Origin of the sequence: Streptomyces sp. NPDC001513 (assembly GCF_042894695.1) — a bacterium.
GTDB lineage: Bacteria > Actinomycetota > Actinomycetes > Streptomycetales > Streptomycetaceae > Streptomyces.
The window spans coordinates 55644-167615 of sequence record NZ_JBIAVU010000018.1; the positions used below are offsets into that span (position 1 = coordinate 55644).

The window sequence follows — 111972 nt, forward strand, 5'->3', positions numbered from 1 at the left end:
ACCTGGCCGGCCGTGGCCGGGTTCCTCGGCGGTGCGGAGCTGACCAATCTCGGTCTGGGCGGCAGCGCACTGCTCGACCCGTTCACCGCCCGGGCGGTGCGTGACACCCCCGCCGACCTGATCAGCATCAAGATCGGCATCAACCTCGTCAACACCGACGTGATGCGGCTGCGCGCGTTCGGCCCGGCGGTGCACGGCTTCCTCGACACCGTGCGCGAAGGCCACCCCAGCGTTCCGCTCCTGGTGGTCTCGCCCATCCTCTGTCCCATCCACGAGGACACGCCCGGCCCCAGCGCCCCGGACTTCGAGGAGCTGAAGGCCGGCCGGATCCGCTTCCGGGCCACGGGCGACCCCGCGGAACGGGCGGCCGGAAAGCTGACCCTGGGCGTCATCCGGGACGAACTCGCCCGGATCGTGCGGCAGCGGGCGGCCGAGGACCCCCACCTCCACTACCTGGACGGCCGCGCCCTCTACGGCGAGGCGGACTTCGCCGAGCTGCCGCTGCCCGACGCGCTCCACCCGGACGCCGCGACGCACCGTCGCATGGGCGAGCGCTTCGCCGCGCTCGCCTTCGCCTCCGACGGCCCCTTCGCCACCAGCGGGTGACCGGGCTGCGCTGCGGCGACGGCGAGAGCGGGGGCGAGGGCGAGGGCGAGGGCGAGGGCGGCGACGCAGTCGGACCACATCTGGCGTGGCGTCCCCGTCCACCGAGGTGAATGCCGGTATACCCCAGGGGAAGTCCCACCAGGTCCCTCTCCCCCGGCCCGCGGGAGGCCCCGTGTTCCACCGCCTCGGCCTCGCCGCACTCGGCCTGGCCCTCGCCCTCGCCGCCGGCCCGTCCATGGCGGCTCCACAGCCGACTGCCACTGCGGGATCCGGGGCCGTACCGGGGGTGGGACGGCCGGGCACGGCGGTCACCGCGGTCACCGCCGTCGCGTCCGCCCCCGGCAGTACAACGGCCCTGGCCGGGTACGCCATCCGGTCGACGGCGGAGGTCACCGACTCGGCGGCCGCCGTCTCCAGCCCCGGGTACCCGGCGACCGGCTGGTATCCGGCCGGCCCACGCTCCACCGTCCTCGCGGCGCTGCTCGCCGCGGGCGTGTACCCCGACCCCTTCTACTCGACCCAGCAGCAGCGGATTCCGGCCGCGGACTTCGACGTGCCCTGGTGGTACCGGTCCGAATTCACCGTCACCGACACGACGGCCCGCACCCATCTGGACTTCAGCGGGGTCATCTCCGCCGCCGAGGTGTACGTCAACGGCCGGCGGATCGCCACCGCGGCGGACGTGGCCGGCGCGTACACCCGGCACGAGTTCGACGTGACCGACCTGATCAAGGAGGGCACCAATACGGTCGCCTTCCGGATCCAGCCCAACGATCCGCGGAAGCGGCTCACCATGAGCTGGCTCGACTGGCTCCAGCCGCCGCCCGACGAGAACATGGGCATCGTCCGCGACGTCACGCTGCGCCGCGGCGGGCCGGTCGCCCTGCGCGACGCACACGTGGTGACGGCCCTGGCCATGCCGTCGATGGCCGCCGCCGACCTGACCGTGAAGGCCCGGGTGCGCAACGACTCGGCCGCCACCGTCACCACCACGGTGTCCGGCACCGCTGGTCCGGCCGCCGTCAGCCGGACCGTCACCCTGGCCCCGCACGAGACGCGGACCCTGGTCTTCTCCCCCACCGACCACCCCGCGCTCCGCCTCGGCGCGCCCCGCGTGTGGTGGCCCGCCGCGATGGGCGAGCAGCCCCTGTACGACCTCGACCTGACCGCGACCGTGAACGGCGCAGCCTCCGACACCGCGCGGCAGTCCTTCGGCATCCGCGACGTGCAGGCCCCGCTGAACGCCGACGGGGACCGGCAGTACCGCGTCAACGGCCGCCCGCTGCTGATCAAGGGGGCCGGCTGGTCGCCCGACGAGTTCCTGCGGTGGGACCGCACCTACGTCGAGGACCGGCTGAAGTACGCCCTTGACCTTGGCCTGAACACCCTGCGACTGGAAGGGCACATCGAGCCCGACGAGTTCTTCGACCTCGCCGACCGGTACGGGATCCTGACGCTGCCCGGCTGGGAGTGCTGCAGCAAGTGGGAGGGCGAGGTCAACGGCACCGAGGCCGGGGAGGAATGGGACGATGCCGACTATCCCGTCGCCCGGGCCTCCATGGCCGCCGAGGCGGCCCGGCTCCGCCATCACCCCAGCGTGATCTCCTTCCTGATCGGCAGTGACTTCGCACCGAACGAGGAGATCGAGCGGGGCTACGTCGACGCCCTGCGGGCCGCCGACTGGACGGCCCCCGTGGTCCCGGCGGCCTCCAACGCCTCCGCTCCGATCACCGGGCGCTCCGGCATGAAGATGACGGGACCGTACGACTGGGTGCCGCCCGGCTACTGGTACGGGAAGCGGGAGGGCGGTGCCACCGGCTTCAACTCCGAGACCAGCGCCGGCCCGGACGTACCGACCCTCGACACACTGCGCCGCATGATGTCGCCGACCGAGCTGGAGACCCTCTGGAAGAACCCGTCGGCCGCCCAGTACCACCGCTCCCCCTCACGCACCTTCGCCACCCTGGGGCTGTACAACGCCGCGCTGGCCGGCCGCTACGGCGCCCCGACCGGCCTCGCCGACTACGTGCGCAAGGCGCAGCTCGCCCAGTACGAGAACGTGCGCGCACAGTTCGAGGCCTACGGGCGCAACGCCAAGGACGTCTCCGAACCGTCGACCGGGGTCATCTACTGGATGTTCAACAGCGGCTGGACCTCCCTGCACTGGCAGCTGGTGGACCGCTTCCTCGACCAGGGCGGCGCCTATTTCGGTGCGAAGAAGGCGAACGAGCCGCTGCACGTCCAGTACGGGTACGACAACCGCTCGGTGTCGGTCGTCAACAACCGGACGTCCACGGCCTCCGGCCTGACGGCGCGGGTGACGCTCTTCAACCCGGACGGCGCGCAGCGGTACGACCGGACGGTGACCGGCCTGAGCGTCGCGGGCGACGGTGCGAGCCGCACCGCGCTCACGCTCCCGGAGCCGGAGTCGGTCCCGGGTCTGTCCACCACGTACCTGGCGCGGCTGCTGCTGACCGACGGCGCCGGCCGCGAGGTGAGCCGGAACGTCTACTGGCTCTCCACCCGGGCGGACGTCCTCGACTACGACAACAGCGACTGGTACTCCACGCCGACCACTTCCTACGCCGACCTGCGCGGGCTGAGCTCGATGCCGCAGGCTGCGGTCACCGCGGCCGCCTCGACGACGGTGGACGGTACGGGAACGGGTACGGCCACGACGACGGTGACCGTACGCCACACGGGCGCGGGCACCACCCCGGCCCTGCTCACCGACGTCCACCTCGTCGGCGCGGACGGCAATCCGGTGCTGCCGGTCCGGTGGAGCGACAACCAGGTCAGCCTCTGGCCGGGCGAGTCGGCGACACTGACCGCGACCTACCGGACGGCGGACCTGCGCGGCTCCGCACCCCGGCTGCGCGTCTCCGGCTGGAACACACCGACGACCACGATCCCGGCTCCTCAACACCGCCCGGAGCAGGGGCGGCCGGGTGTAGCGTCGTGATCAGGGAAGCGAGGTCGCCGACCGGCTGACCGCCCTTGCGGACGGGCCGCACGAAATCGCCCGGGTCATCGACCAGTTGCTCCACCGAGGCCGGCTCCGCATCGACGCCGGACAGCGCCGCACTCAAGGTGTTGCGCACGATGGTCGCCAACGTCGAGGGCCACGTGAGCCTCTGACCCGTCTGGAGGAACCGTGTCCTTGCCGAGCCTGCTGGGTGTCTTCGAGCACCCCGACGACGAGTCCCTGCTCGCGGGCGGCGTTCTCGCGCGGCACGCCGCCTCGGGCGCGCGTACGGCCGTCGTGACCGCGACCTGGACGGCGGACAGCCACCGCGCTGCCGAGCTAGGCCGTCTCTTTCGGATCTTGCCTGACCCGCGCCGCCTGGCACCGCACCTCGCCGCGTTGTCGGGGCACCCAAGTACGTCCAGTACTCAAGCGCCCCTCCGCCTTGCGATGCACGGCACCAGACGACGCGGGCTTAACCGGCAAGATCCGAAAGAGACGACCTAGGCGACGCGCTCCGCGTGCTGGGCGCCGGTGAGCCGAGGCTGTTGGGGTACGCCGATGCGCGCGTGCCCGAATCGGCGCCGGGGCGGCCGCGGTTCATCGACGCACCGCTCGACGAGGCAGTGGCGCAGCTCGTACGCCACGTACGCGAACTCCGGCCCGACATCGTCGTCACGTAGGAAAGACCGTGCGCAGTGTTCCCGACGAGCGGGTCACCGCGACGGTCGACGTACGTCCGTGGCTGGACCGCAAATGGGCCGCCGTCTCCGCGCACCGGAGCGAGACGGAACGCTGCCGCTCACTGCCCGGCATCCTCACCCGCCTCCCTGCCGAGGCCCGCGAGCGCATCCTCGCGACGGAGTGGTTCACCCGCCTGGCCGTCCGGCCGACGCCGGCCGACTCGGGGAACCCTGGTGAGGTGACCGGCTGAGCCGACGCCGTCGGCTCGCCGCCCTCACCCGTGCGGGTGGATCGGGGCATCCAGTGGGCGCAGCGCGGCCAGCCGTACGCGCGCGGCCGTGACGCTGCCAACAGGCTGTGGCCTGTCACAGGAGGCAGCGGGCCCGCTGCGCGGCGGCGAGCGGGCAGGAGGGACTCAGATCGACATGTCCGCATTCCCTTCCGGTCTGAGAAGAACGCTGGGCCGCGCCGGGGTCGCGGCCGCCACCGGCCTGGCCTTCGTCCTGACCCTTCCGGGGGCCGCTCTGGCCGCGCCCGGCGACCTCGATGCCACCTTCGACGGCGACGGGCGGGTCGTCACCGACTTCGCCGGTTACGACGAGAGCCGGGACATGGTCGTGCAGGCCGACGGCAAGATCGTCACCGTCGGCCTCAACTCGCCCCCGCAAGGCGGCGCGGCCGACTTCGCGGTGGCCCGCTACACCACGGACGGCAGCCTCGACACCTCCTTCAGCGGCGACGGCCTGGTCCTGAGCGACCTGCGCGGCGACGGTGAGGACGTGGCCAACGGGGTGGCGGTGCAGCCGGACGGCAAGATCGTCGTGGTGGGCAGCAGCGCGTCACCCGACAGCGCCGGGCTGTTCACCGTGGTCCGCTACCGGAGCGACGGCAGCCTCGACACCGGCTTCGACGGCGACGGCATCGTCCTCACCGACTTCGGGACCGGGGGCCCGCAGGAGGCCTTCGCGGTGACGGTGCAGGCGGACGGCGGCATTCTCGCCGTCGGCATGAGCGGCACCGAGGTCGCGCTCGCCCGCTACCGCACGGACGGCAGCCTCGACACCTCCTTCGACGGCGACGGAAAGGCGACCACCGCCTTCGCAGGGGGCGCCGCGACCGCCTTCGACGTGACGACGCAAGCCGACGGCAGGATCGTCATCGCCGGCCGCGCCGGGTACAACTACCCGGCGAACGCCTCCGACTTCGCGCTGGCCCGCTACCACGCCGACGGCAGCCTCGACCCCTCCTTCGACGGCGACGGCAGGGTGACCACCGCCTTCGCCGAGGCCGACGTGGCCGGTGGGGTGAAGGTGCAGTCCGACGGGAAGATCGTCGCGGCGGGATCCAGCGCGTTCGACTTCGCACTGGCCCGCTACCACCCCGACGGCACGCTCGACAGCGGTTTCGACGGCGACGGCAAGGTCACGACCGATTTCGGAACCGGCACCCTGGACGGAAGCTCCGACCTCGTCCTGCAGCCCGACGGGAAGATCGTCGCCGCGGGCATCAGCCGGAGCGATTTCGCGGTGGCCCGCTACCAGGTCAACGGCAGCCTGGACAGCGGCTTCGGGACCGGCGGCAAGGTGACCACCGACGTCTACTTCGGCTTCTTCGACACCGCCAGCGCGGTGGCCCTCCAGCCGGACGGCAAGATCGTCGCCGCCGGCAACACCGGCGACGACCGCGGCCTGGTCCGCTACCAGGTCGCCGCCACCCCGCCGCCCCCGGCCGGCGTGAACCTGTCCGTCACCAAGACCGGACCCGCCGTCGTCAGCCTCGGCGACCAGGCCGCCTACACCGTGACGGTGACCAATACGAGCACCACGACGACGGCCACCGGGGTCACGCTGACCGACACCCTCACCGGCAGCGGCTCCCTCCTGTCCGCCACGCCCGGCCAGGGCACCTGCACCACGACCGCCACCACCGCCAACTGCGCTCTGGGCTCGCTCGCCCCCGGGGCCAGGGCCACGGTGCAGGTGGTCGCCGAACCCCGGGCCACGGGCACCCTGTCCGACACGGCCACGGCCGGCGCCGCGCAGACCGACCCGGTGCCCGCCGACAACACCGCGAGGGCGACCAGTACGGTCAACAACGCGCGCGGCTGCACGATCGTCGGCACCAGCGGCGCCGACAACCTGGTCGGCGGCTTCGGCAACGACGTGATCTGCGCCCTCAGCGGCAACGACGTCATCAGGGCCGGCTACGGCAACGACACCGTGCTCGGCGGCCCCGGAAACGACAACGCCGACGGCGGCTTCGGCAACGACACCCTGAACGGCGGTCCCGGAAACGACACACTGACCGGCTCCTACGGCGACGACCGGCTCAACACCGTCGACTCCGTCTCCGGGAACGACACCGCCAACGGCGGCCCCGGCACCGACACGTGCACGACCGACCCGGGCGACAGCCGCCAGAGCTGCCCCTAGGCGGGCTCGTCCTTTAGGGTGACCCAGCGGGTGGTCCGTGCGGGACGGGTCGGCAGTGGTCATGGGAACAGGTGGAGTTGGTGGAGTCTTTGCTGCCCGGTGACCCGCCGGAGATCGGGGGGTACCGCCTGCTGGCGCGGCTGGGCGCGGGCGGGATGGGCGAGGTGTTCCTGGCGCGCACCGCCTCCGGGCGGCCGCTGGCCCTGAAGACCGTGCACCGGGACCTGAGCCTGCAGCCGGACTTCGCCGAACGGTTCGACCGGGAGATACGCACCAACGACCGTGTGCGCAGCGCGTGGACGGTCTCGGTGGTGGACTTCAGCCGGCCGGGCGCGTCCCCGCAGTGGCTGGCGACGGAGTACGTCGCCGCGCCTTCGCTGGGCGACTGGGTGCACCGGTACGGCCCGCTGCCGGCACCGGCCGTGCGGTCCCTGGCCCGGGAGCTGTCGGCCGCGCTCGGCTCCGTACGGGCGGCGGGGGTGGTCCACCGTGACATCAAGCCCGCGAACGTGCTGCTGGGCCGGGAGCGGCCCTTCCTCATCGACTTCGGCATAGCCCGCGCGGTCCGCGACCCCCGTTACACGCAGACGGGTGCCGTCATCGGCACGCCCGGCTTCCTCGCACCGGAACAGGCGACCGGATCCGTGGCCTCGGCGCCGGCCGACGTGTTCTCCCTCGCCGCCGTCCTCGTGTACGCGGCCACCGGGCGCGGCCCGTTCGTGGCCGGCGGCGAGGAGCTGGAGCTGCCGGCCCTCCTGTACCGGATCGTGCACGACGAGCCGCTGCTCGACGGCGTACCGGACGTACTGCTGCCGCTCGTACGGGAATGCCTGGCCAAGGACCCGGACCTGCGACCGACCGCCGAGGAGCTGCGGGAGCGGCTCGGCGGCGCCGAGGAGGAGCAGGACGGCTGGAGCGGGACGGTACCCGCGCTCCTGGTCGCGGAGGTCGGCCGCCGGGAGGACGAACTCCACCGGCTCCTCAGCGCGCCGCAGCCGCCCGCCTACGCCCCCGGCGGTACGGGCCCTTCGCCGCTCGCCCCGCCGCAGCCGCCCGCGACGGCTCCGGGCACTCCCCAGCCGTCGCCCTTCCCCTCCCCCGCTCCCGTCGGGCGCGTCGGCGGGTGGGCGTCCCGTAAGCCCCGCGTGATCACCGCAACTGCCGGTGTCGCCGTCCTTGCCGCGGTCGTCGCGCTGGCGCTCCAGTTCCCGCGGGGCGGGGACGGCGACAAGGCCGCGCATCCGGCCACCTCGCCCACACCGTCCGCCTCTGCCGCCTCGTCGTCCTCCGGTCCGTCGCTGCCCGCGTCCTGGGTCGGTACGTGGGCCGGCGTCGGCCCCGGAACCCCGGAGGCGGACGGCATCACCCGGGCGCGGGCCGGCGAGTTCTCCGTCACGGTCACGCTGCGCGCCGGAGCCGTGGGCGAACTCGTGGGCCGACAGGTCAGCGATCTCAAGGAGCTCGCGACGGGACGCAACCTCGGGTGCACGGAAGCCCTCCAACTGCGCCAGATCCGGCAGGACAGCGCGGTCTTCGAGGCGGTGACCAGCCACCCGACCGACCAGACGGCCACCTTCGACTGCCCCAAGGGCAACCTCTACGTGCTGACCATGGCGGAGCCGGACCGGCTGACGCTGGAGTCGGAGGGAGCACAGTCGGCCGGCGCACCCGGTGCCCTGACCCGCCGTCAGTAGACCGGAGTTGACCTCAAGCGAACTTGAGGTCGTACACCTGTGGTCATGACTACTCCACTGCGTATCGCACTCGTTGTCGGCAGCACCCGGGAAGGCCGGTTCGGCCCGACCGTCGCCCGCTGGTTCGAAGCCGTCGCCACCGCTCGCGCCGACATCGAGCTCACCGTCATCGACCTGGTCGACGCCGACCTCCCGGCGCACTGGACCTCTGACCTCGCGCCGCGCGGCCGGGCCTTCGTCCAGCGCCTCGCCGAGGCCGACGCCTACGTGCTGCTCACCCCCGAGTACAACCACTCCTTCCCGGCCTCGCTGAAGCAGGCGATCGACATCGCCGGGCGCGTCTGGGCGCGCAAGCCGGTCGGTTTCGTGTCCTACGGCGGGCTGTCGGGCGGCCTGCGCGCCGTCGAGCAACTGCGCCTGGTCTTCGCCGAGCTGGCCGCGGCCACGATCCGCGAGACGGTCAGCTTCCACCAGTTCCCGTTCGACGAGGCCGGACGGCCCCACGACACCGGGGCGGCCGAGAAGGCTGCCGTGACGATGCTCGACGACCTGGTGTGGTGGGCCGGCGCCCTGCGTACGGCGCGTGAGCGCGACACGGTGTGGAGCGAGGCCTCGTGAGGGCAGCCCGCCACCACGCCTGAGGTGCGGACGCGTCCGAGCGCCCCGCATCCCTCGAATCCCCCACGCCCCGGCCGCACCGAGCGGTCCACCGTTCGGCCGGCCGGGGCAGGCGGCGTACTACGCTGCCGATCATGAACGGATTGGGGGCCGATACGCCCTGGCACGTCCTGGAGAAGGTGCGCGAGGGGCAGGAGGAGATACCCGGCCTGCTGCGCGGGCTGATGCTGCCCGGCAGCGCACGGGTGCCGTGGTCGGAGTTCGACTACCGGCTGCGCTGGTCGGACCCTCCGGAGCTCGTCGTCGCCGTACTCCGGCGGTTGCTGGAGATGTTTCCGCGGCTGGACGAGACGTGCCGGATCGGTGTGCTCCGTCTGGTCGCGGACCGCGCCATGATGATCCGTGGGGGGTATCCCCGGGCGGAGGCGCCCGGTATGACGGAGGTGCTGGTCGAGGGCCAGCGGGCCGCGGCGGAGCTCCTCGTCGACAGCAGTGCCGAGGTGCGCTCGTACGCCGCCCGGGCGATCGAGCAGGTCCGCGCCGCCGACCCCGCGACCTTGGAGGCGCTGCGGCGGCGGGCCGCGGTGGAGGACGACCTCGCGACGCTGGGCCGCCTCCTGATCGCGGCCGGCGAAGTGCTCGCGGCCCTCGGCGCGTCCCGGCCTCCGGGGTGGCTGGACCCCTGGCTGAACCACTCGGATCCGCACGTCCGACTGGCCGCCCGGAGCGCGCGGCTGACCTCGGGTGAGGCCACGGCATCGACCGCGGCCACCGGCGTGCCCCTCACCGGGAGCTCCGACGCTCGTCGAGCGGCCGTCGAGGCGGCCGGCGCCCGGCTGCGCACCTGGCGGATTCCGCCGGACGGCACGTGGGAGACGGTCCTCGCCGGACTGGCCGACGACGACCTCCTGACCTCCTGCGAGGCGCACCGCATCGTCGCCCGGGGCGGATCGGCGGTCGCGCCGTACGCCGATCGCCTCGTCCCGCTCCGCTGGCGGGCAGACGAGCGCGCCGACAACCTCGTACATGCGCTGATGGGCATCGGCGACCCGCGCGCCCTGCCGTGGTACCTCAGGCGGGCCGACAGTCCGTGGATGGAGGTCGAGTCCCTGCCGGCGGAGTGGGCCCCGAGCGTCATGCCCGCGCTGCGGGTGCAGCTCGCGGGCCGGCGCACGGAACGCTTCCTGCGCGTCCTCACCGGCTGGGGGCCCGCCGCCGCGCCGGCGGTGCCGGATCTCGTGGAACTGCTCGACACCCCGCACGCACGCGCCGCCGTGAACGCCCTGGGCCGGATCGGACCGGCGGCGATCGACGCCGCGTGCCCGCTGGCCGGCCTCGCGAAGGGCGACCAGCGCCCGCGGCGCTTCGAAGGCAGCGAGTACCGGGAGCCGCGCCGCTGGCACGGCGTACAGACCGCCGCGTGGGCGTACTGGCGCGTCACGGGTGACCCCGGGCTCGCGCTCGACGCACTCGACGCGTCGATCCGAGGCGGGCTGGCCCGGCCGGTCCTGTCCCACCTGGCCGAGCTGGGCCCGCTCGCGGCCGGGTACGCCGGCGCCCTCAGGCCGCTGCTCGGCAGCCTCGGCGAGTGGACCCGGGTCGGCGCGGCCGAGGCCTGGTGGCGGCTGACCGGGGACGCCGAGACGGCCGTGGCGACCCTGCTCCCCGAACTGCACCCGCTGGCGGAGCACCGGGCGAGGCCGCTCGTCCTCCGGGTCGTCACCGCCCTCGGCGCGATCGGCCGGCCCGCCGCGGCGGCCGCGCCCCTGCTGACGGAGGTCACCGTCTCGGAACGCCGCTACGGCGGGGGCATCGTGCGGGACGAGGAACTCTGCCGCGTGGTGCGGACCGCCCTGGCGGCGATGGGCTGACTCCGGCGGGACACGCCCCCGGGCGCGCCAATCCGCCGGTACGGGAAGGGGCTCGTCCTAGGCTCGCCGCATGGGTACCGACAGGGTGACAGTGGCCGACCTGATCTTCGATCGGCTGGACACGAACGGTGACGGGGTCCTCGCCGCGGACGACTACCGGGCGAGTGCGGATCAGGTGCTCCAGTCGTACGGCATGGGGCCGAGTTCGCCCAAGGGACGCGCCCTGATCGAGGCGAACCTCGCGCTGTGGCAGCAGCAGGCCGAGCTCGTCGACCGCGATCACGACGGGCGGATCACGCGGGAGGAGTACCGGGAGTGGGTCGGCTCCCTCCCGGCCTCGGACGCCGGCCGGCCCGCGGGTTCGCCGGAGGTGATGGCCGCGCTGCACTGTCAGTTCATTGTCGCCGACCGCGACGGGGACGGGCTGATGACCCGTCAGGAGTTCGTGGTGTGGCGGGGACTGAAGGGAGTCCCGGCCGAGACGGCGGAGGCCTCGTTCGCGCTGATCGACTCGGACGGGGACGGCGTGATCAGCTGGAACGAATTCGGTGGCGCGGCCCACCGGCACGGCCTGGGCGCGCTGCTGTACCGGCCGAGCTGAACCTTCACCGGTCAGGCACCGCAGCTCGGCGGCGCGCGGTCAGCGCAGGTCGAGCCGCATCAGGACGCGGGGATGGCCGGCCAGCACCGAGGTCGTGTCGGTGGCGTGAGTGAACCCGGCGCGTTCGAAGTTCTTCCGGATCCCGGCGTACGCCATCGTCATGTCGACCTTGGCGTCGCCGTTGTCCAGGGGGTACGCCTCGACGGCCGGTGCGCCGTGGGTACGGGCGAACGCGACCGCGCCGGCGATGAGGGCGTGCGAGATGCCCTGCTTGCGGTGGCCGGGGCGGACCCGGATGCACCACAGCGACCAGACCGGCAGGTCGTCGACGTGCGGGATCGTACGGCTGCGCGCGAAGGAGGTTTCCGCGCGCGGCGCCACCGCGGCCCAGCCGACGGGCTCGTCGCCGTCGTAGGCGATCACCCCCGGAGGGGGTTGCGTGCCGCACAGCCGGGCGACGTACTCACCGCGGGCCGGTCCGCGCAGCTCGTTGTTGAGCTTGGACGGGATCCGGTGGCTGAGGCACCAGCAGACGTTGGCACCGGCGGACTTCGGGCCGAGCAGGGCGCGGACGTCCGCGAAGTCCGAAGCCGGGCGAACTTCAATGGTCATGACACCACGATGGCACGGTGTACGGAGCTCCCGTGCAGGGCCTCGCGCGGCCCGGCTTGCGAGGCGGCCGTGCCTGTCCCATAGTCCGAGGTATGGACGCGCGCGAGGCGGCGCTGCGACGAGCACACGACCATGCCGTCCGCTGGCTGGCCAGTCTGTCCGACCGCCGGGTTCCCGCAAGCGCTTCGGTCGACGAGATCGTGCGCGCGCTGGGAGCCGAGCTCCCCGAGGGTCCCAGCGCCCCCGCCGACGTCGTCGATCTGCTGGCCACGGCTTGTGAGCCGGGGCTGACCGCGTTCCCCAGCGGGCGTTTCTACGGGTTCGTGATCGGGGGCACCGAACCGGCCGCGCTCGCCACGGACTGGCTGGTCAGCGCCTGGGACCAGAACTGTGTGATGCGCGCCGTCTCGCCCGCGTACACCGCGGCGGAGGAGATCGCCGACGCCTGGCTGCTGAGGCTGCTCGGGCTGCCCGGTGACAGCGCGGTCGGCTTCACCACGGGTGCCACGATGGCGAACTTCACCTGCCTCGCCGCCGGGCGCGACGCGCTGCTGCGGAGCGCGGGCTGGGACGTCGGCCGCGACGGCCTCGCGGGCGGGCCGCCCGTACGCGTCATCACCGGCGAGGACCGGCACATGGCCGTCGACCTGGCGCTGCGCTACCTGGGTCTCGGCGGGCCCGAGCTGGTACGGGCGGACGAGCAGGGGCGCATGGAGCCGCAGGCCCTGCGGGACCTCCTGGCGGACGGCGGGCGGGGCCCCACGATGGTGGTCCTCCAGGCCGGAGACATCCATTCCGGGGCCTTCGATCCCTTCGCCGAGACGATCCGGGCCGCTCGCGAGGCAGACGCGTGGGTGCACGTGGACGGCGCCTTCGGGCTGTGGGCGGCCGCCTCCCCGCGCCTCACGCACCTGACGGAGGGCTGCGCGGACGCCGACTCCTGGGCGACGGACGCCCACAAGACCCTGAACGTCCCCTACGACTGCGGGCTCGCCATCGTGCGCGACCCGCTCGCGCTGCGGGCCGCGATGGGTGTTCACGGCGACTACCTCATCCAGCACGAACACGGGGACCCCGCCGACAAGGTCCCCGAACTCTCCCGGCGCGGACGGGCCTTCACCGTGTGGGCCGCGCTCAGGTCCCTCGGCCGCTCGGGGGTGGCCGACCTCGTCGATCGACTGTGCCGTCACGCCTCCGCGTTCGCCGAGGGCATCGCCGCGATCGACGGCGCGACCGTCCTCAACGACGTGGTGTTCACGCAGGTCTGCGCGGAGTTCGGCGGCGACGAACGTACGGAGCGGGTCCTCACCCGGCTGCTCGACGACGGCACGGCATGGATCAGCGGCTCCACCTGGCACGGCCGGCGCGTCATGCGGATCTCGGTGAGCAACTGGTCGACGACCGACGGGGATGTGACGCGCACGCTCGACGCAATCCGGCGCGCGTCCGCCGGCGCCTGATCCGGCGGCCGCCCAGCCGCCGTGCCGCAGCCCCGGCCGCGTGCCACCCCCCTCCCGCACGGAAGTGTGGGCGCGCGTCTAGCATCTCCTCGCTCGTACGAAGACCTGGAAGATCCTCCGGGACCGCGGTTCCGGCGGTCGGACAGAGAAGAGACGCGACACCGTGATTCCGGTACGTTCCCCGCGCCGTGGCCTGATCCTGGGCGTGACCATCACCCTCGGCTGCGTGTCCGGCCTCGGCCTGCTGGCCGGGTCGCTCTACATGCTCTTCTACGGCTCGGAAGGCGCGTGCGAGGAACCGGGCGCACGGGAGCGCCTGGCGCGGGTCTCCGCCGTGGTTCCTGCCGCCGCGGCCGGGACGGCACCCGTGGCGGAGCGGAGCGGTGCGGAGTGCATGGACGACAGTGGGGAACCCTGGATGAGCGCGAACAGCGTGTACACCCACGGCGGAGACGTCCAGCCGCTGATCACCCACTACTGGGACACCGCGACGGCGGACGGATGGAAACCGGTCGGCACGCGGGCGAAGGCCCAGGAGCGGTTCCGGGGCGTCTCGGGCATGTGTTTCCGCAAGGACGTGGCGGGCGAGCCGGCCCTGCTCCGGGTGGGGTCCGTACGGCCCGGGGAGTTCCTCGTGGCCGTGGAGTCCGCGCTGGACGGATCCTCGATGGGCTGCTGAACCGGGGCCCGGGCGCCTCCCTCTGACGGCAGGTCAGGCGGGTGCGGGTCACCCTGTCGGCGAACTCCGGGGGGCGAACCAGCCCGCCCCGGCCGCCCCGGCGCGTTCGGCGGCGAGGCGGGCGGCGGCGTGGGGGCGGCCGGGGCACCGGGACGCCGTCGGTCAGCCCCGGAAGGCCTCGGGACGGACCGGGGAGGCCTCCGCGAGGGCCTTGGTGATCCCGTCGACACCCTCGCGCAGTCCGTAGACGGGGGTCTCGGGCTGCTGGCGCCAGGAGTCGTCGATGCCTCCCGCGTCCACGGTGTCGAAGCCGAGCTCCTCGATGAGGGCGCGGACGGCCTTCTTCCCCGCCTCGTCGTCGCCCGCGACGGGCAGGGCGAGCCGGTCGGGCGCGCCGGCCGGGCGGTGCCGGTCGAGGATGTCCTGCGCGTAGGTGCCGTTGAAGGCCTTGATGACGGGGTGTCCGAGCTGCCGCTCTGTCCAGCGGCTCTCGGTCAGGCCCTCGTCCTCGACGCCGGCGATCCGGCCGTCGCGTTGCTGCGGGTAGTAGTTGCCGGTGTCGATGACGGTGAAGCCCTGGGCCGCCCCGTCGAAGAGGCCGGCGGGCAGGTCCGGCACGTTCTTGAAGGGGATGGTGACCACGACGATCTCGGCTCCGCGCGCGGCTTCCGCCACGGTCACGGGGGTGGCGCCGGTCTCCTCCGCGAGGGCCGACAGGGTCGCGGGGCCGCGCGAGTTCGCCACGGAGACGTCGTGCCCGAGGGCCGTGAGCCGGCGGGTGAGGTTGCCGCCGATGTTGCCCGCGCCGATGATGCCGATCTTCATGAGCTCTCCTGTGCCTGCTGGGTCAGTGTCGCGCTCGTGCCAACTTCCGGCGTCGGCACGGCATTCCGGGCCCGGACGGCTGTCACCCGCAAGAGCGACGGGATCGCGCCGCGGCAGGAGCGGCGATCGGCGCGCGGGGCCGCCTGGGACATGCCCGATGCGTCCACTGGCATGACTTTTCGGCCATTTCTCGCATTCCGAGAACCGGACCGGCTCTGGGGCGCGTCGGTCCGTTCAGCCACTCAGCACGGGGAAAGGCTCAGCCGATGTCCAAGTCCTCAGCCAAGCGAACCGCCACCCTCACCCTCGCGGCCGCCGCCGTACTCACCCTCTCGTTCGTCACCACCACCTCCACCTCCGCGTCCGCCTCCCCCGACGGATCCGCGCCGAAGCAGGCCCCGGCGGCCGCGGCGCTGCCGTCCGTCTCGGGCAGCCCCGAGGCGGCCTTCACCCGCATCGCCGACTTCTACGGCTCCTACATCGACGCGGTCTACGACGGGGACGGGCAGACCGCGGACCGGCTGCGCACCTTCTACCTCTCGGAACCGCTCCGGGCGCAGCTGACGCAGTGGGAGGAGACGAACCACGCGGACGGCGTGCTCCGCGCGCAGAACGTGCCGCTGCAGTGGAAGGTCGCCTCCACCGGCAGCGGCACGGGCAAGACCAACGCCACGGTCACCCTGACGTGGGGTGGCGGCACCACGACCAGGGTCTACGTCCAGGCCGACCTGGCCACCCGGAAGATCGTGTCCATCCGGGACTGACCGGCGTACGCGGGGGCCGCGGCGATGCGGCCCCCGCCTCAGTGGATAACGCTGAAGCTGCGCCAGGGCAGGCTTTCGGGGGCCGTCACGTTCGAGAGGGTGGTGGCCACGTAGATGCCGTCGGCCCGGTCGGTCTTCTGACAGTTCGGCGTCCGGTACAGCACGATGTCGACGAGGGTGTTGTTCTCGACATGGGTGGCGCCCTTGGGGATGGCGATCTTGTGGCAGCCCGTGACCGGGGTGTTGGTGTAGCTCAGCTCGACCGGCGAGTCGTGGCCGCGGAAGGTGAGCATGCCGACGGTTCCCCGACCCAGGCCCGAGCAGGCGGTGGCCGTCAGCAGCAGCGCTGCGGCCCCCGCGAGGATGCTGATACGTCGCCTGTGGGACATGGTGCGGTCCTCGTCTGTGCGGTGGTGGCGGTCCTTGCACACAGCGTGGCCCGGCGGGGCGCGCGTGGCTTCCGCTGCTCGGCCGACCGGATGAACGCGGCGGCGGATGGCGGGTGGGACACACCCTCGCGAGGGATTCGTCCGGGCCGAGGCGTAACCCCGGCGACGGTGAATCGTTTCTCTGTATGTCGCAGATACACAACCGCGTCCCCCGCGGCGTCAGCGGCCCGAGGGTCCGGGGAAGTCCATCACTCCCCGGGCCCTCGGCTCCTCCCCCGGCCGGCGGGACCGGACGCCTGGTTGGGCCCGTCCGGTCACCGCCCCCGCGTTCCGCGGACGCCGGAGCGGTCAGCGGCCGCGGCGGCTGTCGTAGACGGTGAGGGACAGCGCCTTCATCGCGGTCTCGGCCCGCTTCGCGTCCAGGCCCTCGTCGATGGCTTCGAGGGCGGCGGCCGCCGAGGTCTGCACCGGGTGCGGCAGGCCCTCGTAGGCGGCGATCCGGTAGGCCATCGTGCGGCGGGCCGTGCGCTCGGCTTCGGTCACCCCGTCGGGGGTGAGGGGGAAGACGGCGGCCTGGTACGTCGCGATGCAGACGAGCGTCGCGTCGGAGAGGCCCTCCGCGTAGCCGTCCGACGCAACGGGATCCTCGCGCTCGGGCTTGAGGAACGCGAAGACCTGGCGGCGGGAGAGATACGCCCCCGTGCCCGCGCCCAGGCCGGCCGCGCTCGCGCAGACCAGGGCCATCAGCCGGCCGGACAGGAGCAGACCGAGACAGGCTCCCCCGACCGCACCGCACGTCACCAGGACGAAGGTGATCATCAGGTGGATGCGCTGGGCGGGCGGGGACTTCATGTCAGCAGTATGCACAGCGCCGTGGGGGCGGCCGGCCCCACCCCGTCCGGGCCGGCGCCACCCGCGGTGCCGTGCGTCGGGCACGGCGCTCAGGCCCGGCGGTCGGCCGCGTCGAAGCGGGCCAGGGACAGGGCTCCGGCGTGCAGGGAGTCCTCCAGTGCGCCCCGCGTCGCCCCGTCCAGTCCGCCCAGGGCCTCCGCCACCTCCTCGGCGACGTCCCTGGCCATCTCGGCGGCCAGGTCCCCCGGCGGCGTACGGGGTCCCAGCTTGCTCACCGCCGACGCGGCCCGGGCCGGGGTGAGCAGGCCGGTGCCGTGCGCGAGGAGCCAGCCGGGAACACCGGCCGCGCCGTCCGCGGGCGCCTGGTAGGGGCGCGAGCCGTCGAACCGTTCGTCCTCGGCGAAGGCGGGCTGCTTGAACTTGGCCATGGGCCGCCCGGACTCCCGGGTTTCCCCGGCGGGCTTGACGACCAGGCCTTCCGCGAGGTTGTCCGGCAGCGCGGGCAGGCCCAGCAGGCCGGGCAGCCGGGTGGGGAAGACCACGGGCAGTTCCTGGAGCCGGGCGATCGGGCCTTCGGCCAGCAGCGGGACGCAGACCAGGCCGGCCGCGTCCGCAGCCGCACGCAGCGTCCGGTCGGCGACCCAGCGCAGGCCGCCCCCGTCCCCGGCTCCGTCCCCCTCCCCTTCCCCGTCGGCGACGGTCGCGTCGAAGGGCAGCCACAGCAGGTCGGGGGCGTACCAGACGCCGGTCTGTACGGGCTCCGCACCCTGCGTCGGCGGTACGTCGGGGTGGGGGTAGCGGCCGCCCGCGAGTTCGCCGTAGAGGGTCACGACCGCCGTGGCCGGGGCCCCGCAGTCCGCGCGCAGGGCCTGGGCGCAGCGGATCGCCGCGACCGCCAGGGCGGGCCAGATCCGGCCGACGCCGAAGAACTCGTCCAGCCCGGCATCGGCGAGGAGTTCGCGCCGCTTGGCCGGATGCGCGCCCGTCTCGTCGCACACGACGGCGAAGTTGGCGCCGTGGATCTTCTCGTGGGCGACCCAGTTCCGTCCGCGGACCTCGCCCAGGCGGCGGTTCGCGGGGATCTTCGGATACGGGGACCAGGGGCGGGGTTCGGGGTGCACCGCGCGATGGTAGCGAGCACGGCGGGGGCGGAGCACGGGAATTCCGCGGCGGCCCATCCCGGACGGGGACCGGGACCGGGAGAGGATCCCCGGCTGCCACGTGCCTGATCGGCGCCTTCTAGGGTGGCCACGACGGCAACCGACCTGCTCGGAAGGGGAATCCAGACGTGTTCGCTGTGATCTACCGGTGGCGGCTCCACCCGGGCCGGGAACAGCAGTTCGCCGACGGCTGGCACCGGGTGACGGACGCCATCCACGCGCGGTGCGGCTCGTACGGGTCGCGGCTGCACCGGGCGGACGACGGCACTTGGGTGGCGTACGCCCGCTGGCCCGACGAGGAGACGCGTGAACGGTGTGCGGCGCCCGACCCGGAGGGGGTGGCCATGATGCTGGAGGCGATAGCGGAGCGCCTCCCGGAGACCCGGCTGCAGATCGTCGACGACCTGCTCGCCGAGCCGGAGCCGGAGCCGAAACCGAAGCCGAAACCGGAGCCGGAACCCGCGCACGAGCACGACTCGCTTGGCTAGTGCCCGTCGGCGGGGACCGGCGCGAGCCGGTAGGCGCCCTCGTGGGAGACGACACGGCCGGCGGTGGGCGGCGCGAAGTGCGTGCCCAGGAGGAGGGCGTCCGTGTGGGCGAGCGAGCCCAGCAGCGTGCGGCGCGAAGTCTCGGACCGTGCCGGGTCGATGTCGACGCAGGCTCCGATGGCGGGGTGGGCCAGCTGGACGGGGTGGTGGATGCAGTCACCGGTGATCACAGCCGTCCGGCCGGCGCTGGTCAGCTCGACGGCGATGTGGCCGGGGGTGTGGCCGGGCGTGGGGAGCAGGCGTAGGTGCGGGGCGATGACTGCGCCCTCGGCGGGAACGTCGACGAGGTCGAGCAGCCCCGCCTCCTCCACCGGAATCACGGAGTCGACGAACATCTGCCTGCGCGCCTCCTCCATGTCGTACCCGGCCCAGAACTCCCTCTCGGTGCGGGAGGTGACGTAGCGGGCGTGGGGGAAGGTCGGCACCCACTCGCCGTTCACCGCGCGCGTGTTCCAGCCGACGTGGTCGGCGTGCAGGTGGGTGAGGACCACCAGGTCGACCGTTTCCGGGGGGAATCCGGCGGCGGTGAGGCGCTGGAGGTAGTCGGTGTTCAGGTCGTGCCAGGCGGGGTTGGCGCGCTCCTTGCCGTTGCCTATGCCGGTGTCCACGAGGACGCGCAGCCCGTCGACGGTGAACGCGAAGCTGTGGCTGTCGATGTGCAGGATGCCGTCGTCGTCGGCGAAGTGGGGGCGCAGCCAGTCCTGTTCCGCGACGACGGCGGGGGTGGCGTCCGGCAGCAGCCACGGTCCGGTGGCGGGCGGCAGGAGGGTCTCGTCGATCCGGTGGACGGTGACGTCTCCCACGGTCCAGGTGGGGGTGGCAGTCGGGTGGGTGGCCGGCGGAGTGCTCATGACGGTTCGTTTCCTCGGTTCTGGGCTGGTCTGGGCTGATCTGGCCTGGCGTGGTCTGGGGTCGTCGGTCTGGTTACGGGAGGTCGTCCGGTGCGCCGCGGGTTTCCCTGCGCCGTGCCGCGGCGAGTGCGCCCAGGGCCGCGACGGCGAGCAGCGCGGTGGCGACGGCGTAGGCGTGGGTGGCGGTGGCCAGTCCGTAGTGCTGGGTGGCGGCGCCCGCGGCGATGGCGGGCAGGCTCATGGAGAGGTAGCTGAGGACGTAGTACGCGGCCAGCGTTGCCGCCCGGTCCTGTTCGGGGAGTCCGGTGAGCGTCATGCGCAGCGCCCCCTGGGAGACGGCCCCGAAGGCGATCCCGGCCAGGGCCGCTCCGCCGTAGACGGCGGGCAGTCCGGCGCCGTGCAGACCGCCGAGTGCCAGCGCTCCGGCGGGCAGGACCGCCAGGCTTCCGCCGGTGACCGCGGTGCGCGGGGCCGTGCGCCGCAGCGTCCACACGGTGAGCGTGGCCGCGGCGGTGAGCGTGAAGAAGACCATGCCGCCGGCTGACGGCGGGGCTGCGGGGGCCACGAGGTGCACGAGCGAGGGGCCGAGGGACGAGTAGAAGCCGCCCAGGGCCCAGATGGCGACGACGGCGGTGCCGGCCACCAGGAGTGCGCGGCGCGCCGACGGCGGGGCGGCGAGCCGCGGGCGCAGCGAGCGCAGGGCGCCGGTGTGCGGGCGGGCCGTCTCCGTGGTGAAGGTGACCGCGACCGCCTGGGCGGCGAACAGGGCTGCCGGCACCAGGTACACGCCGGCCGTGCCGACGGGGGCGAGGAGGGTGGAGACCAGCACGCCGGCGGCCATGCCCGCCACCGGGGCGATGCTGTTGGTCAGGGCGGACCGTCCCGGATGCCGGGGGTCCGCCAGGTCGAGGAGGGCCGCTCCCGCGGCGCTGGTGGCCGCGCCGGTGGCCACTCCCTGCAGGATCCGGGCGGTGATCAGGTCACCGGCTCCGTCGGCCGTGGCCAGCAGCACCATGGACACGGCTCCCAGGGCCAGGGCGGCTGCCAGGACGGGGCGTCGTCCGAGGTGGTCGGAGAGGGATCCGGTGGTGAGCAGGGCCAGCAGCAGCGCGAGGGCGTAGGCGCTGAAGACCACGGTGATGGTGAGGGCGGACAGGCCCCAGGCGTCCTGGTAGTGGGGGTAGAGAGGGGTGGGTGCGCTGGAGGCCGCGAGGAGGGCGGCCAGGATGGAGGCGTTCAGGGCGAAGGAGGCCGTGCGGTTTCCGGTGTTCCCGCGGAGGGCTCGGTGGGGGTACGGCGCGGGTGCTCGTGGCGTTACGGCGGGCATGGGCAGGCTCCTTGGCGCTAAACGCAATCGGTTCGCTTTAACCCACCGTAGATCCACTCGCCCTACTAACGCAAATCTTTCGCTTTAGAGGCTCCACCCGCACTAGAAGCAATGATTTTGCGTTAAGGTGCATGGTGTGAGCAGGCAGATGATGCGCCCCGGCGGACGCAGCGCCCGGGTCCAGGCATCGGTGCACACCGCGGTACGTGAACTCGCCGCGGAGGTGGGCCGGGACGCCCTGACGGTTCCGCTGATCGCCCAGCGTGCGGGCGTGACCCCGTCGACGGTCTACCGCCGCTGGGGCGACCTGCAGGAGCTGCTGTCGGACGTGGCGGTCGAGCGCCTGCGCCCCGATACCGCGCCCGAAGACCACGGCGCCCTCTCGGCCGACCTGACGAACTGGGCCGAGCAGTTCCTCGACGAGATGTCCTCCCCTGCCGGCCGCGCCTACATCCGCGACGCCCTGCTCGGCGACCCGGACGGCAGCAACGCCGGCCGGTGTTCCGCCTACGCGGCCGAACAGATCGACGTCATCCTCACCCGCGCCACCGCACGCGGGCAGAGCACACCCGACGTCGAAACGGTCATCGACCAGGTCGTCGCCCCTCTCATGTACCGCATCCTCTTCCGCCCCCAGGGACTGGACACCGCATTCGCGCACCACCTCGTGACGGCGACCCTCGACCCGCGATGACGCATGTGCGGGAGATGGCCGCGGCCGACATCGAGGCCGTCTCGACGATCCGCGTCCGGGGGTGGCAGGCGGCGTACGCCGGCATCGTTCCCCGGACGTACCTGGACGCGATGACGGTCGAGGCCGATGCGAGCCTGCGGCGGCAGCGGTTCACCCAACCCCGCGGGAAGTCGAGGGACCTCGTGGCGCTCGGCGAGCACGGCCCGGTGGGGTGGGTCTGCTTCGGGCCGTGTCGGAGTCCGATACCGGGCCCCCGGCGGGTGGCCGAGGTCTACGCCCTGTACGTCTCACCCGACCTGATCGGCCAGGGCATCGGCCGGGGGCTCCTCGATGAGGCCCACTCCCGGATGAAGGGCCAGGGGTTCGAGACATCGGCCCTGTGGGTTCTGGAGGACAACCACCGGGCCCGGCGCTTCTACGAGCGGGCCGGCTATCGGGCCGATGGCGCGACCGAGGACGACATCTACGACGAGGCCACCCTCACCGAGCTGCGCTATCGGCGCACGCTCTGATCTCACCGGGGCACACAGGGGCTTACAGGGGGTCCACGTCCAGGAAGGCGGCGAGGGCCGGTGGGTCGCCGCCCGGGGTGCCGGGGAGGAGCAGTTCCGCCCAGATGACCTTGCCCTCGGGGGTGTAGCGCGTGCCCCAGTGTTCGCTGAGCTGGGCGACCAGGAACAGGCCGCGGCCGCCCTCGTCCGTGGTGGCGGCGTACCGCAGGTGGGGGGCCGTGCTGCTGCCGTCCCACACCTCGCAGGTCAGCGTGTGGTCGTGGAGGAGCCGGACGCGGACCGGCTCGCTGCCGTGCCGCAGGGCGTTGGTGATCAGTTCGCTGAGGATCAGTTCCGTGGCGAAGCCGAGTTCGGACAGGCCCCACTCGTCGAGCTTCTTCGCCGCGACGCTGCGCATGGCGCCGACCGCACTCGGTTCGAACGGTACGTTCCACTGCGCGACCCGGTCCGGGCCGAGGGTCCGCGTCCGCGCGATGAGCAGCGCCACGTCGTCGGTCGGCCGGGGCGGCAGCAGCATGTCGAGCACGGCCCGGCAGCTGTCCTGCGGGTCCCGGTCGGGGTGGCTCAGGGCCGCGCGCAGCAGTTCCAGTCCCTCGCCGATGTCCCGGGTCCGCTCCTCGATCAGACCGTCCGTGTAGAGGACGAGCTGGCTGCCTTCCTCCAGCTCCAGTTCCGCGGTCTCGAAGGGCATCCCGCCGAGCCCCAGCGGGGGCCCGGCCGGGAGTTCCACGATCTCCGTCGTGCCGTCGGGGGCGACGACCAGGGGCGGCAGGTGCCCCGCCCGTGCCACCGTGCAGCGCTGGGACACCGGGTCGTAGATCGCGTACAGGCAGGTCGCGCCCATGATCCCGCCCCCGCCGTTCGTGTCGGTGCCGTCCCCGTCGCGGTCGTGGTCGATGCGCTGGACGAGGTCGTCGAGCCGGGCGAGGAGCTCGTCGGGAGGCAGGTCGAGGGAGGAGAAGTTGTGCACCGCCGTGCGCAGCCGCCCCATGGTGGCGGCGGCGTGCAGGCCGTGTCCGACGACGTCGCCGACGACCAGGGCGACCCGGCCGCCCGGGAGCGGGATCACGTCGAACCAGTCGCCGCCGACGCCGGACTGCGCGGGCAGGTAGAAGTGCGCCACGTCCATGGCGCTCTGTTCGGGCAGGGCGCGCGGCAGCAGGCTGCGCTGGAGCGTCACGGCGAGGGCGTGCTCGCGCGTGTAGCGGCGGGCGTTGTCCATGCTGACGGCGGCCCGGGCGACGAGTTCCTCGGCCAGCGACAGCTCGTCCTCGTCGAAGGGCTCCTTCTTCTCCGACCGCCAGAAGTTGACCACGCCGAGTACGACGCCGCGGGCCATGAGCGGGGCCGCGATGAGCGAGTGGATCCCGAACTCGACGATGGCCTGCGCGCGGGGCGGGTCCTGGGCCTGCCAGCCCGGCGCGTCGGCCAGGTCGGTCACCAGTTCCGCCCGGCCGGTGCCGTAGCCGCGCGCCTGGGGGGTGGACGGCAGGAAGTCGATCAGCCGGCCGACCGGGTAGAGCGGGTGGTCGGATCGGATGCCGCTGACCGCCGTGCGCCGCATGTCGGCGCCCGGGGCGGGTTCGTCGCCGTCGATCACCTGGTCCGCCAGGTCGACCGTCACGTAGTCCGCGAACCGGGGGACGGCGACGGCGGCGAGCTCCTCGGCCGTCCGCACCACGTCGAGGCTGGTGCCGACGTCGCCGCCCGCGTCGTAGAGCAGCTTGAGGCGCCTGCGGGCCGTCTCGGCCCGGGCGGTCAGGACCCGCATCTCGGTGGAGTCGCGGATGGTGACCGCGCTGCCCTCCGGCCGGCCCCTGGGGTGGGTGGGCCGCTGGTTGACCACGAGCAGCCGGTCCCCGCTCTCCAGCACCTCGTCGGTGGCCGTCCGGCCGGAGAGCAGCAGGTCCGACATCCGGCGGTCCAGGCCCGGTACGTCCGCGATGTGGCGTCCGTCGGCATCCTCCGGCAGCCCGAGCAGCCGTTTGGCCTCGTCGTTCGCCAGCAGCAACCGTCCTTCACCGTCGGTGATCAGCACCCCCTCGCGGACGGCGTGGAGCACCGCGTCGTGGTGCTCGTACATGCGGGTCATCTCCTGCGTGCCGAGCCCGTGGGTCTGGCGGCGCAGACGTCTGCTGATCAGGGCCGTGCCGACGGTCGCCAGGGCCAGGCCGGTGGCGATGGCCAGGAGGATGACGGGGAGCTGGCGGTCGACGACCCCGGTCACGTTCTTCACGGTCAGGCCGGCCGAGACCAGGGCGACGACCTTGCCGTCCTGGTCCTTGACCGGAACGACGGCCTGGATCTCCTTGCCGAGGGGGCCCTGCACGCTTTCGGTGTGGACCTTGCCCTTGAGGGAGGGCTCGATCGTGCCGACGAACCGTTTCCCGATGCGGTCGGGCTGGGGATGGCTGTAGCGGATGCCGTTGGTGTCCATCACGACGATGAAGTCCACGCCGGCGGCCTTGCGCGTCTCTTCGGCACGGGGTTGCAGGACCTCGGACGGATTGGACGTCTTCAGCGCGTCTTCCAGCCCCAGGGAGTGGGCGAAGGTCTCGGCCACGGACACCGAGCGGTTGCGCGCCTCCCGGTCGATGTCGTGGCGCGACTGGAGTACGAGGGCCAGCAGTGACCCGGCCGCGAGCAACACCACGATCGCCACCTGGAGGACGAATACCTGTCCGGCGACGCTCCTGGTTCTGTTGCCTAGCGGTGACCGCACCGACGTGCCCGGCACGGGTGGCGAGGAATGGTCACGAACCCAGTTGTAGCACTTCCGGGCCGCCATGGCTCCCATCGCGCACGGCGCGCGCCGGATCTGTCACACCTCGTCCTGGACGACCGGTCAGTGCGACGGGGTTCCGCCGAGGGCGAGCGGGCCGCCCACGGCCGTGGCGGACGGGGCCGTCGGGGTACGCGGCGCCTGCGCGGCCTGGGCGCCCCGGGCGGCCTGACGGGTCTCCGGGGCCTGCTCGGCCGGCTGGGTGCCCGGTGCCGGCGAGGCCCCCGGTGCCTGCGAGGTTCCCGGCGCCGGCGAAGCGCCCGGGGTCGGCGAGGCCTCCGGCGTGCAGGTCACCTCGTCGCGCGGCGTGTAGTGGGTCTTGAACTCCTCGTGCTTGACCTCCTTGCCGCCCTGGACGAAGACACGGCCGACGGCCACGTCGAAGCCCTCGAGCGGGGTCTGGACCTCGCAGGTCGGCGCGCTTCCCGTCCGCTTGGCGGGCGGGGTGACGTTCGTGCGCGGCCCCTTGGTCGCCCGTATCTCGTCGTACTTCTTCGTGCCGAGGAGGGAGATGGTCAGCGAGGTGTCGGTGGACCGGGCCTGGATGTAGAGGGGGTGGCCGGAGTCGTTGATCCAGCGCAGGTCGAGGGTGCCCCAGGCGACGGTGGCCTCCCGGCCCTCGGGGTAGCGCTCGATGTAGAAGGAGTGGGCGCCGTGCTCGACGGGCTTGACGCCCGCGAAGAACACCGCGTTGTACATGGTGGTGGCGACCGCCGAGACGCCTCCGCCGGGCGATTTCACGTACTGGCCGTCGTTGATCATGATCCCGTCGACGAAGCCGTTCTCGGGGGTGCGCTCGCCGACCGTACGGTTGAAGCTCCACTCCTCCCCCGGCATGACGACGGAGCCGTTGATCAGCTCCACGGCGCGGCCGATGTTGGTGGTGCGGTACGGGGCCGCCGGGAACTCGACGGTGAAGGAGGAGACCTTCTCCTTGATGCCGAGCCGCCGCGCCTCCTCGGCGGAGAGCTCCGGCCGGACGGCCACGGTGGCGAGCTCGCCGCTGCGGGCCTCGCCCGAGCGGGTCAGCAGGGGCAGCACGGCCTTGCCGAGGGCCGCCTCCGTGACCTGTCGGCCCTCACGGCCCGGATCGCCGATGACCACCTTGCCGTCCGCGTCGAGCCGGGGCACGGCGTCGCGCGGGGCCGTGGTGACCTCCCCGATCGGGCGGGCCACGGCGGGGTCGGCGAGCAGGCCCTTGGAGTCGAGGGCCGGCACGAGACGGCCCTGGGCGTCGGGCCGCATCTTCAGGTGCTCGCCGAGGACGCCGGGGCCTATGGACAGGCGCTGCCCGGCGACATTGAGGGTGACGGGCCCGGACATCGCGGGCTGCGCGAACTGGCGCATGGCCCGTCCGGTCTCCTCGGTGCCGATGCGGGGCCGGGTGCGCTCGACGGGCAGCACGACGGGGCCCGCGGCCGGTCGCAGGTAGGCCGTACGGAGGGTGTCGACGGCCTGGTCCTCGACGAGGGTGACGCCCTGCTGCGGGGCGACGGCCTTCGCCGCGCCCTTGTCGAACGTGATCGACCCGTCGCGGGCCTGCTGCCCGGTGGCCGCGCCGATGCGGTCGACCGCGGCCCGGGCGGTCTGCTCGTTCATCCGGGTCACCGGCTGGACCTCGCGGTCGTCGGAGGCGAAGAGCCGGCCGATGACGGTGGCCGGGCCGTATCCCGTCCGGACGGCCTGGTCGACGGTCGCGGTGGTGTCGAGCGAGAGCCCGAGCGTGGCGGGGTCGGCCTTCTCCACGCGGTCGCCGATCTTCATCGCGACCGGGGCCGCGGCGGAGGGCCCGAGCTCGTGGGTCAGCTTCCGCTCCGCCTGCGCCCGGCTCATGCCGCCGATGTCCACTCCCAGGACGCTCGTGCCCTGGTCGATGTCAGCGCCGGCCACGAGCCCGGTGACGTAGAGGCCGCCGCCGAGTCCGAGCACGACGGCGCCGCCTGCCAGCGGCAGGGCGATACGTCGGTTGGAGGTCCAGTTGCCCACTCGTCCCATGTCTCTCCCACGGCGCCTACCGGTCAAGCGGGTGGCGCGGGCCCCACAAGCGACCCATATACGACAGTTCCGGGAGGTAATGATCCACGCCAAATGGGTGATTCTGGGGTGAATGTAATAGTTCTCACGATGGGCTCGATGGGGGTCATGCCGTGCTCAGCGTGGCCGCGTGATCGGGGACGGCGGTCTGCAGGTCCTTGGGCGGCCGCTCGTATCCCGTCGACGCGGGCCGGGCCGGCAGGACGAGCGAGGGCAGGGCCACGGACGCGTACGGGACCGTGGACAGCAGGTGGGCGATCATGTTGAGCCGCGCGCTGCGCTTGTCGTCGCTCTCGACCACGTACCAGGGGGCGTCCACGGTGTCGGTGTGGACCAGCATCGCGTCCTTGGCCCGCGAGTACGCCTCCCAGCGCGTGAGGGACTCCAGGTCCATGGGAGAGAGCTTCCAGCGCCGCAGGGGGTCCTCCGTACGGCGGCGGAAGCGTTCCTCCTGAACGGCGTCGCTCACCGAGAACCAGTACTTGCGCAGCAGGATCCCGTCCTCGACGAGCATCCGCTCGAAGACGGGACACTGGCGCAGGAACCGCTGGTGCTCCGCGGGGGTGCAGAAGCCCATGACGTGCTCCACCCCGGCGCGGTTGTACCAGCTGCGGTCGAACAGCACGATCTCGCCCTCGGCCGGCAGGTGCTCCACGTAGCGCTGGAAGTACCACTGGCCGCGTTCGCGCTCCGTCGGTTTCGGAAGGGCCGCGATCCGTGCGACGCGGGGGTTGAGGTGCTCGGCGACCCGCTTGATCGTTCCGCCCTTGCCCGCCGCGTCGCGGCCCTCGAAGACGACGACGAGCCGGGCGCCCTCCGCCCGCACCCACTCCTGGAGCTGGACCAGCTCGGTCTGGAGCCGCAGCAGCTCCTTCTCGTAGACCGCCTTCTTGAGGCCCATGACCGTCTCCTCGTCGTCGTCCATCGCGTGGATCAAGGCCGCCACCGCGTACGGCGCCGATATCGCGGTGCGTGAGCGACAAGATACGCAAGCGGCGGCTGCGCATGGGGTTGCCGCCGCCCGCCAAGGCGCGCGTCCGCCCGTCGCGCCTCGGCCGGGGAGGCGAGCGCGACCAGGATGCCGCCGGGGCGCAGGGAGCGCACCTGGCCCAGACCATCGGCGTCTGCCACATGACCTACCGGCAGGCGTTCCGCGTCGGCTGACGGGAGGGTGCGCCGTCTTCGCGCCAAGTCGGCGCTCGGGCAGGCGCGTTGCCGATGGCGGATCATCGGGTTAGATTTCTGGAAACTGATTCTAATTCGAGCGGGGCAGACGTGTTAGAGCTGACGGGGAGCGGAGCCGAGCCGCTGGAGGCGGGGGATCCGCGCCGGATCGGGGCCATTCCGCTGGCGGGCCGGCTCGGGGCCGGCGGCATGGGGCGGGTCTACCTCGGGGTCCAGGAGGGCCGGTACGTCGCCGTCAAGCAGCTGCTGGCCTCCGTCGTCGGCGAGGACGAGGACTTCCTGCGGCGTTTCGGGCACGAGCTGGACAACCTCGCCCGGCTGCCCGCGGAGGCCACCGCGCCGCTGCTCGCCAGCGACCGCACCGCGAGCCCGCCGTGGTTCGCCACCGCGTACATCCCCGGGCTCACCCTGCGGGAGGCCATCGCGCTGCACGGCGGCCCGCTGCCCGCGGACGCGCTGTGGCTGCTGCTGCGGGAGGCGGCGGCGGGCCTGGCGTCGGTGCACGCGCTGGACATGGTGCACCGGGACCTCAAACCGTCCAACGTCATGCTGACGCTCGACGGTCTCACGCTCATCGACTTCGGCGTCGCCCGCGCCGCGGAGCAGAGCCAGCTGACCAGGACCGGCATGGTGGTGGGCACACCCGCCTACATGGCTCCCGAACAGGCCTCGGGCAGGCGGCGGTTGAGCGGCGCCACCGACGTCTTCGCACTGGGGTCGGTCCTCGCGTACGCGGCGTGCGGACAGCCGCCCTTCGGCGACGAGTCGGGGCACGGGGTGCTGTACCGCATCGTCCACGAGGAACCCGACCTGGATCCGTTGCGGGAGGTGGAGCCGGAACTCGCCGACCTCGTCGCGGCCTGCCTGGACAAGGACCCCGACGCCCGCCCCACCGCGGCCGAGCTCCTCGAACGCGCCGCGCAGCACGGGCCGTTCACGGAACCGCTGTGGCCGGCGGCCATCGCCGAGCGGCTGACCGAGCGGGCCGCCTTCGCCGCGAACGTGCAGGAGGTCGACGTACCGACGCTCCCGCTCGCGGGTGAGAAGCCGGACCCGGATACCGAAACAGACCCGGCACCGGCACCGGGCAAGGGATCCGGGAAGGCGTCGGAGGATCCGGAGCCGGCGCCCGCACCCGCCGCGTCCCGCCCGGAACAGCGCCGCCGCACCCGCGTCCTGCTGGCCGTCTTCCCCGTCGTCGTGGTCGCGGGCGGCACGACGCTCGCCGTCCAGTACCTGCCGCACACGGGCTCGCCGCAGGCCGATGCGCGGAACACCCCGCAGACCTCGGTCACGGCGCCGGCCGATCCGTCGCCGCCGACGACGACGGGCGGCAGCCCGGCGGCGACGACGGCGTCACCCGCACAGTCGCCGGCCCAAGACCAGGCGCAGGGCGGGGCGGGCGGCGTCCCCCCGAACGCGGCCGCCGCGGGCTCCGGCCAGGGCCCCGGCTCCGGCCCGGGCGGCGGCGCCCAGACCGGTCCGGGCGGCTCGGGCGGCTCGGCCGGAGCCGGCAACTCCGCGAACGCGGGCGGCGCCGGCAGTACGCGCCCCTCCGGCGGCGGGACGTCCACGGCCCCCACGGCCCCGGCCCCTCCGGCACCCCCCGCGTCCGGCACCTACCGCTACCGCAACGGCAACAACAACCGGTGCATCACCCACGTTTTCGGGGCCGCGGACTCCGGCGAGTGCTCCGACGGGTCCGCCCGCTGGACCGTGCAGGGCAGGTCGGACGGCGGCTTCAGGCTCGTCAACCAGCAGAGCGGCCAGTGCCTGTACTCCAACGGCCTCAACCAGGCCGTCTTCGTGGGCGACTGCGCCCAGGACATCGGCCGGATCTGGCGCACGGGCGCGAACGGCAGCCTCCGCAGCGACCTCGGCGGCGGCTGCCTCGACCTGGGCATGGCCAGCGGCCTGGTGACGACGTCCTGCGGCGGTGAGGCCTCCCAGCGCTGGACGAGGCAGAGCTAGGCCGAGGTTCGGCCGCGGCGGCCCTTGCCGGGGCCGCCGTTCGTCGGGGGGTAGCCGGGCTTCGCCGGTATCGCCGGGGAGGGCAGCGGCGGGAGTGCGGGCTCGTAGAGCCAGGCCGAGAACAGGTCGTCCAGGGGCTCGGCGGTGTAGCGAGCCGCGTGGGTGGTGAAGCCGGCGGTGGTCACCACCCCGTTGCGGTGGACGGTGAGCCAGTCGCGCAGCATGCGGAAGAACGGGCCGTCGCCCAGGGCGCAGCGGACCGCGTGCACGACGAGGCCCCCGCGCTGGTACAGGCGGTCGTCGAACATCAGCTTGCGGCCCGGGTCGGCCAGCCGCAGGTCCTGCGTGCGCGTGGCCAGCAGCCGGTGCGCGGTGACCGCCAGCTCGTGCGCGGTGCGTCCGCCGGAGCGCTCCGACCAGAGCCATTCGGCGTACTTCGCGAAGCCCTCGTTCAGCCAGATGTGCCGCCAGTCGGCGATGGTCACGCTGTTGCCGAACCACTGGTGCGCGAGCTCGTGGGCGATGAGGCGTTCCGAGCCGCGCGCGCCGTCGACGTGGTTGGTGCCGAACAGCGAGAGGCCCTGGGCCTCGACCGGTACGTCCAGTTCCTCGTCGGCGACGACGACCGTGTACTCGCCGAAGGGGTAGGGCCCGAACAGTTCCTCGAACAGCTGCATCATCGCGGGCTGCCGGGCGAAGTCGCGGGAGAACTGCGGCAGCAGGTGCGCGGGCACGTGGGCGCTCTGCGGGACACCGCCGAGCCCCGGGTCGCCGAGCAGCACCGTCTGGTGCATGCCGATGGACAGGCCGACGAGGTAGCTGGAGGTCGGCGCGGACTGCTCGTACACCCAGGTGGTGGTGCTGGCCCTGGTGGTCCGGGTGAGCAGCCGGCCGCCGGCGACCACGGTGTAGGCGGAGGGCGTGTTGACGGAGATCTGGTACGAGGCCTTGTCGGCGGGGCGGTCGTTGCAGGGGTACCAGGAGGGGGCGCCGACCGGCTGGCTGGCCACGAGCGCGCCGTCGGTCAGTTCCTCCCAGCCGAGTCCGCCCCAGGGGCTGCGGACCGGCTTGGGGTTGCCCGCCCAGTGCACCTCCACGGTGAAGGCGGCGCCGGCGGGCAGCGGCTTGGCCGGCCGGATGCGGAGCTTGCCGCCGCGGTGGGCGTAGTGCGGCGCCCGGCCGTTGACGAGGACGCGTCCTATTCTGAACTCGGCCAGGTTGAGGTGGAACTCGGTGAGCGGGGCCCGCCCGGCGATGGCGCTGAGCCGGGCCGTCCCGGCCAGCCGGTTGGGGCCGGGACGGTATTCCAGAGCGAGTTCGTACCGGTGCACTCGGTAACGGGAGTCGCCGTTGGCCGGAAAGTACGGGTCCGACACCTCTGTCTTCTGGCCGCTCACTGCCGCTTCCGCTCCCTGCGCTGTGCTCGTACGACGTGCTGGTGTCCCGCTGCCGCCACTGCCGCTTCCGACCACCGCAGGGACGGTCCTTTCAGGACCGCCACGCCTCGATCGGATTGCCCAGCCAACGGGTGTCGGCGGGGACGGATTCCCCGGCCATCACGAGCGAGGCGGGACCCAGCGTGCTGCGGGCCCCGACCGTGCTGCCGGGCAGGACGATTCCGCCCGGGCCCAGGGTGGCGCCCTCGCGGAGGACCACAGTATCCGTCCTCAAGATCCGGTCGTGGAAGAGGTGTGTCTGCAACACACAGCCGCGGTTCACGCTGACCGCGTCGCCCAGGACGACCAGGTCCGTCTCGGGCAGCCAGTAGCTCTCGCACCACACGCCGCGGCCGATCCGGGCGCCGAGTGCGCGCAGCCACAGGGCCAGCAGCGGGGTGCCGGGCACGGATCCGGCCAGCCACGGCACGGCCAGTACCTCGACGAAGGTGTCGGCCAGTTCGTTGCGCCATACGAAGGCGCTCCACAGCGGGTGCTCGCCCGTCCGGTGGCGGCCCACGAGCAGCCACTTCGCGGCCACCGAGACCGCGCAGGCGGCCACCCCTGCGGCCAGCAGGACCGCTCCGGACAGCAGGGCGGTGCCCCAGATCCCCAGCCCGGTCGCCGTGCTCAGCGCGCAGAGCGCCGCGACGGTCAGGACGGCCAGCGCGGCCGAGCAGAACACCGGGAGGAGCCGGCACAGCTCCACCAGCCCGCGCGCCCACAGCAGGTGCGCGGGCGGGTCGTAGGTCCGGCTCTGGTCGGCGTCTGCGGCGGAGCGCGGCAGCCTGACCGGCGGCAGGCCGAGGTACGAGCTGCCCTTCTTGGCCTTCTTCGGGGTGGCGGACAGCACGCCGACCAGCCCGTCGTCCGGCACGCTGCGGCCGGGGGCGGTCATTCCGGAGTTGCCGAGGAAGGCCCGGCGGCCGATCTCGGAGTGTCCGATGCGTACCCAGCCGCCGCCCAGTTCGCAGGGGGCGGTCAGGGTGTCGTCGGCGAGGAACGCGCCTTCGCCCACGGTGGTGAGGCTGGGCAGCGCGAGGACGGTGGACACCTCCGCGCCCCGGCCGATCTTCATGCCGAGCAGGCGCAGCCACACGGGCGTGATCAGCCCGGCGTACAGCGGGAAGAGCGTCTCCCGGGACAGGTCCATCAGCTGGGTGACGGTCCAGGCCTGCCAGCCGACCCTGCTGTGCGTCGGATGGTTGCCCGTGCGCAGTCCGAGGCTGAGCAGCCGTACGGAGACCAGCAGGAACAGGGCGTACGCGCAGCCGAAGGCGAGGGCCCCGGGGACGACGGCGATCAGTGCTCCGCGCAGGGCCTGGGCGAGCCCGGCGTCGGCGGGCACGAACAGGCTCACCACGAGCAGGGCGGGCACGGTGGCGAGCACGGGCAGGGCCGTGAGGCAGAAGCCGGTGGCTCCGTACATGGCCCGCCAGTGGATCGAACGCGGCGGGCGTTCCTTGGGCCAGTTGCGCTTGGCCTTGCCGAGCTTGCCGGCGGGCGCTCCGGCCCAGCGCTGGCCGGTGGGGATCTGGCCGACCACGGCGGAACCGGGGGCCACCTCGGCCCGCTTGCCGACCCGGGCGCCGGGGAAGAGGATGCTGCGGGTGCCGACCACCGCGCCGGCGCCGACCTTGACCTGGCCGATCTCCAGCCGGTCCCCGTCGAGCCAGTGCCCGGAGAGGTCCACCTCGGACTCCACGGCGCAGCCGCGGCCGAGTTTGAGCATGCCCGTGACCGGGGGCAGGGAGTGCAGGTCCACCTCGGGGCCGATCTTGGCGCCGAGGGCCCGCCCGTAGCGTTCCAGCCAGGAGCCGGTGAGCGAGGTCGCGCCGACGTACTCGGCCAGCCGCTCGGCGGTCCACAGCCTCAGGTGCACGCTTCCGCCGCGCGGATGGCGGCCCGCCTTCACGCCGCGCAGCAGCAGGCGGGCGCCGCCGGCGGCGATCGCGAGGCGGCCGGGCGGGCTGAAGAGCAGTGCGGCTCCGGCGGCGACGAGCCACCAGGAGGCGGTCGGCACCCACGGGTAGGGACCGAACCAGTGCAGTACGTTGCCCAGGGCCAGCAGCGCCACGGTCCAGCGCAGGCCGACCAGGGTGTACAGCGGGAGCAGCAGCAGCGACTGGATCACCTTGGCGCGGAGCGGTACGGGGGCGATGGTCCGGACCGCGCCGTCGTCCTGGACGGACTTCTCCAGCCGCCGGGCCAGCTTGCGCAGGGTGGGCTGCTGGTAGATGTCGAGTACGGCCGCGCTCGGGTAGCGGGTGCGCAGCCGGGTGGTGAGCTGGGCGGCGGCGAGGCTGCTGCCGCCGATCGCGAAGAAGTCGTCGGCGGCGCTGCTGACGGCCACGCCGAGGGTCTCGCTCCACTGCTCGGCGAGCCAGGCCTCGGTGCCGTAGAGCTGCTCGGCGGGGCCGGTGGTCTCCAGTTCGGGCAGCGGCCAGGGCAGCGCGTCGCGGTCCACCTTGCCGGAGGTGCGGGTGGGCAGCTCGTCGACGGGAGCGAGCAGCGGTACGAGGGCCGCGGGCAGCTCGGAGCGGAGCCGTTCGACGGCGGCCGCGTGGTCCCAGCCGTCCTGGGTGACGAGGTAGCCGACGAGGAGCTGGTTGCCGCTGCGGGCGGTGCGTACGGCGGCGGCCGCGCCGGCGACGCCGGGCAGGGCCTGCAGGGCGGCGTCCACCTCGCCGAGCTCGATCCGGCGGCCGCCGAGCTTGATCTGCTCGTCGGCGCGGCCGAGGAAGACCAGGCCTTCCGGTTCGGCGCGGACGAGGTCGCCGCTGCGGTAGGCGCGCTGCCAGCCGAGGGAGTCGAGCGGGGCGTACTTCTCGGCGTCCTTCTCGGGGTCGAGGTAGCGGGCGAGGCCGACGCCGCCGATGACGAGCTGGCCGCTGCCGCCCATCGGCACCGGTTCGCCGGACTCGTCGACCACGGCCAGTTCCCAGCCGTTGAGGGGGAGGCCGATCCGGATGGGTTCCTCGCCGGTGAGGAGCGAGGCGCAGGCGACGACGGTGGCCTCGGTGGGTCCGTAGGTGTTCCAGACCTCGCGGCCCTCGGTGACCAGGCGCTGGGTTAGCTCGGGCGGGCAGGCCTCGCCACCGAAGATCAGCAGCCGGACCTCGTTGAGGGTCTCGGGCTCCCAGAGCGCGGCGAGGGTCGGCACGGTGGAGACCACGGTGATCTCCTGGTCGGCCAGCCAGGGGCCCAGGTCGGCGCCGCTGCGGACCTGGGAGCGCGGGACGGGCACGAGGCAGGCGCCGTAGCGCCAGGCGAGCCACATCTCCTCACAGGAGGCGTCGAAGGCGACGGACAGCCCGGCCATGACGCGGTCGCCGGGTCCGATCGGCTCCTCGGTGAGGAACAGCGCGGCCTCGGCGTCGACGAAGGCGGCGGCGCTGCGGTGGGTGACGGCGACGCCCTTGGGCTTGCCGGTGGAGCCGGAGGTGAAGATGATCCACGCGTCGTGCTCGGGGCCGGGGCGCGCGGCGGACACGGCAGCGTCGGGGCCGGTGGTGGTGGCGGGGCCGGTGGTGGTGGCGGGGCCGGTGGTGGTGGCGGGGCCGGTGGTGGCGGCCGTGGCGTGGATGCGCCCTCCGGCGCCCAGGACCGCGCGTACGCCGGCCTCGCCGAAGACCAGCTCGGCGCGCTCGTCGGGGTCCTCGGCGTCGACCGGGACGTAGGCGGCGCCCGCGGCGAGCACGGCGAGGATGCCCGCGTACAGCTCGTTGGTCCCGGACGGCACGCGTACGCCGACCCGGTCGCCGCGGCCCACCCCGGCGGCCGCGAGGGCGCGGCGGCGGCGCTCGACCTCGGCGGCCAGCGCCCGGTAGGTCAGGCGGGTGGTGCCGTCGTCCAGGGCGAGCTCGTCGGGGTACGCCCGTACGGAGGCCTCGAAGATGTCGACGAGGGTGCGCGTCGGGGCGGCGGGTCCGGCGGAGAACCGGGCGGACTTGCCGGACTCGCCGTTCGCGTCGGACTCCCCGCTCGCGTCCCGGCCCGCGCAACGGCCCGCGTCCCCGTACGCGTCCTCGCCGTCGAGCAGAGTGAGTTCACCGTGCTCAGGTGTTGCAGCCATCGGCCCTCGCGTCTCGTTCCCGGACGTCCCGGGTCGCCGGCGGAGCCCAGGTCTGCCCGGGTTGTTCCGTTCCAGCGCCAAACAACCCACCAGTCTAGTGCGGCATCAAGAATTTTCTTCTTGAAGCCTGACGTGTGGCCGGGAAGGAACGATGGCGCCGCACCGTGGTGAACGGGTCGTGAACCGGTCACGAACGGGCCTGCCGCTCGGTGCTCCGCGGTGCGCTCAGTGCTCCGCGGTGTACCGGATCCGCGCCCACAGCGGGAGGACGAACCAGCACAGGAGGTACCAGGCCAGCACGCCCGCCACCAGCCAGGGGACGAGGGCGTCGTGCGTGGCGACCCGCAGGACCAGGAACAGGGCCGCGGTGCAGGTGGCCAGCAGCAGGACGAGTCCGGTGAAGGTCAGGCGGGAGGCCCAGGCCACGGCCTGGGGCTTGATGCGCCGGCCGGAGACGACGCGGTGGAAGGCGACGGGCCCGATGAGCGCGCCGGTCGCCAGCGAGCCGAGCACGACGGTGACGATGTAGATGGTCTTGTCGGTCTGCGGAAGTTCGTGGAAGAGGGGGGTGAACACGACCGTCAACAGGAATCCGAAGAGGATCTGCACGCCCGTCTGGGCAACGCGGATCTCCTGGATCAGCTCCTGCCACTGCCGGTCCGCGCGTTCCTCCTCGCTCTCGCTTCTTCCGTCGGGCTCTTCTCTTCCGTAGGGCTCTTCCGGCATGGCGACTCCACGGGTCGACGGCCGACGGGGAGGCGGCCTACGGATCAATGGCCCAGCTCGCGCTTGAGTTCGGCCTTGTCCATGGAGGACCGGCCGTGCAGGTTGCGGCGCTTGGCCTCCGCGTAGAGCTGGTCGTAGGTGGGCCCCTGTGCGCCGCTGTGGGAGCGCTGTCCGCCCCGCTTGGCGGAGGACATGTCCTCGAGCGACGTCTTGCTCGCCGTCTTGGACTCGCCGGCGCGGGCCCGTTCCTTGTTGACCGTCCTGGCGGCGATCTCCTCGGCACGCTCGGTGCTCTCGCCGCGCTTCTGCGCGCTGTCCTTGATGTGTTCGTACTGGCGTTCGCGCTTCTGGCTGAAACTGCGGGGCATGGTGCCTCCTTGGTCGAAGCCCGGTGCGCGGCGTCTACCCGCTCGGCGCCCGCTCACTCCCGGGCCCCCTCCCGCGCCCTCCCGGCGCAGGTCGGGCACAGGCCGCGGTAGGTGACCTCGACCCCGGACACCGTGAAACCGAAGCGTTCCTCCGCCGGGAGGCCGGCCAGGGGGCTTCCGGTCGGGTGGACGTCGCGGATCAGGCCACAGCCGGAGCACACCAGGTGCTGGTGCGGGTGGTGCGCGTTGGGGTCGTAGCGCTTGGCGCGGCCGTCGGTGGTGACCTCCGCGACCTCGCCGAGGGCGACCAGCTCGCCCAGGGCGTTGTAGACGGTGGCCCGGGAGATCTCGGGCAGCCGCTCCGCCGCACGGGCGTGCACCTCGTCGGCCGTGAGGTGCACGTGGTCTCCGTCGAGGACCTCCGCGACCACGCGCCGCTGGGACGTCATCCGCCAGCCACGCCCGCGCAGCCGCCGCAGCAGGTCACTCATATCGGCTCACCTGTTTCAGGTTCGACGGGTGCCCGAGGTCTGTCGGCCGACATCGGGGATCCGACTCAATATGGGCTTGGTGTGCTTCTTGACTTGGATTGCGTCCATCGTAGGATCGGTTTGATGGATAGCCAAGAGACAGGACGACTCCAGAGCGGCAGGTGACACCGTCCGGGACGGTGCCCGCCTCGGCGTCGAGCCGACCGACGAGGCAGAGACCGAGACCGTGCGCGGGGCCCGCGCCCCGGCAGTTCCCTCGCATTCAGTTCCTGAACACCGTGATCCGCCTGGTACGGAAGGATTCCCATGTCTGAGAACCATGATGCAATCGTCGTAGACGCCAAGTCGGAGGGCGGTGGCGGCTGCCCGGTCGCCCACGAGCGCGCCCCGCATCCGACCCAGGGCGGCGGAAACCGGCAGTGGTGGCCGGAACGGCTCAACTTGAAGATCCTCGCCAAGAACCCCGCCGTGGCCAACCCGCTCGGTGAGGAGTTCGACTACGCCGAGGCGTTCAAGACCCTCGATCTCCCGGCCGTGAAGCAGGACATCGCGGAGGTGCTGACCACCTCGCAGGACTGGTGGCCCGCCGACTTCGGCCACTACGGCCCCTTCATGATCCGGATGGCCTGGCACAGCGCCGGCACCTACCGCATCAGCGACGGCCGCGGTGGCGCCGGGGCCGGCCAGCAGCGTTTCGCACCGCTCAACAGCTGGCCGGACAACGGCAACCTCGACAAGGCCCGCCGCCTGCTGTGGCCGGTCAAGAAGAAGTACGGCCAGAGCCTGTCGTGGGCCGACCTCCTGATCCTGACCGGCAACGTGGCCCTGGAGCAGATGGGCTTCGAGACCTTCGGCTTCGGCGGCGGTCGCGCGGACGTCTGGGAGCCCGACGAGGACGTCTACTGGGGTCCCGAGACCACCTGGCTCGACGACGAGCGCTACACCGGCGACCGCGAGCTGGAGAACCCGCTCGGCGCGGTCCAGATGGGCCTCATCTACGTCAACCCGGAGGGCCCGAACGGCACTCCGGACCCGCTGGCCGCCGCGCGCGACATCCGTGAGACGTTCCGCCGGATGGCGATGAACGACGAGGAGACGGTCGCCCTGATCGCGGGCGGCCACACCTTCGGCAAGACCCACGGCGCGGGCCCGGCGGAGAGCGTCGGCGCGGACCCCGAGGCCGCCTCGATCGAGCAGCAGGGCCTCGGCTGGGCGAACTCCTTCGGTACCGGCAAGGGCGCCGACGCGATCACCAGCGGTCTGGAGGGCATCTGGACGAACACCCCGATCACCTGGGACAACAGCTTCTTCGAGATCCTCTTCGGCTATGAGTGGGAGCTGTTCAAGAGCCCGGCCGGCGCCCACCAGTGGCGGCCGAAGGACGGGGCGGGCGAGGGTACCGTGCCCGACGCCCACGACGCGTCCAAGAGCCACGCTCCGACGATGCTGACGACCGACCTCTCGCTGCGGATCGACCCGGCCTACGAGCAGATCTCCCGGCGCTTCCTGGAGAACCCCGCCGAGTTCGCGGACGCCTTCGCCCGCGCCTGGTACAAGCTGACCCACCGTGACATGGGCCCCGTCGTGCGCTACCTCGGCCCGGAGGTCCCGGCCGAGACGCTGCTGTGGCAGGACCCGCTCCCGCCGGTCACGCACGAGCTCGTCGGCGCCGCCGACATCGCCTCCCTCAAGGAGCAGGTCCTCGCCTCGGACCTGACGGTGTCCCAGCTCGTGTCCACGGCGTGGGCCTCGGCCTCGTCGTTCCGCGGCAGCGACAAGCGCGGCGGTGCCAACGGCGCGCGCATCCGCCTCCAGCCGCAGAGCGGGTGGGAGGTCAACGAGCCCGACCAGCTGGCGACGGTGCTGCGCACGCTGACGGGGATTCAGGAGTCCTTCAACGCCGCCCAGTCCGGCGGCAAGCGGATCTCGCTCGCCGACCTGATCGTGCTCGCCGGTGCGGCCGCCGTCGAACAGGGCGCCAAGGACGCCGGTTTCGACGTCGAGGTGCCCTTCGCGCCGGGCCGCGCCGACGCGGCGCAGGAGCAGACGGACGTGGAGTCGTTCGCCGCGCTGGAGCCGACCGCCGACGGGTTCCGCAACCACCTCGGGAAGGGCAACCGGCTGCCGGCCGAATACCTGCTGCTCGACCGGGCGAACCTGCTGAACCTGAGCGCGCCCGAGCTGACCGTCCTGGTCGGTGGCCTGCGCGTCCTCGGCGCGAACCACCAGCAGAGCTCGCACGGCGTCTTCACCACCTCCCCCGGGTCCCTGACCAACGACTTCTTCGTCAACCTGCTCGACCTGGGTACGACGTGGAAGGCGACGGCCGGGGACGAGAGCACCTTCGAGGGCCGTGACGCCGCCACGGGCGCCGTCAAGTGGACCGGCACCCGCGCCGACCTGGTCTTCGGGTCGAACTCGGAGCTGCGCGCACTCGCGGAGGTCTACGCGAGCGACGACGCGAAGGCGAAGTTCGTGAAGGACTTCGTCGCCGCCTGGGACAAGGTGATGAGGCTGGACCGCTTCGACCTCGTGTGACCCGACGTCCGGGCCGGCCGCCCCGCTTCGGCCGGCCGGCCCGGACTCTCCGGGAGGCGGCGCGGCCCATCGGCCCGAGCACGCCCCGGCTCGGCCGGTGGCGGTCACTCCACTCGGGCTATCTCCTGGTCCACGGCGTCGAGTTCCGCCTCCCGGCCCATGCGTGCCAGCTGCCTCTTGTAGCGGAGCAGCGCGCCGACGAGCAGACGTGCCCGGCCGGGCTCCATGGCGTACACGCGGCGGGCGGCTGCGACGGCCTCGGCCCGCAGGGCCAGGGCCGTCTCGGGCAGATGGGCGAACTCGTGGCGGCTGTACTGGTACAACGCGTCGGTCAGCAGGGGCAGATACGCCAGCGGACTCACCTGCGCGAGCACGCGGTAGGCGGCCACCTCCTGCCGGACCGGCAGCGCCTGTGATCCGAGGAGGGCCACTCGGGCTCGGAGTACGGCGTCGTGGCTGGGGTGTGCTGTGTGAGTCATGACGATGATTCTCAAAGCCGCACAGGGGTCCGAACAAGACAATCCGGCTGTGCCCTTGGTCCTACGAAAATGCCGTCTGACCTGTCATGATGGTGACGTCTTCACCCCTGCGCCCCCTTCCTGACGATCTTTCAGCAGCCGAGGAAGGACAGACGGACCCGGCGCCGGGGGTTGTCCCGGTTGGTGTCCACCAGGGTGACGGATTGCCAGGTGCCCAGCGCGAGCGTCCCGTCGATCACCGGCAGCGTCGCGTGGGGCGGGACGATCGCGGGCAGTACGTGGTCCCGCCCGTGGCCGGGGGATCCGTGCCGGTGCCGCCAGCGGTCGTCGGCGGGCAGGAGGGACCCCAGGGCCGTCAGGAGGTCGTCGTCGCTGCCCGCTCCCGTCTCGATGACGGCGAGGCCGGCGGTCGCGTGGGGCGTGAAGAGGTTCAGCAGTCCGCACTGGCCCCGTGCCACCTCCGCGAGGAAGGCGGCACAGGCAGCGGTCAGGTCGTGGACCGTCTCCCGGTCCCCGGTCGTCACGTCGATGGTGCGCGAAGCGAAGGTGTCGGCCATGGCCCCATCCTCACGCCGTGGATCGCCGCAGCCGTGCAGCCACGGCGGTGTCGGCCGGCCCGGCGCGAGGAGGCGGCCGAATCGATGGAAGGGGGGCCGGTGGAGGGCGAGGTGTCGGTGGCCGAGGTGAAGGCCCTGGCGGAGGGGCTCGTCGCGCTCGATGTGGCGGCCGGGGCGCGGTGGGCGGTGGGCGCGGCCCTGGAGGCCGTCCGTACGGTCGATGGCGGCGGGCCGGTACGGGACGACGCGGGGCGGGCCGCGCACGCCGAGCTGTTCCAGGTCGCCGCGTGGATCGCCTTCGACGCCGAACGGCACGGCCTGTCCCGGCGGCTCCACCGGCGGGCCCTGGAGCTGGCCCGCGGCGGCCGCGGGGCCGGACCCGCCACCGTGGAACCCCTGGTGCTCGCGGTGCTGGCGATGCAGGAGGAGCACCTGGGCCGGCCCGCGCGTTCCCTTCGGATCGCCTCGTCCGTGCTGGCCCGCGAGGATCTTCCCGGGCGCGTCGCGGCGATCTTCCAGGTGCGCGCGGGGCGGGCGCTGGCCCGGCTGGGGCGCGGGCCCGAGGCCGGGCGGGCCCTGCGCACCGCCGCCGAGCTGCTCGCCGACCCGCCGACGGACCGGGACCCGTCGTGGGCCTGGTGGTTCGACCGGCCCGAGCTCGAAGGCCACCAGGGGCTGGCGCGGGCCGCCTTGGGGGACCTGGACGCGGCGGCCGCCCTCCTGCACGGCGCGGCGCACGCCGATGGTGACGGCCCGGCCTACCGGGTGCTGTTCGCGGCGGAGCTCGCCCGGGTCCTGGCCCTGGCGGGCGACTGGCGCGAGACCGACACGGCGATGGGGGCCCTGATGGACGCCGTGCCCGCCGTGGGGTCCGTACGGGCGCTGCGGGTGATGGGCCGGGCCGCCCGGCTCGTCGAGGGCGGCCGCCGCGTACCGCGCCGTACCCGCGACACCGCCCGCCACCTCGCCCGGGCGCTCAGGAACCCGGTGGCTGCGCCGCCACGATGACGTTGCCGTACAGGTCGGCGAAGTGCAGGGAACGGCCCTCGTCCCCCACCCGTTCGTTCCACACCCGCACACCCTGGGCCCGCAGGTGGGCTCCGGTCCGGCCCACGTCGTCCGTGTACAGGACGAGCAGCGGCCGGCCACCGCACTGACGGCCGATCAGCTCGCGTTCCCCGGCCGCGGTCACGGGCATCAGCCAGATACCGGCCGCCGGCCGCCCGGTCGGGCCGGGCAGGCCGATGTGCAGGTAGCGGTAGCCGTCGGCGGTCTGGTCGTGCAGCACCACGAAGCCCAGGACGTCCCGGTAGAAGCCCAGGGCGGCTTCGGCGTCCGCGACGAGCACCACCGTGCGGCCGAGGGCGGTGAAGGGCGGTTCGCGGTCGGGAGAGGGGACCATCGGTGAGTCCTTCCGGTATCAGTCGACGCCGACGCCCAGCAGACGCCGCCGGTCTTCGGGGCTGGACGCGAATGCGGCCGCGGCCGCCCGGTGCACGATGCGGCCCTTCTGCATGACGGCCACCTGCTGGGCGGCGGACAGGGCGAGCCCCAGGTTCTGCTCGACGAGGACGACCGTCATGCCCTGCGCGCTCACCTCGCGGATCACCTCGCCCACCTGCGCGACGATCGCGGGGGCGAGACCGTCGGACGGTTCGTCGAGGAGCAGCAGCCGCGGATTGCCCAGCAGGGCCCGGGCGATGGCGAGCATCTGCTGTTCCCCGCCGGAGAGCTCGTCCCCGCGGTGTCCCAGCCGCTCCCCCAGCCTCGGCAGCAGGTCGAGGACGCGCGCCCGGGTCCACGGCCCCCGCACGCGGCGCCGTGGCGCGGCGATCGCGAGGTGCTCCGCCACGGTCAGCGGTGCGAACACCCGGCGCCCCTGCGGGACGACGCCCACCCCGGCCCGGGCGATCACGTCCACGCGGGCGCCGCCGATCTCCCGGCCGTCGAGCGCGACGCTGCCCTCGTAGGGCCGGACGAATCCCATGACGGTCGAGATGAGGGTGGTCTTCCCGACCCCGTTGCGCCCGAGGACGGCGAGGGTCCCGCCCGCTTCGAGGTCGAGGTCGACGCCGCCCAGGACGACGCCGCCGGAGTAGCCGGAGCGCAGGTCGCGCACGCTGAAGAACGGTTTCACGAGGAGACCTCCGTGGTGCCCAGGTAGGCGCTCTGGACCTCGGCGGAGGCCCGCACCTCGTCCGGGGGGCCGGTGGTGAGGTGGTGGCCGAGGTGCATGACGGTCACGGTGTCGGCGAGTTCGAAGACCATGTCGAGGTCGTGTTCGATGAGGAGTACGGTCACGTCGTCGGGCAGGGCCGCGATCAGCCGGGTGAGCCGCTCCGTCTCCGCCGGCGACATGCCGGCGGCCGGTTCGTCCAGGAGCAGCAGCCGCGGTTCGGTGGCGAGTGCCACGGCGACCTCCAGCTGGCGCCGTTCGCCGTGCGAGAGCTCCGCCGCCGGCACGTCGTGCCGGGTGGGGAGGCCGACGCGCTCCAGCAGGGTGCGCGCCCGCGCCGTCGCGGCGGCCCGGGCCCCGGCCTTCCGCCGGCCGCCGAGCCCCGCTCCGGCCGCGGCCTCGACGCCTGCCCCGGCCCCGGCCCCGGCCCGGCGCAACGCGGCGAGCAGGACGTTCTCCAGCACGGTCTCCGGCAGGAAGAGGCTGGAGTGCTGGAAGGTCGCGGCGATGCCGAGTCCGACCCGTCGGTGCACGGGCAGCCGGGTCACGTCCCGCCCGTCGAGGAGCAGGGAGCCGGCGGTGGCGGCCAGGGTGCCGGAGACGAGGCCGAACAGCGTGGACTTGCCGGCGCCGTTCGGGCCGATGACGGCGTGGCGCGCGCCGGCGCGCACGGTGAAGCCCACCTCGTCCACGGCCCGGAAGGAGCCGAAGTGCTTCGAGACTCCGCGTAGTTCCAGGAGATCGGGTGCGGGATCGGTCACGCCGTCCTCTTCCGGGTCGGCCTCGACGGGAGCCGTACGCCGGCCAGCCCGCGGGGCAGTGTGTAGACGGCGATGACGAAGAGCAGCCCGAGCAGCAGCGGCCCGCGCCCGGCGACGGCCTCCAGGTTCCCGAGGTGGTCGCGGGTGGTCCAGATCAGCGCGGCCGCGGCGCAGGTCCCCCACATCGAACCCGAGCCGCCGATGACGACGGCCAGCAGCGCCAGGGCCGCGATCTCGAATCCGGCGTCGCCGGGCGAGACGAACCGCTGCACGGAGACCCACAGCGACCCGGCGGCGCCGGCCAGCGCCGCGGCGCCGCAGTAGACGGTCAGGGCGTACCGCCGGGTGGGGTAGCCGATGGCCTTCATGCGGGCCTCGTTGTCGCGGATTCCGCGCAGGGCGAGGGCGAAGGGGGTCGAGCCGAGCCGGCTGACGGCCGTGAAGAGCAGCAGGAACACGGCCAGTACGTAGAAGTAGACCAGTCCGTCGAGCTCCAGCGCGGGCATGCCGGGCAGCGGGACGACGGGCGGGATGCCGGACATGCCGTCGCTGCCGTTGGTGAGCGTCTTCCAGTTGACCGCGGCGCTGTACGCGATCTCGCCGACGGCCAGCGTCAGCATCAGGAACACCACTCCGCGGGCCCGGACGGCGAGCCATCCGGTCGGCACGGCCACCAGCGCGGAGACGGCCGCGGCGACGAGGAGTTGGAGTGCGCCGATGTCGGTGAGCCGGGTCGCGACGATCGCCCCCGTGTAGGCGCCGACGCCGAAGTAGGCGGACTGTCCGAGGGTGGGCAGTCCGGTCAGGCCGGTGAGCAGGTTCACGCTCAGGGCGAGCAGGGCGAAGACCAGGACCCGGGAGAGGGTGCCGATGGCGTACGAGCCGAGGAGGAAGGGGGCCAGGGCGAGTGCGGTGACCACGGCGGTGACCAGCAGTCGCCGGGTGGTGGAGCCCGGCTGTGTCGAGGCGGACGTGGACGTCGCGGAGTGGCTCATGTGCGCACCGCCGACGCGACCAGGCCGTGCGGGCGGACGACGAGCACCAGCAGCATGGTCCCGAAGAGGAGGAAGGGCGCGTACTCCGGGAGCAGGGCCACGCCGAGCGTCTGGACCTGGCCGATGAGCAGGGCGCCGGCGAGCGCGCCGCGTACGGAGCCGAGGCCGCCGACGACCACGACGACGAGCGAGAGGACGAGCACGCTCTCGTCGACGCCCGGCCCGGGTCCCAGGATCGGTGCGCCGAGGACTCCGCCGACGGCTGCCAGGGCCGCCCCGGACGCGAAGACCCCGTAGAGCACCTTGCGGATGTCGACGCCCTGGGCGCGGACCATGTCCCGGTCCGCGACGGTGGCCCTCACCAGGGCCCCGAGCGAGCTGCGTTCGAAGACGAGGTACACGACGGTCGCGAGGCAGGCGGCGACGGCGATGAACACCAGCCGGTACACCGGATAGGTGTGGCCGAGGAGGTCCACCGTCCCGCGCAGCGCGGTCGGCGGGTCGGTGGGGAGCACCTCGCCGCCGAAGGAGGCGGCGAGGAGGTCGGCGACGATGAAGGTGATGCCGAGCGTGAGCACGGCCTGGTCCAGGTGCCCGCGCCGGGCCAGCGGCTGGGTGAGCGCCGTCAGCGCCGCTCCCCCGAGGGCGCCCACCAGGGCGCCGGCCGCCAGGGCGAGGAGGAGGCCCGGCAGGGTTCCGTCGGAGAGCGCGTAGGCGGTGTAGGCGCCCGCGAGGTAGAGCGTGCCGTGCGCCAGGTTGAGGACGTCCATCATGCCGAAGACCAGGGAGAGACCCACCGCGATCGTGAACAGCAGCAGTCCGAAGGCGACTCCGTCGACGACGCTGACGACGTTGCCGTCCAGCCATCCGCCCATGTCAGCCGCCCAGTCGGCCGAGGTCGCCGGCGACGGTGTTGGCGCCCTGCCGGACCTCGCGCAGGTACCAGGGCTGCTCGGGGGTGCCGCCGCTGTTGAACCGCCAGGTGCCGCGCGGGCTGTCGATGTCCCCCACCGTGGCGATGGCGGCGTTGACCGTCTCCGGGGTCACTGTGCCACCGGCCGCCTTGATCGCCTTGTCGAGGACCTGCGCCGCGTCCCAGGAGGCCATCGCGTAGGTGGTCGGGTCGGCGCCGTAGGCGGTGCGGTAGGCGGGCGCGAACTGCTTGTTGGCGGCGTTGTCCAGGTCGGCACTGTAGTTGAGCGCGGTGAGGATGCCGTTGGCCGCCTCTCCCTGTCCCTTCAGTACGCCGCCCTCGGTGAGGAAGCCGGGTGCGTAGAGCGGGATCTTGCCGGCCAGTCCGAAGTCCCGGTACTGCTTGACGAAGTCGACGGCCGCGCCTCCGGCGTAGAAGCAGAAGACGGCCTTGGCGCCGGAGTTCTCGATCTGCGCGAGGTAGGGCTGGAAGTTCTTGGTGGCCGGGAACGGGGTGTAGACCTCCTCCCCCGCGATCTTGCCGCCGGCGGGGAGGAAGGTGGACTTGAAGCCCTCGATCTCGTCCTTGCCCGCCTGGTAGCCCGCGGCGACGAGGAAGACCGGGCCGCCGGCCTTCTCGGCGACGTGCCTGCCCAGGGCCTTGCCCGGCTCGTCGTTGACGTAGGAGGTGCGCCAGACGTATTTGGTTCCGGTCAGGGTCGTGGGTGAGGCGTTGGAGCCGACGAGGGGCACCTTGTTGGTCTCGAAGAGGTCCTTGACCCCGTTGATGGTGGCCGAGCTGACCACCCCGCTGACCGCCAGCACCCGGTCCTGCTTGACGAGCTTCTCGGCCGCCGCCTTGCCGGAGTCGGCCGTCTCCCCCTCGTCGGCGACGACGATCTGCACCTCGCGGCCGCCGAGCTTGCCGCCGTGCTGGGCGACGTAGAGCTCGAAGCCCTGCTTCATGTCGTCGCCGAGCGCCTTGTAGGTCCCGGACTGCGGGACCAGGAGCCCGATCTTCACGGGCCCGCTCTGCTTGTTGCCTTCGCCGTTGCCGAGGCTGGCACCGCCGCAGGCCGTGGCCAGCAAGAGGCCGGTGACGGCGGTGATCAGACCTACGGGGCGGAACCGACCTGCCATGGGGACTCCGTACGTTGTGACCCGGCCCTGGCGGACCGGATGGTGCCGATGGGGTGCGGGAGGAGGGTGCGAGGTGGGGGGAAGGCGGGGGAGGTGACACGTGTCTATCGCGCTCTAGCGACGCTCGTCAATAGTTCGCGAGATATGCATGGAGAATGTGCTCCGCCCCTTGACTCGAGTCTCGCGTATGCCGTAGCACTGACCCTCGTCAATTTCACGCAATGCCATTCACGGCAGCGGGGCCCCGATACGTCAGGGAGTGAAGCACCATGACCGACGATCCATCGCGGCGCAAAGTCCTCAAGAACAGCGGGGTGTTGGCCGGCGCCGCGTTCCTCTCCGGCCTCCCGGGCGGCCACCCGGCGCAGGCCGCCCCCCGGGCGAACGAGCCCTCGCCCGTCGTGGAGCTGCCCGCGGGCCGGCTGCGCGGAGTCGTCGAGGGCGGGCTCGCCGTGTTCAAGGGCGTGCCCTACGCGGCGCCCCCGGTCGGCGCCCTCAGATGGCGGCCCGCGCAGCCGCACCCCGCATGGCAGGGGACGCGCGAGGCGACCGCCTTCGGCCCGAGCGCACCGCAGCCCGACCAGGGGGCTGCCGGGCCGCTCGGCAACCACGGCGCGCCCCCGTTCAGCGAGGACTGCCTCACGCTCAATGTCTGGACCCCGGCGGCCGATGCCGCCAAGCGCCCCGTGCTGGTCTGGATCCACGGCGGCGGCTTCATCTCCGGTTCCGGTTCACTGCCCAACTACTCCGGCGAAACCTTCGCGCGCGACGGCGACCTCGTCGTCGTGACCCTCAACTACCGTCTGGGACCGCTGGGATACCTCTATTTCGGCGAGGACGGCGCCGGCGGGAACTTCTGGTTCACCGACCAGCTCGCCGCGCTGCGCTGGGTACGGGACAACATCGCCAAGTTCGGCGGCGACCCGGACAACATCACCCTCGCCGGGCAGTCCGGCGGCGCCTTCTCGGTGGCGGCGCTCGCCGGCGCCCGGCCCGCCGGCCGCCCGCTGTTCCGGCGGGCCATCCTGCAGAGCCCGCCGCTCGGGCTGCAGATCCCCACCCGGGCGGAGTCGCTCCAGCGCAGCGCCGCCTATCTCGAGATCCTCAAGGTGCGGGACGTGGCCGCCGCGCGCGCCGTGCCCTGGCCCCAGCTGGTCGCCGCCACCTTCGAGTTGTTCGGGCGCACCGAGAAGTGGGGGTACTGGTCGACCCCCTACCTGCCGGTGATCGACGAGGGGACGATGGACCGCAATCCGGCCGACCTGCTGCTCAGCGGCCCGGGGGCGGACATCGAGGTCCTCATCGGCTGGACCCGGGAGGAGGCCAACCTCGCCTTCGCGCTCAACCGGGCCTACGCCGACGTGACCAAGGACCAGGTGCTCGCGAGGGTGCGCAACACCTTCGGGGCGCGGGCGGGCGAGGCCTACACCGCGTACGAGGAGTCCCGGCCGGGCGCCCGCCCGCTCGACGTGCTCATGGACCTGGTCGGCGACGACCTGTTCCGCATGCCGGCCGTCTCGCTGGCGGAGCGGCGGGCGGCCCGCGGGCGGCCGGTCTGGGCGTACCAGTTCGACCTCCCGACGCCCGCCTACGACGGCCAACTGCGGGCGGCGCACTGCCTGGAGCTGCCGTTCGCGTTCGACAACTTCGACAAGTGGTCGCAGGCGCCGTTCCTGGCGGGGCTGAACCCCCGGGTCCGTGACGGCCTGGCCTCGGCCATGCACGCGTCCTGGATCTCCTTCATCCGCACCGGCGACCCCAACCACGCCCCCATGCCGAAGTGGGCGCGCTACGAACGGGGTTCCCGCACCACGATGCGGCTGGACTCGGTCACCTCGGCCGTGGACGACCTCGCCGGGTACTGGCGGCGCCTGCACCAGCCGACGGGGCGCTGAGCGGCACGCGCCAGGCCCGGACCGAGCGGCCTCCCGGAGCAGGACCCGGCCGGGAGGCCGCGTGCGCTACACCGCCCCGGAACCCGGGGGCTCCTCCGACAGGCCGGTGACCTCCTGTACGTGGCGCAGGCCGGGCGCGGCCAGGACCTCGTTCAGCTGTTGGAAGATCTGCCGTGCGGCGACGGCGTTCCAGTCGGCGGGGAGCAGTTCGGCGGGCAGGCCCGGGTCGAGGTACGGGAGGCGGCGCCACTGGGTGAGCATCGGGACGTAGGCGCGGAAGGCCTCGGCGCCGTCGATGTCGCGCTGCTCGGTCAGCTGCGCGGCGAGGGGCCCGTAGGCCTGGGTGAAGCCCGCGTACTGCTCCTCGATCGCCGGGAAGTCCCACCAGGAGCTGACGGTCTCGGGCAGCTCGCTGAAGGCGGCGTAGTCGGCGGCGAACAGGTGGACGTAGTCGCTGAGTCCGAGGCGGACGAGCATGTCGCGGGCGTCGCCGAGCAGGCGGCCGGGGGCCAGCCACACACCGGGGGCGATGTTGCCGAAGCCCAGCCAGCTCAGCCGGGTGCGCAGCTGGTAGCGGTACGACCGTTCGGACTCCGGTACGGAGAAGACGGCCATGGCCCAGCCGTCGCTCAGCTTCGCCGGTTCCAGGCTGCCGAAAATGCGCCGGTCGCCCTCGTCAAAGACGGGCTGGGCGGCCGGGCTGAGCCGGTACCCGGTGGCGCCGCGGCGTTCCGGTTCGAGGACGCCCTTCTTCTTGAGCCGGGAGATCGCCGAGCGCGCCGCCGGGCCGTCGACGTCCAGTTCGGACATCAGGGTGACCAGGTCGGCTACGGAGATCCAGCCTCCGAGGCGTCGCAGGAACGCCCCGTAGACCGTGTTGATCAACGAGCTGGGCCTGAGGGGACTGTCCGCCATGATCGCCTTCCGTCGTATGCGGTCGCGATCCTACCGAGCCGCGCGAACGCGGCGGCGTCCGGTCCCGGCCTGTCCCGGCCCGCCCGGTCCCGCCGCCCTCGGCGAGGCCGGGCCGGGGGGCCCAAGGTCAGAGGCGCACGGCCCGTTCGAGGCGGCCCAGGTCCACGAACTTGAAGTCGGTGTCGGTGCGGGCCTCCCCGTCGGGACCCGTGGTCTCAGGGGTGTTGGCGCCGTCCTGGACGACCAGCAGGCCGTTCGGGAACTTCGTGCCGAGCGGTGCGCTGGTGACGGCGGCGCCGTCGCACTCCTGCGACCCGTCGGGGGCACCGGGCCTGGTGCCCGCCGCGATGCGGAAGCTGCGGACGTACGCGTTGCCGCGCTCTCGGTCGAAGACGGCGAAGGTGTCGTCGCCCTGGCTGGAGGCGAGCAGGTAGCCGCCGTGGCCGGGGTGCTCGGGGTCGCGCCAGATGGTCAGGCCCTCCACGTCGGCGGAGACGTGCCGGCCGCCGAAGCCGGGGTCGGCGCCCGCGTCGCATTCCTCGGTCCCGGGGTTCCAGGTGCCGGGCACCCCGAAGGAGCGGACCTTCTCGATCAGGCGGGCGGGGGACCTCAGGTCGGCGTCCAGCTTCCAGATGCCGACGTCCTCCTGGCCCGCGTACAGGTCACCGGTGTCGGGATCGATGACCATGCCCTCGACCTGCGGGAGTTCGCCCGGTTCACCGCACGGGCTCCACTTCTTCCCGTCGGGGAGCGTGAAGGAGGACGGCAGCGAGGTGGTGCGGACGGTGCGGTAGCCGACCTTCCCCTGCGCGTTGGGCTGGAGTTCGGCGAGGGCGAGGGCGGTGGCGTGGCGCCGGCTGGTGACGGCGAAGGAACGGCCGCTGCGGCGGTCGGTGTACGCGGCCAGGCCGTAGACGGTGCGCTGGTCGTTGACCTCGTCCTGGCCGGTGGAGAAGACCTGCGGGGCAGCCGACTCGTCGGTGACGTCCACCAGCGGGGCGGAGGGCCGGCGGGGGTCGATCCGGTAGACGCGCAGCTGGTCGCGGCCGCGGTCGGAGACGACGGCCACGTCGTGGCGGCCGCCGCCGGGGAAGCGGAGCCCGGTGATCAGGTCGACGTTGTTGAAGCGGCCGGGCGCGTCGCCGTCGCGCGGGGGCGGCGGGGCCGGCAGGGACTGCACCTGGCGCCCGTCGAGGTCGTACACGCGCAGGCCGCCCTCCTTGGCGGTGGCGATGACCAGGCTGCGGTCCGGGTCCTTCTCGTTGCGCCAGATCGCGGGGTCGTCGGCGTTCGCGTTGCCGCCGGCCTCGTCGTCGAACAGGGAGGGCGTCTCCAGGGAGGCCTGCACCTGGGGCAGGGACGGCGGCGCGCCGTGGTCGCCGCGGGCGTGCGCCGGCCCGGCGACGACTCCCAGGGCCACGAGGGTCGCCACTGCCACGACCGGTGTCCGCCTTCTCCTGATCACGCTCATCCTGCCTCCTGCTCATCGTATGGGGTGGGGGGCCAGGCCGCGGTTCGATCTCCTGGGGTGCTCCCGGGCCGGCGCCCCCACCGTGGGCCACCTGCGGGTGGCCGCCATGGAGCGGATATGACGTGCACATGACCGAGCCGTGAAATCCCCGCAGCCCGGCGGCTTTCTTAGCGGAACGTTAGATCTGCGTGCCGGAGCTTGTCCGGGTACAACGGCCGACGCATGCTCGGGACACTTCCCCGCCACCGGGGCATTTCTCCCTCTCCCCTCGGGGACATCCGTCAGGAGCCGCCATGTCCGCGTCCGCCGTCATGCCCGCTTCACCGCCCGGGGACGAGCGCGCGAAGCGCCGTCTCGCCCTGATCGGCGGATCGCTGGGCAACCTCGTCGAGTGGTACGACTGGTTCGTCTACGCCAGCTTCGCGATCTACTTCGCCGACTCCTTCTTCCCCGGCGACAATCCGACCACGCAGCTGATGAACACGGCGGGCATCTTCGCCGTCGGCTTCCTGATGCGCCCCGTCGGCGGGTGGATCCTGGGCCGCGCCGCCGACCGGAACGGCCGCAAGAGCGCCCTCACCCTCACCGTCACCATGATGTCCGTGGCGGCCCTGCTGATCGCCGTGGCCCCGACCTACGGACAGGCCGGCTACTTCGGCGCTCTGGTGCTGCTGCTCGCCCGCCTGCTCCAGGGGATGAGCATCGGCGGCGAGTACGCGGCCAGTGCCACCTACCTGACCGAGGCCTCGGCCCGCAACCGGCGCGGGCTCGGCTCCTCCTTCCAGTACGTGTCGATGACCTGCGGCCAGCTGCTCGGCCTGGGCATCCTGATCACGATGCAGCACACCCTCACCACGGCCCAGTTGGAGAGCTGGGGGTGGCGGATCCCCTTCCTCCTCGGGGCGTTGTTCGCGGTGGTCGTCTTCTGGCTGCGCCGCCGGCTCCAGGAGACCGACGCCTTCAAGGAGGAGTCGGCGGGCGAGGACGCCCACGACGACAGCACCCGCGGCACGCTGAAGGCCCTGTGGCTCTACCGGCGGCAGGCGGGCCTGGTCATGGCGCTCACCCTCGGCGGCACCGTGGCCTACTACACGTACACCACCTACCTCACCAAGTACCTGGTCGGCAGCGCGGGCATGCCGAAGACGACCGCCACCCTGGTCAGCTTCACCGCCCTGACGCTCTTCGCCGTGCTGCAGCCCTTCGCCGGGATGCTGTCCGACCGGATCGGCCGCCGCCCGCTGCTGATCACCTTCGCGGTGGGCTGCACCGTGGGCACGTACCCGATCATGACCGCCCTCGGCTCCGCGTCCTCGTACTGGTCCGCGCTGGGCCTGTCCCTGCTGGCCCTCGTGATCATCACCGGGTACACCTCGATCAACGCCGCGGTGAAGGCGGAGCTGTTCCCGACCCGGGTGCGCGCCCTGGGCGTGGCGCTGCCGTACGCGATCGCCAACGCGCTCTTCGGCGGCACGGCGGAGTACGTGGCGCTGTGGTTCAAGAACAGCGGCCACGAGAAGATGTTCTTCTGGTACGTCTCCGGGTGCGCCCTCGTCTCCCTGGTGACGTACGTCCTGATGCCGGACACCCGCAACGCCGCGCTCAGCCGCGCCGAGGCCGAGTCCGACTCCGACTCCGGGGTCGCCTCGGGTGCCGGTGCCGGTGAAGCGCCGGAACGTCCGGCGGCGGCTCCCGTAAGCTGAGCCGGCCCGGATCACAGGTCGCGAGGGAACTGTCCATGCACGCGCTTCTCGTCGAGGACGACGACCGGATGGCACGGGCCCTCGGCACCGCCCTCGCCCAACGCGGGCACACGGTGCGCCGGGTGGGCCGCGCGCTGGACGCCCTGCGGCACGTGCACGAGGCCGGGTTCGTCCTGCTGGACCTGGGCCTTCCCGACCTCGACGGGCTCGAACTGCTGCGGCGGCTGAGGGCGGTCTGCGACGCGCCCCTGATCGTGGTGACCGCGCGCTGCGAGGAGCGCGACATCGTGCAGGGGCTGCGGGCGGGCGCCGACGACTACGTGGTCAAACCGTTCCGGATGGCCGAGCTGATGGCCCGTATCGACACCGTACGCCGCCGGACCGACCCGCGGTCCGGCCGTGCGGGCGCCGACCCCGGCGGTGCCGGGGGCTTCGACGGCCGGACCGTGCGCACCGGGGACGTCGAGGTCGATCTGGCGGGCCGCACCGTCAGGGTGGCCGGCGTCGACGTACGGTTGACCCGGCGCGAGTTCGACGTCCTCGCCTTCCTCGCCGCCCGCCCCGACGAGGTCCATTCCCGCGAGGTGATCCTGGACCGGATCTGGGGGGACGTCTTCCTCGCCGCCTCCCGTTCCCTGGACGTGCACGTGGCGGGCATCCGGGCCAAGACCGGCCGCTCCCACCTGGTGCGCACGGTTCGCGGGTTCGGCTACCAGCTCGGCTCCCCCACCGCCCCCGCGCAAGGGGACGGCGCTCGATGAGGCGCCGGCTCCTCGCCGTGCTGATGGTGCTCATGGGGGTCGCGGCGCTGCTGCTCTGCGTCCCCCTGGCCGATGCCTACGCGCGCGGCCGCACCGAGCACCTGCTGCTGCAACGGCGTTCGGAGGCCGTACGGTTCGCCGATCTCGCCGACCGGATGCGGACCGCCGCGGACCGGGCGGAGCTCTCGGCCGAGATCGGCCGGTACGCCGAGTTGTACGGCGCCGGGGTGGTGGTGGTCGACACGGCGGGAGAGACCGTCGCGCGGGCCGGATCGGGGCCCGCGTCGCAGGCCGTTGCGGACGCGGGTGCCGACGTCGACACCGCCTCGGGCGCCTCCTCCGCCGCGGCGGAGGCCCGTCGCCGCGCGCTCACCGGCCGCTCCACCGACCGGCTGCCCACGCTGCGCCCCTGGGGCCCGAGGACCGTCGTCCTCGCCGAGCCGGTGGGCCGGGACGAACGGGTCAGCGGGGCGGTGCTGCTGGCCGTCCCCACCGACGCCGCCCGCCGGGACGTGGCGGTCCGCTGGTCGCTGATCGCCACCGGGGCGGTCGCCGCCTTCGCCGCGGCGGCCCTGGTCGCGGCGGGGATCGCACGCTGGCTGCTGCGACCGCTCCTCGACCTGGACCGGGCGGTGGAGCGGTTGGCCGCCGGCAGTCTCCGGGCGCGGGCCGTGTCGGACACCGGCCCGCCGGAACTGCGTCATCTGCGGCAGCACTTCAACGCCATGGCGGAGGCCATGGCCGACTCCATGGGCCGCCAGCGCGACTTCGTCGCCGATGCCTCCCACCAGCTGCGCAATCCGCTCGCCACGCTGGTGCTGCAACTGGAGAACGTCGAACCGCACATCGCTCCCGGTCCCGGCCTCGCCGAGCACACCCGCGCCCTGGACGAGGCGGAGCGCCTGGAGGAACTCCTCGACGGACTGCTGTCCCTCGCCCGGGTGGAGTCCGGCACGGCGGAGCCGGGCCATCAGGACGTGGCGCAGGCGGTACGGGACCGGGTGACGGCCTGGACCCCGGTCTTCCGCGCCGCCGGACTGCACCTGACGGCCGGCGGCCTGCCGGAGGAACTGCCGGCGCGGGCGCTGCCCGACGCGGCGGGCCGCATCCTGGACTCGCTCCTCGACAACGCGGTCAAGTTCGTGCCGCGCGAGGGCCGTGTCGAGGTGGTCGCCGCACGGGCGGGCGACGGAAGCGCGGTCGTCCGGGTCACCGACGACGGCCCGGGCGTACCGGAGGACCAACTGCCGTTGCTGCTCAGGCGTTTCGCCCGCTCCCCCGAGCACCAGAACGTGCGCGGCAGCGGACTGGGACTGGCCATCGCCGACGAACTCGCCCGCGGCAGTGGCGGCCGGCTGGAGGTCCGCGGAAACGAGCCGCACGGCCTGGTCGTCGAGCTGCGGCTGCCGGCCCGGTGACCGCTCAGCCGTAGACCGACCGGTAGTGGGCGACGGCCCCCGGGTGGAGCGGCACCTCCCCGGTGGAGATAGCGAACCGGGGTTCCAGCCGCGCCCCCGCCGTGACCTCGCGCAGCAGGTCGCGCCACTGCCGGAACACGACCTGGAGCAGGGCGCGGGCGGCGCCGTCCGCCAGGTCCGCGCGGGCGAGGAGGTAGTTGCCGACCCCGATGGTCGCGACCGGCTCCGTGAGCCCGTACACCCCGGCCGGCAGGGTGACCGCCGAGTAGGCGGGGGCGTAGCGCTCCCGCAGCGCGCCCACGTAGCCGTCGAGCGGCAGGAAGCGCAGGGGCAGCTCGCGCGCCAGCCCCGACAGCGCCGGCGTGGGGACGCCACCGGACCAGAACAGCGCGTCGACCGTGCCTTCGCGCAGGGCCAGGGCCGAGGCGGCGAGGCCCAGGCTCCGCCCGCGGGCCGGCGCGGGGCCGTCGCTCAGCCCGGCCGCCCGCAGGACCCGTTCGGCCACCACCTGTACGCCCGAGCCCTCCGCGCCGGCCGCGACCGGACGCCCGGCGAGGTCCCGCACCGCGTGCACCGGCCCGTCCGCCGGGACGAGCAGGTGCGTGTAGTTCACGTAGACGCGGGCCAGCGCCGTCACGGCGGCCGGCCGGGAGAACGACTCGCGCCCCAGCGCGGCGTCCTCGGCCACGTCCGCCATGGCCAGCGCCAGGTCCACGGAGCCGTCGTCCAGCTGCCGCAGGTTGTCCACGCTCGCCGCGGTGCTCACGGGCACGATCTCGAGCGGCCGGCCGCTCGCGGCGACGGCCTGGGCCAGGGCCTTGCCGAAGGCGTTGTACGGCCCGCCCTCCGGCCCCGTCGCGAGCCGCAGCCTCCGTACGGGACCGGCGTCCCCCGAGCATCCGGCCAGTGCCACGGCGAGCGCACCGACCCCGGCGGCCAGTACCCCTCGACGGCTGCTCCCCCTGCTGGTCACGGCACAACCCTAGGCCCTCTCGCCGTAGTGGCGGAGGGCGGCTTCGCGGGCCGGCATGGCAGAGTCGTCCCATGGTCACTTCGATACGCGGGCCGCGCCGTTGCTGCGTCGCGGCCGCTCTGCTCCTGGGCGCTGCCCTGTCCCTGACCGGCTGCGGCGAGCGCCGCGGCACGGACGCGGCTCCCGGCGCCCCGGACCCGCTGCCGAGCACGAGCACGAGCGCCGGTACGAGTCCCAGCGCCCCCGGCGCCTCCCCCTACGTGGAGCCCGGTGCCGGCGACGGCGCCCCGCACTACGGCGACAACAACGCGCACCGCCGCTCGGGCGAGATGTCCCCCGCCAGTGCGAAGGACGCCCGGAAGGAGGCCGACCGGATCGAGCCCGTGCTCAAGCGCCTCTGGGAGGCGGGCACATGGGACCTCCCGAGCGTGCGGGCGGCCCTGCGGCCGCTCGGCTACGAGGAGGAGCGGACCGGTCCGAAGGGCGAACGGCTCGGCGGAACGCTCGGCATCCGGGAGATGGAGCCGCGCTTCCAGGCCGACCACTACGTCACGCCCGAGGGCACCCGGGTCGGGCTGCGGGTCCACGACGACGCCTGCGTCACGGCGTTCGTGCAGAAGACCAACTACGAGGTCAGGACGAACGGCCCGTACATGGAGAGCGGCTGCTTCGAACCGCCCTTCGGCCACTGACGGCGCCCGGCCGATGCGCTATCACCACGTCGACGTCTTCAGCGACCGCCCCTACAGCGGCAACAGCCTGGCGGTGTTCCCCGACGCCGATGAGCTGACCGGCGGCCAGATGCGGGCCATCACCCGCGAGCTGCGCCACTTCGAGTCCGTCTTCCTGCTCCGCGACGGCTCGCCCGCGCACCCCCGGCGGGCCCGGGCGCGCGTCTTCGACCTCACCGGGGAACTGGACTTCGCCGGCCATCCCCTCATCGGCGCCGCCGCCGTCCTGCACGCCCTTCACGGCGCCGCGGACCACGAGGCCTGGACCCTGCGCCTGCCGGCCCGGACGGTTGAGGTCAGCACCGAGCGCCGCGGCCCGGGCCGGTACGCGAGCCTCCTCGACCAGGGCCCCGCCGCCTTCCTCGGCCGCCCCGACCCGCACGGGCTCGCCGCCCTCTTCGCCCTCGAACCGGGCGATCTGGATCCCGGCCTGGCACCGGAGGTCGTCTCCACGGGCCTGCGCTACCTGGTGCTGCCCGTACGCGGTGACGCGCTGGCCCGCGCCCGCGTCACCGCGCCCCTCGACGGCCCCCTGGCCCGCATCGGAGCCCGGTTCGCCTACCTCTTGGACGCCTCGGCCCTGGAGGGACGGCACTGGACCAACGACGGGATCATCGAGGACGTCGCCACCGGCAGCGGCGCGGGCTGCGCCGCCGCCTACCTGCGCCGCCACGGCCGCATCGGTGCGGGCGAGCGGAGCCTGCTGCGCCAGGGCCGGTTCACCGGCCGGCCCAGCGAGATGACCGTCATCGCCGACGGCCACGGCGAGGACGTCCGCTCGGTGCGTGTCGGGGGCGGCGTCGCCTTCGTCGCGGAGGGCAGGCTGCGCGAACTTCCCCCGGCATGAGGACCCGGCGGCCTCGGGAAAGCGTACGGCGGCGTGGGCCATTCAGGGCGACCGCCGTGTGTCGGCCCGCCATGACCGGGCGGGGCTCCTACCTTCCGGAGGTGTACGTTCCGAATCTGCGAAAGGCATCGCCGTGAAGCGAACCGTCCGTACCACCTCCCGTGCCCTGGCCGTCCTCGCCGCCGGCACCATGCTCGGCCTGTTCGCCGCCGCCGCGCCCGCGGCCGCCGACTCGGACCCGACGTACGTGTTCGTCATCGGCAGCAACATCGTCCAGTCGGCCCAGGACGACATCTTCAACGCCGGACGCGACAACACGGTCGGCTCCCACAACGGGGCGACCGCGGCCACGTCCGTCTCGGCCTTCGAGTCCATGCGGACGATGGACTGGGCCGAGACCTTCTGACCGACGGGTCGACGCGTCAACCCTGCCCGAGGACAGGGGCCGGCCGTCAACCGGGCGGCCCCGTCCCCGGCCACATCGACACATGGAATTCATCAACTCTGCGCGAACGCGTCGCCAACTCTTCGCCCCTCACCGTCCGCACAAAAGATGCCCCAGACAACCGTGTTGTCCGACAGGTGAGTTACCAACAGGAAGTGATGGAACGTCGCACAGAGTTGCGGTACCTTCCTTCACGTCGCCGCCACACCCGGGGCACAGGGCCCCATGGGACTTGCGGCGCAAAGGACCCGACACCTGTTGACGACAGCGACCGAAGTCTTCACAGTCCGGCCGTACACCCCGCACTGCCAGGTGATTAGCACCGAAGGCGACCATGCCGTCATTGGCATCTCCCCGGGGAACAGCTATTTTTCCGCCCAGCGCGTTCTCGACCTCGCCCAATGGGGGATGCGCAACTTCCAGCAGGTCGACCTCATTTACACCGACCTGCACGTTGCAGAGATGTACGAGGCCCTCGGCTACGGCGAGGACGAGGCCCGACGCAAGGCGGTCAAGAATCTGCGGGGCGTTCGCGCCAAGGTGAACAACGCCGCCGCGGAAGCCGACCCCACCGGCACCCGCCTGCGCGCCCGGCCGATGTCCTCCCTCACCGACATCCCGGCCTACCGCGCTCTGCACAGCCACCTGAACAGCCTGCTCGACAACGACCCGGAGTTCCGCAAGACCTGCAACTCCCTGGTCGACACATTCCTCTCCTCCAAGGTCCTGGACGGGAAGTCCGCCACCACCCGGCAGCGCGAGGTGTGCCTCGAGTACGTCTGCGCCGAGGCGCCGCTCTTCCTCGACACGCCGGCCATCCTCGGCGTGCCGTCCTCGCTCAACTGCTACCACCAGCTCCTGCCGATGGCGGAACTGCTGTACTCCCGCGGTTCGGGTCTGCGCGCCTCGCGCAACCAGGGCCACGCCATCATCACGCCCGTCGAAGGACACCCCGATGCCCACTGACACCCTGCTCGACTTCCCGTTCTCCGCGCGCGGCGACCAGCTCCCCGCCGAGATCGAGGAGCTCCGCAACGAGCCCGTGAAGCGGGTCCGCACGATAGCCGGCGACGAAGCCTGGCTCGTCTCCTCCTATGAACTGTGCAAGCTGGTCCTGGAGGACCCCCGGTTCAGCCTGAAGGACACGTCGGCCCCCGGCGTGCCCCGCCAGTACGCGCTGACGATCCCGCCCGAGGTCGTCAACAACATGGGCAACATCACCGGCGCCGGTCTCCGCAAGGCCGTCCTCAAGGCGATCAACCCGAAGACCGACGGCATGACCGACTGGATGCGGGCCCAGGCCAACACCCTGGTCGACGGTCTGCTGACGCACGGCGCTCCGGTCGACCTGCGCGGCCAGTTCACCAACCCGTACGCCGAGCACCTCCACTGCCGGATCCTCGGCATCCCGGAGGCCGACGCCCCGCGCCTGGCCGCCAGCCTCGACATCGCCTTCATGAACTCGGCCTGCCCCGTCACCGGTGCCAAGCTCAACTGGGACCGGGACATGGCCTACATGGTCGAGCGCCTGGACGACCCCGCCACCACCGGGCTCATCTCCGAACTCGCCGCCCTGCGCGACGACCCGGACTACGCCCACCTGACGGACGAGATGCTGGCCACCGTCGGCGTCACACTGTTCGGTGCCGGTGTCATCTCCACCATGGGCTTCCTGACGATGGCACTCGTCTCCCTCATCCAGCACCCCGAGGTGTGGGAGCAGCTGCGCAAGGCGCCGGAGAAGATCCCGGCCGCCGTGGACGAACTCCTGCGCATCAACCTCTCCATCGCCGACGGGCTGCCCCGCCTCGCCCTGGAGGACGTCACCCTCGGCGACGTCGAGGTGAAGAAGGGCGAGCTGATGCTGGTCCTGGTCGAGGCCGCCAACACCGACCCGGCCGTGTACCCGGACCCGCACGTCGTGGACATCGACCGGGCGAACGCCGGCACGCACCTGTCCTTCGGCGGCGGGCAGCACTACTGCCCCGCCACCGCCCTCGGCAAGCGGCACACCGAGATCGCCATCGAGGTCCTGCTGGAGAAGATGCCCAACCTCCAACTCGCCGTCCCCGTCGACCAGTTGGTCTGGCGGACCCGCTTCATGAAGCGCCTGCCGGAACGCCTGCCCGTGCTCTGGTAGCCACGCCGGCGCGTGCGCGCGTACGAGGACTGCCCCGGCCGGATCATCCGGCCGGGGCAGTCCCCCGTGGCGGCTCGCGTGCGGGCGCCCCCGGCCGGCGTACGGCCGGATCGGCGTATGGCCTGGTGGCCGGCGTACGGCCTGGCCTGCGTACCCGCCGGGTCAGGCGCCGACGTACGCCGCGAGGTGCTCGCCGGTCAGCGTGGCGCGCTTGGCCACCAGGTCGGCGGGAGTGCCCTCGAAGACGACCTTGCCGCCGTCGTGGCCGGCGCCGGGGCCGAGGTCGATGATCCAGTCGGCGTGTGCCATGACCGCCTGGTGGTGCTCGATCACGATCACCGACTTGCCCGAGTCGACGAGCCGGTCGAGCAGGCCGAGCAGATGCTCGACGTCGGCGAGGTGGAGGCCGGTGGTCGGCTCGTCGAGGACGTAGACGCCGCCCTTCTCCGACATGTGGGTGGCCAGCTTGAGCCGCTGCCGCTCCCCGCCGGAGAGCGTGGTGAGCGGCTGGCCGAGGGTGAGGTACCCGAGGCCCACGTCGGCGAGCCGGTCGAGGATCTTGTGCGCGGCCGGCGTGTGCGCCTCGCCGGCGCCGAAGAACTCCTCGGCCTCGCTGACGGACATCGCGAGGACCTCGCTGATGTCACGTCCGCCGAGCCGGTATTCGAGCACCTCCGCCTGGAACCGCTTGCCCTCGCAGTCCTCGCAGGGGGTGGCGACGCCCGCCATCATCGCCAGGTCGGTGTAGATGACCCCGGCGCCGTTGCAGGTGGGGCAGGCGCCCTCGGAGTTGGCGCTGAACAGGGCCGGCTTCACGCCGTTGACCTTCGCGAAGGCCTTGCGGATCGGGTCGAGCAGTCCGGTGTAGGTCGCCGGGTTGCTGCGCCGGGAACCGCGGATCGGTGTCTGATCGACGGACACCACCTGCTCGCCCGCCGGGATCGAGCCGTGGACGAGGGAGCTCTTGCCGGAGCCGGCGACACCCGTGACGACGACCAGCGCCCCGAGCGGGATGTCGACGTCGACGTCCCGCAGGTTGTTCGCCGTCGCGCCGCGGATCTCCAGCGAGCCGGAGGGCTTGCGCACCGTCTCCTTGAGCGTGGCGCGGTCGTCGAGGTGGCGGCCGGTGATCGTGCCACCGGCCCGCAGACCCTCGACGGTGCCCTCGAAGCAGACGGTGCCGCCCGCCGTTCCGGCGCCCGGGCCGAGGTCGACGACGTGGTCGGCGATGGCGATCGCCTCGGGCTTGTGCTCCACCACGAGCACGGTGTTGCCCTTGTCCCGCAGCCGCAGCAGCAGGTCGTTCATCCGCTGGATGTCGTGGGGGTGCAGGCCGATGGTGGGCTCGTCGAAGACGTAGGTGACGTCGGTGAGCGCGGAGCCGAGGTGGCGGATCATCTTGACGCGCTGCGCCTCACCGCCCGACAGGGAGCCCGCGGGCCGGTCGAGGGCGAGGTAGCCGAGGCCGATCTCGACGAAGGAGTCGAGGGTCTGCTGCAGGGCGGCGAGCAGCGGCGCCACCGAGGGCTCCTTGAGGCCGCGGACCCACTCGGCGAGGTCCCTGATCTCCATGGCGCACGCGTCGGCGATGCTGATCCGCTTGATCTTCGAGGACCGGGCCCCTTCGCTGAGCCGGGTGCCGTCGCACTCGGGGCACGTGGTGAAGGTGACCGCCCGCTCCACGAACGCCCGGATGTGCGGCTGCATCGCCTCCTTGTCCTTGGACAGGAAGGACTTCTGGATCTTCGGGATCAGCCCCTCGTAGGTGAGGTTGACGCCGTTGACCTTCACCTTGGTCGGCTCGCGGTAGAGGAAGTCCTGCATCTCCTTCTTGGTGTACCGGCGGATCGGCTTGTTCGGGTCGAGGAAGCCCGACTCGGCGTAGATCCCCACGGTCCACACGTTGTCCGACTTCCAGCCGGGGATGGTGAACGCGCCCTCGGCGATGGACTTGGAGTCGTCGTAGAGCTGGCTGAGGTCGATGTCGGAGACCTTGCCGCGGCCCTCGCAGTGCGTGCACATGCCGCCGGTGCGGTTGTAGGTCGCCTTCACCGTCTTGGTCTTGGCGGCGCCGCGTTCGACGGTGATGCCCCCGCTCGCCCGGACCGTGGCGGTGTTGAAGGAGTACGCGCTGGGCGGGCCGATGTACGGCTTCCCGAGCCGGCTGAAGAGGATCCGCAGCATCGCGTGGGCATCGGTGGCGGTGCCGACCGTGGAGCGGGGGTCGGCGCCCATCCGCTGCTGGTCGACGGTGATCACGGTCGTCAGCCCGTCGAGGACGTCGACCTCGGGGCGGGCGAGCGTCGGCATGAAGCCCTGGACGAAGCTGCTGTACGTCTCGTTGATCAGCCGCTGCGACTCCGCGGCGATGGTGTTGAACACGAGCGAGCTCTTGCCCGAGCCGGAGACCCCGGTGAACACCGTCAGCCGGCGCTTCGGGATCTCGATGCTGACGTCCTTGAGGTTGTTCTCGCGCGCGCCGTGCACGCGGATCACGTCGTGACTGTCGGCACCGTGCGGCGCGGACGATCGCGCCCCCGTCCCCGTCCCCGTGGCCTTGCTCATCGTGTCTCCGTCGTTCGGGCGGGGACCGCGTGTGCGGTCCCCGTCGGTTTCGCTGGTCCGGACTCTGCTGCGGGCTGTCTCTACCGCTTGGGCTGGTTGAAGCGGAGCATGTTGCCGGCCGGGTCGCGGAAGGCGCAGTCGCGGACCCCGTACGGCTGGTCGATCGGCTCCTGCAGCACCTCCCCGCCGGCTGCCTGGATGCGCTCGAAGGTGGCGTCGACGTCGTCGGTGGAGAAGATCACCCCGCGCAGCAGGCCCTTGGCCAGCAGCTCTGCCATCTGCTGCTTGTCCGTCGGGGAGGCGTTGGGGTTGGCGAGGGGCGGTTCGAGGACGATCTCCACGTCGGGCTGCTCGGGTGAGCCGACGGTCACCCAGCGCATCCCCTCGAATCCGACGTCGTTGCGGACCTCCATGCCGAGGACGTCGCGGTAGAACGCGAGCGCCTTGTCGTGGTCGTCGACTGCGATGAAGCACTGCGAGAGCTTGATGGTCATGCCTCCGACGCTACGAGGCGGTGGCCGATTCCGCTTCTCCGTTCCTGATCGGTCGCGTATGAATTTTCGCGATGCACGCCGGGATCGCCGCACCGGCCTCGTGGCGGCGGGCGCGGTACGCGCTCGGGCTCTCGCCGACCAGCTCCGTGAAGCGCGAGCTGAACGACCCGAGCGAGGTGCATCCGACCTCGAAGCAGACCTCCGTGACGCTGAGGTCACCCCGCCTCAGCAGGGCCTTCGCCCGCTCGACGCGGCGGGTCATGAGGTAGCTGTACGGGGTCTCCCCGTAGGCGGCGCGGAAGCTGCGGGAGAAGTGCCCGGCCGACATGAGGGCCACATTGGCCAGGGCCGGGACGTCCAGCGGCTGCGCGTAGTCGCGGTCCATCGTGTCCCGCGCGCGACGCAGGCGTACCAGGTCCTCCAAGGTCATGCACCCAGCATCGCACGGGCGCGGCCGGGGCGGCGGCCCCCTGGGGGAACTCGATCCGGCGGGGGAATCTGCGTTCAGGCGTTCTCCGGCAGCAGCAGGCTGGTCACCCGGCCCGGCACCCGGTCCAGCGCCGAGCCGGGCGGCAGGCCGCCCCGGTGGGCCGCGAACCGCGACGGGGTGAGCCCGGTCATCGCCTTGAACTCGCGGATGCAGTGGGCCTGGTCGTGGAAGCCGCCGAAGGCCGCCACCCGGGCCCCGTCCAGGCCGAGCGACTGGAGGCGCAGCGCCCGCTGGAGCCGGGCCACCCTCGCGACGGCCTTCGGCGCCAGCCCCACCTGCTGCCCGAAGCGGGCGCGCAGATGGCGGGTGCTCCAGCCGACCTCGCCGGAGATCCTGCCGAGGGCTTCGGGCCGGCTGTCCGCGCGCAACCGCCGCAGGGCCTCGCGGACTTCGGGCGAGACCGTGCCGCCCTTGTCGCCGCAGGAGAGGAACACGGCGTCGAGGAGGGCGAACCTGTCGGCCCAGGCATCGGTCTGCTGGAGCTGCTCGACGAGGAGGGCGGCGTTCCGGCCGAGCAGGTCGGACAGGTCGACGAAGGCCTCCGTGAAGTACCTCATGGGTATCCCGAAGGTCCGGTAGGCGCCGAGCGGGGAGAAGGTGACCTCGATGCCGTGCAGACCTCCGGTGTGCTCGCCGCGCGTCGGGGTGGTGCGCAGCCCGGAGAGGAAGGACGAGGCGCCCTGTGGCGGTCCCCCGGCGGTGAGGCTGAGACCGCCCGCGAGGGCGATGACCACCGTCACCACGCCGTCGGGGACTTCGAGCCGGGACCGGGGTCTGCCTTCCGGCAGCCGGTAGCCGTGGTACGCGATGATCTGTCCCCGCAGGGCCGCTCCAGGACGCGATCTGATGCTCTCGGCACCTCCGGCGGCGGGCTGCGGAGCGCGAACGATCGAGACCATGCCTACACCCCCCGTATAGGGCGCCTACGGTCCGGACGGCCACCAGGATGCATCAGCCCGGGCCGAATCCACAGGCGGGTCTCGGCACATTGCCGGCCGGGCGGGGCGATTGGCCGGTTCCGACCGGTGGCGGCACGGCCCGTTGCCGGTCCGCCGCGACGGCGGCGGCAGCAGCAGCGGCAGCGGCAGCGGCAGCGGCAGCGGCAGCGAGCACCTCAGCCCGCCCCCGGTCCCTCCGCCAGCACCTCGCGGATCACGTGCCGGGCGTTGAGTGCCATCGCCCGGTTCGTCCCGCGGTAGTGGGGCAGCGCGATCAGCGCCTGGGAGAGGGTCCGTCCCCGGCCTCGCCGCCAGGTCGCGTCGTCCACGCCGAGTTCTTCGCGGAAGACCTCCCGCGCCGCGGCCGGCAGCAGGTTCCACGCCGGGAACAGATCGCACGCCGGGTCCCCCGCCCCCATGCACCCGAAGTCGATCACCGAGGTCAGCCTGCCACCGTCCACGAGGAGATTGCCCGGCATCAGGTCGGCGTGCAGCCAGACCGGCGGCCCGTCCCACTCCGGGGCCCGCAGCGCGTCCTCCCACACGGCGGCCGCCGCATCGCAGTCGACGCCCTCCTGCGGGATCCCCCGCAGTTCCTCGATCGCCGCCCGGGTGGACCCGTCGAGCGAGGCGACCGGCCCGCCGCGGTGGGCGCGCGGCGCCCCCGGCAGGGTGATGCTCCGCATCGCCGCCACGAACCCGGCCAGGTCCCGGGCCAGCGGCACCGGTTCGCCCAGCGCGCCCGCCTCCGGGTTCTCCCCGGTCAGCCACCGGCACACCGACCACCGCCACGGATACCCCTCGGCGGGCTCCCCGGCCCCGAGCACCTCGGGGACGGCCGTGGGCAGCCTGGGCGCGAGGCGCGGCAGCCACTCGCGTTCCGTGGACACGTCCTCGGCTCCGCCCTCCGCCAGCGGCAGCCGTACGACCATGTCCTCGCCCAGCCGGTACACGGCGTTGACCGTGCCGCCGGACGGAAACCGCTCCACCGGGATCCCCGCCCACCGCGGGAACTGCCCGGCGACCAGCCGCCGTACGAGGTCGTCGTCGACGGGGTGCCGGCCGGGATCCGTCTGTCCTGTGCTCACGACCGTCATCCGACCCTCGGGTGGCCTCCGGGATCAAGCGATTTATCCCTGCCGGTGTCGCCGTTGCCCTAGGAGGGTCTTGATCGTTTGCTTGTACGTCGACAGGTGAGGCGAGGGGTCGGAATGCGAGTTGCGCGCAGGACCGTGCTGCAGGCGGCTTCGGTGGGAGCCGCGGCGGCGCTGCTCGGGCGTTCCCCGGCGGCGGCCGACCAGGAGACCGCGGCCGGGACGGAGTCGGCGGCAACGGGGACAGGGACGGCCGGGGCGGCGACCGTCGGGCTGCGCTTCACCCGTGCGACCAACGGGGCCGCGACCGCCACGGCCGCCGGGGACCGGTTCGTCGCCGAGGTGCAGAACGTCCTGTGGTCGCTGCCCCCGGACGGTTCACCCGCCACGCCCCTCACCCCGCCCGATCTGGAGCCCGGGCGTCCGGTGTTCTCCCCCGACGGCCGCCAGGTGGCGATGAGCGCCTACCGCGGGGGCGTCTTCCACCTCTGGGTGATGAACGCGGACGGCTCCGGTCTGCGCAGGCTCACCGACGGCCCCTTCGACCACCGCGCGCCGGCCTGGTCGCCCGACGGCCGTACCCTCGCCTGCTGTTCCGAACGCGGCGGTGATCCGGTGACCGGCAGCCCGTACCGGATCTGGACGGTCGACGTCGCCGGCGGCCGCCCGCGCCGCCTGACGGGACTGCCCGGGCAGCAGGGCCCCGGCCGGGACGGGGAGTGGGAGGACTTCGATCCCGTCTGGTCGCCGGACGGCTCCCGCGTGCTGTTCGTCCGCGCCACCGTGACCACGGGCACCCCGGCCGGCGACACGCTGACCGCCCGTACCCTCGCCTCCGTCGCCGCCGACGCGCCCGGGCCCGTACGGATCGAACACACCGTCGCCGACGGCCGGCTGATGGCTCCCGCGCTCTCCCCGGCCGGCCGCACCGCCTGGCTGTCCGCGGCCCCCGGCCCCCGCAAGGCCGAGATCCTGAGCCTGTTCGCCGACGGCCGTCGGGTCCCCCTCGACGGCGACCTCGCGCCCGCTCCCCCGCGCTGGATCGGCGACGACCGCCTGCTGATCACGCTCGACGGCCGGTTCCGGGTGATCCGCCCGCACCGTGACGGCGGCAGTGGCCGGGCGATTCCCCTCGACGCCACCCTCGAGGTGACGCGCCCCCGCTACCGGGTCAAGGAGTACGTCCTGGAGGCCGAGCGGAGTCTCCCCGTCCGGGGCATCCACCTGCCCGCCCTGTCCCCCGACGGCCGCAGCGTGGCCTTCGCCGCGCTGAACGCGCTGTGGGTCGCGCCCGTCACCGGCGGGGCTCCGCGCAAGATCGTCCAGGCTCCCGCCACGGCCTACGTCCAGGGCCCGCTGTGGACCCCGGACGGCCGGGCCCTGGTCTACACCGACGACCGCGACGGGCTGAACACCGTTCGCCGCAGGGAGCTCGACGGCGGCCGGGAGAGCGTGCTCGCGCCCGGCGGCCGGGTCTACGGGGCGCTCTCCCCGGACGGCACCCGGCTCGCCGCGCTGGACCTGGCCGGGCGGCTCCACGTACGCGATCTCGCGACCGGGACGGAGACCCCGCTGGTCCCGGCACTGGGCGGGGGCGGACTGCCCGGCCCGCCCAGCTGGTCGCCCGACGGCCGGCACCTCGCCCTGTGCGACCGCAACCGGCTCAGCCGGCGCTTCCGCGAGGGCTACAACCTCATCCGGATCGTCGACACCGCCACCGGCGCCGCCCGCCTGCACGCGCTCGCCCCGCACGCCTCGCTCGCGGACCGCTACGCCTCCGGGCCCGTCTGGTCACCCGACGGCCGCTTCCTCGCCTGCGTCAGCGAGTCGGCGCTGTGGCTGCTGCCCGTCGGCCCCGACGGTACGCCCGCCGGACCGGCCCGCCGCCTGACCGACGAGCCCGCCGACCACCCTTCCTGGTCCGCCGATGCCCGCACCCTGCTCTACCAGTCCTGCGCCCGGCTGCGCCTGCTCACGCTCGACGGCGACGGCGCGCCCACCGGGCCCTCCCGGACCGTGCCCGTCTCCCTCTCCTACCGGCGCCCCGCACCCGTCGACACCGTCGTACACGCGGGGCTGTTGTGGGACGCCACCGGCTCCCCGCCCCGGGCCGATGTCGACGTCCTCGTCAGCGGCGGCCGGATCGCCGCCGTCGAACCGCACCGGCCGGGCCGCCGCGCCGCGCGCACCGTCGACGCCTCCGACGGCACGGTCCTGCCGGGCCTGTGGGACGCGCACGTCCATCCGTACCCCTACACCTACGGGGCGCGCCAGGGCGTGCTGCACCTCGCGTACGGCGTCACCACCGTGGTCTCGCTCGGCGGTTCGGCCTACGAGCAGGCCCGGCTGCGCGAGGACATCCGGGCCGGGCGGCTCGCCGCGCCGCGGCTGCTGGCCGGCGGGGAGCTCCTCGACGGCTCCCGGGTCGCCTACAGCATGGGGCGCGCCCATCGCACCCGTGCGGGGTTCGCCCGCTCGCTGGCCCGGGGCGCCGCGCTGGACTGGGACTTCGTCAAGACGTACGTACGCGCCCCGTACGAGCTGATGGCCGATGCGGCCCGCTTCGCGCACGACCGGCTCGGTGTCCTGGCCGGCTCCCATCTGTGCGCCCCGGGCGTCCAGGCCGGCCAGGACCTGACGACGCACCTGGTGGCGACCGAGCGCGCCGAGTACGGCCACGGGGCGACCCCGCGGGGCCACACGTACCAGGACACCGTGGAGGTCTACACGCGGGGCGGTTTCGATCTCATCGCCACCCCCTTCACGGCGCTGCCGCTGCTCGGCGCCGATCCGGCGCTCGCCGACGATGCGCGGGTGACGGCGCTGATGCCGCCCTGGGACGTGGAGGCGGTCCGGGCCGCGGCCGCGAGTGCGCCGAGCGCGGAGCAGAGCGCCGTCCTGGAGCGCGAGGTGGAGGTCTACCGGCGCGTGGTGGCGGGAGGCGGGCGTCTCGCGCTGGGCACCGACGCGCCGCTCACCCCCGTCGGGCTCCACCTGCACCTCTCGCTGCGGGCGCTGCACCGGTACGGCATGTCGCCGGCGGAGGCGCTGACCACCGTGACCCGGACCCCGGCCCGGGTGTTCGGCGTCGCGGACCGGCTCGGCACGGTCGAACCGGGCAGGATCGCCGATCTCACGCTCGTCGACGGTGACCCCTTCACCGACTTCGCGGACCTGATCCGCGTACGGGCGACCGTCCGGGGTGGTGTCGTGCGTGAACGCCCGGCCCTGGAGCGTGCCTTCACCCGTTCCGGCACGACGCCCGACGCGGCCCCCGGGGACTGGGGCAGCGTGCTGCGCCAGATGCTCCGGGACGGCTGCTGCACCGGCCACGAGGGCGACCGCTGACGAGCGCCGCAAACGCCGCGGTCGGCCTCGCGGTCAGGGCTGGTCGTACCAGGAGAAGGCGGCGATCCGCCAGCCGTCCGGGGTCCGCACGAACTGGATGGTCTTGGTCCCGCCGCCTTCGAAGGGCTCGCCGTCCAGGATCCCGGACTTGCGGTACTCGCCGAACCGCGAGGCGATGTCGCCCGCGATCTCGGTCCGTTCCGAGGTCTCCCACTCGGAGAACTCGGCCAGCCGGCCTCCGGACAGCAGCAGCCGGCGCGGCTCGATGAACTCGTCCACGGTGTAGGCCGTGAAGTCCGGGCCGGTCTTGACGACGACCCCGCCCGGGAGCATCAGCCGGCGGATCCGTTCGACATCGGCGGCCTGGCCGCCCCGGTTGTCGAAGGCGCCGAAGAACTCGGCGGTCACCCTGTCTATCTCGGCCTTGGACATGGCGCGACAGTAACACCCGTACGGGCGGCGGGCGGCGGCGTCGCAGGAGCCGGCCGTACGGTCAGGCCGCGAGCCCCGTGGTGATCACCAGGGGCGGCCTTTCCCGCTCCGCCGGCCACGAGCGGCCGGCTGCGAGATCCGGGTCGGCGACGGTGAGCGCCTCGTCCACGGTGGGCCGGTGCTGGACGACGTCCCGGAAGCCGGCGCGCTCCAGCAGGACCGGGAAGTAGCCGACGGGCCACGCGTGGTTGCGCATCTCCTGCCAGGAGCCGTCCGTGCGCCGCAGCCGTACCGTCAGCTCGTCGCCGGGCCCGTACACCTCGCCCGGCTCGCCGATCCGCAGCGAGGCGTACTCCGTGCCGTTGCAGTTGGGGTCGGTGGTCAGCAGCACGAACAGGCCGTCCGGCCGCAGCAGTCGGCGGATCTCGGTGAGCACGCCGACCACCGCGTCCTCGGTCGGCAGCGACGCGAGGACGTGGCTGCACATGACCGCGTCCGCGCAGCCGTCCGCGAGGCCGGTCACCCGGCCGTCCTCGACGAGGTGGTACTCCGCCACCGCGGTCGCCGAGGCGCGGGCGAGCGCCAGCATCTCCGGGGAGGTGTCCACCCCGAGGACCCGCACTCCCAGCTGCCGGGCCGCGTGGTCGGCCACCCTGCCCGGTCCGCACCCGTAGTCCACCAGGACCGACCCGGGCCCGATCCGGCGGGACAGGGCCCGGAAGACGAACGGGTACCCGAGCAGCCAGTCCGTGGCCGCGTCCACCGCCGCGAATGCCCGCGCGCCGTCACGTCCGGACCAGGCGGCGCCGTCCGCGGCGCCGCTCTGCCCGGGTCCCTCCGACCAGTCGCTCACAGCCCCACTATCGACCCAGTACGGCCGCCCGGCACTGTTACGACACGACGTCCCGGCCCGCCGCCTTCCCGTCTCCGCCTTCCCGTCTCCGCCCTCCGGCCTCCGGCCTCCGGCCTCCCGCGGAAACGGCTTCGGGCCTGGCCGCCCCGTGACAGCATCCTCCCCATGAGCCGAGACGACAGCGACGAGGCGTACGTGGTCGGCCTGTGCAACCAGGTCCTGGGCGCCACGGCCCTCACCCAGCACAGGTTCGACTGGCTGCTGGGCGATCCCGGGGCGGGAGGCCGGCGGGCCAGGCTGCCGGTCGACGCCTACTGGCCCGGCCACCTGCTGGTGCTGGAGTACCGGGAGCGCCAGCACGACGAGCCGACGCCCTTCTTCGACAAGCCCGACCGGATGACGGTCAGCGGGGTCCACCGCGGTGAGCAGCGCGCCCGCTACGACGGCTACCGCGACACGCAGATCCCGGCCCACGGCCTGCGGCTGGTGGTCGTGCGCCCGTCCGACCTCGCCGCCGACGGGCGGGGGCGCCTGCGGCGTGTCCCGGAGAGCGACGTGGAGGTCCTGCGTGGCCTGCTCGCCGGGGTGGCGGAGGGGGATGCTAGAGGGTGATCCAGTAGCGCCGCTTGGGGCCGATGAGGGTTTCGCGGACGTCTTCCAGTACGCCGCCGTTGGCTTCGATCGTGCGGATCGACGCCTCGTTTCCGGGGTCGCAGGTCAGCAGGACGCGGTCCATGCCCAGCAGGCGGGCCTCGTGCCGGACGGCGCCCAGGGCCCAGGTGGCCAGTCCGCGGCGGCGGGCCGAGGGCCGGACGCTGTAGCCGATGTGGCCGCCCGCGTCGAGCAGGAAGCCGTTCAGGTAGTGCCGCAGGTCTATCGCGCCGAGATAGGTGTCGTTCTCGGCGATCCACCAGTACGTGGCGTGCACGCGGCCGTGCTCGACCGGCGCCGTACGGTCGCCGTACCCGTGCAGCCGGTCCACCCAGGCCGCGAAGCCCTCCGGGCTGTCCACGTCGTCGTCGGAACCGAGTCCGGCGCCGTCCAGGTGGGCCTCGGGGCCCGCTTCCCGCTGGGCGGCGAGCCAGGAGCCGTGCAGGCGGGGCGTGGGGCTGATGAGCTCTGGCATACCTCGGACCCTAACAGTCGGATCATCCGACCCGGTCCGGTGGCGTCGGCGGCGGACCTCAGCCGGACCGGGATGCGGGCGGCGTCGACGCGGATGACGCGGGTGACGTAGGTGACGCGGGTGCCGAGGCGGAGGCCGAGGGCTTGGGGACCGACGGCTTGTGCCCGGGGTAGACGTGGTCCGGGGTCACGATGCCGGTGATCGCCTCGCCGAAGAGGGTGCTGGGCTCCTGTCCGTCGTGCAGGACGTCGGTGTTGAGGATGACGACCAGGGTCGCCTGCTCCTGCGGCAGGAAGATGCCCAGGCTCTCGTAGCCCGGGAGCGAGCCGTTGTGACCGATCCAGCCCTGGACGTTGAACAGGCCCAGCCCGTAGCCGGCGCCGGGGATGCCGACCGAGGTGGTCTTCAGCCGCTGGGCCTGTGTCTCGGGCGTCAGCAGCGTGCCCGTGGCGAGGGTCCGCGCCCAGCTGCGCAGGTTCTGGAGGTCGGAGATCATCGCGCCCGCGGCCCAGGCCCAGGACGGGTCCCAGCCGGTGGCGTCCTCGATCTTGCCGGAGGCCGTCTGGTCCGTGTAGCCCTGCGCGTGCGGTGCGGGGAACTCCGCGCCGGTCGGGAACAGCGTGCGGCCCAGTCCGGCCGGCTCCACCACGTCCCGGTCGATGACGTCCTTGAGCGGCCGGCCGGTGACCTTCTCGACCAGCAGGCCGAGCAGGATCAGGTTGGTGTTGGAGTACTCGAACTTCGCGTTCGGCTCGAACTGCACCGGGTGCTTGAAGGAGTAGTCGAGCAACTCCTGCGGTGTGAAGGGGCGATCGGGGTCGGTGGTGAACGCCTTGTCGAAGTCCGGGTCCTCGCTGTAGTTGAAGAGCCCGCTGCGCATGCCGGCCAGCTCGCGCAGGGTGATGCGGTCCCCGTTCGGAACGCCGGCGATGTAGTCGCCGATCGGGTCGTCCAGGCCGAGCTTGCCCTGGTCGACCAGCTGGAGGACGGCGGTGACGGTGAACGTCTTGGTCAGGCTGCCGATGCGGGTGTTGAAGTCGGTCCGCATGGGCGCGCCGGTCGCCTTGTCGGCGACGCCGAAGGCCCTCACGTAGCTGCCCTTGCCGGGTGCCCACAGCCCCACGATCACGCCCGGCACCCGGGCCTCGCGCATGACCTGGCGTACGGCGGCGTCGAGTTGGGCCGCGACGGCGGGGGTGAGCTCCGGGAAGCCCTCCTCCCCGTCCGGGGTGGGGGCGGCGGGGACGGGCCGCACCGCGGCGGGTGTCCCGTACGCGGAGCCCGCGACGGCCGGGGCGAGGAGCAGACCCGCCGCCGCGGCGGCCACGCAGGCCCGGCGGAACCGTATGTGCGTCGGAGTCACCACGGGCCTCCTGCCGTACGGGGTTCAAGGCGAGGCGATCACGATCACGATCAGCGTAAGGTCGCGCAGGCCGGGCCGCGAGGCGAGCGGGCGGCTTGCGGCAGGGCTACGGCAGGGGCCTCGCGCGGGCGATGACCAGGGCGACGTCGTCGTGGTCGTCCGGCCGGCGCAGGGAGTCCAGGAGCCGGTCGCAGGTCTCCTCCAACGGGCGTCCGGTGTCGGCGAGCAGGGCCAGGAGCAGGTCGAGGCGTTCGTCGATGGGCTGGTCCCGGGTCTCGACGAGGCCGTCGGTGTAGAGGACCAGTTGGTCGCCGGGTTCCATGGCGACGGTGGTGGCCTCGAAGGGGATGCCGCCGACGCCGAGGGGTGCGCCGGTGGGCAGGTCGAGGAGTTCGGGGGTGCGCCCGGACCGAATGAGGACGGGCGGCAGGTGTCCGGCGACGGCGACCCGGCACTGGGCCCGGTGCGGGTCGTAGACGACGTAGACGCAGGTGGCGATGGTCTCTTCGAGGGCGGCGGTGGTGCGGTCGAGCTGCTGGAGCACCTGGGTCGGTTCGAGGGCGAGTTCGGCGAGGGTACGGGTCGCGGTGCGCAGTTGTCCCATGCTGGCGGCGGCGTTGATGCCGCTGCCCATGACGTCGCCGATGACGAGGACGGTGGTGTCGTCCGGGCCGGCGATGGCGTCGAACCAGTCGCCGCCGATCTCGCTGCTGGCCGCGGCGGGCCGGTACCGGGAGGCCACTTCCAGGCCGGGCGTGGGTGGCGGGTGGTGCGGGAGGAGGTGGTGCTGGAGGGCGAGGGCGGTGTGGTGCGCGTTGCGGTACCAGCGGGCGTTGTCGATGCACACGGCGGCTCGGGCGGCCAGCTCCCCGGCCAGCACGATGTCGTCGTCGTTGAAGGGCAGCGGGTTGCGGGTGCGTTTGAGGTCGAGCGCGCCGAGGACCTCGCCGCGGGCGATGAGGGGCACCGCCAGGTACGAGCGCAGGCCGGCGCGGGTCAGGAGCGAGGCGGCCGTGCTGTCGCGGGCGATGCGCGAGATGTCCTGGGCGTGGACGTGGGCCACCAGGACCGGGTGCCCGGTCGTCACGGACTGGGTGACCAGCCGGTCCGCGGCGTACGCGGCGATGTCGCCCGGGGGGTCCGCGGCGCGGACGGCCTCGCTGGGGAAGGCGGAGGCGACGGCCAGGGCACGGAACACGGCGGGCTCGTGGGCGGACGACCGCAGGGTCGGCCGGCCTTCGAGGACGGAGTCGAGGATGTCGACGGCGGCGATGTCGGCGAGCTCCGGCACAACGACGTCGGCGAGCTCGCGGGCGGTCTGGTCCAGGTCGAGGGTGGTGCCGATGCGGACGGTGGCGTCCGCGATCAGGGCGAGGCGCCGACGGCTGCGGGCGATCTCGATGGCCGCCTGGTGACTCTGGGTGACGTCGACCACGGAGGTGGCCAGGCCGAGGACGCGTCCGGTGGCGTCCTCCAGCCGGTAGTACGACACCGACCAGGCGTGCTCGGTGCGCTCCCCGCCGTGGGTGCGGCCGGCCGTGAACTGTTCGAGCAGCGGGGTCCCCGTGGCCAGCACCTGGCGCATGGCCGCTTCGGCGGCCTCGGTGTCGTCGAGGAAGGAGAGGGCCTCGCGGACGCTCCGGCCGATGTGCTGGGCGGCGGGCAGCCCGTTGATCCGTTCCAGCGTCGGGTTGACCAGGACGTACCGCAGCTCGGTGTCCAGGACCGCGAGGCCGATCGGGGACTGGGCCACCAGGCGCGCGGAGAGCGCGAGGTCCCGCTCCAGCTGCCGCAGCCGCGTCCGGTCGGTCGCGATGCCGAGGGCGTACAGGTCCCCGTGCTCGTCGAGCAGCCGCATGTTGCGGAATTCCACCAGACGGGTGCCGCCGTCCTTGTGGCGCACCGGGAAGGCGCCCGCCCAGTCCCCGGCGCCGCCCATGACCCGTGCGAAGAGCTCGGTGACCAGCCCCAGGTGTTCCTCGGCGGCCAGCAGCCCGGCGGCGGGCCGGCCCAGCGCGTCCTCGGCCGACCAGCCGAACAGCTGCTCGGCCTGGGGGCTCCACAGTGCGATCCGTCCCTCGGCGTCGAGGACGACCGCCGCGACGTTCAGGACGTCGAGCAGCCCGCTGGGCGGGGCGAGCCCGGGCGCGGTACGCCCGGCCCCACCGGCTCCCAACCCGTCGATCGAACCCATCGGGGACGCTCCCTTCCGGCACCTCCGGCCCGTCCCCCACCCGCCCAGCGGCGGCCCGGGGCGCACGGCTACCTCTCATCGTGCCCCGGAACCCGCCGGGCAGCGCCCGGAGCACCCGCCCGCGGGCCGCGCGAGGGTCGTCGGCCCGGATCGGTTCACTCAGCGCGCGCATCTGCGAATCACCTCGACGCGAGCTGCGGCGGCCGGAACACGTACGCTCGGCGGATGGCGAAATACTTCGACGTGCACCCCGAGAATCCTCAGCGCCGCACGATCGGCAACGTGGCCGACATCATCCGCTCCGGCGCGCTCATCGCGTACCCGACCGACTCCTGCTTCGCGCTGGGTTGCCAGCTGGGCAACCGTGACGGCATCAGCCGGATCCGGTCGATCCGCAACCTGGACGACCGTCACCACTTCACCCTCGTGTGCCAGAACTTCGCGCAGATGGGCCGGTTCGTCCAGATCGACAACGACGTGTTCCGCGCGATCAAGGCGGCCACACCCGGCAGTTACACCTTCATCCTCCCGGCGACGTCGGAGGTGCCGCGCCAGCTGATGCACCCGAAGAAGAAGACGGTCGGGGTCCGGATTCCCGACCACGTCGTCACGCAGGCCCTGCTCGACGAGCTCGGTGAGCCGCTGCTCTCCAGCACCCTGCTGCTGCCCGACGAGGAGGAGCCGATGACGCAGGGCTGGGAGATCAAGGAGCGGCTCGACCACGAGGTGGACGCCGTGCTGGACTCCGGCGACTGCGGTACGGAACCGACCACGGTCATCGACTTCTCCGGCGGCGAGGCCGAGATCGTACGGCGGGGCGCGGGCGACACCTCACGCTTCGAGTAGTCGCGCCGTCGCGCCGTCGCGCCGGCCCGGGCGCTCACGTGGAGGGGCGTACGTCCGGGTAGAGGCCCAGGTACCGGTACGCACCGGACTCGGCCCGGTAGAGGTGGGCGGTGCGGCCCCGGGTCAGCACGTGCGTGCCGGAGTCGAAGGCGAGCGGCTTGGCGAGGCCCTCGTGGGCCGTCCGGAAGATCCGGCGGGCCAGGCCCGCACGGTCCCGCCCCTCCTCGCCCAGGCCGGTGAGGGCCGCGGCCAGGAGGCCCACGGCGTCGTACGCCTCGGTGGCCCAGCGGGCGGGCGGCTCCCCGTGTGCCGCACGGTGGGCCCCGACGAACTCGGCGGCGGCGGGGACGGCCAGCGGGTCGGTGAAGAGGCAGCCGAACGCCCAGCCCTCGGCCGTCGGCCCGGCGTCCGTGAGGAAGGCCGGTTCCATGACGTGCTGGAGGGCGACGCGCGGGCCCGGGAAGCCGGCATCGGCCAGGGCGCGGGCCAGCCGGGCCGCGCGCTGCGGTGAGGTGCCGGCGTAGACGACGGCCTCGGCCCCGGCCTCGGTCAGGGCGCGCACCGCGCCCGCGAAGTCGGAGCTGCCGACCGGGATCCGGTGGACGCTGAGCGTGCCCATCGAGGGCGGGCTCTGCTGCAGGCTGCGGATGAGCGGCCAGGTGGGTTCGCCGCCTTCGACGTCCTCCACCAGGGCCGTGCGGCGGACGGGCCGTACTCGGCTGAGGTAGTCGATCACCGGAAGGGCGAAATGGTCACCGGCCGGGCGGGTGGCGCACACCGTGCGCCATTCCGGCTGGGCCATGGCGGCCTCGGGGCTGTCGACCGACACCAGCACCAGGGCGAGATCGGCCTTGCCGCACGCGGCGGCCAGCTCGGGCACGGCCGCGTCCCAGGTGGGGCCGGTGAGCGCGGCCACCGCGGGGTCGGCGACCAGTTCCTTGACCACCTGCGCGGCGCGCGCCGGGTCTCCGCCGTCGTCGGCGACGCGCAGGGCCAGCAGGAACGCGGCGTCCTTGCGGCTGTTGTGCCGCTCCACGGCCAGTCTCATGCCGCGCTCGTGGGCCTGGCCGGTCGCCTTCCCGGGCCCGGTCAGGTCGGCCTGCAGGGCGAGGGTGAGGGTGGCCAGGTCGCGGGCCGGCGGCGGCGTCTTGCCGCGGGCCCGCCCGCGGGTGGCGAACCAGGCGGTCGGTGCGCCGACGGCGGCCAGGCCCGCGCCGGCCGCGAGCAGCCGCCTGCGCGTGAGGCCACGTACCGGCGTGTGCGGCGCGTCGATCCGGGTCGGTTCCGGGGCGGGGAGTTCCAGGGCCCTGGTGGAGCGTTCGGCGATGAGCCGGGGCAGTGGGGGCGGCAGCCAGTCCTCGGCGTCGGCGCCGGACGGGTCGTCGCCGAGTGCGGCGCCCAGCTGGGCGGGGGTCGGCCGGGCGGCGGGGTCCTTCGCCAGGCAGGCCAGCACCGGTTCGAGCAACTCCGGTGGAAGTCCGGTGAGTTCGGGCTCGTCGTGGACCGTACGGTAGACCACCGCGGCCGCGTGCCCGCCGCCGAAGGGGCCGTGGCCGGTCGCCGCGTACGCCAGGACGCAGCCGAGGGAGAACACGTCGCTCGCGGCGCCCGCCGCCGGTCCGCCCGCGCGGGCCTGTTCCGGGGCCAGGTACCCGGGTGTGCCGATGACCGCGTCCACGGCCGTCAGCGTGGCCGCCCCTTCGGCGCGCGCGATCCCGAAGTCGATCAGCCGGGGCCCGTCGGGGGCGAGGAGGATGTTGCCCGGTTTGACGTCGCGGTGGACCAGCCCGGCGGCGTGCACCTGCGCGAGCGCCTCGGCGAGCCGCGCGCCGAGGATCCGTACGGCACGGACGGGCAGCGGACCGTACCCTCCCACCGCCTCGGAGAGGGCGGGCCCGGGGACGAACGGGGTGGCCAGCCACGGCTCGCGCGCCTCCGGGTCGGCGGCGACCACCGGGACCACCCAGCGCCCGGTCAGCTGCCCGGCGGCCTCCACCTCGCGCCGGAAGCGGATGCGGAAGTCCGGGTTCGAGGCGTGGTCGGCTCGGATGACCTTGACCGCAACGAGGGTGCCCGCGGCGGAGCGGGCGAGGTACACCGTGCCCATGCCGCCCGAACCGAGGCGTCCGAGCAGCCGGTTGCCGCCGATCGCGGCCGGATCGGCCGGGGTGAGGGGGCGCATCCCCGGCTATCCCGCCGGGGACGCGGTGGGCGCGGGCTCGGTGGCCGGGCCCACGTAGCGGATGCTGCCGCCCTCCACCTTGTGCTGGAAGTAGATGTTCCCCTTGACCTGCCGGCGTTCGTCGAAGGTGTACTCCTTGGTCAGGCCGCGGAAGGTGCCCTGGGCGAGCGCGGTCAGCAGGTCGGCGCGGTTCGGGCGGCTGCCGCCCGCCGCGGCGGTCACCAGCCGGTCGATGACCAGACGGGTCGCGTCGAAGGCCTCGGCGGTCCAGATCGCGGGGGCCGATCCGTACGCCGCCCGGTGCGCGCGGGCCACCTCCGCGACCTCGGGGGCTTCGGGGCTCGTGTACGGCGTGAAGAACTGCCAGCCCTCTGCGGCCGGGCCGGCGGCGGCGAGGAACTCCGGGCCGGCGATGGTGTAGTCGGCGGCCCTGGGCCCCTTGAAGCCGGCGGCCGCCAGCAGTCCGGCCGCTTTGGCCCCGCCCGCCGGGGTGCCCGTGTAGAAGAAGCCGTCGACGCCGTGCGCGAGCAGGTCGGCGACCACCGGGGCCAGGTCCTGGGTGCCGCGCGGGACGACGCGCACGTAGAAGGTGGCCTCGGGCGCGAAGTAGCCGATGGTGCGGCCCACCAGCAGGGCCGCCTGCCAGGTGTCGGTGTCGCCGTCGCGGTCGCTGAGGATGCCCATCCGCCGGACGCCCTGTTTCCCGGCCAGTTGGAGGTTGACGACGGCGGCCTGGGCCGAGGAGATCGGGCAGCTCTGGAAGAAGCTGCGCCGGTCGGTGACGCTGAAGGTGGTCGCCAGGGCCGACACGGTGACCAGCGGAACGGAGTTCTCTCCGTAGAGTTCGAGGCACGGGATCACGGACGCGTTGCCGGTGGGGCCGATCACCGCGAACAGGTCGCGGTCGGCCATGAGTTCACCGGCCGCGGCCGGTGAACGGTCGGCCCGCCCGGCGTCGTCCGCGGTGGCGACGGCGAGCGTGAAGGGCTTGTCCTTGCGGGAGTTGAAGGCGTCGACGGCCAGCCGCACTCCGCGTTCCTGGGCCTGGCCTGCGGCTTTCTGAGGGCCGGAGAGGTCGGCGTGCACGCCGATCACCCAACGCCGTGGGGCGGGCGCGGCCGCGTTCCGGTCCTTGTCGTCCTCGCGCAGCGCCAGCCACGCGGCCAGGCCGCCGCCGGCCGCGAGCACGGCGCCGCCGGAGGCGAGGGCGAGGAAACGCCTGCGGGAGGGCGCGGCCGTGCCGGGTGCCGGGGCGGCCTCCGGGTCGGCGACGGTCTCCTCGATGCCGGGTAGGGCGAGCAGTGCGGCGGCGCGCCCGGCGATGGTGGCAACGACCGGGTCGGGCAGCCAGTCGGTGCCCTCCCCCGGGGTGTCCTCGGTGAGCGCCTCGTCCAGTTCGTTCGCGGTGGGGCGGATGTCGGGGTGCTTGGCGAGGCAGGTCCGCAGCAGGGCGGTGAGTTCGGGGTCGGCGAGGACCTCCGGGCCGAACTCGGGCTCGTCGTGGACGGTCCGGTAGAGCACCGCGTCCACGGTGCCGGTGCCGAAGGGCAGGCGGCCGGTGGCGGCGTACGCGAGGAGGCAGCCGAGCGAGAAGACGTCGCCGGCCGGTTCGGCGGGGCGGCCCTCGGCCTGCTCGGGCGGGAGGAAGCCGGGGGTGCCGAGGACGGCGTCGGCGGAGGTCAGGGCGGTGTGCTCGCCGCCGCGCGCGATCCCGAAGTCGATCAGCCGGGGCCGGTCCATGCCGAGCAGCACGTTGCCGGGTTTGACGTCGCGGTGGACGAGGCCTTGCGCGTGCATCACCCCGAGGGCCTTGGCCAGGGCCTTGCCGAGGATCCGTACGGCGCGCAGCGGGAGCGGGCCGTGGGCGGTGACGGCCTCGGCGAGGGAGGGGCCGGCGACGAAGGCGGTGGCCAGCCACGGCTCGGGCGCGTCGGGGTCGGCGCCGGTGATCCGGACGGCCCACGGGCTGTCCACCTCCGCGGCGATCTCGGCCTCGCGGCGGAAACGGGCCCGGAAGTCCGCCTCGTCGGCGTACTCGGCGCGGATCACCTTGACGGCGGCGAGCGCGCCGTCGTCGGTGCGGCCGAGGTAGACCACGCCCATGCCGCCGGCGCCGAGCCGGCCGAGGAGGCGGTACCCGGCGATCCGGGAGGGGTCCGGCGGAAGGAGCGGCTCCATCAGCCCGTCTCCTTTCCGAGCTCCTGCTTGGCCTGGAGCATCATCCGGCTGGTGGCCTGGGCGGCGAGCCCGTTCATGGCCTCCTCGGTGAAGCCCGTGGTGCCCTTGCCGGCGATGGCCACGGTGACCGGGCCGAACTGGGCCTGGGACCAGGTGTAGCGGTAGGGCCCGCCGTCCTGCGCGCTGACGTACTCACCGGTCTCGCTGAACGCGTCCTCGGTCCACGCGTTCGCCTGCTCGCCGAGGTAGAAGGAGCCGCCCCACAGGTTCTTGAGCTCCTCGCCCTCCCGCAGCTTCTGGCCCGGGCAGCGCAGCACCTCTTCCATGGCGCGGGCGGTCTCCCAGCCGGATTCCTGCCGGTTGTGGTGGACGGTGACCGTGGCGTTGAGCCGTACGCGGCCGTGGCCGTTCCCGGCGGGGATGTGGAAGTAGCGGGTGCTCGTGGCGAGTACGTCGGCCGGCAGGCCCGCGGTCTGCCAGACGCAGTTCTCGTCGAGGACGGGCCAGCGGCCGGGATCGCTCTCGAACGGGGTGCTGCGCACGACTTCGGGGCCGAAGGCCGCCTCGGTGATGACGATCCGGCCGAGCAGGGCGCGGGCCTCGGCGACCGTCTTCGGCTGCTTGGACTCGTCCAGTGGGGGCACGAGGGGGTTGGCCGTGCTGCTCGGCGGGGCGGCCGGCGTGCTCGCGCCGGAGCCGCCCGGGGCCGGGCCGCCCGTGGCGGGCGACGCGGCCGGGGTGCGGCCCGCGGCGTCCGTGGTCGCCGCTCCGCCCTTCGCCGTGCCGTCGGCCGTACACCCGACGAGTAGGAACAAGCCCGCTGCCGCGCACCCGTAGGCGCGCAGCGCGGAGCGCCGTCTGCGTGTCACTGGTCCCCCCACGGCAGGGATCGTACCCCTCCGCGGGGGCGCGCAACTGGCCTACGGAAAAGCCGTGTTGGCGGCGGTTTCGCGCGGCCTGCTCAGCGGGAGCCGAGAGTCCAGGCGGATTCGTGGCGGGTGAAGCCGATGTGCGGGTAGTAGCCGACGGCCGCTGGGGCGGACAGCAGGATCACGTTCGCCTGGGGCGCCGCCTCCTGAGTGACCCTGATGAGGTCGCGGCCCACGCCCTTGCCCTGGTAGGCGACGTCGACGGCCAGGTCGCTCAGGTAGGTCGCGTACGCGCCGTCGGTGATCGAGCGGGCGATGCCGATGAGAGCGCCGTCGTCCGCGCGGGCGACGACGACGAGGTTGGCGCCGGCCAGCATCCGGGCGAACCGCTCCACATCGGCGACGGGGCGGCGCTCGGCGAGGGTGGAGGCACGGTAGAGGCCGAGGACCTCCTCGACGTCCAGCTCGGCGCCGATGACACGTTCACAGGTCCACATACCGCTGCCACTCCCCGCATGTAATAGGCACTATTCGCTAGCGATTATTACATGACGAGGGTGGGGGAATACAAACCGGTGGACCGGTATGTGAGGTGCAAGAGGCGGGCAGGATGCAGGGGCGTCCGTCCACGGAAGGAGCCCTGTGCTCACTCACGTTCTCGACCGGTTCCGACGGCTCCTGCAACGATTCACCGGCACCACGGCCCGTGGCACCGGCCCGGCGAGCGCCGGGGCCCCGCTCTTCACCGCCGACTTCGGGTCGGCCACCCAGTGGGTGGCCGGCCGCTCCTGGGCATATCCCGACGGCGGCCCCACCAACCCCGGTGACAACAAGCTCGACCACCTGGTGGCCGACCCGTCCTACAGCCGCACCGGCACCTTCCGGGCCGTCCGCCGCCCGGACGGCAATTGGAACGCGGGCCTGCTGACCACCGAGGGCAGCGACGAGGGGTTCACCGTGCGGACCGGGGACGTACTGGAGTCCCGGGTCCGGCTGCCCGCCGAGGCCGGGGCCTGGCCGGCGATCTGGACCTGGCGGGACGGCGGCAACGAGGTCGACGTCTTCGAGTACCACCCGGACAACCCCGACCTGCTGGAGCTCTCCAACCACGTCAAGGGCGGCTCGCGCTACCACCGGGACCCGTCGGTCGCCCCCGGCGGCTGGGTGGACCTGAAGGTCGAGTTCGGGTCACGCTCGGTCGTGTGGTGGGTCAACGGCACGCGGGTGTACGCCGACCGGCGCGGGGTGGGCCGCAACTGGAGGGCCTACCTCATCGTCAACCTCTCCGTCTGCGCCGGGCGTTACCACCCGGCGCCCGACCCGGACGTCTCCGAGATGTCGTACGAGGTCGCGTACCTGCGCGTCCACCGCCCCTAAGGCGTGGCGGGGGCGGCGGCGCAGCTCTCGTGGCCCCAGCGGCTCCCGTTCTTGGCGATCATGTCGCCGACGGCGTAGGGCTTCCCGCAGGGGCAGCTGCCGGGGAACTTCGCCTTGATGGGACGGGACGCACGGCCGGGCGCTGTGCCCTCGGCCGTGCGCTTCCGTGCCGTGCCCGTCTTCTGGCGCGCGGGCGCGGCCGGTGCCGGTACCGGCAGGTCCGCGTGTCCGAGGGCGGTGCCGGCGGCCTCCTGCGTGCGGGCCGCGTCGCTGGCGGCCTGGTCGGCGATCGCGTTCAGCAGGTCGCCGTCCTCGCGGTGCGCCGGAACGTAGACGAAGGTGATGTCACGATCGGCGAGCAGCAGGTCGATCTGTTCGACGAGTCCGCGGTTGGCGACCGGCTGGCCGGAGGAGGTCTTCCACCCGTTGCGCTTCCAGCCCGGGAGCCACTGCGTCACGGCCTTCATCGCGTACTGGGAGTCCATCCGCACCTCGACGGCCGTCCCGGGGGCGACCGCCTCGAGCAGCCGCTGGAGGGCGGTCAGCTCGCCGATGTTGTTGGTGGACCGGCCGAGCGGCCCGGCCTCCCAACGCTCGGGGCGTCCCTGGGAGTCGGCGATGACCCAGCCCCAGCCGGCCGGCCCGGGATTACCTTTCGCCGCTCCGTCACAGGCGGCAATGATGCGTTCAGACATCCCCCGATCATGCCTCATCCGCCGAGGTGGTGAGCGCCCGGCTCAGGAGCCGGGACCGGCCTCCGAGAGGAGTTGGCACTTGTCGAAGTTCATGCAGCCGCAGGCGAGGCAGTCGGCGACCGCGTCGCGCAGGAGCTGGGTCTGCCGGATGAACCGGTCCAGTTCGGGGAGTTTGCTCTCGGCGAGCGCGCGCCACTGCCGGGTCGCGCCGCGGTCGGTGTCGGTGTCCAGCAGGGCGCGGATCTCGGCCAGGGTGAACCCGGCCCGCTGGGCCATCTTGATCAGCGCGATCCGCCGCACGGTGCCGGCCGGATAGACGCGCCGGCCCGCGGCACGTTCGGCGGCCGGCAGCAGGCCGACGCTCTCGTAGTAGCGCAGGCCCGACGGTCTCATCCCGACCTGCCGGGCGAGCTCCCCGATGCCGAGCTTTCGCACCTGTCATTCCCCCTTGACCTCAAGCGCGCTTGAACCAGGAGTCTGACCGGGTGACCGCTCCACAGACAACTCGCCTGTTGCCCCAGGCCTACCGGCCGCTCTTCGCCCATCCCGGCTTCCGGCGGCTCCTGCCCGCTCTGGCGGCCTCCGATCTCGGTGACGGGATGAGCGTGGTGGCGGTGGCCTGGCTGGCCATCGAGATCGCGCCTCCCGGCCGGTCCGGGATGCTCCTGGGGGCCGCGCTCGCCGCGTACGCCCTCCCCGGCGCGGCCGGTGCGCTGCTGTTCGGGCGGTGGCTGCGGCGCCTCCCCGCCGCACGGCTGCTGGCGGCCGACAGCCGGATCCGTGCGGTGCTCCTCGGCTGCGTGCCGCTGGCCTGGGCCTTCGACCTGCTGCACCCCGTGCTGTACGTGGCCCTGCTCGCGGGCTCGTCCGTCCTGCACGCCTGGGGCAACGCGGGGAAGTACTCGCTGCTGGCCGGGCTGTTGCCGGCGGAGCAGCGGCTGGCCGCCAACGCGCTGGTCAGTTCCAGCACCTCGGCCTCGATCGTCATCGGCCCGGCCCTCGCCGGCTTCCTCGCTGCGGCGGTCAGTCCGGCCTGGCTGATCGGTCTCGACGCGCTGTCCTTCGCCGTGCTCGCCGTCCAGGTGGGCCGGGTCCGGGGCCCGTCCGGGGAGGCCGGGCAGGCCGACGAGCCCGACCAGGCGGCGGCCGTGCCCGTCGACGCCGACCGATCGGCCGCGGGCCTGCACTTGTTGCGCAATCAGCCCGAACTCCTCGGTGTCCTCGCCCTGACCTGGTTCTTCAACTTCCTGTACGGGCCGGCGGAGGTCGCGCTGCCCCTGCACGTCACCGATGACCTGCACGCGGGGGCGGGGCTCCTCGGGCTGTACTGGGCGCTGTTCGGGGCGGGCGCCGTGCTGGGCGGCCTGGCGGCGGGGGCCCTGCGCAGGTTCCCGCTCTGGCCGGTCACCCTGACCATCGTCGCCGGCTGGGGACTGGCCCTGGTGCCCTTCGGCCTCGGCGCGCCCGCGGCCGTCACGCTCGCCTGCTTCACGCTCGGCGGGTTGATCTACGGACCGTTCACGGCGCTGTCCTACACCCTGTTCCAGGACCGCACACCGGCCGCCTGGCTGACCACGGTCCTGGCGGCCCGCAGCGCCGCCCTCCTCACGGCCGGGCCGGTGGGGACCGCGCTCGGCGGACCCCTCATCGCGCTCATGGGGCCCCGGGGGGTGCTGGCGGCGTCGGGTGCCGCGACCGTCGTACTCGCCCTCGTCGCCGCCGTGATGCGGGTCCGGACCGGTCGACGGGCGGCGTCCCGCCTCGCCTGAGCCGGTCCGGAGCCGTCAGGGCCCGCCCGGCGGGGTGACGGCGGATCTGATCGCGTCGGCCAGCAGCCGGGCCGCGGTGTCCGCCGCGCCGGCCACGAGGCGGGTCCGGGTGAGGCAGAAGGCGAGGCCCGTCCCTGGGTCGGCGAAGGCGATGCTGCCGCCGCTGCCGTGGTGTCCGAAAGCGGTGCGGTCGCCGGCCATCGCGGGCAGGCCGAGGAAGTAGCCGAGCCCCTTCGCGTACCTGCCGAGGAGCATCAGGTCCTTGCCCTCGACGGCGACGCCCGCGGCCAGCGCCACGCGTTCCGGGGACATCAGCCGTACGCCGTCGACCTCGCCCGTCAGCGCGGCGTACAGCCGGGCGGCGGCCCGCGCGGTCGTCGTACCGCACGCGGGCAGGTCGGCGAGCAGGTACGCCCGGCGGTTGGCGAGCTCGGCGACGGTCCACACGGCGCGGTTCGGGACCACGTACCGGCGGAACGGCGCGGAGGGCGGAAGGGTCTCCAGCCAGGCGGCCCAGTTGCCCTCCACGAGCGGCGCCGTACGGGCGAGTTCGCTCTCGGGCAGGCCGAAGAAGAGCTCGTCGGCCACGCCCAGCGGCTCGGTCACGTAGGTGCGCAGGGCCTCGCCCGGGGTGAGGCCGGTGATCCGGCGTACGGTCTCGCCCAGGATCCAGCCGAAGGTCCAGCCGTGGTACCCGCTCGCGGAGCCCGGCTCCCACAGCGGTTCCTGGGCCGCGACGACCGCGCACATGGTGTCCCAGTCGCACAGTTCCTCGGGCGTGATGGCGGCAGGGAGCTGCGGTACCCCGATGGTGTGCGTCAGGGCGTGGCGTACGGTGGCCCGCTCCTTGCCGTGCGCCCCGAACTCGGGCCAGTAGTGGGCGATGGGGGTGTCGTACGCGATCAGCCCGCGCTCGGCGAGCACGTGCACCAGGGTCGCGGTGAAGCCCTTGCCCGTCGAGAAGCTGTGGATCAGCGTGTCGGATCCGAGCCGGCGGCCACCGGGGTGGTCGGCCCAGCCCGCGTGCGCGTCGACGATCGGCTCGCCGTCGAGGTAGGCCGCCACCTGGAGGCCGCTCTCCCGGCCGGACTCCACCAGCTCGTCGAGCATCCCGCCGACCCGCGCCCGGACGTCCGCGCTCACCCTGCGATTCACCCGTGCATCATGCATCAGGGCCGTGCGGCAGTCGCCGCACGGCCCTGGTGTCGCATGTCGGACGTTTCGGCACGTCGGTGATCACATCAGTGACGACCTCGGTGACGAAACGGTTCTCCGGCGGTCCGAGACTAGGCGGGGGTGATGTTCTCCGCCTGCGGGCCCTTCTGGCCCTGCGTGATGTCGAACGTCACGGCCTGGCCCTCCTGGAGCTCACGGTAGCCGGACGCGTTGATCGCCGAGTAGTGGGCGAAGACGTCCGGGCCGCCACCGTCCTGGGCGATGAAGCCGAAGCCCTTCTCAGAGTTGAACCACTTCACGGTTCCCGTAGCCATGTTCATGCCTTCCCGTTGACGTACGTCTTCCACACGGCGTGGAAGACGGAGGTGATCGCCCTGGTTTCCTACGGCACAACACAGCAAAACTGCCCACACCGAAAGGCACGGGCAAGGCACTTGGAACCACGACAGCTACCCGTGAAGGTACACGCCTGCACGCACGGTCACCAGGGGGAATGATCTCGCCTTAACGGCGGGATTTCGCGGGTGCGCGGACCGTACGGACCCGGCCGTCCCGAAATGTGGCGAGGTGCGCCCTCCGGCATGCCGTAAGGTGAGATCCACCGACGCGGGGTGGAGCAGCTCGGTAGCTCGCTGGGCTCATAACCCAGAGGTCGCAGGTTCAAATCCTGTCCCCGCTACTGCTCTCGAGGCCCGGATCCTGACGGATCCGGGCCTCGAGTCATTTCCCCGTACGGTCCCCGGCGGGGGCGCGGGCCGGGGGCGGCCGCCCGCCGGAAACCGGGCCGACGACCATGTGACGGCCCTCACACGACGAACTGTCGTCCGGTGTCAACCGGATACGGGGCGGCAGGCGTATGCCCCCTGAGAGGTGCACATGGATTCGGGAGCGATTTTTTGACCGTCGAGGAGTTCGAGGAGTTCTACGCGCAAGCGGCGGGACGGCTCACAGGACAGCTGTACGTGATGCTCGGCGACCATCACGAGGCGCAGGACGTGGTGCAGGAGGCCTTCGTCAGGGGCTGGGGGCACCGGCGTCAGCTGGACCGGGACGGCAGGCCGGAGGCCTGGATCCGTACCGTCGCCTGGCGGCTCGCGGTCAGCCGCTGGCGGGGACGTCGGCGGACCGCCGACGCCTGGCGGCGCACGGCGCCCGCGACCCATGTGGAGGGACCGGGTCCGGAGGCGGTCGCCCTCGTGGAGGCGCTGCGGCAGCTGCCCCCGAAGCAGCGCCGGACGATGGCGCTGCACTACCTGTGCGATCTGACCGTCGAGCAGATCGCCGCCGAGACCTCCCTGTCCGCGAGCACGGTCAAGACCCATCTGTCCCGGGGCCGGGCCGCGCTCTCCTGTCATCTGCAGGATCCCCGCACTGAGGAGGCTCCCGATGCCTGAGTCCCACGACCCGTTGCGGTCCCTGTTCCGGGAAGCCGCCGGCGAGGGAGAGTCCCGCTCCGCGCTCCCGCCCGTCGCCGTCATCGAGCTGCGCGGGGAACGGGTCCGGCGGCGCCGGATCGCCGGTCTCGCCGCCGCCTGCTGCCTCGTCCTCGCCGGATCCGGCGCGACCCTCGCGGCGGTCCTGCCGGACAGCCCTGGCCCGGTCCTCCCGGCGAGCACTCCCTCTCCCCTGGCCCCGTCCTCCGGGCCGACCCCCACTCCGTCCACCTCGTCGTCCCCCACCCCGACGACCTTTCCGTCCTCCACTCCGACCTCCACCCCGACCATGAGCGCGACCCCGCCCCGCCATACGACGGAGCCGCCCGGCGCTCCCACCCGGACGACGTACCCGGGCGCGTCCGCGACTTCCTCGCGGATGCCCGGGTAGCACCCCCGCCCCCTCGCCACTCCCCCATCCCCGCCCGCGGACCCCGGCCTTGACCACCCGGCCGGTGGTTCCGCATGCCCTCACAGGGTCAGGAGATCCCGTATGTCCGTTTCCGCCCCGCATCGGCCGTCCGCGGTCGCCGACTCGCGCACCGCCGGGCCGCACGTCCCCGACGAGGGCCGCCCCGACGGCACCGACCGCACCGGCCGCGCCCGGCGCGCCCACCGCGCCCGCCGGACACTGGCCCGGCTCGGCCCGGACGACCGCGAGGTGCTGTGGCTCTACCTGCTGACCCGCGTCGGCATCTGGACCGTCGCGGGAGCCGTCGGCTGGCTGTTCCCCGCCGACGGCAACGCCCGCCGGCCCGCCTCGCCGCTCGCGCACTGGCAGCAGTGGGACTGGACGCACTTCATGCACATAGCCAGGGACGGCTACTTCCCTGACTACGCCGGCCCCTGGACGGCCGGCTGGGACAACCGTGAGGCCTTCTTCCCCGGCTTCCCCCTCACCCTGCGCGCCGTCCACACCGTCGTCCCCGACTGGGCCGCGGCCGGAGCCCTGATCTCGTTCCTCGCGGGCGGCGTCGCCGTCCTGGCGCTCGCCCGCATCGCCCGCCTCCGGCTGCCCGACCAGGACGCGGGCCGGCGTACGGTCCTCTTCCTCCTGCTGTCGCCGTGCGCCGTGTTCCTCGCCGCCGGCTACACCGAGGCGCTCTTCCTCGCCCTGGCCCTGCCCGCCTGGCTGGCGGCGCAGCGGCAGCACTGGCCGACGGCCGCGGTCCTGGCCTGCCTGGCCTGTTCGGTGCGCGTCACGGGGCTGTTCCTCGTGGCCGCGCTCGTCCTCCACTTCGTCCTGACCGCCCGGGGCCGCTCGGCCTGGCGCGCGGCGCCCTGGCTGTTGCTGCCCGCCCTCGCACCCGCGCTGTACTCCTGGTACCTGCAGACGCACACCGGGGACTGGATGGCCTGGAAGCACGCCCAGGAACGCGGCTGGTACCGGGACTTCCACGCACCGTGGGAAGCCTGGAGCAACACCTGGGAGGCCGCCTTCCACCACACCCAGCCCACCGGGTACGCGCTGATGTGGCAGGCCGAACTCCTGGCCATGCTGGTCGGTGTCGTCCTGATCGCCGTGCTGGTACGGGGCCGCCGCTGGCCCGAGGCGCTCTACATGGCCCTCACCCTGTGGGCCCTGGGCACCTCCTACTGGTACACCTCGATCCCCCGTTCCACGCTGCTGTGGTGGCCGCTGTGGACCGCCCTGGCCGCCTGGAGCCTGCGCCGCCCGCGCGTGCAGTCCGCCTACCTGTACGTCGTCGGCCCGCTCTGCGTCACCGTCGCCCTCACCTTCCTCACCGGCCGCTGGGCCGGCTGAGGGCGCGGCCGGTCCCCCGGTCCCCGCGCCCTGCGGCGAACGGCCCCCCGCCCGGTCCGCGGGCGCGCATACTCGGTGCATGGCCGACACCACCACAGTCGAGGTCGACACCGATGTGCACGACCGGCTCGCCGTGCTCGCCGCGGACCGCGGACTGAGCCTGCGGGCGTACCTCGCCGAACTCGCCGCCGCCCAGGAGAACGAGGCCGCGCTCGCCCGCGCCACGCTCGCCTTCGGGAAGGCGCTCGAACGGCCCGGTTTCCGCGAGGGGTTCGCCCGCGATTTCGGCGGCCTCGCGGCCCGCCGCCCGTTCGGCCCCCGCGACCGGCCGTAGCCGCACCGGGCCGTCAGCCGCGGAGCGCGGGTCCCACGGCGCCGTCCGGCCCGCCCGTTCGAGCGAGGCGTCCCGCCTCCAGGACGGCGGTACGGTCGGCCAGCGCGGCCGCGGCGGCGAGGTCGTGGGTGATGAACACCAGGGCGAGGTCCTTGTGTGCGCGCAGCCCGGCGAGCAGGTCGAGCACGGCCGCGCGGGTGGCCGGGTCGAGGCCGGAGGTGATCTCGTCGCAGACGAGCACCCGTGGGCGTGCGAGCAGGGCCCTGGCCAGCGCGGCGCGTTGGAGTTCCCCGCCGGAGAGCTCCCCCGGGCGGCGGCCGGCCGGACCCGCGCCCAGGCCGAGCGCCTCCATCGTCCGGGCGGCCTCCGCGCGTGCGCCCCGCACGTCGGCCCCGCGCAGCCGGACGGCCGTACGGGCCACCTGGTCGAGGACCGGCCGGTGTTCGTCGAAGGCGGCCTTCGCGTCCTGGAACACGTACTGCACGGCCGCCAGTTGGGTCCGGCTGCGCGCGCGCAGGCTCTTCGGCAGCGGTTCGCCGTCGAGCAGGATCCGGCCCCGGTGTCCGGCGTGCAGCCCCGCGAGGCAGCGCCCCAGGGTGGTCTTGCCGCTGCCGGAGCGGCCGACCAGCGCGAGGCACTCGCCCGACCGGACCGAGAGCGCGACCTCGTGCAGCACCTCGACGGCCCCGCGCGCGGTGCGGTGCCCGGCGGTCAGGGCGCGTACCTCCAGGACGACGGGCCCGGTCTGGCGCGGCGGGTGCGGGGCGGCGGGCGCCCCGGGCACCTCGGGCGGCGGGTCGCCGAGCACGGCGCGGACCGGTCCGCGTTCCACGACCCGGCCCGCGCGCATCACGACGACCTCGTCGGCCAGCCCGCGTACCACGTCCATGTCGTGGGTGAGCAGGACGACGGCGATGCCCCGTCCGGCGAGGGCGGCCAGCTCGGCGACGACCGCCTGTTTGGTGAGGGCGTCCTGTCCGGTGGTCGGTTCGTCGGCGACGATCACCCCGGCCCCCAGGAGCAGCGCCTGCGCGAGCACCACGCGCTGCTGCTGCCCTCCGGAGAGCTGGTGGGGGAAGCGGCGCAGCGTCCGCGCGGGGTCCGGGATCCGGGCCTGCTCCAGGGCTTCGAGGACCCGTCGGCGGACCTCGCGGCGGCCGGCTCCGCCGCGGGCGGCGACATCGCCCAGCAGGGCGCCGACGCGCCGGGCGGGGTTGAGTACGGCGCCGGGGTGCTGGGGTACGTAGCCCACCGCGCCGGCCCGTTCCGTCCGTACGGCGCCCTCGACGCGGGCGCCCGGCGGGTACTCGCCGAGGAGCGCGAGGCCGGTGGTGGTCTTGCCGCTGCCGGAGGGGCCGATGACGGCGGTGACGCGGCCGGCGCGGGCGGTGAGGCTCACCCCGTCGACGATGGTCCGGCCGCCGATCTCGATGCGCAGGTCCCGTACCTCTGCCACGGTGGTCATGTCCGAACTCCCTTCCGGCGACGTCCCGGCGGGACGGGGGCTCCCGCGTGCAGCGCCGCGTCGCCCAGCAGGTTGGCGCCCATCGACAGGGCGGCGATGAGCAGGGCGGGCACCACCACGGCCCAGGGCTGGAGGAGCAGCCCGGTCCGGTTGCGGTCGACCATCACCGCCCAGTCGGCGGCGTCCGGGGCCACGCCGACGCCGAGGAACGCGGCCGTGGCCACCAGGTACAGGGCCCCCGTCAGCCGGATCCCGGCGTCCGCGGCGAGGGTGCGCCGCAGGGAGCGGGCGACGTAGCCCAGGGCCGTGCGCCACCAGGACTCGCCCTGCATGCGCAGCGCCTCGACGGCCGGCCGGGCGCAGACCTCGACCGCCGCCGCGTGGACGACCCGGGCCGCGTCGGGTACGGCGGCCAGTCCGACCAGGGCCGTCAGTCCGGCGGGGCCGGGGGCGAAGGTGGCCGCGACGAGCAGGACCAGGAGCAGCGAGGGTATGGCGACCAGCACGTCCAGCGGTCTCATCAGGGCGTCCTCCAGCCAGGTCCGGCGGGTGAGCGCGGCGGCGAGACCGAGCGGCAGGGCGAGCAGGTAGGCGAGCAGGGTCGCGCCGAGCGCCACGAGGACCACGGACCTGCCGCCGAGCAGGATCTGGTGCCAGACGTCGCGGCCGCTGAAGTCGGTTCCGAGCCAGTGGCCCCGGTCCGTGGCGAAGGAGACGGACCGGGGTCCGGCGGGGCCGGCGGTCAGGGGTCCGAGCAGGGCGAGCAGCAGGGGTACGGCGACGAGCGCGGTGCCGAGGGCGTAGCGCGCCGGGGGGCGGGTCACGCGGCCACCTCCGAACGGGGGGCGAAGCGGCGGGCGACGAGGTCGGCGCCGAGGTTGGCGAGGACGGTGACGATGCCGAAGACGACCGCCATGCCCTGGACGACGGGTACGTCGCGGGCGGCGACGGCCTCGATGAGGACGGTGCCGAGGCCGGGCACGACGAACAGCGCCTCCACGACGATCACCCCGCTCAGCAGCCAGTCGCAGGTGCGCGCGAGCTGCTGGGTGGCGGGTGCCAGGGCGTTGGGCAGGGCGTGCGCCCAGCGGATGCGGGAGCCGGACAGTCCGCAGCGGCGCGCCTGGGCCACGTACGGCGAGGCCATCGCCTCGATCATCCCGGCGCGCACCAGGCGGCTGAGGGTGCACACCGGCCGGGCCGTCAGGACGAGGACGGGCAGGACGAGGACCTCGGGCCGCGCGAGGGGGTCGGCGGCGACGGCGGTGGCCGGGAGCCAGCCCAGGTGCAGGGCGAACAGCGCGGCCAGCAGCACGCCGAGGGCGAATTCCGGTACGGCGTGGACGGCCAGGGTCAGGGCGCTGACGGTCCGGTCCACGAGGCCTCCTTCCCGCCGGGCGGCGAGGACTCCGAGGCCGACGGAGAGCGGGACGAGCACGGTGAGGGTGGCGGCGGCGAGCAGCAGGGTGGGGCCGAGGCCGTCCGCGAGATGGCCGCTGACGGGCCGTCCGGTGACCAGGGAGGTGCCGAGGTCGCCGTGGAGCATGCCGGTGACCCACTCCTGGAGCCGTTCGGCGGCGGGCCGGTCCAGCCGCATGGCCGCGCGGATGCGGGCGATGCGTTCGGGGTCGGGCTGGTCGCCGGCGAGGGCGACGGCCGCGTCGCCGGGCAGCGCCTCGGTGAGGGCGAAGACCAGCAGGACGACGGCCGCCGTCTGCCCCAGGCCGAGGAGCAGACGGCGGCCGATCCAGGGGAGGCGGCCCGTCACGCGAGCCAGAGCCGGTCGAAGCGGGCCCAGTCGAGGGTGTTGGCGGGGGCGGCCTCGGACACGCCGCGGACCTTGGGCGCGGTGGCGACGATCCAGTCGGCGAATCCCCAGATGAGGAAGCCCCCTTCGTCGTGGAGCCGGCGCTGCATCCGTTCGTACAGGGCGGTGCGCTGCTTCTCGTCGGGGGTGGACTGGGCCTGCTGGTAGAGGTCGTCGAAGTCCTTGTGCCGCCAGTGGGTGGCGTTGGTGGTGGAGGCGGTGAGCAGCCGCTGGGAGACGTGGGATTCGATGGGCATGGCGCCGGACCGGTAGGAGGCGAAGGTGCCGGAGTCGAGGATGTCCTTCCAGTACGTCTCCTTGTTGCCGACCTTGACCTCGACGGTGACCCCGGCCTTGGCCGCCTGCTCCTTGAAGATGCCGGCGGCCTCGACGAATCCGGTGGCGGCGGGCGCGGTGTCGAGGGTGACCCGGAGCCCTTCGGCGCCGGCCTCCTTGAGCAGGGCGCGGGCCCGTTCGAGGTCCTGGACGCGCTGCGGCAGGCCGGCCGCGTAGTACTGGCAGCCCTTGCCGAAGAGGTCGTTGCCGATCTCCCCGGCGCCGGAGAGCGCGCCGTCGACGAGTTCCCGGCGGTCGGCGATGAGGAAGAAGGCCTGGCGGACGCGCTTGTCGTCGAAGGGTGCCCGGTCGGTCTTCATGACGAAGCCCTGCATGGCGCTGCCGGGCAGCCGTACGACGTCGATGCGGCCCTTGCCCTCGTGGGCGCGGGCGGTGGCGGGGTTCAGTTCGTGGGCGTACTCGACCTGGCCGCCGAGTAGGGCGTTGACCCGGGCGGACTCCTCGCCCGCGATGACGAATTCGAGTTCTTCGAGGTGGGGGGCGCCCTCCCAGTAGTCGGGGTTGCGCTGGACGAGGAGGCTGGCGCCGGGCTTGAACGAGACGAAGGTGAAGGGGCCGGAGCCGACGGGCCGGTCGAAGGCGGTGGTGTCCTTGGGGACGATGTAGGCGCCGAAGGCCGCGAGGGTGTTGGGGAATTCGGCGTAGGGACGCTTGAGCCTGAACTCGACGGTGGTGGCGTCCACGGCGCGGCTCGCGGCGAGGTCGACGGGTTCCAGTGAGGCCTTGGCGCGGAAGGTGCCCTTGGGGTCGGCGATGCGGCGGTAGCTGTAGAGCACGTCCTCGGCCGTGACGGGCCGGCCGTCGTGGAAGGCGGCCCGGCGCAGGGTGATCCGCCAGGTGTCGAGGGTCTCGTTGGGTTCCCAGCGGGCGGCGAGGCGCGGCACGGGGGCGAGGTCGGCTCCGAAGTCGGCGAGCTTGTCGAAGAGGGCCTTGGCGCGGGCCGCGTCGACGAACAGGTTGGCCGCGTGGGGGTCGAGGGTCTCGCCCGCGCCGCCGCCCGCGAAGGCTGCGCGCAGCCGTCCGCCGGGCTTGGGAGCGGTGTCGGCGGCGTTCTTCGCGTCGGTGGCGGTGCCGGAGCCGGTCCCGCAGCCGGCGGCGAGGGCGAGGGTGGCCGCGCTGCCGGCGATCAGGAGGCTTCTTCGGGCGGGGCCGGTGGGACGGTCGTTCATGACGGGCTGTCTCCGTTGCTGTGGTGAGGGTGGTGAAGGCGCTGCGGGGGGTGCGGGTGCTGCACGCGGGCCACGAGGTGCAGGCGGTCGCCGCTGGCCGTGGCGAGCGGGGAGTCCCCTTCGGTCCAGGCCGGTTCGGTGCGGGGGCCGGGCCTGTCGTAGAGGTCCAGGGGCTCGAAGCCGGCGGCGGTCAGGAAATGGCGGAGCTCCTGGGGGAAGAGCAGGCGCCAGGCGGAGTGCTGGACGGCCGGGGGCGAGCCGTCGTCGGCGGTCCACTCCCGGCGGCGGCGCAGGAGCTGGGCGGCGTGGTCGATGTGGAGGGTGGTGTGCGAGGTGTACGTGGTCCCGTGCCGGGTGAATCCGGCGGTGCGCGGGCCGTCGAGCAGTTCGGTGGTGCCGAGGAAGAAGGCCCCGTTGCGCATCTCGGCGACGAGCAGCCCGCCGGGGGTGAGGTGGGCGCGGCAGCGGGCGAGGAAGGCGGTGAGGTCCTCGTTGGTGTGGCAGTAGAGCAGCGCGCTGTCCAGGCAGAGCACGGCGTCGAAGCGGGCACCGAGGTCGAACTCGCGCATGTCGGCCCGGTGGTAGGCGGGACCGGGGTGGCGGGTACGGGCGTGGGCGAGCATGGCGTCGGAGGTGTCGATGCCGGTGACCTGGCGGCCGGCCTCGTGGTGCAGCCAGGCGGCGTCGCGGCCGGTGCCGCAGCCGACGTCGAGGACGCGGGGGCCGGCGCCGTGGCGCGTGAGCACGTCCTCGGCCCAGCGGGCGGCCAGGTGGTCCGGGTCGGGGAAGCGCTCTTCGTACAGTTCGGGATGGTCGGTGAGGAGGTTGCCGGTGCTCATCGTTGCTCGCTTCTCGGGCGGGTGCCGTCGCGGTGGCGGGCGGGTCCGGGGTCCGGGCCGGGACCGGACGCGGGTCCGGCGTCTGGGCCGGGGGCCGGGGCGGGGGCGGCGGGCAGGCCCTGTCTTCGGTCCAGCCGGGTGACCGCCGCCGCGGAGGCCAGGCCGAGGGCGAGGCAGCAGGCGAAGGGCAGCCAGGCGGCGCCGGAGTGCCCGGCGGTGTCCATCGCCCAGCCGACCCCCGCGCTGCCGATCGCGGCCGCGGTGCCGGACACCGCGTAGAAGAGGCCGTAGTAGGTGCCGGTGAGGCCCTCCCGGCCGAAGGCCGGTATCAGCTCCATCACGAACGGCTGGGCGATCATCACGCCGACGTGCAGGAGCAGGGCGCCGGCCAGGACGGCGAGCAGGTCCGCCGGGTGCGGGGCCGGGGCGCCGGCGACGAGCAGGGGCGGCACGAAGCCCAGTCCCATGACGGCCAGGCCCGTGGCGATCCAGCGACCGCGGCGGCCCGCGGACTGCAGCCGGCGGGTGATGCGCAGCTGGAGGAAGAGGTTGGCGAGGGTGCCGGCGAGGAACAGCAGGCTGATGGAGCCGTTCCAGCCGGAGGCCCGTACGGCGGCGTGGGGCAGCAGCAGGTAGAGCTGGTTCTGCAGTCCGTACATGCCGGTCATGGCGACCGAGAAGGCGAGGAACCCGCGGCTGCCCGCCGCCTCCCGCCAGTCGCCGAGCAGTCCGGTGTCCGGGGCCGGGATCCGCCGGGCGGGCAGCACCAGCAGCTGCGCGAGGGTGAGTACGGCGAAGACCGCGGCCGCGGTGACGGCGGCCGCCCGGAAGTCCACGAGGAGCAGCAGGGTCCCCAGCAGCGGGCCGAGCAGCGACCCGGCGGTGGCGAACACGTTGAACAGCGCGAAGGCCTCGGCTTTGCGCTCGCCCGCCTCCTGGGCGACGTAGGTCCGTACGGCGGGGTTGAACAGGGCGCCCGCGAGCCCGCTGAGTATCGCGGCGGTGAGCAGCAGCGGCAGTGTGTCGCCGAGGGCGAACAGGGCGAACCCGAGCGTCCGCAGGGCGCAGCCGGCGATGATCACCCCGCGGGCGCCGAGCCGGTCGGCGGCCGAGCCGCCGATCAGGAACAGGCCCTGCTGGCTGAGGTTGCGCAGGCCGAGGACCACGCCGACGACGGCCGCGGAGAGACCGAGGTCGTCGGAGAGGTGGGTGGCGAGGTAGGGGACGAGCAGGTAGAAACCGGTGTTGACGCCGAGCTGGTTGACCAGGAGCAGGCGCACGGCGAGCGGGAAGCCGCGGACGGCGGCCAGGGTCCTCATCGGCCGCTCTCCCCGCCGGCGCGTCTGACGCCGAGTCCGGCCCGGTCCGCGGCGCGGACGGTGCCGTCGGTTCCGCCGATGCCGGTCCACGGGTCCTCGGCGAGCAGCAGGTGCCCGTCGAGGTCGACCCAGCGGGCCCGGTCGGCGAGGTGCACGGCGGGCGCGATGCCGAGGGAGCTGGCGGTGAGGCAGCCGAGCATCAGCTCGGTGCCGGTGCCGCGCAGGGCCTCGTGGATGCGCAGGGCGGCCCGGACCCCGCCGCACTTGGCGAGTTTGACGTTGACCCCGTGGACCCGTCCGGCCAGTGCGAGGGCGTCCTCGTAGGAGACGGCGTCCTCGTCGGCGATGACGGGGACCGGGGATTCCCGGGCCACGCGGGCGAGCGCGTCGGGGCGGCCGGGCGCGATCGGCTGTTCCACGGCGGTGACGCCGAGTTCGGCGAAGCGCGGGAGCAGGTCGAGGGCCTGGCGTTCGGTCCACGCCCCGTTGGGGTCGAGCAGCAGGCTCGCGCCGGGGGCGCCGGTGCGTACGGCGGCCACGCGCGCGAGGTCCTCGGCCGGGTCGGGCGAGCCGGCTTTGACCTTGAGGGCGGTGAAGCCGCTCGTGGCGAGCCGGGCCGCCTGCGCGGCGGCCGCCGCGGGCGCGGTGATGCCGATCGTACGGGTGGTCGCGGCGGCGGGGGCCGCGGGCGTGCCCAGCAGGCGGTGGGCGGGCTCGCCGGCCCGCTTGCCCATCAGGTCCAGTACGGCGGCCTCGATCGCGGCGCGTACCCCGGGCGGCAGTCCCTGCCAGGCCGGGTCTGCGGCGCCGGTCTCCGCCCAGGCGGTCTCCGGGTCGGGGAAGCGTTCGGTGGCGGCGCGCACCGACTCCAGGTGCCGGTGGATCCGGGCGGTGGGCAGGCCGAGGTAGTCGCTGCTGACGGCTTCGCCCCAGCCGCGCAGTCCGCCGTGTTCGACGGATGTCCACACGGCGTCGCGGCGGGTCATCACCGAGCGGGAGATGCGCAGCGGCTCCGCGAGGCGGAGGTCGGCGGTGTGCCGGGTGAGCTTCACGCGGCGCCTCCGCGGGTGGGTGCGAGTACGGTCGCGCAGCGGGCCCAGCCGGCCGCCTCGGCCGCGCGGGGGTGCGGGATCTGCAGGGGGCGGACGGCGAGGGGGCAGGTGTCCAGGCCGTGGGCGTGGCAGAAGTCGTCGTCGTAGACGGTGCCGAGGTAGCGGTGCGGTCCGTCCGGGAAGACGGTCGCGACGACCGCGCCCGGCTGTGTGCGGGCCGCCCAGGCGGCGACGAGGGCGACGGCTCCGGTGCTCCAGCCGCCGCTGACGAAGGCGGAGCGGGCGAGCCGGCGGCAGGCGTCGACCGCCTCGGCGGGCCCCACCCAGTGCACCTCGTCGAAGGCCTCGTAGGCCACGTTGGCCGGGTGGATGCTGCTGCCGAGGCCGCGCATCAGCCGGGACCGGGCGGGCTGGCCGAAGATCGCCGAGCCGACGGAGTCGACGCCGATGACCTTCAGCCGGGGCCAGCGGCGGCGCAGCGGGCCGGCCAGGCCGGCGCTGTGACCGCCGGTGCCGACGCTGCACACGAGGACGTCGAGGTGGTCGAGCTGGGTGGTCAGTTCGGCGGCGAGGGTGAGGTAACCGGCGGCGCTGTCGGGGTTGTTGTACTGGTCGGGCCAGTAGGCCCCGGGCGTCCGGCGCAGGACCTCGCGCAGCCGGGCGATCCGGGCGGCCTGCCAGCCGCCTTCCGGCGCCGGGCGGTCGACGAGCTCGAGCCGGGCTCCGTAGGTGCGCAGCAACTGGCGCATGGACGGTTCGAGTTCGGTGTCGCCGACGAGGACGACGGGGTGGCCGAGGGCCTGGCCGGCGAAGGCGAGTCCGATGCCCAGGGTGCCGGAGGTGGATTCCACGACGGGGGCGCCGGGCAGCAGTTCGCCGCGGGCGCGGGCGCCGGTCAGCATGGAGACGGCGGCGCGGGCCTTCATCCCGCCGGCGCCGAGGCATTCGAGCTTCGCCCAGAAGCCCGGGTGGCGGTGCGGCAGGTCGGTGCGGATCCGGGCGAGCGGGGTGCCGCCGAGCAGGGGCAGGAGATCGGGGTTGGCGGTGTGGGCCGCCGGGCGGGTCAGGATCGGTGCGACGGTCACCGGGCGCCCCCGTAGCGGTGGACGACGCCGGGGCCGCCGTCGAGCCAGAAGAAGGGGTAGGGCTCGGCCGAGACGGCGCTCACCCCGGCGCCCAGGAAGCGGGGCAGGACGGCGCTGCCGGTCTGGGCGAACATGACGAGGGGCTTGCCGGTCGCGGCGGCGTGGTCGAGCAGCGGCTGGAAGGTGCCGTTGCCGAGGGTCATGCCGGAGGCGAGGACGGCGTCGCAGCGGTCCAGTTCGGCGAGGGCGTCGGTCAGGACCGGTTCGCCCCATTCGGTGGTGCCGCCCTTGAGGTCGCAGGGCGCGTACGCGGTGCCGCGCTCGCGCAGCCGTTCCAGCAGGGAGTTGACGACGCCGACGACCAGGACCCGCTCCGGTCCGCTCGTGGGGAGCAGGTCGACGACGGCGCGGGCGCGGGCCCGGGAGCGGTGCAGTGAGCTGCCGGCCGGGATCGGGTACGGGCGGGCGCCGTGGTCGGGGGTGTGGGGGCGCACGTGCATCAGGTAGGCGTCCAGGGCGGCGATCCGTACGGGGGCCAGCGGGTGGTCGAGCAGGTCGGCGACGGTGGCGCCGGCACAGTCTTCGAGGGCGGCCGGGGGCAGGGCCCCGGGCTCCACGGCGCAGGAGCCGACGGCCTCGGTGAGCCGGAGGCTGAGCACCTCGTTGCGGTAGCCGCCGGAGCGGCCTTCGTGGCGTACGGCCTGGGTGGTGGTGAAGGCGAGCGCGACGCGCTGCCCGGCGGGGTCGGGCCCGTGGGCCCCGGCACGCACGTGCGCGAGGAGCTCGTCGACGGTCCGTGCGGCGGGTGGGCGAAGGGCGGCGGTGGTAGCGGGCACGGTCATGCGGTCACCGCCGCGGGCAGCTCGGGACAGGCGTAGGAGGGGCGCAGGCCGGTCAGCAGGTGCTCGGCGGCCGCCCGGGCTCCGCCGCCTTCGGTGTCGGCGGTCATGACGTGGCCGAGGTACTCGTTGTTGCTGGTGGCGGGCGCTACGGTGCGGCCCGGTTCGGCCAGGGTGAGCTCCAGTACCCCGGGCCGGGCGCGGACCTGTTCGGCTCCGTCGATGCCGGTGAGGGTGCCGGCGCCGTCGGGCAGCAGGAAGGCGATGGCGGCGCTGCGCACCCCGGTGGGGCGGACGGTGAGGTCGGGTTCGCGGCCGAGCGCGACGTCCACGCAGGCGGCCGCCAGGTCGACGCCCGTGACGTGGCGGACGAGTTCGGTGATGCGGTTGCCGGCCGGCCGGGGGTTGACCTCGATCAGGCGCGGACCGGCGGGGGTCAGTTTGAGTTCGGTGTGGCAGACGACGTGGTCGAGGCCGAGCGCCCCCACGGCCCGTACGGCGCTCTCGGCGGCCTCCTGCGCCAGGTCCGGGGCGAGGCCGGCCGGGAACATGTGGCCGGTCTCGATGAAGGAGGGCGCGCCGCCGATGCTCTTGTCGGTGATGCCGACGACGTGGGTGGCGCCGCCGTGGGAGACGGTCTCGACGCTGATCTCGGGGCCGGTGAGGAGTTCTTCGAGGAGGAGGACGGGGGCGCGCCGCTGGCCGCGGGCGTTGACGGGGAATTCGGCCAGGGCCCGGCAGGCCCGCTCCAGTTCGTGCGCGTCGTTCACGCGGCGGACGAGCATTCCGGCGCACAGGTCGACGGGCTTGACGACGAGCGGGTAGCCGATGTCGCGGGCGGCTTCGAGTGCCCCGGCGGTGTCCGATCGGACGGCGAAGCGCGGGCCGGCCACCCCGGCCGCGGCCAGGACCTGGCGGGTGCGGTCCTTGCGGCAGGCGTTCCCGACGGCTTCGGGGGCGGGGCCGGGCAGGCCGAGGCGTTCGGCGGTCCGCGCGACGGCGGGCAGGTAGTAGTCACAGGAGGACACCACCCCGTCGAAGGCGAGGACCTCGTGCAGCCGCTCGACGAACGGGAGCAGCGTGTCCGTGTCGTTGGTGTCGGCCGTGACGATGTTGCGCGCGCCAAGGAGGGGGTGCGGCTCGTCGGCCGGCGCGGCGCGCAGGTAGTGGTGCAGGTCCCGGGTGAGGAAGCTGAACGTGTGTCCGCCTTCACCGATCGCCCTGGGCAGGAGCCTGCTCATCGATCCGACCCAGCTTTCGACAACCAGCAGATGTCCCACAGGAGTTCCTCTCAGACGGCATGACGGCACCGGGGCGCGCGGGCGGCACGGTGCACCCGGCAGGAGGCGCCCGCACCGAACCCGGCAGACGTTATCGGAAATCGTTTTCATTTCCAATACGTCGATTTTCCGGTACGGTGCGGAGGCATGGAAGAACTGAGACAGCATCAGCACGTGCGCGTGGGGGCGTACGAGGTACGGCACGCCGGGCCCCGGGACGTCCTGGGGGCGCGCAGCGTCATGCTCGACACCTTCTACCGGGAGTTCACGTACGGGTACGTGCCCGAGTGGCACTCCGACGTCGTCGACATCCGCGGCACCTACCTCGACCACCCGCGCCACACCCTCGTCGTGGCCGTACGGGACGGCGAGGTGGTGGGCACGTGCGCGGTGCACTCCCGCGGCCCCGCCCACCCGCCGCATCCGCGCCGGCTCGTCGAGCGCTACCCCTCGGGCAGCACCGCCCAGCTCCTGCGGGTCTACGTACGCCCCGCCCACCGCCGGCACGGGCTGGCCCGGGCGATGGTGCGCGAGGCGTGCGCGTTCGTGGCCGGCGTGCCGGGCTACGAGCGCGTCTACCTGCACACGAACGTCGACATCCCGGGCGCGGAGCGGTTCTGGCGCAGTCTGGCCACCGAGGTCTGGGACGCCCGCACGACCGGCGAGCACGGCGGATTCGGGACGGTCCACTTCGAGATCCCGGCGCCCTGGGCGCTGCCGTGACTCCGTGCTCCGCCGCGACCGCGGGCCGTGCTGTGACTCCGCACACCCTCCCTTGACCGATCAAGGAAGGGTTACCTAAGTTCGAATCATGAGCCCGCAGCGCCCCACTCCCCCCACCGGCCCGGACGACGCGTCCGCGGCGCCCGAGCTGGTCGGCTTCACCGTCGACCTCACCTCCCAGGAGGTCCTCCGGCGGGCCCAGGTGATGGAGGCCCTCGGACCCGACTGGGACCCGATCGAGGTGCTGCGCGGCGAGGAGGCGGCGTACGACCTGCTGTACTCGGGACTCGACGCGGAGCAGCAGCGCATCTACGACGACCTGGTCGCGGCCGGCGTGCTCCCCGATCGAGGACCCGGCCGTGCTGCCGCTTGACCCGCAGGCCGACATCGGCCGCCGGGCCTGGGTGGCCTGCCCGAACTGCGACGACACCCGAGGGTGCGAACCGTGCGGGAAACGCGGCGCGTGCTCCGCGCACTGGCGCTACCTGCTCTCCAACACGGGCAGCCTGCTCCACCTGCAGTGCCCGGGCTGCACCCACGTCTGGGTGCACGAGAGCGGCTTCGGCGCCACCCGCTCCACCCTGTGGAGCCGTCTCACCGGCGGCCTGTCCCACCCCTGACCCGCCCACCGGCCGCCCCTCGGCGGTCGACGGGCCGGGCCCGCGGGAGGTGCCTATCCTCGAAGAAGGGGCTGTTCCGAGCCCGGGAGGACGGCTGTCATGACCGAGGCGAGCGAAGCGGTCCAGGCGGACCGCACCCTGAAGGCCCGGCACCGTGCGATGTGGGCGCAGGGCGACTACCCTTCCGTGGTCTCCCACGTCATCCCCGAGCTCGGGGCCCGGCTCGTGCAGGAGTGCGGCGTCCGGCAGGGCGACCGGGTCCTCGACGTCGCGGCGGGCTCCGGCAACGCGGCCATACCGGCGGCTCTGGCCGGGGCCGACGTGGTGGCCTCCGACCTCACCCCCGAGCTGATGGAGATCGGGCGGCACCTGGCCGCCGTACGCGGTGCCCGTCTGGAGTGGCGGGAGGCGGACGCCGAGGCCCTGCCCTTCGCGGACGGGGAGTTCGACATCGTGATGTCGTGCGTCGGCGTCATGTTCGCCCCGCACCACCGGCCCGCCGCCGAGGAGATGCTGCGCGTCTGCCGCTCCGGCGGCACGATCGGGCTGGCGAACTGGACCCCGCAGGGCTTCGTGGGCCGGATGTTCGCCACGATGAAGCCCTTCGCTCCCCCGCCGCCGCCCGGCGCCGAGCCGCCGCCCCTGTGGGGGGACGAGGAGCACGTCCACGAGCTGCTGGGCGACGCGGTGACCGACGTCGACGCCCGCCGCGAGACGGTCCGCGTGGACACCTTCGCGCAGCCCACGGCCTTCCGGGAGTTCTTCAAGGCCTGCTACGGGCCGACGATCGCCGTCTACCGCGCCGTCGCCGACGATGCGGACCGGGTCGCCGCCCTGGACTCCGCGCTCGACGCCCTCGCCGCAGAGCACACCGTGGACGGGGTCATGGAGTGGGAGTACCTCCTGCTGACCGCCCACCGCCGGGGCTGACCGGGCTGCTTGGCCCCCGGCGTCGCGCCCCGGTCAGTCGACGGCCGGGTGCACCTCCGGGTGGGCGTCCCACCACTCCTTGTGGAAGGGATTGTTGTCCACATTGGCCAGATAGGCACGGGCCGCGGCCCGGTAGAGCAGTTCCGCCTGCCCGGCCGACAGCGCCGAGCGGTTCCAGGCCAGCCGGATGCGGCCCGTGATGGGGGTGCCGACCAGCGGGCGCATCACCGTGCCCTCCCCCGGCGGCGCCGTCGGCTGGCACAGCGAGACGGCGCGGCCCGCGGCGATCAGGTCGTGCTGCATCTTGCGGTCGGTGATCCGGTAGCGCAGTGACGGACTGAACCCGGCCTTCGCGCAGGCGGCCACCAGGGCCTCGGGGCCGCCGTCGTCGTCCTCGACCAGGGTCAGCCACGGCTCGTCGGCGAGGTCGGCCAGGTCGATGCGGTCGAGCCCCGCCAGGGGGTGCTGCGCCGACAGCCGGATGCAGAACGGCTCCTTCGGGATCAGCGTCCTGGCCAGGGTCCCCTCCGGCAGCGGCACATCGTGGTCGTTGACCTCTCCGTAGACGATGGCGTCGTAGCGCCCGGCGCCGAGCATCCGGGCCAGCGCGGTCACCGAGTCCTCCAGGTCCACGGCGATCTCCCGGCCGGACATGGACAGGTCGGTCTGGGCGAGCAGACCGTCGAGCAGCACGAGCAGGATGCAGCCCAGGCGCAGCGGACCGCCGGCGGACAGGGCGCGCGCGTCCGCTCCCAGGGCGTCCATCTCGCTGAGCACGCGCCGCGCCCTGGCCAGCACGAACTGCCCCAGCGCGGTGGGTTCCACCCCGCCCCGGCCGCGCACGAACAGCTCGCCGCCGGTGACCTGCTCGATGCGCCGCAGCTGCGCGGAGAGTGCGGGCTGGGAGACCCCGAGCCGCCGCGCCGCGCCCCCCAGGCTGCCCGCCTCCGCTATCCGGCAGACGGCTTGCAGATGCCTCAACTCCAGCTGCATCCGGGCAGCGTACGCAGCCGGCCCTCCCGGCACCATAACGCGGGCCTTATGCCGGCCGGGATGTCCCATTCTCGTCATGTCCACGCTCATACTCGGCCGCGAACGAACACTCATCCCCGACCCCCCACGATCGGAGTGGACGTTGCAGCCCAGACGATGGACGGCGGCCGTGGCAGCGATGGCGCTGACCGCAGGACTCGCCGGCACCCTGGCCGGGACGGCATCGGCGGCGCAGCAGGCGCAGCCCGCACCCTCCTCGAAGGACACACCGGCCGCGCGTGCGGTCGCGGCGGCCGACCAGGCCGTCGACAGCGGTCTCGACTCCCTGGTCAACTCCGCCCAGGAACAGTACGAAAGACGTCTCGTCACCCCTTGGGTGAAGGACCTCTACTCCGTCTCGTACGAGCGCAGCTACCGCGGCCTGCCGGTCGTCGGCGGCGACGCGGTCGTGCTCGCGGACGGCGCCGGCAAGGTGCGCGCCCTCCAGTCCGCCTCCTCCGTACGGATCGACGTGGCGACGCGCGCGTCGGTCTCCGCCAAGGACGCCGAGTCCACCTCGCGGTCGAGGCTGGCCTCGGTCGACAAGGTCGAGAGCAGCCGGCTCGTCGTCCGGCTCAAGGACGACAAGCCGGTGCTGGCGTGGGAGACCGTGCTGAGCGGCCGTACCAAGACCGCGCCCAGCAGGCTGCACGTCTTCGTGGACGCGCGGACGGGCGCCTTCGTCGACAGCTACGACGACGTGGTGGCCGGCTCCGGCAACAGCAAGTGGAACGGGCCGGGCCCGGTCACCATCGACACCACCAACTCGGGCTCCACGTACACGCTGCGCGACCCGGTCCGGACCGGCCTGAGCTGTGCGGACTACAGCACCGGCACGGTCTTCTCGAAGTCCTCCGACTCCTGGGGCACCGGCAACCCCACGAGCAAGGAGACCGGCTGCGTCGACCTGATGTTCGCGGCGCAGAAGCAGTGGGACATGCTCTCCCAGTGGCTGGGCCGCAACGGCGTCAGCGGAAACGGCCGCAGCTTCCCGGCCAAGGTGGGCCTGAGCGACCTCAACGCCTACTGGGACGGCAGCTCGGTCACCATCGGGCGCAACAGCGCCAACGAGTGGATCGCCGGCATCGACGTGGTGGCCCACGAGTACGGGCACGCCATCGACTCCAACACCCCGGGCGGCACCAGCGGCCAGGAGTCCGGGCTCGGCGAGGGCACCGGCGACATCTTCGGCGCGCTGACCGAGGCCTTCGCCAACGAGCCGGCCCCGTACGACACCCCGGACTACACGGTCGGCGAGGTCATCAACCTCCAGGGCCGGGGCCCGATCCGCAACATGTACAACCCGCCGGCCGTCAACAACGACCCGGCCTGCTACAGCTCCGCGATACCCGGCACCGAGGTGCACGCGGCCGCCGGACCGCTGAACCACTGGTTCTACCTGCTGGCCGAGGGCAGCAGCCCGGGCGGCGGCAAGCCGAACAGCCCGACCTGCAACCAGTCCACGGTCACCGGGGTGGGCGTCCAGAACGCCGGCAAGATCTTCTACGGCGGCATGCTGCTGAAGACCAGCAGCATGTCCTACAAGAAGTACCGCACGGCGACACTGAACTCCGCCAAGTCCCTCGACGCCACCTGTGAGCTCTTCAACAAGACCAAGAGCGCCTGGGACGCGATCAGCGTGCCCGCCCAGTCCGCGGACCCGACCTGCACCCCGAGCGGCCAGAACAACGACTTCTCGATGGCGCTGAACCCCTCGTCGGGCACCGTCCAGCAGGGCGGTACGGTCACCACGACCGTCGGCACCACCGTCACCACCGGCACCGCCCAGTCGGTGACGCTGACCGCGAGCGGCCTGCCGGCCGGGGTGAGCGCCTCCTTCAACCCCGCCACCGTGCAGTCCGGCCAGTCCTCCGTACTGACCCTGACCGCCACCGCCAACGCGGCGCCCGGCGCGTCCACCGTCGTCGTCAAGGGACAGGGCGCCGCCCTCTCCCACACCGTCGACTACGCGCTCAACGTCGGCGGGACCCAGCCCGGCAACGACCCGCCGGACATCAGCGTCGCCAACGTGCAGGCGCACCTGGCCCAGTTCAACACCATCGCGTCCCAGAACGGCGGCCACCGCCGGGCCGGCAGCGCCGGCTACTCCCAGTCCCTGGCCTACGTGAAGGGCAAGCTGCAGGCCGCCGGTTACACCGTCACCGAGCAGAACTGCACCTCCTGCACCTACCCGTCGAACAACCTGATCGCCGACTGGCCAGGCGGCCCCGCCGACCAGACCGTCATGTTCGGCGCCCACCTCGACAGCGTCTCGGCCGGCCCCGGCATCAACGACAACGGCTCGGGCTCCGCGACCCTGCTGGAGAACGCCCTCGTCCTCGCCCAGAAGAACCCCACGATGACCAAGCACGTGCGCTTCGCCTGGTGGACCGACGAGGAGCAGGGCCTCAACGGCTCCGAGTTCTACGTCAACCAGCTGAGCAGCGCCCAGCGCGCGGCCATCAAGGGCTACTACAACTTCGACATGGTCGGCTCCACCAACGGCGGCTACTTCATCAACAACGTCAACTCCGCCACCGCGGCCCCGCTCAAGGCGTACTGGACCTCGCTGAACCTGGCACCCGAGGAGAACACCGAGGGCCAGGGCCGCAGCGACGACTACTCCTTCCAGCAGGGCGGCATCCCGACCTCCGGCTACGCGGCCGGGGCCAGCGCCCGCAAGACCTCGGCGCAGGCCGCGAAGTGGGGCGGCACGGCCAACGCCGCCTACGACCCCTGCTACCACAGCTCCTGCGACACCACGAACAACATCAGCGCCACGGTGCTGGACCGCAGCGCCGACGGCGTCGCCTACGCCGTGTGGAAGCAGGCCGTCGGCGGTGAGACGCCGGCTCAGGACTTCTCCATCGGTGTCAGCCCGTCCGCGGGCAGCGCGGCCCCCGGCGGTTCCACCACCGCCACGGTGAACACCGCCACCGTGAGCGGCGGCGCCCAGACCGTCGCCCTGTCGGTCACCGGCGCACCGGCCGGCGTGAGCGCCACGCTGAGCCCGGCGTCCGTGCAGTCCGGCAGCTCCTCCACCCTGTCCGTCCAGGTCGGCGCGAGCACCGTGCCCGGCACCTACACCCTGACGGTCACCGGATCCGGCACCGTCAGCCACACCACCACCTACACGCTGACCGTCACCGGCGGCGGCAGCTGCACGCCGCGCCAGCTCGTGGTCAACGGCGGCTTCGAGAACGGCGCGAGCCCGTGGAGCGCGACCGCGGGCGTCATCACCAACCAGTCCGGTCAGGCCCCGCACGGCGGCAGCTACAAGGCATGGCTGAACGGGTACGGGTCCACCCACACCGACAGCGCCGCGCAGTCGGTGGCCGTCCCCTCGGGCTGCTCCTCGTACCGGCTCTCGTTCTTCCTTCACATCGACACGGACGAGGACGAGAACGTCGTCTACGACCGGTTCACCGTCTCCGTCGCCGGCCAGACGCTGGCGTCCTTCTCCAACCTGGACGCGAACTCCGGTTACGCCGAGAAGTCCTACGACCTCTCCGCCTTCGCCGGTCAGACCGTCACCCTGAAGTTCAACGGCGTGGAGGACCAGTCCCTCCAGACCTCCTTCGTCGTGGACGATGTCGCCCTCCAGGTGAGCTGACGCCCACCCGGCCCTCTGATGTCCGGCCCGGCCCCCGTACGGCGGGGGCCGGGCCGGACGCCTGCCGGCGGGGCCCGTCAGGCGGAGCCGGTCTTGGCGAACTCGGCTTCGAGCACCTCGGTGAAGAGGCCGATCGGGTCGCTCCAGTCGCCGTTGAGGCTCTGGGAGACCAGGTGCTCGCCGTCGCGGGTGCCGTAGGTGTAGCAGAACGATCCGGTGAAGGCGCCTCCCATGCCCCAGACCGTCGCGCCGGAGGACAGGTCCACCGATGCCACGCCGAGGCCGTAGGAGGTGCCGGGGATCCACTTGCCCTCGGGGGTGGGTAACACGGTGAACATCTCCCCCTGCTGGGCGGGCGGCAGCAGCCGGCCCGCCAGCAGCGCGCCGAAGAACCGGTTCAGGTCACCGACGGTGGAGACCATGCCGCCGGCCGTCCAGGCGAAGCTGGCGTCGATCTCGGTCACGTCGTGGATCTCGGCGTCGGGCGCGGGCAGGTGGTTCTTGCTGTAGAGACGGGTGTGCGGCCCGCGCAGCTCGTGCTGGTCGCCGCCCGGCAGGTAGGTCCCGGTCAGGCCGAGCGGGCGGACGATGCGCTCGTCGAGCTCGTCGGCGTGGCTCCGGCCGGTGACCTTCTCGATGACCAGGCCGCACAGGACGTAGCCGGTGTTGCTGTAGGTCCAGCCCTCGCCCGGTGCGAAGTCGGGGGCGTGGGACATCGCGACCTCCACCAGCTGCTCGGGGCGGAACGTGTCGTAGCGGTGCTCCAGGAACGCCGGGCCGTAGTGCCGGGACGTCAGTGCCTCGTCCTGGGCGTAGTTGAAGAGTCCGCTGGTCATGCCGAGCAGCTGGCGGAGGGTGATCCCGCGGCCGTCGTTGCCGTTGCCCCGGACCAGGCCCGGCAGCCATTCCTCGACGGTGTCGTCCAGGCTGAGCCTGCGCTCGGCCGCCAGCTGGAGGAGGAGGGTGGCCGTGAAGGTCTTGGTGGTGCTGCCGATGCGGAACTGCTCCTGCGGCAGCCGCGCGCGCCCCGACACCTTGTCCGCCACCCCCGCCGCGGCGAACCAGCTTCCCGCACGGTCCTGGACCTCGGCGGCCATCCCGGGAAGGCCGCTCTCGCTCACGGCCCGGTCCAGGACCTCCTGTACGGCCGCACGTGAACTCATCCTCTGGGGAACGGACTTGGTCATCTCGGTCTCCTCGATGCGGCTCCGGCCTTCTTCCCGAAGGGAAAAACGCTACGCCGCGGGGCCCGCGCGGCGCTGTCCCGCTCCCGGCCAACATCGAGGACGACCTGGACACCCGGACCGATTCGCCCTCTTTCTCCCCGCGGCTTCAGCTGCTACGGGAGGTCCGGGGGCGACCGGGCCGGCGGCCGGCCGTCACCGCGAGGTGCCGCTCGGGCCACGCTCGGGGGCGATCATGGCGGTCAGGCCGAGGTCCAGCTCCGCGCCGTCGACGAGCAGCGCCTCGATCGAGCGGGTCTGCGGGTCGATGTCGGCCTCCATGCCCTCGCCCCGGTAGTGGGGGTAGCCGGAGGCGCCGGTCTCCCCCGTGGCCTCGACCGTGGCCGCGCGCAGGGCCCTGTCCGCGGCGGAGCCACCGCGCAGGTTCTCGATGTGTTCGGGCACCAGCAGGATCTGGAAGCTCTGCGGCTCAGTGGTCATGGCTCGAAGCTACCGGATCAGGTGCCCCGGAGCGGGCGCTCACACGCCCCACCTCGTACGCTCTCCAGGACCCACGGACGCGAACGAAGAGGCAACACCATGAGCGGCGATTCCCCGAGCAAGATCCTCCTTGTGGCGAAGGACCACACCCTCCGGACCCTGCTGGAGCGGCTCCTCGTGGGCCGGGGGTTCGCCGTGGTCGACGGCGGGAGCGGGGTGGACACCGTCGCCCTGCTGGGCGGCGCCGGCCCGATCGCCCTGGTCATCTGCGAGCGCACCGGCCCGGGGCTGGACGAGGTGGCGCTGTTCGAGGAGATCCGCCGCCACCCCGATCACGGGCGCGTGCCGATCCTCGCGCTGCCGCCCGCGGACCCCGAGTGCACGGCCCGCGCCCTGGAGGCCGGGGTGAGCGACTGCCTCGCGAAGCCGTTCCACCCCACCGAGTTCCTGGCCCGGGTCGAACGCCTCGCCGGGCCGGCCGCGGCCTGATTCCGCTCTTCGCTCTCCGGCCCGTCGTCGGGATCCGGCCGGTCCGGGCCGGGGAGTGCGATTGGCCGGAGATCGCCCTGGTCCGCCCGGCCCGGGGTTCCTACGATTCGGGCACCCGGTCTTCACCGATCGGGACTTGTCAGGGACATGCCCATATTCCCCTTCCTGGGCCTGCCCCGTTCCACCCTGCACACCGGTCTGTGACGACCCGGCCCCGCTCTGGCCGGCCGCACCCCCCACCTTCCGGCGCACAGGCACACCCGCCTGCGCGCCTCCCGGTACCGAAGCAGTGGATCGGAGAACCATGTCCGGTGGATTCCTCGTGAGCGGCGCGATCAGCGCCCTGCTCACCGCCACCCTCCCCACGCACGCGGCCCCGTCCGCCATCGTGGACCCGCCGCCCGACCGCATCGTGATCGAGGTCGCGACCGTCAACGGGTCCGGGTGTCCCAAGGACACCGCGGAGGTCGCGGTGTCCCAGGACAACACCGCCTTCACCGTGACCTACAGCCAGTACCTCGCACAGGTCGGCGGCGGCGCCCCGCCCACCGCGGCGCGCAAGAACTGCCAGCTCAGCCTGATCGTGCACGTGCCCCACGGCTTCACCTACGCGATCGCGAGCGCCGACTACCGCGGCTACGCCTCGCTCGCACCGGGCGCGAAGGCCACCGAGAAGGCCTCGTACTACTTCCAGGGCTCGCCGGACACCGCCGCGCGCACCCACAACTTCAGCGGGCCGCAGGAGGACAACTGGCAGGCCACCGACGTGACCGACTGGGCCCAGCTGGTGTGGGCGCCGTGCGGCGTACAGCGCAACTTCAACATCAACACCGAGCTGCGTGTCACCAGAGGCACCTCGTCCCCCTCGTCCACCAGCTACATGACGATGGACTCCACCGACGGCAGCATCAACACCATCTATCACCTCGCCTGGAAGCAGTGCCCCGACAAGTGATCCGCGCCGGCCGCCTCCCCCTGCGCGTGCGCGCGCAGCGGGGGGCGGTACCCGCGTTCCCGGACCAGGCGGGCGACGAGTGCGGTGAAGGCACGGGACGCGGCGCTCTCGTAGGCGCTCTCGCGGCGCAGCAGGGTGACCGTACGGGACGGGAGGGCGGGGTCCAGCGGGACGGGACGCAGGTACGGGTGGTCGTCGGTGACCGCGGCGGGCAGGACGGTGGCCAGCGAGGTACGCCGGACGATCTCCGTGAGGGCCTGCACGGAGTTCGCCTCGACCTCGACGGGCGGCCGGACGCCGTGGGATGCGAGATAGGCGTCGACGTGCCCGCGGGTGGCGAAGTCCCCGCTGAGCAGGGCCAGTCGGCGCGCCGTCAGGTCGCGTACGGACAGCGGTCCCGGATCCGCGTCGGCGGCGGCGACCAGGGCGAGGTCCTCCGTGAACAGGGGGGTCGCCGCGAGGCCCGGCAGGTGCGGCCCCCGGAAGGCGAGCCCGAGGTCGTGGTCGTCGGCGAGCAGGCCCGCTTCGATGCGGTCCTGGGGCATCTCCCGGACCTCCAGGGTGATGCCGGGGTGGGCCGTGTGGAGGGCCGCGACGATCGGGCCGACGAGGTACGCGGTGAAGGTGGGGGTCAGCGCGAGGCGCAGGTGACCGCGGGAGAGGTCGGCGAGGTCCAGGACGGCCCGCTCGGCGGCGGCGAGTTCCCGTAGGGCGGAGCGCGCGTGGTGGACGTACGTGGCGCCGGCGTCGGTGAGCCGGACGGCGCGTCCGGTGCGGTCCAACAGCTGGGCGCCCACGGCGCGTTCGAGCTGCTTCACCTGCTGGGACAGGGTGGGCTGGGAGATCCGCAGCTCCTCGGCGGCGCGGGTGAAGCTGCCGTGTTCGGCGACGGCGATCAGATAGCGCAGGTGACGCAGTTCCAGAGCCATGCGGATAACTATAGATGCCATCGATGGGGGACATGGGTTTTGCGTCTTGGACACAATAGATGCAGCTCATGCATGGTGGAACACGTCAAGCCCTCCGGGGCACGTCCCATCGAAGGGAGCGACCGTGCAGGACCTTTCCGACGGCGTCGCACGCTTCCGGCGCGAGGTGTTTCCGGCGAAGGCGGAGCTCTTCGCCCGGCTCGCCGGTACGCACC

At 73.2% G+C, this 111972-nt stretch carries 101 protein-coding genes, 1 tRNA gene and 3 pseudogenes (2 of these 105 running past the window's edge); 47 read left to right on the forward strand and 58 right to left on the reverse strand.

Annotation, left to right across the window (positions count from 1 at the left end; translation table 11 throughout):
• From ACFYZ4_RS33680 to ACFYZ4_RS33725, 10 genes and pseudogenes are all read left to right on the forward strand, one after another.
• Window positions 1-606 carry the 3' portion of a GDSL-type esterase/lipase family protein gene (locus tag ACFYZ4_RS33680; RefSeq protein ID WP_390785693.1) on the forward strand. The gene continues 576 nt to the left of window position 1, outside the view, so only the last 606 of its 1182 coding nucleotides appear in the window; its start codon lies off the left edge, out of view; it ends in the stop codon at window positions 604-606.
• Window positions 607-841: 235 nt separating this feature from the next.
• Window positions 842-3568 (forward strand): sugar-binding domain-containing protein, encoded by a 2727-nt coding sequence (locus tag ACFYZ4_RS33685; protein ID WP_390785767.1) that lies wholly within the window; start codon window positions 842-844, stop codon window positions 3566-3568.
• A gap of 10 nt (window positions 3569-3578) precedes the next feature.
• Window positions 3579-3744 (forward strand): annotated as a pseudogene (locus ACFYZ4_RS33690) (MarR family transcriptional regulator); the annotation flags it as partial.
• Between the two features lie 16 nt (window positions 3745-3760).
• Window positions 3761-3910 (forward strand): annotated as a pseudogene (locus tag ACFYZ4_RS33695) (PIG-L family deacetylase); the annotation flags it as partial.
• 164 nt (window positions 3911-4074) lie between these two features.
• A pseudogene (locus ACFYZ4_RS33700) lies at window positions 4075-4505 on the forward strand (PIG-L deacetylase family protein); the annotation flags it as partial.
• A 175-nt stretch (window positions 4506-4680) separates the two neighbouring features.
• A complete protein-coding gene (locus tag ACFYZ4_RS33705; RefSeq protein ID WP_390785694.1) occupies window positions 4681-6687 on the forward strand; it encodes a calcium-binding protein in 2007 nt (668 codons plus the stop codon).
• Window positions 6688-6767: 80 nt separating this feature from the next.
• Window positions 6768-8381: a serine/threonine-protein kinase gene (locus ACFYZ4_RS33710; protein ID WP_390785695.1), complete on the forward strand. Its 1614-nt coding sequence runs from the start codon at window positions 6768-6770 to the stop codon at window positions 8379-8381.
• A gap of 45 nt (window positions 8382-8426) precedes the next feature.
• Entirely contained in the window at window positions 8427-8999 is a 573-nt protein-coding gene (locus ACFYZ4_RS33715; protein ID WP_351295362.1) for an NAD(P)H-dependent oxidoreductase, read from the forward strand.
• Window positions 9000-9133: 134 nt separating this feature from the next.
• Window positions 9134-10870, forward strand: a complete 1737-nt coding sequence (locus ACFYZ4_RS33720; RefSeq protein WP_390785696.1) for a hypothetical protein — start codon at window positions 9134-9136, stop codon at window positions 10868-10870.
• 70 nt (window positions 10871-10940) lie between these two features.
• Entirely contained in the window at window positions 10941-11471 is a 531-nt protein-coding gene (locus tag ACFYZ4_RS33725) for an EF-hand domain-containing protein (RefSeq protein ID WP_351295368.1), read from the forward strand.
• A 39-nt stretch (window positions 11472-11510) separates the two neighbouring features.
• On the opposite strand, the gene ACFYZ4_RS33730 is transcribed toward ACFYZ4_RS33725, so the two are convergent.
• Window positions 11511-12083: a GNAT family N-acetyltransferase gene (locus ACFYZ4_RS33730; RefSeq protein ID WP_390785697.1), complete on the reverse strand. Its 573-nt coding sequence runs from the start codon at window positions 12081-12083 to the stop codon at window positions 11511-11513.
• Window positions 12084-12175: 92 nt separating this feature from the next.
• On the opposite strand from ACFYZ4_RS33730, the gene ACFYZ4_RS33735 reads away from it, so the two are divergent.
• Both ACFYZ4_RS33735 and ACFYZ4_RS33740 read left to right on the forward strand, forming a co-directional pair.
• Window positions 12176-13543, forward strand: a complete 1368-nt coding sequence (locus tag ACFYZ4_RS33735; protein WP_390785698.1) for a pyridoxal phosphate-dependent decarboxylase family protein — start codon at window positions 12176-12178, stop codon at window positions 13541-13543.
• Between the two features lie 163 nt (window positions 13544-13706).
• On the forward strand, window positions 13707-14222 hold the full coding sequence (locus ACFYZ4_RS33740; RefSeq protein WP_390785699.1) for a hypothetical protein: 516 nt from the start codon (window positions 13707-13709) through the stop codon (window positions 14220-14222).
• A gap of 162 nt (window positions 14223-14384) precedes the next feature.
• On the opposite strand, the gene ACFYZ4_RS33745 is transcribed toward ACFYZ4_RS33740, so the two are convergent.
• Window positions 14385-15206, reverse strand: a complete 822-nt coding sequence (locus ACFYZ4_RS33745) for an NADPH-dependent F420 reductase (protein ID WP_390785768.1) — start codon at window positions 15204-15206, stop codon at window positions 14385-14387.
• Window positions 15207-15313: 107 nt separating this feature from the next.
• On the opposite strand from ACFYZ4_RS33745, the gene ACFYZ4_RS33750 reads away from it, so the two are divergent.
• Window positions 15314-15811 carry a hypothetical protein gene (locus tag ACFYZ4_RS33750; protein ID WP_351295382.1) on the forward strand — a complete coding sequence of 166 codons (498 nt, stop codon included), beginning with the start codon at window positions 15314-15316 and terminating at the stop codon, window positions 15809-15811.
• 38 nt (window positions 15812-15849) lie between these two features.
• Here ACFYZ4_RS33750 and ACFYZ4_RS33755 read toward each other — a convergent pair whose 3' ends face one another.
• The 3 genes from ACFYZ4_RS33755 to ACFYZ4_RS33765 form a co-directional block, all read right to left on the reverse strand.
• Window positions 15850-16200, reverse strand: coding sequence for a hypothetical protein (locus ACFYZ4_RS33755; RefSeq protein WP_351295385.1), 351 nt, complete (start codon window positions 16198-16200; stop codon window positions 15850-15852).
• A gap of 348 nt (window positions 16201-16548) precedes the next feature.
• Window positions 16549-17052 (reverse strand): hypothetical protein, encoded by a 504-nt coding sequence (locus ACFYZ4_RS33760; RefSeq protein WP_351295388.1) that lies wholly within the window; start codon window positions 17050-17052, stop codon window positions 16549-16551.
• An 89-nt stretch (window positions 17053-17141) separates the two neighbouring features.
• Window positions 17142-18173: an RNA ligase family protein gene (locus tag ACFYZ4_RS33765; protein WP_351295391.1), complete on the reverse strand. Its 1032-nt coding sequence runs from the start codon at window positions 18171-18173 to the stop codon at window positions 17142-17144.
• A 167-nt stretch (window positions 18174-18340) separates the two neighbouring features.
• Here ACFYZ4_RS33765 and ACFYZ4_RS33770 point away from each other — a divergent pair, with 167 nt between their 5' ends.
• Complete coding sequence (locus ACFYZ4_RS33770; protein WP_390785700.1) at window positions 18341-18700, forward strand: antibiotic biosynthesis monooxygenase family protein; 360 nt, start codon at window positions 18341-18343, stop codon at window positions 18698-18700.
• Here the strand turns inward: ACFYZ4_RS33770 and ACFYZ4_RS33775 are convergent.
• Together ACFYZ4_RS33775 and ACFYZ4_RS33780 are read right to left on the reverse strand one after the other, a co-directional pair.
• Complete coding sequence (locus tag ACFYZ4_RS33775) at window positions 18697-19611, reverse strand: MBL fold metallo-hydrolase (protein WP_390785701.1); 915 nt, start codon at window positions 19609-19611, stop codon at window positions 18697-18699. The two genes, ACFYZ4_RS33770 and ACFYZ4_RS33775, sit on opposite strands and share 4 nt — an antisense overlap.
• 73 nt (window positions 19612-19684) lie before the next feature.
• Window positions 19685-20938, reverse strand: coding sequence for an MFS transporter (locus ACFYZ4_RS33780; RefSeq protein ID WP_390785702.1), 1254 nt, complete (start codon window positions 20936-20938; stop codon window positions 19685-19687).
• A 148-nt stretch (window positions 20939-21086) separates the two neighbouring features.
• Here ACFYZ4_RS33780 and ACFYZ4_RS33785 point away from each other — a divergent pair, with 148 nt between their 5' ends.
• Complete coding sequence (locus tag ACFYZ4_RS33785) at window positions 21087-21632, forward strand: TetR/AcrR family transcriptional regulator (protein ID WP_351295432.1); 546 nt, start codon at window positions 21087-21089, stop codon at window positions 21630-21632.
• Complete coding sequence (locus ACFYZ4_RS33790) at window positions 21629-22144, forward strand: GNAT family N-acetyltransferase (RefSeq protein ID WP_351295403.1); 516 nt, start codon at window positions 21629-21631, stop codon at window positions 22142-22144. Before ACFYZ4_RS33785 ends, ACFYZ4_RS33790 begins: the two co-directional genes overlap by 4 nt.
• A gap of 22 nt (window positions 22145-22166) precedes the next feature.
• Here the strand turns inward: ACFYZ4_RS33790 and ACFYZ4_RS33795 are convergent, their stop codons facing one another.
• The 3 genes from ACFYZ4_RS33795 to ppk2 all read right to left on the reverse strand — a co-directional run bounded on the left by ACFYZ4_RS33795 (window position 22167) and on the right by ppk2 (window position 27885).
• Window positions 22167-24806 (reverse strand): SpoIIE family protein phosphatase, encoded by a 2640-nt coding sequence (locus tag ACFYZ4_RS33795; protein WP_351295406.1) that lies wholly within the window; start codon window positions 24804-24806, stop codon window positions 22167-22169.
• 183 nt (window positions 24807-24989) lie between these two features.
• Window positions 24990-26921: a VanW family protein gene (locus ACFYZ4_RS33800; protein WP_390785703.1), complete on the reverse strand. Its 1932-nt coding sequence runs from the start codon at window positions 26919-26921 to the stop codon at window positions 24990-24992.
• 145 nt (window positions 26922-27066) lie between these two features.
• Window positions 27067-27885 (reverse strand): polyphosphate kinase 2, encoded by an 819-nt coding sequence (gene ppk2, locus ACFYZ4_RS33805; protein ID WP_384353107.1) that lies wholly within the window; start codon window positions 27883-27885, stop codon window positions 27067-27069.
• 47 nt (window positions 27886-27932) lie between these two features.
• Here ppk2 and ACFYZ4_RS33810 point away from each other — a divergent pair, with 47 nt between their 5' ends.
• Window positions 27933-28124 carry a hypothetical protein gene (locus tag ACFYZ4_RS33810; RefSeq protein WP_384353104.1) on the forward strand — a complete coding sequence of 64 codons (192 nt, stop codon included), beginning with the start codon at window positions 27933-27935 and terminating at the stop codon, window positions 28122-28124.
• 111 nt (window positions 28125-28235) lie between these two features.
• Window positions 28236-30116 (forward strand): protein kinase, encoded by a 1881-nt coding sequence (locus tag ACFYZ4_RS33815; RefSeq protein ID WP_390785704.1) that lies wholly within the window; start codon window positions 28236-28238, stop codon window positions 30114-30116.
• Here ACFYZ4_RS33815 and ACFYZ4_RS33820 read toward each other — a convergent pair.
• The 5 genes from ACFYZ4_RS33820 to ACFYZ4_RS33840 all read right to left on the reverse strand — a co-directional run bounded on the left by ACFYZ4_RS33820 (window position 30113) and on the right by ACFYZ4_RS33840 (window position 37212).
• The gene (locus ACFYZ4_RS33820; RefSeq protein ID WP_351295418.1) at window positions 30113-31513 is read right to left on the reverse strand and encodes a M1 family metallopeptidase; all 1401 of its coding nucleotides are present in this window, start codon (window positions 31511-31513) and stop codon (window positions 30113-30115) included. The genes ACFYZ4_RS33815 and ACFYZ4_RS33820 overlap by 4 nt on opposite strands.
• 91 nt (window positions 31514-31604) lie before the next feature.
• Window positions 31605-35627 (reverse strand): Pls/PosA family non-ribosomal peptide synthetase, encoded by a 4023-nt coding sequence (locus ACFYZ4_RS33825; RefSeq protein WP_390785705.1) that lies wholly within the window; start codon window positions 35625-35627, stop codon window positions 31605-31607.
• Between the two features lie 225 nt (window positions 35628-35852).
• Complete coding sequence (locus ACFYZ4_RS33830; protein WP_390785706.1) at window positions 35853-36353, reverse strand: DUF6328 family protein; 501 nt, start codon at window positions 36351-36353, stop codon at window positions 35853-35855.
• A gap of 44 nt (window positions 36354-36397) precedes the next feature.
• On the reverse strand, window positions 36398-36721 hold the full coding sequence (locus ACFYZ4_RS33835) for a plasmid stabilization protein (protein WP_390785707.1): 324 nt from the start codon (window positions 36719-36721) through the stop codon (window positions 36398-36400).
• Window positions 36722-36774: 53 nt separating this feature from the next.
• Complete coding sequence (locus ACFYZ4_RS33840; RefSeq protein ID WP_351586841.1) at window positions 36775-37212, reverse strand: transcriptional repressor; 438 nt, start codon at window positions 37210-37212, stop codon at window positions 36775-36777.
• A gap of 306 nt (window positions 37213-37518) precedes the next feature.
• Here ACFYZ4_RS33840 and katG point away from each other — a divergent pair, with 306 nt between their 5' ends.
• Window positions 37519-39750: a catalase/peroxidase HPI gene (gene katG, locus ACFYZ4_RS33845; RefSeq protein WP_390785708.1), complete on the forward strand. Its 2232-nt coding sequence runs from the start codon at window positions 37519-37521 to the stop codon at window positions 39748-39750.
• A gap of 104 nt (window positions 39751-39854) precedes the next feature.
• Here the strand turns inward: katG and ACFYZ4_RS33850 are convergent, their stop codons facing one another.
• Together ACFYZ4_RS33850 and ACFYZ4_RS33855 are read right to left on the reverse strand one after the other, a co-directional pair.
• Window positions 39855-40229, reverse strand: a complete 375-nt coding sequence (locus ACFYZ4_RS33850; RefSeq protein WP_390785709.1) for a hypothetical protein — start codon at window positions 40227-40229, stop codon at window positions 39855-39857.
• A 131-nt stretch (window positions 40230-40360) separates the two neighbouring features.
• Window positions 40361-40786, reverse strand: coding sequence for a YjbQ family protein (locus ACFYZ4_RS33855; protein WP_351301298.1), 426 nt, complete (start codon window positions 40784-40786; stop codon window positions 40361-40363).
• A gap of 84 nt (window positions 40787-40870) precedes the next feature.
• Between ACFYZ4_RS33855 and ACFYZ4_RS33860 the strand changes: the two genes are divergently transcribed.
• Complete coding sequence (locus tag ACFYZ4_RS33860; RefSeq protein ID WP_390785710.1) at window positions 40871-41794, forward strand: hypothetical protein; 924 nt, start codon at window positions 40871-40873, stop codon at window positions 41792-41794.
• On the opposite strand, the gene ACFYZ4_RS33865 is transcribed toward ACFYZ4_RS33860, so the two are convergent.
• Genes ACFYZ4_RS33865 through ACFYZ4_RS33890 form a run of 6 tightly spaced genes read right to left on the reverse strand, consistent with a single transcriptional unit; the run spans window position 41763 to window position 46770 of the window.
• Window positions 41763-42188 (reverse strand): VOC family protein, encoded by a 426-nt coding sequence (locus ACFYZ4_RS33865; protein WP_390785711.1) that lies wholly within the window; start codon window positions 42186-42188, stop codon window positions 41763-41765. The genes ACFYZ4_RS33860 and ACFYZ4_RS33865 overlap by 32 nt on opposite strands.
• Before the next feature lie 18 nt (window positions 42189-42206).
• On the reverse strand, window positions 42207-42923 hold the full coding sequence (locus ACFYZ4_RS33870) for an ABC transporter ATP-binding protein (protein ID WP_351301307.1): 717 nt from the start codon (window positions 42921-42923) through the stop codon (window positions 42207-42209).
• The gene (locus ACFYZ4_RS33875) at window positions 42920-43723 is read right to left on the reverse strand and encodes an ABC transporter ATP-binding protein (RefSeq protein ID WP_390785712.1); all 804 of its coding nucleotides are present in this window, start codon (window positions 43721-43723) and stop codon (window positions 42920-42922) included. The genes ACFYZ4_RS33870 and ACFYZ4_RS33875 overlap by 4 nt, the downstream gene beginning before the upstream one ends.
• A complete protein-coding gene (locus ACFYZ4_RS33880; RefSeq protein WP_390785713.1) occupies window positions 43720-44718 on the reverse strand; it encodes a branched-chain amino acid ABC transporter permease in 999 nt (332 codons plus the stop codon). The genes ACFYZ4_RS33875 and ACFYZ4_RS33880 overlap by 4 nt, the downstream gene beginning before the upstream one ends.
• Window positions 44715-45593: a branched-chain amino acid ABC transporter permease gene (locus tag ACFYZ4_RS33885; RefSeq protein WP_351301316.1), complete on the reverse strand. Its 879-nt coding sequence runs from the start codon at window positions 45591-45593 to the stop codon at window positions 44715-44717. The genes ACFYZ4_RS33880 and ACFYZ4_RS33885 overlap by 4 nt, the downstream gene beginning before the upstream one ends.
• Window position 45594: 1 nt before the next feature.
• Window positions 45595-46770 (reverse strand): ABC transporter substrate-binding protein, encoded by a 1176-nt coding sequence (locus tag ACFYZ4_RS33890; protein WP_351301319.1) that lies wholly within the window; start codon window positions 46768-46770, stop codon window positions 45595-45597.
• Window positions 46771-47039: 269 nt separating this feature from the next.
• On the opposite strand from ACFYZ4_RS33890, the gene ACFYZ4_RS33895 reads away from it, so the two are divergent.
• A complete protein-coding gene (locus ACFYZ4_RS33895) occupies window positions 47040-48665 on the forward strand; it encodes a carboxylesterase/lipase family protein (RefSeq protein ID WP_390785714.1) in 1626 nt (541 codons plus the stop codon).
• Between the two features lie 66 nt (window positions 48666-48731).
• Here the strand turns inward: ACFYZ4_RS33895 and ACFYZ4_RS33900 are convergent, their stop codons facing one another.
• Together ACFYZ4_RS33900 and ACFYZ4_RS33905 are read right to left on the reverse strand one after the other, a co-directional pair.
• Window positions 48732-49580, reverse strand: coding sequence for a PaaX family transcriptional regulator C-terminal domain-containing protein (locus tag ACFYZ4_RS33900; RefSeq protein ID WP_390785715.1), 849 nt, complete (start codon window positions 49578-49580; stop codon window positions 48732-48734).
• 127 nt (window positions 49581-49707) lie between these two features.
• On the reverse strand, window positions 49708-51051 hold the full coding sequence (locus ACFYZ4_RS33905; protein WP_390785716.1) for a phytase: 1344 nt from the start codon (window positions 51049-51051) through the stop codon (window positions 49708-49710).
• Between the two features lie 311 nt (window positions 51052-51362).
• Between ACFYZ4_RS33905 and ACFYZ4_RS33910 the strand changes: the two genes are divergently transcribed.
• Genes ACFYZ4_RS33910 through ACFYZ4_RS33920 form a run of 3 tightly spaced genes read left to right on the forward strand, consistent with a single transcriptional unit; the run spans window position 51363 to window position 54933 of the window.
• A complete protein-coding gene (locus ACFYZ4_RS33910; protein WP_390785769.1) occupies window positions 51363-52754 on the forward strand; it encodes an MFS transporter in 1392 nt (463 codons plus the stop codon).
• Window positions 52755-52789: 35 nt separating this feature from the next.
• A complete protein-coding gene (locus ACFYZ4_RS33915; RefSeq protein WP_390785717.1) occupies window positions 52790-53515 on the forward strand; it encodes a response regulator transcription factor in 726 nt (241 codons plus the stop codon).
• Window positions 53512-54933 carry a HAMP domain-containing sensor histidine kinase gene (locus ACFYZ4_RS33920; protein ID WP_351301330.1) on the forward strand — a complete coding sequence of 474 codons (1422 nt, stop codon included), beginning with the start codon at window positions 53512-53514 and terminating at the stop codon, window positions 54931-54933. Before ACFYZ4_RS33915 ends, ACFYZ4_RS33920 begins: the two co-directional genes overlap by 4 nt.
• A 4-nt stretch (window positions 54934-54937) precedes the next feature.
• Here ACFYZ4_RS33920 and ACFYZ4_RS33925 read toward each other — a convergent pair whose 3' ends face one another.
• Entirely contained in the window at window positions 54938-55906 is a 969-nt protein-coding gene (locus ACFYZ4_RS33925) for a TAXI family TRAP transporter solute-binding subunit (protein ID WP_351586813.1), read from the reverse strand.
• A 71-nt stretch (window positions 55907-55977) separates the two neighbouring features.
• Between ACFYZ4_RS33925 and ACFYZ4_RS33930 the strand changes: the two genes are divergently transcribed.
• The 5 genes from ACFYZ4_RS33930 (at window position 55978) to ACFYZ4_RS33950 (ending at window position 60069) form a co-directional block, all read left to right on the forward strand.
• On the forward strand, window positions 55978-56598 hold the full coding sequence (locus tag ACFYZ4_RS33930) for a hypothetical protein (RefSeq protein ID WP_390785718.1): 621 nt from the start codon (window positions 55978-55980) through the stop codon (window positions 56596-56598).
• A 13-nt stretch (window positions 56599-56611) separates the two neighbouring features.
• The gene (locus tag ACFYZ4_RS33935; RefSeq protein ID WP_390785719.1) at window positions 56612-57484 is read left to right on the forward strand and encodes a PhzF family phenazine biosynthesis protein; all 873 of its coding nucleotides are present in this window, start codon (window positions 56612-56614) and stop codon (window positions 57482-57484) included.
• Window positions 57485-57617: 133 nt separating this feature from the next.
• Window positions 57618-57890, forward strand: coding sequence for a hypothetical protein (locus ACFYZ4_RS33940; RefSeq protein ID WP_390785720.1), 273 nt, complete (start codon window positions 57618-57620; stop codon window positions 57888-57890).
• Window positions 57891-58154: 264 nt separating this feature from the next.
• Window positions 58155-58895 carry a tRNA-dependent cyclodipeptide synthase gene (locus ACFYZ4_RS33945; protein WP_351296881.1) on the forward strand — a complete coding sequence of 247 codons (741 nt, stop codon included), beginning with the start codon at window positions 58155-58157 and terminating at the stop codon, window positions 58893-58895.
• On the forward strand, window positions 58885-60069 hold the full coding sequence (locus tag ACFYZ4_RS33950; RefSeq protein ID WP_390785721.1) for a cytochrome P450: 1185 nt from the start codon (window positions 58885-58887) through the stop codon (window positions 60067-60069). Before ACFYZ4_RS33945 ends, ACFYZ4_RS33950 begins: the two co-directional genes overlap by 11 nt.
• Window positions 60070-60231: 162 nt before the next feature.
• Here the strand turns inward: ACFYZ4_RS33950 and ACFYZ4_RS33955 are convergent, their stop codons facing one another.
• The 5 genes from ACFYZ4_RS33955 to ACFYZ4_RS33975 all read right to left on the reverse strand — a co-directional run bounded on the left by ACFYZ4_RS33955 (window position 60232) and on the right by ACFYZ4_RS33975 (window position 65644).
• The gene (locus ACFYZ4_RS33955; RefSeq protein ID WP_390785722.1) at window positions 60232-62634 is read right to left on the reverse strand and encodes an ATP-binding cassette domain-containing protein; all 2403 of its coding nucleotides are present in this window, start codon (window positions 62632-62634) and stop codon (window positions 60232-60234) included.
• Between the two features lie 80 nt (window positions 62635-62714).
• Window positions 62715-63128: a VOC family protein gene (locus ACFYZ4_RS33960; RefSeq protein WP_351586801.1), complete on the reverse strand. Its 414-nt coding sequence runs from the start codon at window positions 63126-63128 to the stop codon at window positions 62715-62717.
• A gap of 10 nt (window positions 63129-63138) precedes the next feature.
• The gene (locus ACFYZ4_RS33965) at window positions 63139-63558 is read right to left on the reverse strand and encodes a helix-turn-helix domain-containing protein (protein ID WP_384351554.1); all 420 of its coding nucleotides are present in this window, start codon (window positions 63556-63558) and stop codon (window positions 63139-63141) included.
• Window positions 63559-63632: 74 nt separating this feature from the next.
• Window positions 63633-64517 carry an AraC family transcriptional regulator gene (locus tag ACFYZ4_RS33970; RefSeq protein ID WP_351296866.1) on the reverse strand — a complete coding sequence of 295 codons (885 nt, stop codon included), beginning with the start codon at window positions 64515-64517 and terminating at the stop codon, window positions 63633-63635.
• A 215-nt stretch (window positions 64518-64732) separates the two neighbouring features.
• Window positions 64733-65644 carry an aminoglycoside phosphotransferase family protein gene (locus ACFYZ4_RS33975; protein ID WP_390785723.1) on the reverse strand — a complete coding sequence of 304 codons (912 nt, stop codon included), beginning with the start codon at window positions 65642-65644 and terminating at the stop codon, window positions 64733-64735.
• Between the two features lie 123 nt (window positions 65645-65767).
• Here ACFYZ4_RS33975 and ACFYZ4_RS33980 point away from each other — a divergent pair, with 123 nt between their 5' ends.
• Window positions 65768-68998 carry an amidohydrolase family protein gene (locus tag ACFYZ4_RS33980; protein ID WP_390785724.1) on the forward strand — a complete coding sequence of 1077 codons (3231 nt, stop codon included), beginning with the start codon at window positions 65768-65770 and terminating at the stop codon, window positions 68996-68998.
• 33 nt (window positions 68999-69031) lie between these two features.
• Here the strand turns inward: ACFYZ4_RS33980 and ACFYZ4_RS33985 are convergent, their stop codons facing one another.
• Together ACFYZ4_RS33985 and ACFYZ4_RS33990 are read right to left on the reverse strand one after the other, a co-directional pair.
• Entirely contained in the window at window positions 69032-69430 is a 399-nt protein-coding gene (locus ACFYZ4_RS33985; protein WP_390785725.1) for a DUF4440 domain-containing protein, read from the reverse strand.
• 61 nt (window positions 69431-69491) lie between these two features.
• On the reverse strand, window positions 69492-70283 hold the full coding sequence (locus ACFYZ4_RS33990; RefSeq protein ID WP_351296855.1) for a methyltransferase domain-containing protein: 792 nt from the start codon (window positions 70281-70283) through the stop codon (window positions 69492-69494).
• A gap of 165 nt (window positions 70284-70448) precedes the next feature.
• Here ACFYZ4_RS33990 and ACFYZ4_RS33995 point away from each other — a divergent pair, with 165 nt between their 5' ends.
• The gene (locus ACFYZ4_RS33995; RefSeq protein WP_351296852.1) at window positions 70449-70895 is read left to right on the forward strand and encodes a hypothetical protein; all 447 of its coding nucleotides are present in this window, start codon (window positions 70449-70451) and stop codon (window positions 70893-70895) included.
• Here ACFYZ4_RS33995 and ACFYZ4_RS34000 read toward each other — a convergent pair.
• From ACFYZ4_RS34000 to ACFYZ4_RS34010, 3 genes are all read right to left on the reverse strand, one after another.
• Window positions 70885-71409, reverse strand: coding sequence for a GNAT family N-acetyltransferase (locus tag ACFYZ4_RS34000; RefSeq protein ID WP_390785726.1), 525 nt, complete (start codon window positions 71407-71409; stop codon window positions 70885-70887). The two genes, ACFYZ4_RS33995 and ACFYZ4_RS34000, sit on opposite strands and share 11 nt — an antisense overlap.
• 58 nt (window positions 71410-71467) lie before the next feature.
• Entirely contained in the window at window positions 71468-72772 is a 1305-nt protein-coding gene (locus tag ACFYZ4_RS34005; RefSeq protein WP_390785727.1) for a serine hydrolase domain-containing protein, read from the reverse strand.
• Window positions 72773-72878: 106 nt separating this feature from the next.
• Entirely contained in the window at window positions 72879-74966 is a 2088-nt protein-coding gene (locus ACFYZ4_RS34010) for a SpoIIE family protein phosphatase (protein ID WP_390785728.1), read from the reverse strand.
• Window positions 74967-75191: 225 nt separating this feature from the next.
• Here ACFYZ4_RS34010 and ACFYZ4_RS34015 point away from each other — a divergent pair, with 225 nt between their 5' ends.
• Window positions 75192-75812: an L-threonylcarbamoyladenylate synthase gene (locus ACFYZ4_RS34015; RefSeq protein WP_351296841.1), complete on the forward strand. Its 621-nt coding sequence runs from the start codon at window positions 75192-75194 to the stop codon at window positions 75810-75812.
• A gap of 34 nt (window positions 75813-75846) precedes the next feature.
• On the opposite strand, the gene ACFYZ4_RS34020 is transcribed toward ACFYZ4_RS34015, so the two are convergent.
• The 4 genes from ACFYZ4_RS34020 to ACFYZ4_RS34035 form a co-directional block, all read right to left on the reverse strand.
• Window positions 75847-77994, reverse strand: coding sequence for a bifunctional serine/threonine-protein kinase/ABC transporter substrate-binding protein (locus ACFYZ4_RS34020; RefSeq protein ID WP_390785729.1), 2148 nt, complete (start codon window positions 77992-77994; stop codon window positions 75847-75849).
• 6 nt (window positions 77995-78000) lie between these two features.
• Window positions 78001-80172, reverse strand: a complete 2172-nt coding sequence (locus tag ACFYZ4_RS34025; RefSeq protein ID WP_390785730.1) for a bifunctional serine/threonine-protein kinase/ABC transporter substrate-binding protein — start codon at window positions 80170-80172, stop codon at window positions 78001-78003.
• On the reverse strand, window positions 80172-81041 hold the full coding sequence (locus ACFYZ4_RS34030; RefSeq protein WP_351296833.1) for a hypothetical protein: 870 nt from the start codon (window positions 81039-81041) through the stop codon (window positions 80172-80174). Before ACFYZ4_RS34030 ends, ACFYZ4_RS34025 begins: the two co-directional genes overlap by 1 nt.
• Before the next feature lie 92 nt (window positions 81042-81133).
• Window positions 81134-81538, reverse strand: a complete 405-nt coding sequence (locus tag ACFYZ4_RS34035) for a GNAT family N-acetyltransferase (protein WP_351296830.1) — start codon at window positions 81536-81538, stop codon at window positions 81134-81136.
• A gap of 181 nt (window positions 81539-81719) precedes the next feature.
• Between ACFYZ4_RS34035 and ACFYZ4_RS34040 the strand changes: the two genes are divergently transcribed.
• Complete coding sequence (locus tag ACFYZ4_RS34040) at window positions 81720-82418, forward strand: beta-glucanase (protein ID WP_351296890.1); 699 nt, start codon at window positions 81720-81722, stop codon at window positions 82416-82418.
• Here ACFYZ4_RS34040 and ACFYZ4_RS34045 read toward each other — a convergent pair.
• Together ACFYZ4_RS34045 and ACFYZ4_RS34050 are read right to left on the reverse strand one after the other, a co-directional pair.
• On the reverse strand, window positions 82415-83113 hold the full coding sequence (locus ACFYZ4_RS34045) for a ribonuclease H (RefSeq protein WP_351296827.1): 699 nt from the start codon (window positions 83111-83113) through the stop codon (window positions 82415-82417). The genes ACFYZ4_RS34040 and ACFYZ4_RS34045 overlap by 4 nt on opposite strands.
• A 42-nt stretch (window positions 83114-83155) precedes the next feature.
• The gene (locus tag ACFYZ4_RS34050; RefSeq protein WP_351592833.1) at window positions 83156-83548 is read right to left on the reverse strand and encodes a MerR family transcriptional regulator; all 393 of its coding nucleotides are present in this window, start codon (window positions 83546-83548) and stop codon (window positions 83156-83158) included.
• A 50-nt stretch (window positions 83549-83598) separates the two neighbouring features.
• On the opposite strand from ACFYZ4_RS34050, the gene ACFYZ4_RS34055 reads away from it, so the two are divergent.
• Window positions 83599-84882, forward strand: a complete 1284-nt coding sequence (locus ACFYZ4_RS34055; protein WP_390785731.1) for an MFS transporter — start codon at window positions 83599-83601, stop codon at window positions 84880-84882.
• Window positions 84883-84897: 15 nt separating this feature from the next.
• Here ACFYZ4_RS34055 and ACFYZ4_RS34060 read toward each other — a convergent pair whose 3' ends face one another.
• A complete protein-coding gene (locus ACFYZ4_RS34060) occupies window positions 84898-86037 on the reverse strand; it encodes a serine hydrolase domain-containing protein (protein ID WP_390785732.1) in 1140 nt (379 codons plus the stop codon).
• Between the two features lie 131 nt (window positions 86038-86168).
• Entirely contained in the window at window positions 86169-86372 is a 204-nt protein-coding gene (locus ACFYZ4_RS34065) for a cold-shock protein (protein WP_030384970.1), read from the reverse strand.
• Between the two features lie 291 nt (window positions 86373-86663).
• Here ACFYZ4_RS34065 and ACFYZ4_RS34070 point away from each other — a divergent pair.
• From ACFYZ4_RS34070 to ACFYZ4_RS34090, 5 genes are all read left to right on the forward strand, one after another.
• Window positions 86664-86737: transfer RNA gene (locus ACFYZ4_RS34070), tRNA-Met, on the forward strand.
• Between the two features lie 217 nt (window positions 86738-86954).
• The gene (locus ACFYZ4_RS34075; protein WP_351287993.1) at window positions 86955-87452 is read left to right on the forward strand and encodes a SigE family RNA polymerase sigma factor; all 498 of its coding nucleotides are present in this window, start codon (window positions 86955-86957) and stop codon (window positions 87450-87452) included.
• Window positions 87445-87882 carry a hypothetical protein gene (locus ACFYZ4_RS34080; RefSeq protein ID WP_351287996.1) on the forward strand — a complete coding sequence of 146 codons (438 nt, stop codon included), beginning with the start codon at window positions 87445-87447 and terminating at the stop codon, window positions 87880-87882. Before ACFYZ4_RS34075 ends, ACFYZ4_RS34080 begins: the two co-directional genes overlap by 8 nt.
• A 102-nt stretch (window positions 87883-87984) precedes the next feature.
• Window positions 87985-89256 carry a mannosyltransferase family protein gene (locus ACFYZ4_RS34085; RefSeq protein ID WP_390785733.1) on the forward strand — a complete coding sequence of 424 codons (1272 nt, stop codon included), beginning with the start codon at window positions 87985-87987 and terminating at the stop codon, window positions 89254-89256.
• A 79-nt stretch (window positions 89257-89335) separates the two neighbouring features.
• Window positions 89336-89590 (forward strand): antitoxin MazE7, encoded by a 255-nt coding sequence (locus tag ACFYZ4_RS34090; protein WP_351288001.1) that lies wholly within the window; start codon window positions 89336-89338, stop codon window positions 89588-89590.
• A 13-nt stretch (window positions 89591-89603) separates the two neighbouring features.
• On the opposite strand, the gene ACFYZ4_RS34095 is transcribed toward ACFYZ4_RS34090, so the two are convergent.
• The 10 genes from ACFYZ4_RS34095 to ACFYZ4_RS34140 are packed head-to-tail and all read right to left on the reverse strand — an operon-like array spanning window position 89604 to window position 100802.
• Window positions 89604-91055: an ABC transporter ATP-binding protein gene (locus ACFYZ4_RS34095; RefSeq protein WP_390785734.1), complete on the reverse strand. Its 1452-nt coding sequence runs from the start codon at window positions 91053-91055 to the stop codon at window positions 89604-89606.
• Window positions 91052-91879, reverse strand: coding sequence for an ABC transporter permease subunit (locus ACFYZ4_RS34100; RefSeq protein ID WP_390785735.1), 828 nt, complete (start codon window positions 91877-91879; stop codon window positions 91052-91054). Before ACFYZ4_RS34100 ends, ACFYZ4_RS34095 begins: the two co-directional genes overlap by 4 nt.
• Window positions 91876-92823: an ABC transporter permease gene (locus ACFYZ4_RS34105; protein WP_351288009.1), complete on the reverse strand. Its 948-nt coding sequence runs from the start codon at window positions 92821-92823 to the stop codon at window positions 91876-91878. The genes ACFYZ4_RS34100 and ACFYZ4_RS34105 overlap by 4 nt, the downstream gene beginning before the upstream one ends.
• Window positions 92820-94388, reverse strand: coding sequence for an ABC transporter substrate-binding protein (locus tag ACFYZ4_RS34110; RefSeq protein WP_390785736.1), 1569 nt, complete (start codon window positions 94386-94388; stop codon window positions 92820-92822). Before ACFYZ4_RS34110 ends, ACFYZ4_RS34105 begins: the two co-directional genes overlap by 4 nt.
• Window positions 94385-95227 carry a class I SAM-dependent methyltransferase gene (locus ACFYZ4_RS34115; RefSeq protein ID WP_390785737.1) on the reverse strand — a complete coding sequence of 281 codons (843 nt, stop codon included), beginning with the start codon at window positions 95225-95227 and terminating at the stop codon, window positions 94385-94387. Before ACFYZ4_RS34115 ends, ACFYZ4_RS34110 begins: the two co-directional genes overlap by 4 nt.
• Complete coding sequence (locus ACFYZ4_RS34120; protein WP_390785738.1) at window positions 95224-96546, reverse strand: MFS transporter; 1323 nt, start codon at window positions 96544-96546, stop codon at window positions 95224-95226. Before ACFYZ4_RS34120 ends, ACFYZ4_RS34115 begins: the two co-directional genes overlap by 4 nt.
• A complete protein-coding gene (locus ACFYZ4_RS34125) occupies window positions 96543-97598 on the reverse strand; it encodes a dipeptide epimerase (RefSeq protein ID WP_390785739.1) in 1056 nt (351 codons plus the stop codon). The genes ACFYZ4_RS34120 and ACFYZ4_RS34125 overlap by 4 nt, the downstream gene beginning before the upstream one ends.
• Entirely contained in the window at window positions 97595-98683 is a 1089-nt protein-coding gene (locus tag ACFYZ4_RS34130; protein WP_390785740.1) for a PLP-dependent cysteine synthase family protein, read from the reverse strand. The genes ACFYZ4_RS34125 and ACFYZ4_RS34130 overlap by 4 nt, the downstream gene beginning before the upstream one ends.
• On the reverse strand, window positions 98680-99525 hold the full coding sequence (locus ACFYZ4_RS34135; protein WP_390785741.1) for a Rossmann-like domain-containing protein: 846 nt from the start codon (window positions 99523-99525) through the stop codon (window positions 98680-98682). Before ACFYZ4_RS34135 ends, ACFYZ4_RS34130 begins: the two co-directional genes overlap by 4 nt.
• The gene (locus ACFYZ4_RS34140) at window positions 99522-100802 is read right to left on the reverse strand and encodes an ATP-grasp domain-containing protein (protein ID WP_390785742.1); all 1281 of its coding nucleotides are present in this window, start codon (window positions 100800-100802) and stop codon (window positions 99522-99524) included. Before ACFYZ4_RS34140 ends, ACFYZ4_RS34135 begins: the two co-directional genes overlap by 4 nt.
• Window positions 100803-100949: 147 nt before the next feature.
• Between ACFYZ4_RS34140 and ACFYZ4_RS34145 the strand changes: the two genes are divergently transcribed.
• The 4 genes from ACFYZ4_RS34145 to ACFYZ4_RS34160 all read left to right on the forward strand — a co-directional run bounded on the left by ACFYZ4_RS34145 (window position 100950) and on the right by ACFYZ4_RS34160 (window position 103075).
• Window positions 100950-101525: a GNAT family N-acetyltransferase gene (locus tag ACFYZ4_RS34145; protein ID WP_384350849.1), complete on the forward strand. Its 576-nt coding sequence runs from the start codon at window positions 100950-100952 to the stop codon at window positions 101523-101525.
• A gap of 88 nt (window positions 101526-101613) precedes the next feature.
• A complete protein-coding gene (locus ACFYZ4_RS34150; protein ID WP_384350845.1) occupies window positions 101614-101898 on the forward strand; it encodes a DUF6400 family protein in 285 nt (94 codons plus the stop codon).
• The gene (locus ACFYZ4_RS34155) at window positions 101885-102145 is read left to right on the forward strand and encodes a hypothetical protein (protein WP_351288038.1); all 261 of its coding nucleotides are present in this window, start codon (window positions 101885-101887) and stop codon (window positions 102143-102145) included. The genes ACFYZ4_RS34150 and ACFYZ4_RS34155 overlap by 14 nt, the downstream gene beginning before the upstream one ends.
• Window positions 102146-102244: 99 nt before the next feature.
• Window positions 102245-103075: a class I SAM-dependent methyltransferase gene (locus ACFYZ4_RS34160; RefSeq protein WP_390785743.1), complete on the forward strand. Its 831-nt coding sequence runs from the start codon at window positions 102245-102247 to the stop codon at window positions 103073-103075.
• Between the two features lie 33 nt (window positions 103076-103108).
• Here the strand turns inward: ACFYZ4_RS34160 and ACFYZ4_RS34165 are convergent, their stop codons facing one another.
• Window positions 103109-104068 (reverse strand): LysR family transcriptional regulator, encoded by a 960-nt coding sequence (locus ACFYZ4_RS34165; RefSeq protein WP_390785744.1) that lies wholly within the window; start codon window positions 104066-104068, stop codon window positions 103109-103111.
• Window positions 104069-104246: 178 nt separating this feature from the next.
• Here ACFYZ4_RS34165 and ACFYZ4_RS34170 point away from each other — a divergent pair, with 178 nt between their 5' ends.
• Window positions 104247-107720: a M28 family peptidase gene (locus tag ACFYZ4_RS34170; protein ID WP_390785770.1), complete on the forward strand. Its 3474-nt coding sequence runs from the start codon at window positions 104247-104249 to the stop codon at window positions 107718-107720.
• Window positions 107721-107797: 77 nt separating this feature from the next.
• Here the strand turns inward: ACFYZ4_RS34170 and ACFYZ4_RS34175 are convergent, their stop codons facing one another.
• Both ACFYZ4_RS34175 and ACFYZ4_RS34180 read right to left on the reverse strand, forming a co-directional pair.
• On the reverse strand, window positions 107798-108907 hold the full coding sequence (locus ACFYZ4_RS34175) for a serine hydrolase domain-containing protein (RefSeq protein ID WP_390785745.1): 1110 nt from the start codon (window positions 108905-108907) through the stop codon (window positions 107798-107800).
• 192 nt (window positions 108908-109099) lie between these two features.
• Window positions 109100-109384, reverse strand: coding sequence for a hypothetical protein (locus ACFYZ4_RS34180; RefSeq protein ID WP_351288048.1), 285 nt, complete (start codon window positions 109382-109384; stop codon window positions 109100-109102).
• A gap of 99 nt (window positions 109385-109483) precedes the next feature.
• Here ACFYZ4_RS34180 and ACFYZ4_RS34185 point away from each other — a divergent pair, with 99 nt between their 5' ends.
• Window positions 109484-109873, forward strand: a complete 390-nt coding sequence (locus tag ACFYZ4_RS34185; RefSeq protein ID WP_390785746.1) for a two-component system response regulator — start codon at window positions 109484-109486, stop codon at window positions 109871-109873.
• A gap of 304 nt (window positions 109874-110177) precedes the next feature.
• Window positions 110178-110828 (forward strand): DUF4360 domain-containing protein, encoded by a 651-nt coding sequence (locus ACFYZ4_RS34190; RefSeq protein ID WP_351288054.1) that lies wholly within the window; start codon window positions 110178-110180, stop codon window positions 110826-110828.
• On the opposite strand, the gene cynR is transcribed toward ACFYZ4_RS34190, so the two are convergent.
• Window positions 110795-111757, reverse strand: coding sequence for a transcriptional regulator CynR (cynR, locus tag ACFYZ4_RS34195; RefSeq protein ID WP_390785747.1), 963 nt, complete (start codon window positions 111755-111757; stop codon window positions 110795-110797). The genes ACFYZ4_RS34190 and cynR overlap by 34 nt on opposite strands.
• A 124-nt stretch (window positions 111758-111881) precedes the next feature.
• Here cynR and ACFYZ4_RS34200 point away from each other — a divergent pair, with 124 nt between their 5' ends.
• Window positions 111882-111972: the beginning of a carbonic anhydrase gene (locus ACFYZ4_RS34200; protein ID WP_351288059.1), read on the forward strand. 512 nt of this gene lie beyond the right edge of the window; the window shows 91 of its 603 coding nt (coding positions 1-91); its start codon is at window positions 111882-111884; its stop codon lies off the right edge, out of view.

Bases quoted from the DNA above. Each gene is read 5' to 3' on its own strand.
- ACFYZ4_RS33835 (WP_390785707.1), bottom strand. From the start codon at position 36,721: ATGCCCCGCAGTTTCAGCCAGAAGCGCGAACGCCAGTACGAACACATC.
- ACFYZ4_RS33945 (WP_351296881.1), top strand. From the start codon at position 58,155: ATGGGACTTGCGGCGCAAAGGACCCGACACCTGTTGACGACAGCGACC.
- ACFYZ4_RS33950 (WP_390785721.1), top strand. From the start codon at position 58,885: ATGCCCACTGACACCCTGCTCGACTTCCCGTTCTCCGCGCGCGGCGAC.
- ACFYZ4_RS33955 (WP_390785722.1), bottom strand. From the start codon at position 62,634: ATGAGCAAGGCCACGGGGACGGGGACGGGGGCGCGATCGTCCGCGCCG.
- ACFYZ4_RS34160 (WP_390785743.1), top strand. From the start codon at position 102,245: ATGACCGAGGCGAGCGAAGCGGTCCAGGCGGACCGCACCCTGAAGGCC.
- ACFYZ4_RS33910 (WP_390785769.1), top strand. From the start codon at position 51,363: ATGCCCGCTTCACCGCCCGGGGACGAGCGCGCGAAGCGCCGTCTCGCC.
- ACFYZ4_RS34080 (WP_351287996.1), top strand. From the start codon at position 87,445: ATGCCTGAGTCCCACGACCCGTTGCGGTCCCTGTTCCGGGAAGCCGCC.
- cynR (WP_390785747.1), bottom strand. From the start codon at position 111,757: ATGGCTCTGGAACTGCGTCACCTGCGCTATCTGATCGCCGTCGCCGAA.
- ACFYZ4_RS34000 (WP_390785726.1), bottom strand. From the start codon at position 71,409: ATGCCAGAGCTCATCAGCCCCACGCCCCGCCTGCACGGCTCCTGGCTC.
- ACFYZ4_RS33830 (WP_390785706.1), bottom strand. From the start codon at position 36,353: ATGCCGGAAGAGCCCTACGGAAGAGAAGAGCCCGACGGAAGAAGCGAG.
- ACFYZ4_RS33780 (WP_390785702.1), bottom strand. From the start codon at position 20,938: ATGCCCGCCGTAACGCCACGAGCACCCGCGCCGTACCCCCACCGAGCC.
- ACFYZ4_RS33790 (WP_351295403.1), top strand. From the start codon at position 21,629: ATGACGCATGTGCGGGAGATGGCCGCGGCCGACATCGAGGCCGTCTCG.
- ACFYZ4_RS33850 (WP_390785709.1), bottom strand. From the start codon at position 40,229: ATGACTCACACAGCACACCCCAGCCACGACGCCGTACTCCGAGCCCGA.
- ACFYZ4_RS33920 (WP_351301330.1), top strand. From the start codon at position 53,512: ATGAGGCGCCGGCTCCTCGCCGTGCTGATGGTGCTCATGGGGGTCGCG.
- ACFYZ4_RS34170 (WP_390785770.1), top strand. From the start codon at position 104,247: ATGGCGCTGACCGCAGGACTCGCCGGCACCCTGGCCGGGACGGCATCG.
- ACFYZ4_RS34010 (WP_390785728.1), bottom strand. From the start codon at position 74,966: ATGGGTTCGATCGACGGGTTGGGAGCCGGTGGGGCCGGGCGTACCGCG.
- ACFYZ4_RS33895 (WP_390785714.1), top strand. From the start codon at position 47,040: ATGACCGACGATCCATCGCGGCGCAAAGTCCTCAAGAACAGCGGGGTG.
- ACFYZ4_RS33960 (WP_351586801.1), bottom strand. From the start codon at position 63,128: ATGACCATCAAGCTCTCGCAGTGCTTCATCGCAGTCGACGACCACGAC.
- ACFYZ4_RS33855 (WP_351301298.1), bottom strand. From the start codon at position 40,786: ATGGCCGACACCTTCGCTTCGCGCACCATCGACGTGACGACCGGGGAC.
- ACFYZ4_RS33860 (WP_390785710.1), top strand. From the start codon at position 40,871: ATGGAAGGGGGGCCGGTGGAGGGCGAGGTGTCGGTGGCCGAGGTGAAG.
- ACFYZ4_RS33935 (WP_390785719.1), top strand. From the start codon at position 56,612: ATGCGCTATCACCACGTCGACGTCTTCAGCGACCGCCCCTACAGCGGC.
- ACFYZ4_RS33705 (WP_390785694.1), top strand. From the start codon at position 4,681: ATGTCCGCATTCCCTTCCGGTCTGAGAAGAACGCTGGGCCGCGCCGGG.
- ACFYZ4_RS33725 (WP_351295368.1), top strand. From the start codon at position 10,941: ATGGGTACCGACAGGGTGACAGTGGCCGACCTGATCTTCGATCGGCTG.
- ACFYZ4_RS34175 (WP_390785745.1), bottom strand. From the start codon at position 108,907: ATGACCAAGTCCGTTCCCCAGAGGATGAGTTCACGTGCGGCCGTACAG.
- ACFYZ4_RS33970 (WP_351296866.1), bottom strand. From the start codon at position 64,517: ATGGTCTCGATCGTTCGCGCTCCGCAGCCCGCCGCCGGAGGTGCCGAG.
- ACFYZ4_RS33715 (WP_351295362.1), top strand. From the start codon at position 8,427: ATGACTACTCCACTGCGTATCGCACTCGTTGTCGGCAGCACCCGGGAA.
- ACFYZ4_RS33755 (WP_351295385.1), bottom strand. From the start codon at position 16,200: ATGTCCCACAGGCGACGTATCAGCATCCTCGCGGGGGCCGCAGCGCTG.
- ACFYZ4_RS34025 (WP_390785730.1), bottom strand. From the start codon at position 80,172: ATGGAGCCGCTCCTTCCGCCGGACCCCTCCCGGATCGCCGGGTACCGC.
- ACFYZ4_RS33885 (WP_351301316.1), bottom strand. From the start codon at position 45,593: ATGGGCGGATGGCTGGACGGCAACGTCGTCAGCGTCGTCGACGGAGTC.
- ACFYZ4_RS34145 (WP_384350849.1), top strand. From the start codon at position 100,950: ATGGAAGAACTGAGACAGCATCAGCACGTGCGCGTGGGGGCGTACGAG.
- ACFYZ4_RS33880 (WP_390785713.1), bottom strand. From the start codon at position 44,718: ATGAGCCACTCCGCGACGTCCACGTCCGCCTCGACACAGCCGGGCTCC.
- ACFYZ4_RS34015 (WP_351296841.1), top strand. From the start codon at position 75,192: ATGGCGAAATACTTCGACGTGCACCCCGAGAATCCTCAGCGCCGCACG.
- ACFYZ4_RS33685 (WP_390785767.1), top strand. From the start codon at position 842: ATGGCGGCTCCACAGCCGACTGCCACTGCGGGATCCGGGGCCGTACCG.
- ACFYZ4_RS33760 (WP_351295388.1), bottom strand. From the start codon at position 17,052: ATGAAGTCCCCGCCCGCCCAGCGCATCCACCTGATGATCACCTTCGTC.
- ACFYZ4_RS33905 (WP_390785716.1), bottom strand. From the start codon at position 51,051: ATGAGCGTGATCAGGAGAAGGCGGACACCGGTCGTGGCAGTGGCGACC.
- ACFYZ4_RS34190 (WP_351288054.1), top strand. From the start codon at position 110,178: ATGTCCGGTGGATTCCTCGTGAGCGGCGCGATCAGCGCCCTGCTCACC.
- ACFYZ4_RS34090 (WP_351288001.1), top strand. From the start codon at position 89,336: ATGGCCGACACCACCACAGTCGAGGTCGACACCGATGTGCACGACCGG.
- ACFYZ4_RS33900 (WP_390785715.1), bottom strand. From the start codon at position 49,580: ATGGCGGACAGTCCCCTCAGGCCCAGCTCGTTGATCAACACGGTCTAC.
- ACFYZ4_RS33720 (WP_390785696.1), top strand. From the start codon at position 9,134: ATGAACGGATTGGGGGCCGATACGCCCTGGCACGTCCTGGAGAAGGTG.
- ACFYZ4_RS33825 (WP_390785705.1), bottom strand. From the start codon at position 35,627: ATGGCTGCAACACCTGAGCACGGTGAACTCACTCTGCTCGACGGCGAG.
- ppk2 (WP_384353107.1), bottom strand. From the start codon at position 27,885: ATGGACGACGACGAGGAGACGGTCATGGGCCTCAAGAAGGCGGTCTAC.
- ACFYZ4_RS34035 (WP_351296830.1), bottom strand. From the start codon at position 81,538: ATGTGGACCTGTGAACGTGTCATCGGCGCCGAGCTGGACGTCGAGGAG.
- ACFYZ4_RS33840 (WP_351586841.1), bottom strand. From the start codon at position 37,212: ATGAGTGACCTGCTGCGGCGGCTGCGCGGGCGTGGCTGGCGGATGACG.
- ACFYZ4_RS33750 (WP_351295382.1), top strand. From the start codon at position 15,314: ATGTCCAAGTCCTCAGCCAAGCGAACCGCCACCCTCACCCTCGCGGCC.
- ACFYZ4_RS34120 (WP_390785738.1), bottom strand. From the start codon at position 96,546: ATGAGGACCCTGGCCGCCGTCCGCGGCTTCCCGCTCGCCGTGCGCCTG.
- ACFYZ4_RS34020 (WP_390785729.1), bottom strand. From the start codon at position 77,994: ATGCGCCCCCTCACCCCGGCCGATCCGGCCGCGATCGGCGGCAACCGG.
- ACFYZ4_RS34180 (WP_351288048.1), bottom strand. From the start codon at position 109,384: ATGACCACTGAGCCGCAGAGCTTCCAGATCCTGCTGGTGCCCGAACAC.
- ACFYZ4_RS34185 (WP_390785746.1), top strand. From the start codon at position 109,484: ATGAGCGGCGATTCCCCGAGCAAGATCCTCCTTGTGGCGAAGGACCAC.
- ACFYZ4_RS33980 (WP_390785724.1), top strand. From the start codon at position 65,768: ATGCGAGTTGCGCGCAGGACCGTGCTGCAGGCGGCTTCGGTGGGAGCC.
- ACFYZ4_RS34110 (WP_390785736.1), bottom strand. From the start codon at position 94,388: ATGAACGACCGTCCCACCGGCCCCGCCCGAAGAAGCCTCCTGATCGCC.
- ACFYZ4_RS34150 (WP_384350845.1), top strand. From the start codon at position 101,614: ATGAGCCCGCAGCGCCCCACTCCCCCCACCGGCCCGGACGACGCGTCC.
- ACFYZ4_RS33890 (WP_351301319.1), bottom strand. From the start codon at position 46,770: ATGGCAGGTCGGTTCCGCCCCGTAGGTCTGATCACCGCCGTCACCGGC.
- ACFYZ4_RS33775 (WP_390785701.1), bottom strand. From the start codon at position 19,611: ATGAGCACTCCGCCGGCCACCCACCCGACTGCCACCCCCACCTGGACC.
- ACFYZ4_RS33785 (WP_351295432.1), top strand. From the start codon at position 21,087: ATGATGCGCCCCGGCGGACGCAGCGCCCGGGTCCAGGCATCGGTGCAC.
- ACFYZ4_RS33995 (WP_351296852.1), top strand. From the start codon at position 70,449: ATGAGCCGAGACGACAGCGACGAGGCGTACGTGGTCGGCCTGTGCAAC.
- ACFYZ4_RS34115 (WP_390785737.1), bottom strand. From the start codon at position 95,227: ATGAGCACCGGCAACCTCCTCACCGACCATCCCGAACTGTACGAAGAG.
- katG (WP_390785708.1), top strand. From the start codon at position 37,519: ATGTCTGAGAACCATGATGCAATCGTCGTAGACGCCAAGTCGGAGGGC.
- ACFYZ4_RS34045 (WP_351296827.1), bottom strand. From the start codon at position 83,113: ATGTCTGAACGCATCATTGCCGCCTGTGACGGAGCGGCGAAAGGTAAT.
- ACFYZ4_RS33800 (WP_390785703.1), bottom strand. From the start codon at position 26,921: ATGGGACGAGTGGGCAACTGGACCTCCAACCGACGTATCGCCCTGCCG.
- ACFYZ4_RS34095 (WP_390785734.1), bottom strand. From the start codon at position 91,055: ATGACCACCGTGGCAGAGGTACGGGACCTGCGCATCGAGATCGGCGGC.
- ACFYZ4_RS34165 (WP_390785744.1), bottom strand. From the start codon at position 104,068: ATGCAGCTGGAGTTGAGGCATCTGCAAGCCGTCTGCCGGATAGCGGAG.
- ACFYZ4_RS33730 (WP_390785697.1), bottom strand. From the start codon at position 12,083: ATGACCATTGAAGTTCGCCCGGCTTCGGACTTCGCGGACGTCCGCGCC.
- ACFYZ4_RS33965 (WP_384351554.1), bottom strand. From the start codon at position 63,558: ATGACCTTGGAGGACCTGGTACGCCTGCGTCGCGCGCGGGACACGATG.
- ACFYZ4_RS33915 (WP_390785717.1), top strand. From the start codon at position 52,790: ATGCACGCGCTTCTCGTCGAGGACGACGACCGGATGGCACGGGCCCTC.
- ACFYZ4_RS34135 (WP_390785741.1), bottom strand. From the start codon at position 99,525: ATGACCGTGCCCGCTACCACCGCCGCCCTTCGCCCACCCGCCGCACGG.
- ACFYZ4_RS33930 (WP_390785718.1), top strand. From the start codon at position 55,978: ATGGTCACTTCGATACGCGGGCCGCGCCGTTGCTGCGTCGCGGCCGCT.
- ACFYZ4_RS33985 (WP_390785725.1), bottom strand. From the start codon at position 69,430: ATGTCCAAGGCCGAGATAGACAGGGTGACCGCCGAGTTCTTCGGCGCC.
- ACFYZ4_RS33865 (WP_390785711.1), bottom strand. From the start codon at position 42,188: ATGGTCCCCTCTCCCGACCGCGAACCGCCCTTCACCGCCCTCGGCCGC.
- ACFYZ4_RS33735 (WP_390785698.1), top strand. From the start codon at position 12,176: ATGGACGCGCGCGAGGCGGCGCTGCGACGAGCACACGACCATGCCGTC.
- ACFYZ4_RS34065 (WP_030384970.1), bottom strand. From the start codon at position 86,372: ATGGCTACGGGAACCGTGAAGTGGTTCAACTCTGAGAAGGGCTTCGGC.
- ACFYZ4_RS34085 (WP_390785733.1), top strand. From the start codon at position 87,985: ATGTCCGTTTCCGCCCCGCATCGGCCGTCCGCGGTCGCCGACTCGCGC.